Origin of the sequence: Hymenobacter gummosus (assembly GCF_003970915.1) — a bacterium.
In the GTDB taxonomy this organism is placed as follows: Bacteria; Bacteroidota; Bacteroidia; order Cytophagales; family Hymenobacteraceae; genus Solirubrum; species Solirubrum gummosum.
Window position 1 is genome coordinate 284,099 of record NZ_RXOF01000002.1, and the last position, 112,334, is coordinate 396,432.

General features: G+C 62.8%; 109 protein-coding genes (2 of these 109 running past the window's edge). 46 read left to right on the forward strand and 63 right to left on the reverse strand.

Annotation, left to right across the window (positions count from 1 at the left end):
* From EJV47_RS04530 to EJV47_RS04550, 5 genes are all read right to left on the reverse strand, one after another.
* A protein-coding gene (locus EJV47_RS04530) for a hypothetical protein (RefSeq protein ID WP_126691951.1) crosses the window boundary here: on the reverse strand, positions 1-588 show its 5' portion. The gene continues 105 nt to the left of window position 1, outside the view; the window shows 588 of its 693 coding nt (coding positions 1-588); the start codon lies at positions 586-588; its stop codon lies beyond the left edge, outside the window.
* Between the two features lie 319 nt (positions 589-907).
* On the reverse strand, positions 908-1,216 hold the full coding sequence (locus EJV47_RS04535) for a DUF3846 domain-containing protein (protein WP_126691952.1): 309 nt from the start codon (positions 1,214-1,216) through the stop codon (positions 908-910).
* Positions 1,217-1,270: 54 nt separating this feature from the next.
* On the reverse strand, positions 1,271-1,456 hold the full coding sequence (locus EJV47_RS04540; protein ID WP_126691953.1) for a SymE family type I addiction module toxin: 186 nt from the start codon (positions 1,454-1,456) through the stop codon (positions 1,271-1,273).
* 8 nt (positions 1,457-1,464) lie between these two features.
* Entirely contained in the window at positions 1,465-1,965 is a 501-nt protein-coding gene (locus tag EJV47_RS04545) for a hypothetical protein (RefSeq protein ID WP_126691954.1), read from the reverse strand.
* Positions 1,958-2,320: a hypothetical protein gene (locus tag EJV47_RS04550; RefSeq protein ID WP_126691955.1), complete on the reverse strand. Its 363-nt coding sequence runs from the start codon at positions 2,318-2,320 to the stop codon at positions 1,958-1,960. The genes EJV47_RS04545 and EJV47_RS04550 overlap by 8 nt, the downstream gene beginning before the upstream one ends.
* A 188-nt stretch (positions 2,321-2,508) precedes the next feature.
* Here EJV47_RS04550 and EJV47_RS04555 point away from each other — a divergent pair, with 188 nt between their 5' ends.
* From EJV47_RS04555 to EJV47_RS04590, 8 genes are all read left to right on the forward strand, one after another.
* Complete coding sequence (locus EJV47_RS04555) at positions 2,509-2,904, forward strand: SLOG family protein (RefSeq protein ID WP_126691956.1); 396 nt, start codon at positions 2,509-2,511, stop codon at positions 2,902-2,904.
* A 958-nt stretch (positions 2,905-3,862) separates the two neighbouring features.
* On the forward strand, positions 3,863-4,156 hold the full coding sequence (locus EJV47_RS04560) for a hypothetical protein (RefSeq protein ID WP_126691957.1): 294 nt from the start codon (positions 3,863-3,865) through the stop codon (positions 4,154-4,156).
* 11 nt (positions 4,157-4,167) lie between these two features.
* Complete coding sequence (locus tag EJV47_RS04565; protein WP_126691958.1) at positions 4,168-4,410, forward strand: hypothetical protein; 243 nt, start codon at positions 4,168-4,170, stop codon at positions 4,408-4,410.
* A 106-nt stretch (positions 4,411-4,516) separates the two neighbouring features.
* Positions 4,517-4,909: a M15 family metallopeptidase gene (locus EJV47_RS04570; protein WP_165903617.1), complete on the forward strand. Its 393-nt coding sequence runs from the start codon at positions 4,517-4,519 to the stop codon at positions 4,907-4,909.
* Positions 4,910-5,239: 330 nt separating this feature from the next.
* Positions 5,240-5,755: a hypothetical protein gene (locus EJV47_RS04575; RefSeq protein ID WP_126691960.1), complete on the forward strand. Its 516-nt coding sequence runs from the start codon at positions 5,240-5,242 to the stop codon at positions 5,753-5,755.
* Between the two features lie 71 nt (positions 5,756-5,826).
* On the forward strand, positions 5,827-6,585 hold the full coding sequence (locus tag EJV47_RS04580; protein ID WP_126691961.1) for a PDDEXK-like family protein: 759 nt from the start codon (positions 5,827-5,829) through the stop codon (positions 6,583-6,585).
* 16 nt (positions 6,586-6,601) lie between these two features.
* On the forward strand, positions 6,602-7,150 hold the full coding sequence (locus EJV47_RS04585; protein ID WP_126691962.1) for a hypothetical protein: 549 nt from the start codon (positions 6,602-6,604) through the stop codon (positions 7,148-7,150).
* A 12-nt stretch (positions 7,151-7,162) separates the two neighbouring features.
* On the forward strand, positions 7,163-8,080 hold the full coding sequence (locus EJV47_RS04590; RefSeq protein ID WP_126691963.1) for a helix-turn-helix transcriptional regulator: 918 nt from the start codon (positions 7,163-7,165) through the stop codon (positions 8,078-8,080).
* Here EJV47_RS04590 and EJV47_RS04595 read toward each other — a convergent pair.
* From EJV47_RS04595 to EJV47_RS04620, 6 genes are all read right to left on the reverse strand, one after another.
* Complete coding sequence (locus EJV47_RS04595) at positions 8,063-8,824, reverse strand: hypothetical protein (protein WP_126691964.1); 762 nt, start codon at positions 8,822-8,824, stop codon at positions 8,063-8,065. The two genes, EJV47_RS04590 and EJV47_RS04595, sit on opposite strands and share 18 nt — an antisense overlap.
* A 790-nt stretch (positions 8,825-9,614) precedes the next feature.
* Positions 9,615-10,199, reverse strand: a complete 585-nt coding sequence (locus EJV47_RS04600) for a DUF4145 domain-containing protein (protein WP_207895827.1) — start codon at positions 10,197-10,199, stop codon at positions 9,615-9,617.
* Between the two features lie 133 nt (positions 10,200-10,332).
* Positions 10,333-11,316: a hypothetical protein gene (locus EJV47_RS04605; protein WP_126691966.1), complete on the reverse strand. Its 984-nt coding sequence runs from the start codon at positions 11,314-11,316 to the stop codon at positions 10,333-10,335.
* Between the two features lie 110 nt (positions 11,317-11,426).
* Entirely contained in the window at positions 11,427-11,687 is a 261-nt protein-coding gene (locus EJV47_RS04610) for a hypothetical protein (protein WP_126691967.1), read from the reverse strand.
* A 19-nt stretch (positions 11,688-11,706) separates the two neighbouring features.
* On the reverse strand, positions 11,707-11,979 hold the full coding sequence (locus tag EJV47_RS04615; protein ID WP_126691968.1) for a DUF6953 family protein: 273 nt from the start codon (positions 11,977-11,979) through the stop codon (positions 11,707-11,709).
* Position 11,980: 1 nt separating this feature from the next.
* Positions 11,981-12,175: a YodC family protein gene (locus EJV47_RS04620; RefSeq protein WP_126691969.1), complete on the reverse strand. Its 195-nt coding sequence runs from the start codon at positions 12,173-12,175 to the stop codon at positions 11,981-11,983.
* Positions 12,176-12,559: 384 nt separating this feature from the next.
* Here EJV47_RS04620 and EJV47_RS04625 point away from each other — a divergent pair, with 384 nt between their 5' ends.
* The 11 genes from EJV47_RS04625 (at position 12,560) to EJV47_RS04675 (ending at position 25,267) form a co-directional block, all read left to right on the forward strand.
* A complete protein-coding gene (locus EJV47_RS04625) occupies positions 12,560-15,355 on the forward strand; it encodes a type I restriction-modification system subunit M (RefSeq protein WP_207895828.1) in 2,796 nt (931 codons plus the stop codon).
* 17 nt (positions 15,356-15,372) lie between these two features.
* Positions 15,373-16,428 (forward strand): hypothetical protein, encoded by a 1,056-nt coding sequence (locus EJV47_RS04630; protein WP_126691970.1) that lies wholly within the window; start codon positions 15,373-15,375, stop codon positions 16,426-16,428.
* A gap of 12 nt (positions 16,429-16,440) precedes the next feature.
* Positions 16,441-17,733 carry a restriction endonuclease subunit S gene (locus EJV47_RS04635; protein ID WP_126691971.1) on the forward strand — a complete coding sequence of 431 codons (1,293 nt, stop codon included), beginning with the start codon at positions 16,441-16,443 and terminating at the stop codon, positions 17,731-17,733.
* Positions 17,730-20,942, forward strand: a complete 3,213-nt coding sequence (locus tag EJV47_RS04640) for a type I restriction endonuclease subunit R (protein ID WP_126691972.1) — start codon at positions 17,730-17,732, stop codon at positions 20,940-20,942. Before EJV47_RS04635 ends, EJV47_RS04640 begins: the two co-directional genes overlap by 4 nt.
* Positions 20,943-20,962: 20 nt before the next feature.
* Complete coding sequence (locus tag EJV47_RS04645; RefSeq protein WP_126691973.1) at positions 20,963-21,583, forward strand: hypothetical protein; 621 nt, start codon at positions 20,963-20,965, stop codon at positions 21,581-21,583.
* A 1-nt stretch (position 21,584) separates the two neighbouring features.
* Positions 21,585-22,544 (forward strand): PDDEXK family nuclease, encoded by a 960-nt coding sequence (locus EJV47_RS04650; protein ID WP_126691974.1) that lies wholly within the window; start codon positions 21,585-21,587, stop codon positions 22,542-22,544.
* Between the two features lie 3 nt (positions 22,545-22,547).
* Complete coding sequence (locus tag EJV47_RS04655) at positions 22,548-22,766, forward strand: hypothetical protein (protein WP_126691975.1); 219 nt, start codon at positions 22,548-22,550, stop codon at positions 22,764-22,766.
* A 125-nt stretch (positions 22,767-22,891) separates the two neighbouring features.
* Positions 22,892-23,608 carry a M48 family metallopeptidase gene (locus EJV47_RS04660; RefSeq protein WP_126691976.1) on the forward strand — a complete coding sequence of 239 codons (717 nt, stop codon included), beginning with the start codon at positions 22,892-22,894 and terminating at the stop codon, positions 23,606-23,608.
* Positions 23,609-23,692: 84 nt separating this feature from the next.
* Entirely contained in the window at positions 23,693-24,082 is a 390-nt protein-coding gene (locus EJV47_RS04665; RefSeq protein ID WP_126691977.1) for a toxin, read from the forward strand.
* A gap of 48 nt (positions 24,083-24,130) precedes the next feature.
* Positions 24,131-24,721 carry a type II TA system antitoxin MqsA family protein gene (locus tag EJV47_RS04670; protein ID WP_126691978.1) on the forward strand — a complete coding sequence of 197 codons (591 nt, stop codon included), beginning with the start codon at positions 24,131-24,133 and terminating at the stop codon, positions 24,719-24,721.
* 12 nt (positions 24,722-24,733) lie between these two features.
* Complete coding sequence (locus EJV47_RS04675; RefSeq protein ID WP_126691979.1) at positions 24,734-25,267, forward strand: hypothetical protein; 534 nt, start codon at positions 24,734-24,736, stop codon at positions 25,265-25,267.
* A 100-nt stretch (positions 25,268-25,367) separates the two neighbouring features.
* On the opposite strand, the gene EJV47_RS04680 is transcribed toward EJV47_RS04675, so the two are convergent.
* Genes EJV47_RS04680 through EJV47_RS27905 form a run of 6 tightly spaced genes read right to left on the reverse strand, consistent with a single transcriptional unit; the run spans position 25,368 to position 28,839 of the window.
* Positions 25,368-26,078: a hypothetical protein gene (locus tag EJV47_RS04680; RefSeq protein WP_243651009.1), complete on the reverse strand. Its 711-nt coding sequence runs from the start codon at positions 26,076-26,078 to the stop codon at positions 25,368-25,370.
* Between the two features lie 37 nt (positions 26,079-26,115).
* Complete coding sequence (locus EJV47_RS04685; RefSeq protein WP_126691980.1) at positions 26,116-27,132, reverse strand: hypothetical protein; 1,017 nt, start codon at positions 27,130-27,132, stop codon at positions 26,116-26,118.
* Positions 27,129-27,743: a hypothetical protein gene (locus EJV47_RS04690; RefSeq protein WP_207895829.1), complete on the reverse strand. Its 615-nt coding sequence runs from the start codon at positions 27,741-27,743 to the stop codon at positions 27,129-27,131. Before EJV47_RS04690 ends, EJV47_RS04685 begins: the two co-directional genes overlap by 4 nt.
* On the reverse strand, positions 27,740-28,369 hold the full coding sequence (locus tag EJV47_RS04695) for a hypothetical protein (protein ID WP_126691981.1): 630 nt from the start codon (positions 28,367-28,369) through the stop codon (positions 27,740-27,742). Before EJV47_RS04695 ends, EJV47_RS04690 begins: the two co-directional genes overlap by 4 nt.
* Positions 28,366-28,668: a MerR family transcriptional regulator gene (locus EJV47_RS04700; protein WP_126691982.1), complete on the reverse strand. Its 303-nt coding sequence runs from the start codon at positions 28,666-28,668 to the stop codon at positions 28,366-28,368. Before EJV47_RS04700 ends, EJV47_RS04695 begins: the two co-directional genes overlap by 4 nt.
* Before the next feature lie 6 nt (positions 28,669-28,674).
* Positions 28,675-28,839 (reverse strand): hypothetical protein, encoded by a 165-nt coding sequence (locus tag EJV47_RS27905; protein ID WP_165903618.1) that lies wholly within the window; start codon positions 28,837-28,839, stop codon positions 28,675-28,677.
* A 201-nt stretch (positions 28,840-29,040) separates the two neighbouring features.
* Between EJV47_RS27905 and EJV47_RS04705 the strand changes: the two genes are divergently transcribed.
* From EJV47_RS04705 to gyrB, 3 genes are all read left to right on the forward strand, one after another.
* Positions 29,041-29,907 carry a S24 family peptidase gene (locus EJV47_RS04705; protein ID WP_126691983.1) on the forward strand — a complete coding sequence of 289 codons (867 nt, stop codon included), beginning with the start codon at positions 29,041-29,043 and terminating at the stop codon, positions 29,905-29,907.
* A 358-nt stretch (positions 29,908-30,265) separates the two neighbouring features.
* Positions 30,266-31,678 carry a T9SS type A sorting domain-containing protein gene (locus EJV47_RS04710; RefSeq protein WP_126691984.1) on the forward strand — a complete coding sequence of 471 codons (1,413 nt, stop codon included), beginning with the start codon at positions 30,266-30,268 and terminating at the stop codon, positions 31,676-31,678.
* A gap of 281 nt (positions 31,679-31,959) precedes the next feature.
* Entirely contained in the window at positions 31,960-33,945 is a 1,986-nt protein-coding gene (gene gyrB, locus EJV47_RS04715) for a DNA topoisomerase (ATP-hydrolyzing) subunit B (RefSeq protein ID WP_126691985.1), read from the forward strand.
* 92 nt (positions 33,946-34,037) lie between these two features.
* Here gyrB and EJV47_RS04720 read toward each other — a convergent pair whose 3' ends face one another.
* From EJV47_RS04720 to EJV47_RS04730, 3 genes are all read right to left on the reverse strand, one after another.
* Positions 34,038-34,961, reverse strand: a complete 924-nt coding sequence (locus EJV47_RS04720; protein ID WP_126691986.1) for a helix-turn-helix transcriptional regulator — start codon at positions 34,959-34,961, stop codon at positions 34,038-34,040.
* A complete protein-coding gene (locus EJV47_RS04725) occupies positions 34,962-36,179 on the reverse strand; it encodes a PDDEXK-like family protein (RefSeq protein ID WP_165903619.1) in 1,218 nt (405 codons plus the stop codon).
* Between the two features lie 67 nt (positions 36,180-36,246).
* Positions 36,247-36,741, reverse strand: a complete 495-nt coding sequence (locus EJV47_RS04730; protein WP_126691988.1) for an FtsZ/tubulin family protein — start codon at positions 36,739-36,741, stop codon at positions 36,247-36,249.
* 212 nt (positions 36,742-36,953) lie between these two features.
* Here EJV47_RS04730 and EJV47_RS04735 point away from each other — a divergent pair, with 212 nt between their 5' ends.
* On the forward strand, positions 36,954-37,289 hold the full coding sequence (locus tag EJV47_RS04735; protein WP_341539249.1) for a Rid family hydrolase: 336 nt from the start codon (positions 36,954-36,956) through the stop codon (positions 37,287-37,289).
* 100 nt (positions 37,290-37,389) lie between these two features.
* A complete protein-coding gene (gene ppk1 / locus EJV47_RS04740; RefSeq protein WP_243651011.1) occupies positions 37,390-39,711 on the forward strand; it encodes a polyphosphate kinase 1 in 2,322 nt (773 codons plus the stop codon).
* A 268-nt stretch (positions 39,712-39,979) separates the two neighbouring features.
* On the opposite strand, the gene EJV47_RS04745 is transcribed toward ppk1, so the two are convergent.
* The 7 genes from EJV47_RS04745 to topA all read right to left on the reverse strand — a co-directional run bounded on the left by EJV47_RS04745 (position 39,980) and on the right by topA (position 50,651).
* The gene (locus EJV47_RS04745) at positions 39,980-40,954 is read right to left on the reverse strand and encodes a Ppx/GppA phosphatase family protein (RefSeq protein WP_243651012.1); all 975 of its coding nucleotides are present in this window, start codon (positions 40,952-40,954) and stop codon (positions 39,980-39,982) included.
* 110 nt (positions 40,955-41,064) lie between these two features.
* Positions 41,065-44,766 carry a hypothetical protein gene (locus EJV47_RS04750; protein ID WP_126691989.1) on the reverse strand — a complete coding sequence of 1,234 codons (3,702 nt, stop codon included), beginning with the start codon at positions 44,764-44,766 and terminating at the stop codon, positions 41,065-41,067.
* Positions 44,767-44,877: 111 nt separating this feature from the next.
* The gene (locus tag EJV47_RS04755; RefSeq protein WP_126691990.1) at positions 44,878-45,573 is read right to left on the reverse strand and encodes an SIR2 family NAD-dependent protein deacylase; all 696 of its coding nucleotides are present in this window, start codon (positions 45,571-45,573) and stop codon (positions 44,878-44,880) included.
* 156 nt (positions 45,574-45,729) lie between these two features.
* On the reverse strand, positions 45,730-46,620 hold the full coding sequence (locus EJV47_RS04760; protein ID WP_126691991.1) for a DUF4846 domain-containing protein: 891 nt from the start codon (positions 46,618-46,620) through the stop codon (positions 45,730-45,732).
* Positions 46,621-46,670: 50 nt separating this feature from the next.
* Positions 46,671-47,396, reverse strand: coding sequence for a M48 family metallopeptidase (locus EJV47_RS04765; protein ID WP_126691992.1), 726 nt, complete (start codon positions 47,394-47,396; stop codon positions 46,671-46,673).
* Positions 47,397-47,521: 125 nt separating this feature from the next.
* Entirely contained in the window at positions 47,522-48,067 is a 546-nt protein-coding gene (locus tag EJV47_RS04770; protein WP_126691993.1) for a DUF1697 domain-containing protein, read from the reverse strand.
* A gap of 112 nt (positions 48,068-48,179) precedes the next feature.
* Complete coding sequence (topA, locus tag EJV47_RS04775; protein WP_126691994.1) at positions 48,180-50,651, reverse strand: type I DNA topoisomerase; 2,472 nt, start codon at positions 50,649-50,651, stop codon at positions 48,180-48,182.
* 352 nt (positions 50,652-51,003) lie between these two features.
* Here topA and EJV47_RS04780 point away from each other — a divergent pair, with 352 nt between their 5' ends.
* The 8 genes from EJV47_RS04780 to EJV47_RS04815 all read left to right on the forward strand — a co-directional run bounded on the left by EJV47_RS04780 (position 51,004) and on the right by EJV47_RS04815 (position 61,769).
* On the forward strand, positions 51,004-55,461 hold the full coding sequence (locus tag EJV47_RS04780) for a HAMP domain-containing protein (RefSeq protein WP_243651014.1): 4,458 nt from the start codon (positions 51,004-51,006) through the stop codon (positions 55,459-55,461).
* 77 nt (positions 55,462-55,538) lie between these two features.
* Positions 55,539-56,075 (forward strand): chemotaxis protein CheW, encoded by a 537-nt coding sequence (locus EJV47_RS04785; protein ID WP_126691995.1) that lies wholly within the window; start codon positions 55,539-55,541, stop codon positions 56,073-56,075.
* A 50-nt stretch (positions 56,076-56,125) separates the two neighbouring features.
* Complete coding sequence (locus EJV47_RS04790) at positions 56,126-56,506, forward strand: response regulator (protein WP_126691996.1); 381 nt, start codon at positions 56,126-56,128, stop codon at positions 56,504-56,506.
* A gap of 89 nt (positions 56,507-56,595) precedes the next feature.
* A complete protein-coding gene (locus EJV47_RS04795; protein WP_126691997.1) occupies positions 56,596-57,711 on the forward strand; it encodes a chemotaxis protein CheB in 1,116 nt (371 codons plus the stop codon).
* Positions 57,708-59,345, forward strand: a complete 1,638-nt coding sequence (locus EJV47_RS04800; protein ID WP_126691998.1) for a chemotaxis protein CheA — start codon at positions 57,708-57,710, stop codon at positions 59,343-59,345. The genes EJV47_RS04795 and EJV47_RS04800 overlap by 4 nt, the downstream gene beginning before the upstream one ends.
* 74 nt (positions 59,346-59,419) lie before the next feature.
* Positions 59,420-60,055 carry a chemotaxis protein CheC gene (locus EJV47_RS04805; protein ID WP_243651016.1) on the forward strand — a complete coding sequence of 212 codons (636 nt, stop codon included), beginning with the start codon at positions 59,420-59,422 and terminating at the stop codon, positions 60,053-60,055.
* Between the two features lie 176 nt (positions 60,056-60,231).
* A complete protein-coding gene (locus EJV47_RS04810) occupies positions 60,232-61,329 on the forward strand; it encodes an agmatinase family protein (RefSeq protein ID WP_126691999.1) in 1,098 nt (365 codons plus the stop codon).
* A 104-nt stretch (positions 61,330-61,433) separates the two neighbouring features.
* Complete coding sequence (locus EJV47_RS04815; protein ID WP_126692000.1) at positions 61,434-61,769, forward strand: phage holin family protein; 336 nt, start codon at positions 61,434-61,436, stop codon at positions 61,767-61,769.
* 71 nt (positions 61,770-61,840) lie between these two features.
* Here the strand turns inward: EJV47_RS04815 and EJV47_RS04820 are convergent, their stop codons facing one another.
* The 5 genes from EJV47_RS04820 to EJV47_RS04840 all read right to left on the reverse strand — a co-directional run bounded on the left by EJV47_RS04820 (position 61,841) and on the right by EJV47_RS04840 (position 68,772).
* The gene (locus tag EJV47_RS04820; protein WP_126692001.1) at positions 61,841-62,743 is read right to left on the reverse strand and encodes a DUF4349 domain-containing protein; all 903 of its coding nucleotides are present in this window, start codon (positions 62,741-62,743) and stop codon (positions 61,841-61,843) included.
* Positions 62,744-62,826: 83 nt separating this feature from the next.
* Positions 62,827-63,693: a DUF4349 domain-containing protein gene (locus EJV47_RS04825; protein WP_126692002.1), complete on the reverse strand. Its 867-nt coding sequence runs from the start codon at positions 63,691-63,693 to the stop codon at positions 62,827-62,829.
* A gap of 164 nt (positions 63,694-63,857) precedes the next feature.
* The gene (murA, locus tag EJV47_RS04830; protein WP_126692003.1) at positions 63,858-65,168 is read right to left on the reverse strand and encodes a UDP-N-acetylglucosamine 1-carboxyvinyltransferase; all 1,311 of its coding nucleotides are present in this window, start codon (positions 65,166-65,168) and stop codon (positions 63,858-63,860) included.
* Positions 65,169-65,191: 23 nt separating this feature from the next.
* Complete coding sequence (locus tag EJV47_RS04835) at positions 65,192-65,911, reverse strand: DUF4290 domain-containing protein (RefSeq protein ID WP_126692004.1); 720 nt, start codon at positions 65,909-65,911, stop codon at positions 65,192-65,194.
* Between the two features lie 620 nt (positions 65,912-66,531).
* Complete coding sequence (locus EJV47_RS04840) at positions 66,532-68,772, reverse strand: ATP-dependent helicase (RefSeq protein WP_126692258.1); 2,241 nt, start codon at positions 68,770-68,772, stop codon at positions 66,532-66,534.
* A gap of 574 nt (positions 68,773-69,346) precedes the next feature.
* On the opposite strand from EJV47_RS04840, the gene tnpA reads away from it, so the two are divergent.
* The gene (gene tnpA / locus EJV47_RS04845; protein ID WP_126692005.1) at positions 69,347-69,820 is read left to right on the forward strand and encodes an IS200/IS605 family transposase; all 474 of its coding nucleotides are present in this window, start codon (positions 69,347-69,349) and stop codon (positions 69,818-69,820) included.
* A 103-nt stretch (positions 69,821-69,923) separates the two neighbouring features.
* Here tnpA and EJV47_RS04850 read toward each other — a convergent pair whose 3' ends face one another.
* Positions 69,924-71,111: a hypothetical protein gene (locus EJV47_RS04850; RefSeq protein ID WP_126692006.1), complete on the reverse strand. Its 1,188-nt coding sequence runs from the start codon at positions 71,109-71,111 to the stop codon at positions 69,924-69,926.
* Positions 71,112-71,244: 133 nt separating this feature from the next.
* On the opposite strand from EJV47_RS04850, the gene EJV47_RS04855 reads away from it, so the two are divergent.
* The 3 genes from EJV47_RS04855 to EJV47_RS04860 all read left to right on the forward strand — a co-directional run bounded on the left by EJV47_RS04855 (position 71,245) and on the right by EJV47_RS04860 (position 72,370).
* A complete protein-coding gene (locus EJV47_RS04855) occupies positions 71,245-71,511 on the forward strand; it encodes a hypothetical protein (protein WP_126692007.1) in 267 nt (88 codons plus the stop codon).
* Positions 71,512-71,535: 24 nt separating this feature from the next.
* Positions 71,536-71,661 carry a hypothetical protein gene (locus EJV47_RS28870; RefSeq protein ID WP_279389056.1) on the forward strand — a complete coding sequence of 42 codons (126 nt, stop codon included), beginning with the start codon at positions 71,536-71,538 and terminating at the stop codon, positions 71,659-71,661.
* Positions 71,662-71,797: 136 nt separating this feature from the next.
* On the forward strand, positions 71,798-72,370 hold the full coding sequence (locus tag EJV47_RS04860) for a DUF3109 family protein (RefSeq protein ID WP_126692008.1): 573 nt from the start codon (positions 71,798-71,800) through the stop codon (positions 72,368-72,370).
* Positions 72,371-72,417: 47 nt separating this feature from the next.
* Here EJV47_RS04860 and EJV47_RS04865 read toward each other — a convergent pair whose 3' ends face one another.
* Positions 72,418-73,143: a hypothetical protein gene (locus EJV47_RS04865; RefSeq protein WP_126692009.1), complete on the reverse strand. Its 726-nt coding sequence runs from the start codon at positions 73,141-73,143 to the stop codon at positions 72,418-72,420.
* 156 nt (positions 73,144-73,299) lie between these two features.
* Here EJV47_RS04865 and EJV47_RS27910 point away from each other — a divergent pair, with 156 nt between their 5' ends.
* Positions 73,300-74,493: a tetratricopeptide repeat protein gene (locus tag EJV47_RS27910; protein ID WP_165903620.1), complete on the forward strand. Its 1,194-nt coding sequence runs from the start codon at positions 73,300-73,302 to the stop codon at positions 74,491-74,493.
* Between the two features lie 77 nt (positions 74,494-74,570).
* Here EJV47_RS27910 and EJV47_RS04875 read toward each other — a convergent pair whose 3' ends face one another.
* A complete protein-coding gene (locus EJV47_RS04875) occupies positions 74,571-76,379 on the reverse strand; it encodes an alpha-amylase (protein WP_126692010.1) in 1,809 nt (602 codons plus the stop codon).
* 280 nt (positions 76,380-76,659) lie between these two features.
* Here EJV47_RS04875 and EJV47_RS04880 point away from each other — a divergent pair, with 280 nt between their 5' ends.
* On the forward strand, positions 76,660-78,297 hold the full coding sequence (locus EJV47_RS04880; protein ID WP_126692011.1) for a hypothetical protein: 1,638 nt from the start codon (positions 76,660-76,662) through the stop codon (positions 78,295-78,297).
* A 160-nt stretch (positions 78,298-78,457) separates the two neighbouring features.
* Here EJV47_RS04880 and EJV47_RS28360 read toward each other — a convergent pair whose 3' ends face one another.
* The 11 genes from EJV47_RS28360 to EJV47_RS04935 form a co-directional block, all read right to left on the reverse strand.
* Entirely contained in the window at positions 78,458-78,730 is a 273-nt protein-coding gene (locus EJV47_RS28360; protein WP_207895830.1) for a PIN domain-containing protein, read from the reverse strand.
* Positions 78,727-78,969, reverse strand: a complete 243-nt coding sequence (locus tag EJV47_RS04890) for a hypothetical protein (RefSeq protein ID WP_126692012.1) — start codon at positions 78,967-78,969, stop codon at positions 78,727-78,729. Before EJV47_RS04890 ends, EJV47_RS28360 begins: the two co-directional genes overlap by 4 nt.
* 166 nt (positions 78,970-79,135) lie before the next feature.
* Positions 79,136-79,537 (reverse strand): hypothetical protein, encoded by a 402-nt coding sequence (locus EJV47_RS04895; protein WP_126692013.1) that lies wholly within the window; start codon positions 79,535-79,537, stop codon positions 79,136-79,138.
* Between the two features lie 77 nt (positions 79,538-79,614).
* Positions 79,615-80,958: an acetyl-CoA carboxylase biotin carboxylase subunit gene (gene accC, locus EJV47_RS04900; protein ID WP_126692014.1), complete on the reverse strand. Its 1,344-nt coding sequence runs from the start codon at positions 80,956-80,958 to the stop codon at positions 79,615-79,617.
* 169 nt (positions 80,959-81,127) lie between these two features.
* Positions 81,128-81,622 (reverse strand): acetyl-CoA carboxylase biotin carboxyl carrier protein, encoded by a 495-nt coding sequence (accB, locus tag EJV47_RS04905; RefSeq protein WP_126692015.1) that lies wholly within the window; start codon positions 81,620-81,622, stop codon positions 81,128-81,130.
* A 34-nt stretch (positions 81,623-81,656) separates the two neighbouring features.
* Positions 81,657-82,220 carry an elongation factor P gene (efp, locus tag EJV47_RS04910; RefSeq protein ID WP_126692016.1) on the reverse strand — a complete coding sequence of 188 codons (564 nt, stop codon included), beginning with the start codon at positions 82,218-82,220 and terminating at the stop codon, positions 81,657-81,659.
* A gap of 139 nt (positions 82,221-82,359) precedes the next feature.
* Positions 82,360-83,352: a beta-ketoacyl-ACP synthase III gene (locus EJV47_RS04915; protein ID WP_126692017.1), complete on the reverse strand. Its 993-nt coding sequence runs from the start codon at positions 83,350-83,352 to the stop codon at positions 82,360-82,362.
* Between the two features lie 211 nt (positions 83,353-83,563).
* Entirely contained in the window at positions 83,564-84,508 is a 945-nt protein-coding gene (gene plsX / locus EJV47_RS04920) for a phosphate acyltransferase PlsX (protein WP_126692018.1), read from the reverse strand.
* 84 nt (positions 84,509-84,592) lie between these two features.
* Positions 84,593-84,814 (reverse strand): 50S ribosomal protein L32, encoded by a 222-nt coding sequence (gene rpmF, locus EJV47_RS04925; protein WP_078011258.1) that lies wholly within the window; start codon positions 84,812-84,814, stop codon positions 84,593-84,595.
* 56 nt (positions 84,815-84,870) lie between these two features.
* Complete coding sequence (locus EJV47_RS04930; protein ID WP_126692019.1) at positions 84,871-85,410, reverse strand: YceD family protein; 540 nt, start codon at positions 85,408-85,410, stop codon at positions 84,871-84,873.
* Positions 85,411-85,488: 78 nt separating this feature from the next.
* Positions 85,489-85,857, reverse strand: coding sequence for a helix-turn-helix domain-containing protein (locus EJV47_RS04935; protein WP_126692020.1), 369 nt, complete (start codon positions 85,855-85,857; stop codon positions 85,489-85,491).
* Here EJV47_RS04935 and EJV47_RS27920 point away from each other — a divergent pair.
* Positions 85,846-86,016 (forward strand): hypothetical protein, encoded by a 171-nt coding sequence (locus tag EJV47_RS27920; protein ID WP_165903622.1) that lies wholly within the window; start codon positions 85,846-85,848, stop codon positions 86,014-86,016. The two genes, EJV47_RS04935 and EJV47_RS27920, sit on opposite strands and share 12 nt — an antisense overlap.
* 251 nt (positions 86,017-86,267) lie before the next feature.
* On the opposite strand, the gene pdxA is transcribed toward EJV47_RS27920, so the two are convergent.
* The 3 genes from pdxA to EJV47_RS04950 form a co-directional block, all read right to left on the reverse strand.
* Positions 86,268-87,287 (reverse strand): 4-hydroxythreonine-4-phosphate dehydrogenase PdxA, encoded by a 1,020-nt coding sequence (gene pdxA, locus EJV47_RS04940; RefSeq protein ID WP_126692021.1) that lies wholly within the window; start codon positions 87,285-87,287, stop codon positions 86,268-86,270.
* Between the two features lie 37 nt (positions 87,288-87,324).
* Positions 87,325-87,696 (reverse strand): four helix bundle protein, encoded by a 372-nt coding sequence (locus EJV47_RS04945; protein ID WP_126692022.1) that lies wholly within the window; start codon positions 87,694-87,696, stop codon positions 87,325-87,327.
* Between the two features lie 127 nt (positions 87,697-87,823).
* Positions 87,824-89,272, reverse strand: a complete 1,449-nt coding sequence (locus tag EJV47_RS04950) for a leucyl aminopeptidase family protein (RefSeq protein ID WP_126692023.1) — start codon at positions 89,270-89,272, stop codon at positions 87,824-87,826.
* Positions 89,273-89,521: 249 nt separating this feature from the next.
* Between EJV47_RS04950 and rsmA the strand changes: the two genes are divergently transcribed.
* The 6 genes from rsmA (at position 89,522) to EJV47_RS04980 (ending at position 94,576) form a co-directional block, all read left to right on the forward strand.
* Positions 89,522-90,328, forward strand: a complete 807-nt coding sequence (gene rsmA, locus EJV47_RS04955; protein ID WP_126692024.1) for a 16S rRNA (adenine(1518)-N(6)/adenine(1519)-N(6))-dimethyltransferase RsmA — start codon at positions 89,522-89,524, stop codon at positions 90,326-90,328.
* A 16-nt stretch (positions 90,329-90,344) separates the two neighbouring features.
* Positions 90,345-90,974, forward strand: a complete 630-nt coding sequence (locus tag EJV47_RS04960; protein WP_126692025.1) for a hypothetical protein — start codon at positions 90,345-90,347, stop codon at positions 90,972-90,974.
* Position 90,975: 1 nt separating this feature from the next.
* Positions 90,976-91,920, forward strand: a complete 945-nt coding sequence (locus EJV47_RS04965; RefSeq protein ID WP_126692026.1) for an NAD(P)-dependent oxidoreductase — start codon at positions 90,976-90,978, stop codon at positions 91,918-91,920.
* A gap of 468 nt (positions 91,921-92,388) precedes the next feature.
* Positions 92,389-92,859, forward strand: coding sequence for a transcription elongation factor GreA (gene greA, locus EJV47_RS04970; protein ID WP_078011251.1), 471 nt, complete (start codon positions 92,389-92,391; stop codon positions 92,857-92,859).
* 184 nt (positions 92,860-93,043) lie between these two features.
* Complete coding sequence (locus EJV47_RS29035) at positions 93,044-93,928, forward strand: nuclease A inhibitor family protein (protein WP_165903623.1); 885 nt, start codon at positions 93,044-93,046, stop codon at positions 93,926-93,928.
* A 231-nt stretch (positions 93,929-94,159) separates the two neighbouring features.
* Positions 94,160-94,576, forward strand: a complete 417-nt coding sequence (locus tag EJV47_RS04980) for a hypothetical protein (protein ID WP_126692027.1) — start codon at positions 94,160-94,162, stop codon at positions 94,574-94,576.
* A 156-nt stretch (positions 94,577-94,732) separates the two neighbouring features.
* Here the strand turns inward: EJV47_RS04980 and EJV47_RS28365 are convergent, their stop codons facing one another.
* The 13 genes from EJV47_RS28365 to EJV47_RS05045 all read right to left on the reverse strand — a co-directional run bounded on the left by EJV47_RS28365 (position 94,733) and on the right by EJV47_RS05045 (position 110,075).
* Positions 94,733-96,202: a DNA/RNA non-specific endonuclease gene (locus EJV47_RS28365; protein ID WP_207895831.1), complete on the reverse strand. Its 1,470-nt coding sequence runs from the start codon at positions 96,200-96,202 to the stop codon at positions 94,733-94,735.
* Between the two features lie 385 nt (positions 96,203-96,587).
* Positions 96,588-97,751 carry a tail fiber domain-containing protein gene (locus tag EJV47_RS04990; protein ID WP_126692028.1) on the reverse strand — a complete coding sequence of 388 codons (1,164 nt, stop codon included), beginning with the start codon at positions 97,749-97,751 and terminating at the stop codon, positions 96,588-96,590.
* Positions 97,752-97,930: 179 nt separating this feature from the next.
* Entirely contained in the window at positions 97,931-98,338 is a 408-nt protein-coding gene (locus tag EJV47_RS04995) for a hypothetical protein (RefSeq protein WP_126692029.1), read from the reverse strand.
* Positions 98,339-98,434: 96 nt separating this feature from the next.
* The gene (locus EJV47_RS05000; protein WP_126692030.1) at positions 98,435-98,995 is read right to left on the reverse strand and encodes a hypothetical protein; all 561 of its coding nucleotides are present in this window, start codon (positions 98,993-98,995) and stop codon (positions 98,435-98,437) included.
* Positions 98,996-99,182: 187 nt separating this feature from the next.
* A complete protein-coding gene (locus tag EJV47_RS05005; RefSeq protein WP_126692031.1) occupies positions 99,183-99,656 on the reverse strand; it encodes a hypothetical protein in 474 nt (157 codons plus the stop codon).
* Positions 99,657-99,659: 3 nt separating this feature from the next.
* Positions 99,660-100,109, reverse strand: a complete 450-nt coding sequence (locus tag EJV47_RS05010) for a helix-turn-helix domain-containing protein (RefSeq protein WP_126692032.1) — start codon at positions 100,107-100,109, stop codon at positions 99,660-99,662.
* Between the two features lie 235 nt (positions 100,110-100,344).
* Positions 100,345-101,064, reverse strand: a complete 720-nt coding sequence (locus tag EJV47_RS05015) for a DUF5131 family protein (RefSeq protein ID WP_126692033.1) — start codon at positions 101,062-101,064, stop codon at positions 100,345-100,347.
* 3 nt (positions 101,065-101,067) lie between these two features.
* Complete coding sequence (gene tcmP / locus EJV47_RS05020) at positions 101,068-102,222, reverse strand: three-Cys-motif partner protein TcmP (RefSeq protein WP_126692034.1); 1,155 nt, start codon at positions 102,220-102,222, stop codon at positions 101,068-101,070.
* A gap of 54 nt (positions 102,223-102,276) precedes the next feature.
* Positions 102,277-106,158: a type IIG restriction enzyme/methyltransferase gene (locus EJV47_RS05025; protein WP_126692035.1), complete on the reverse strand. Its 3,882-nt coding sequence runs from the start codon at positions 106,156-106,158 to the stop codon at positions 102,277-102,279.
* A 203-nt stretch (positions 106,159-106,361) separates the two neighbouring features.
* Positions 106,362-107,768 (reverse strand): D-alanyl-D-alanine carboxypeptidase, encoded by a 1,407-nt coding sequence (locus EJV47_RS05030; RefSeq protein ID WP_126692036.1) that lies wholly within the window; start codon positions 107,766-107,768, stop codon positions 106,362-106,364.
* Positions 107,769-108,067: 299 nt separating this feature from the next.
* The gene (locus tag EJV47_RS05035) at positions 108,068-108,436 is read right to left on the reverse strand and encodes a hypothetical protein (RefSeq protein WP_126692037.1); all 369 of its coding nucleotides are present in this window, start codon (positions 108,434-108,436) and stop codon (positions 108,068-108,070) included.
* 197 nt (positions 108,437-108,633) lie between these two features.
* A complete protein-coding gene (locus EJV47_RS05040; RefSeq protein ID WP_126692038.1) occupies positions 108,634-109,512 on the reverse strand; it encodes an anti-sigma factor in 879 nt (292 codons plus the stop codon).
* An 8-nt stretch (positions 109,513-109,520) separates the two neighbouring features.
* A complete protein-coding gene (locus EJV47_RS05045; protein WP_243651017.1) occupies positions 109,521-110,075 on the reverse strand; it encodes an RNA polymerase sigma factor in 555 nt (184 codons plus the stop codon).
* A 192-nt stretch (positions 110,076-110,267) separates the two neighbouring features.
* Here EJV47_RS05045 and EJV47_RS05050 point away from each other — a divergent pair, with 192 nt between their 5' ends.
* On the forward strand, positions 110,268-111,653 hold the full coding sequence (locus EJV47_RS05050; protein WP_126692039.1) for an NAD-dependent succinate-semialdehyde dehydrogenase: 1,386 nt from the start codon (positions 110,268-110,270) through the stop codon (positions 111,651-111,653).
* A 282-nt stretch (positions 111,654-111,935) separates the two neighbouring features.
* Here the strand turns inward: EJV47_RS05050 and EJV47_RS05055 are convergent, their stop codons facing one another.
* Positions 111,936-112,334, reverse strand: the 3' portion of a protein-coding gene (locus EJV47_RS05055; protein ID WP_165903624.1) for a YdcF family protein. 381 nt of this gene lie beyond the right edge of the window; the window shows 399 of its 780 coding nt (coding positions 382-780); its start codon lies beyond the right edge, outside the window; its stop codon occupies positions 111,936-111,938.

The window sequence follows — 112,334 nt, forward strand, 5'->3', positions numbered from 1 at the left end:
GGTGCCGGTCAGGGTTTCCTCGCGGTACAGGTCGAAGTCTTGGGCAAACTCCTGGCGGGCCTGCACCTCGGCCAGGTCGGCGGGCTGGTAGCTGAACTCTACGATGTAGTAGGTGGCGGGCTTGCCGTCCTTCTCGGTCTGCTTCTTCTGTGGGGTGCAGGTCAGCACGACGTCGGTCAGCTGCAGCTCGTCGTAGAACAGGGCGGCGTTCAGCTTCTGCAGGTTCTCGACGCTGTAGCCGTGGAACAGCACGGCGCACACCACGCCGGACTCATCCACGAAAAACAGTTCCGCCCACACTTTGGGGCCCATGTTCAGGATGTTGTCGCGAAAGATGCGCAGGGCCACCGGGATGAAGCTGAGCGTTTTGCCGAGTACCTTCTCGCCGCCGACGTTGAACACGCCGGCCTTCAGGTCGGCGCGGATTTGGCGCGGGTGGCCGGGCAGGTACTTGAAGCGGGGCGTTTCGGTGACTTCGCCGGTGTCCTCGTCGGCGGTAACGGTCAGGTAGGCCCGGCTGGGCGTGGGGAGGGTAGCGGCGGGAGCAGCAACAGCAGCTGCGGCGGTGGTTTGTTTGGCGGTTGCCATTGGGGTAAGTGGTAGAAATGAATGGGGGCCGGTTATCGGCCCGGCCCCCGGTGGCCGTGTTGTGGTCTATTCGTCGTCGGCATCCACCCACGTAAGCCGCCACCCTGCGGCCCGCAACTCGGCCAGCACCTCTACCGCCAAGAATCGGCGGCCCTGTGCGCAAGTGCTTCTGTCGTGGATGTATTCGGCCGGGCTGGCAAACCCTAGCACGGTAGCGGCCCGCTCTACTGCGGCCTCGAATGCGGCGGCGTGTTCTTTCACTTCCGACATGATGACGGGTTGTTGTGGCCCGCGCCGTTGCGGCGCGGGCCGGTGGGGGCTATTTGAATTGCTGATCGTGGCAGAGGATAGCGCGGCCCACAATGGAATCGAGGCCGCGAGCCTGGGGCTGGTGCTGGTACCAGAGGTAGGTTGCCAGCAGATTGAGGTAGCAGGGGCTGCGGAACTTGCCTTCGTCGTCGATGATGAGAATCAGCTCATCGGTGAGGCGCACCACGTCGACGCGCTGGCAGTCGAGCAGTTGGCGCAGCTCGGACAGCTGGAAGCTGCGGCCGTTGGCGGGGTTGACGGGTTGGGGCTCGGTGCTGTGCGGGTCGAGCAAATGGGGCTGGTAGGAAATAGCGGGCATGATGGCAGGTAGTGGTGGCCCGCGCCGCCGTGAGCTGGCGCGGGCCGGGTAGAACTAGGCGGCCGGGGTGATGACGAGGCGGCCGGCTTCGATGTGGACCACGGCGGTACTGCCGGGAGGGAAGCCGGCGGCCTCCAGCCAATCCCCTTGCAGGCGAAGCGACGAGGTGACGGCCGGGCGGGGGGGCAGGCGCTTGAAGTGCGGGGCCACCTTGAGGCGGCGCGGGGCGTTGCTGGGCATGGCGGCGGCTACTTAAGGTCCCAGGGGTGCGGCTCAAACTGCGGTTCGGGCAGCTCGGCGTAGCGGTCAGCGGGCCGGAGGCGGAGCACCGGGGCGGCGTGGTTCAACTGGTCGGCGGCGGACTGGGCCTGCGCCTGGGTGGCGTAGCTGCCTGCGGCGGCCTGCTGCTGGTAGATGCGCGGGTGGCCGGGCTGCGGGGCGCTGCACACGACGCCCCACGGCGTAGCGGTGGCGAAGCACAAAGCAGGCTGCCACGGCGCGGCCGGGGCCCAGAGCGGCGCGGCGCTGCTGGTGTAGCGCACCAAGCCAGCTGCGGCCAACTCGTGCAACTCCTCGCCGCACCGCTCCACCCTTAGCCCGCTGCGCAGTGCCAGCGTGGACAGCCCCACGGCGCGGCCGTGGTGGGCGCGGCACACCCCTAGCAGGCGGCGGGCCACGGCGCCGAGCGGCGCGGCCTGCACGGCCGCCCCTGCTACAGGGGAGGCCGGCGCGGTGGCGGCGCTACGCATGGCGGAGCGGGGCGCAGCGGTGACGACGGGCGCGGCAGGCGAAGCCGGGCCGGAGGGCGGGCGCCCCGGTGAGGCCCCACACGGCGCGGCTGATGGCCCGCTGGGCGTGGCGGCGGCAGACCGGGACGCCGGCAGCGGCGGCAGCAGCCACGGCAGCGGCTACGGCCTGAAACGGGCACTCCTGCGCCTGCCACGGCGCTATAAAGCATGCCTCGCCAACATGGTAGGATACCTGATACTGCGTGGCCTGATAGCCCGTGGTAGAAACGTAGTGGCTGATAGTGGCGTGGTGGGCCACGGCCGGGCCTGACCAAGCGGCAGCAACGAGCTGCGAAAACTGCAAGGGGGTGAGCATGGCTGTACGTGTTAGCCGTATGGTGCGCTCCTGGCGGCCTGCCCAGCGCGCGGGCGTCCGAGCCTATCCCGAACTTCTATACTAATATACGGTACTAGCGTCTAATATGATATACTATATGAGAACAAAAGTTATCCACAATTTACATTATTTTATACGCATAGAACGTATATTGTAGTATGAGAAAGATGCAAAAAAAGGTCGCGGTGGTGGGTAGCCGTGACCTGACAGAGTGCCCCGCCCTGCTGGCCCGCTTGGATGCTCTGCACGCAGCTGGCGAGCTGGCCGAAGTGGTGAGCGGCGGCGCGGCCGGGGTGGATACAATGGCCGCCACCTGGGCGCGGGCTAATGGGGTGCCCTGCACCGAACTGCGCCCAGACTACCGCGCCAACGGAGCCGGCGCCCCGCATGTGCGCAACGCCGAAATAGCGCGCCGCGCCGACCTGGTGCTGCTGGTGTGGGACGGGCAGAGCCGTGGCACCCTGAGCGCCGCCCGCGCTGCTGCACGGCTGGGCCGCTGCTGCGAGTGGCTGGCCGCGCCGGCGCCCAGTGCGGGCCCAGTAGCCGGCGGGCTGGGGCTGTAGGGCCTGCACCGCCGCGCCGGACGGTGGCCGCGGCCACTTGGCGGTAGTGGCCAGCGGCAGCGCCGACGCGGCACCAGACAAGAAAGACTCCAAACAGGCGCACCACGACACGCGCCCGCTGCCGCTGCCGCACTAACCGCCCGCGCCCTGAACGGGCAACCTGGGGCCTGGCTACCGCCCGCACGGCGGCCGAGGCGGTGGCGGGCCGCCCGCCACCACTAAACACCCCACGGCCGGGGGGCCTGGGGGCCGGGCCCTGAGGGCCCCCAGCATACCAGCCCGAAGGGCACCTTATGAGGCGTAGCAGCCAGATGGCCGCTGTTGCCGCAGTGAGTTGCTGCCGCTGCTGATGCTGCAGGGCTGGCTGCGGAGTCCGAGGTGAGCCAGAGCAACGCGGAGGCTGCAAGGCGGCCTGCTGACGGGTCGACGGAATGCCGCCGGTAGCGCCGCCGGACTGCAGACTATCGGTGGAACTGTGGCCGGTAACTTCTTTTCCCTGAGAAGCTGCACCGAGTTGCAGCTTGCCGCTGTCGCCACCGCTGTGTGCGTGGGTGAAAGCCGCCCGCAGCCGCGAAGCGTTGGCGGGGGTGGCCGTGTAGTGGGCTGTCGTCCGCGCCGTCAGGGACTGGTGGGTGAAGGCCAAGCCGCCGCGAAGCAATGGGCGGGCTGAGCCGGTGCGGTGGGACTCGTCAGGGCGCCATTGGAAACGGAGGCGGGTAGAGGCTGGCCGACGAAGGAGGCGGGCCGGGGCGTTAGGTTACGGTAGCGGAGGCCGGTCGTTGCGGGTCGGGAGTGTGAGGAGGAACGGCTGGCTGGAGCGTAGGGCGTGCGGTTTAGGTTGATTTTTGAGTTGTTATAATGCAAATACTGTTTGTTGGTGCATAACTTGCGTATGTCACATAAATATGGGCTAATGTCTTCTGTTATGTCTCTCCAAGATTGGGCAATACCAGCATTTATGACGGCTCTGATTGGAGTTGTCGGTTACCTGCTGAACCGCAGCATCAGCCAGATTGATGCGAAGCTGTCGAGCACGGCTACCAGCGTGGACACCATGCGGGCTGATATGAATACGATGAAGCTAGATATGAACGGGTATGCCAAGCTCTCGGAATACCAGGAAAAACGCCTGGTAATGCTGGAAACCCAGAATGCCAGCCTGCATCGGTCTGTTGGCTCCTTCGACAAGTTTATTGCCGTTCAGGTGGCGTTGGGTAAGGTCCACCCGCTCGGAGACGAAACCATTTCTTAACTGCTGCAGCCATGCAACAACTGCTGAAACGGGTCTTTGTGACCAATTGGAAAACAACTGCGGGCGGCTTGCTATGCCTGGTGTCAGTGCTGCTGTTCGTGCTCGGGCGGCTGGACTTTGAGAAGCTTGTGGTGCTACTTGGTATCGGGGCTGGCTGGGCGGGCCTTTCGGCGAAGGATGGGATACGTGAGGACGTGCCGGTGGCGCGTGAGGATGTGCGCAATGAGGAAGGAGGCAGCCGTGGTCAAGCTTAGCACGAAACAGGAGGCTACGCAAGCGGCGCGGCTGGCCCAGGTGCGGCCGGAACTGGGAGCGGCGTACCGGGTGGCGCTACGCCGGTGGATGGGCGACCCAAAATTGATGCTGCTGGGCCTGCCGATTGTCACCTGTGGGTATCGTAGCAACGCCGAGCAGAATGCGTTGTACGCGCAGGGGCGGCAGTCGCTGGCAGTGGTCAACCAGCTCCGCAAGGCGGCCGGGCTGAGTCCCATCGGCAAGGTGGAGGCCGGCCGCGTTGTGACCTACAAGCGTAGCGGGCAGTCGAACCACAATCACCTGCCGAGTCTGGCGCTGGATGTGGCGCATCTGCAGGAAGACGGATCGGTGAAGTGGGACAATGCGGCTCTGCTTCTGTTCTCCCGGCTGATGCGCTATGCTGATAAACGGATTACGTGGGGTGCGGATTGGGACCGGGACGGAATAACGTCGGATGAGCAGTTTCGGGACTGGCCGCATTTCGAGTTACACGGGTAGAACGGCCACGCGGCAGCGCCGTTAAGGTCTAGCGGTGCGGGTGTTTTGCCTCACCCCCGGCCCCCTCTCCGAAGAGAGGGGAAGCCAGACAAGAATGGCAGGCATATCGGAGACAGAACGTAACAGCTCTGTGGGCACGCTGTACCATTTGCCACTCCTCGGGGCGGCGTAGGCCTCAAGATTTACCTACGGTTCAAAGCCACTACGCCGTGGTGCGCTCCTGCACACTGCTGTAGGAAAGGTATCAGGTTGGTTGAAGGGACGGGCTTTTTTTGTGTGACGGTAGTAGAACGACACGCTTTGTCGTGGTGGGGACTGACTTTTGCGTTGATGAAAGCAGTAGCCCTTCCGATGAGTAATAAAACGCTGGGACACCAAGTGGGGTATCTGGTGCAATGCTGGTTACAACAAGCCGCTGCGGCGGACGTGCGGGAGAAGCTGACTTTATCGGAACGGCTGCGGCTGAGCCGTGAGCTGGCACATTTGCTATGCCCATCAGGCGAAGCAATATTCGACTGGGAAGATGCCTGGGAGGTGCTGCGCTACAGTCTAGGACTTTGGGTGGGGCGAGCGGTAGATCAGGGAAAAGATCGGGCCCGACAGGCTGCTGGTCAGCTCTGGAGTCAGGGGCTGCGATTGGGACCCGGTACGGGGCAGATGGGTAGGGCATTGCTGGTTGTGCGCACGGAAAGACTGGGAGACGCCGAGCTACAGGAGCTGATTTATATTACCGAAACGGTACAAAAGCGGGTAGGGGCTGGATGCCTGACCGAGGCAGCGCATGACGCTGACAGGCGGTTAGGACAGCAGTTGGAGGTATTATTATTGGTGGGGTATGGGGCCTAGCGGTGGAGCTTCTATATTGTGGCCCGATCTATCCTGATTTCTTCTTTTTCGTTGGTTCTTTAGTTGCTTCGATGATTGATATTCCTGAAACGCCCGGCACGCTGATTGCCTTTCTGGAACGCTACAAAGCCCTGACGCACCAACACGAAACGCAGCGCCTGGTCGCCGACCAGCTGGCATATGCCCGGCTGTTGGAGGGCTGGCAGGTGCTGCAGCAGCTGCACCGTCGGCAGCAGCAGCTGGCGCCGGCTTACAATGTGTTCAGCCTGCTGCGTAATCTGACCTGGGACGAGACCCGGCTGCACTCGCCGATGCTGGCTGATTTGCTATATCCGAGGGGCGCGCACGGCCAGGGGCCACTGTTTTACGATGCGTTGCTGGAACAGCTACGGCAGCTGGGTATACAGCCCAACCGGTACCAGGGCCGGGACGCGCATTTTTACCATGTGGCCACGGAGGTCGACACGGGAGATGGGTTTATTGATGTGCTGCTGACTTACCGGGGGCCGGATGCCCGGTTTGCCGTGGCCATCGAAAACAAGATTTACGCGGCCGATCAGGACCGGCAGCTGGCCCGGTATCAGCGCTACCTGGAAGCTCAGTTTGGCAGCCGTTCGCTGCTGCTGTACCTGACGCCGTGGCGCCGCGACCCGGACGAGGCCTCTCTGACAGTAGCGGAGCGGCAGCAGCTGACCGAGGCGGGGCGGCTGCGGTGCATCACGTACTACGACCATGTGCTGCCCATGCTGCAGGGCTGCTTAGCCCAGGTGCAGGCCCCCGTGGTGCGGCAGATACTGGAGCAGTACATCCAGGCCATTGAAAACCTATAACTCTTTCCTGCCCGACATGAGCACAACTTACGAAGAAACCATTTACGATTACCTGACGCAGCCCGAAAACTACCGGGCAGCCAAACAGATTGCCGGGCAGATTGGCACGCTGGACGAGCGGTTGGCGCACGATTTCTGGCAGGAGGTGCAACGGGCCGTGCAACAGCAACTGGCCGCGGAGGGCTGGGAAGTACTTCTGTCGTTGCCGGACTGGTTTTCGGTACGGCGGCCTGGCTGGGAGCGGATGGGCGTCAACTGCGATGCGCTGCGCGGCCGGCCGGACTTTGGGCTGCACTGTTCGGCCAGCGTTTACGACCGCGCCAAGGTGGATGCATTGCTGCAGGCGGCGGGTGTACGCGAGCAAGAAGGGATGAAGGGTAATACCGCAGAATGGCCTTGCTACCGGCCGCTCACCAGCCACGATTTTCGGGAACAGGCAACGATGGAGCGAATTCTGCCCGCCAACCGGCAGGCGGCGGTGAGTGAGATGGTGGACACCGTGGTGGGCTTCGTGAAGAAGTACGGGCCGGTGCTGGACCGTATTCATCAGGAGGCCAACCTATAAACCGGACCGAGCGTGACTTCTCGTGCCCACCTGCTGCGGCAACTGTTCGTGGTGCTGCGGCTGCAGCAGCTGCGGCGGGCGGTGCCATTTGAGGAGCTACAGGCGTACCTGCTGGAGCAAACGCCCGTGGGCGACCAGGCCCAGAGCTACACGCTGCGGACCTTTCAGCGTGACCGTAGGCAGATTGCCGAGTGGCTGGGCGTGACCATTGACTACAACTCCGCACGGCGGGGGTACGAGGTAACGGAAACTGACGCATTGCCGGCGGGGCATCGGCGCCTGCTGGAAGCCTTCGAGCTGCAGGCGTTTCTGCAACTGCCGGCGGTCCTGACGCCCTATGTGCAGCTGGAGCAGCGGCGGGCGTTGGGCCTAGAGCACCTGCGGCCTTTGTTGCGGGCGGCACAGCAGCGGCAGTGGGTGGCGTTTGACTACCGTAAGTTTTGGGAAGACGAGCCGGCGCGGCGCACGGTAGCGCCACTGATGCTCAAGGAGTTTCGGGGGCGGTGGTATGTGCTGGGGCTGGCTGCAGACCGGCAGGATAGCCTGCGCTGCTTCGGGCTGGACCGGCTGCAGGCGCTGGAGTTATTGCCGCGGCGTTTTGGGGTGCCGGCTGACTTCGACCCGCAGACGTACTATCAGGACTGCTTCGGTATTTTCAGACCGGACGAGGAGGCGCCCCAGCGGGTGCTGCTGGCGCTGGACGCGGACCAGGGGCAGTACGTGAAAAGCTACCCGCTGCACCACTCGCAGCGGGTACTAGTAGATGACGACGCAGAAGTGCGGGTGGAGTTGCGGGTGTACGTGACTCACGACCTGCTGATGGAGGTGCTGTCGATGGGAGAGCGGGTGCGGGTGCTGGAGCCGGCCGGGCTGCGTGAGCAGGTGGAAGCGGCCAGCCGGCAGGTGCTGAGTTTACTGCGGCAGGCGTAGGCGCTGCGCTGGGCAGAACGGCTGGATGCTGAGCCGCCACTCCGGGAAGCTGGTGTGGCTGATGCGGGTGATGAGATGTAGCCGGCGCTGCAACTCGGCGGAGTAGATGAGCGTTTGGCGCTTGTTGACCACGTCGCTCACCAGGTAATCGAAGATGCGCTGCAGGGCATCGGAGAGGTGGGCAGTGGCAGCTTTGAACACGTAGGTGGCCTTGGATTCCTCGGTGCTTTCCCAGGCAATGTAGGTGATGCCATGCTTGGCGGGCAGGGTGAACAGGAAGGAATCGTGGATGGTACGGCCGCCTTTGGTGTTGATGACTACTTCGGGCACGGGAATGATGGGGGCATCCTCGCGGGTAACCTGGCACAGGTGCTTGAGCGTGGCGGGCCGGAAATAGTCGGGGAGGTGAGTGCGGAAATAGGCTTTGGTATACTGGGGGAGGGGCCGCAGGGTAGCGCTGATGGCAACGGTGGGCCATTCCAGCAGGCTATAGGAGTTGGTGAGAAACTGGATGTAGTACAGCACCACCTCGGGGTTGGTGATGGACAGCACCGTGCGCTGGTGGATGAGTAGCCGCAGCGGGGGCGCGTTGCGGAAGGTGTAATGGTCGCGGATGTGGTTCAGGTAGCGCTTGGCGCCGGCAAAGCGGAACCACTCGAGCCAGATGCCGCAGTAACGAACCTGTAGGCAGCCCTCGTCGAAGCGGACGTGGCTCCAGGCCACTTCGATGGCGTGGGACGGCAAGGACTGGACGGCGGGTGCTACCGGTGGAGTCGGCGGAGCCGTACGTGGGGCAGGGACTTCAGGCGTAAGGGGCTGTTTGGCTGGCTTTGGGTCAGCCTGACGATGCTTGGTATTGGCGCTTATTTGCAAGTTGATCTGCTTGCGGACTGCAGAAAGCTGCTGATGCCTGCTTTCAGAGTTAGCCAATGCCTGCTCGGCCTGTTCCAGGCGTTGCTGTAGATCAGGTGCCGACCACTGCTTAAGCGCGGCCTCTAGGCTTTTCTTATCCTGCTGCAACTGGCGGTAGTCAGTGTTGAGGCCAAGCATGTCGAGCATGCGCTTGGCGCTGTACTGCTGCCGGATACTGGTGATTTTGCGCTCAATATCAAGCAGCTGCTGTGGCAGTTTAGCTCCTTGTTCCAACTCTCGGCGGCAGGCCTGTTGTACCTCACGGTGCTTTTCGTCCTGCTGCAGTAGCTTTCTTAATTCTTTGTCTATATGGCTTATCTTTTGATTCAGCAGCCCATTATCACCGGAACGAAGCGGATTGAATTTGCAGGCGACACCCAGGTCGATATGAGCCATGAGCTTTTCAAATGTCTCAGCAGGCAGCAACACGGCCCGTCGGCGTGAAAAAGAATACTGTTTAAGTTTCAGCCAGACGGTAAGTTGCTCATCTGAACAACCTTTTGCCCGGACTACTTCTTGGAAGTTAAAAGTCTTTTTGGGCTGTTGAGTAGCGGGCATAATGGATGTTGCGGTATCTAGGTAGTACCTAAATACCGCAACATCTAGCTACGATGCAAACATCTTAGCGGCCGGCACCACCGCCCCTGCCCGTCATGCGCGGAGTGTCGCGGTTGGTAATGGCCTGCTGTAGGTTGGTGGGGATGGTTTCAGAATAGAATTGATCAATCATCCGGTCTTCCGTAATTCGGTTGGTGACGATGATGTTGAGGAAGGTGAAGAGTTGGGTGGCAAGTTCGGCGTTATCGCGCAGATCAAGTTGGCCAGGGTGTACGGCATTGTTGCCGACGACCCGCACGCTATCGAGAGCCTGCTGGAGGCGTACGGGTAAGCCTTTGCGGACAAGGCTGGCAATATCATCATTGATATTGTGGCCAGGTTCGCCAAGATGCACCATGAGCTTTTGCACAGCCAAGCGAAGCAAGGCAGCGGCACCGCGGGGCGAGATGCTGAGGATGTTGCGGGCCTCTTCATAATCCTGCTTCACATCGGCGGGCATGTCAGGGTTGGGCAAAGGAGCGGCGCCGCCGAAGGGGTAAATCATGGAGCCGCTGAGCCATAATGAATGCTGTTGACAGTGCGCGCATTGCGCCGCTTGCAATTCAGGAACACTGCCCATGTAGTTATTATAAGTGTCAACCTTGTGCATGTTCGATGCCCACTGCTGGTTAGCGTAAGCTCCACACGATGGACAATTAAAGGCAGGTTCGAGGTGAAGAGGGGCTTTGTAAGGAGTAGACATATTCAGCAATGAATGTCGTTAGGGTTTCGAAATACTTTCCTTAGCTTATCGGGCGGCGTTCCAACGGCTCTTGACGCATGGCTTCAATGTCCCAAGTAGAACCGAGTTGTATTAAGATTCCGTCGTCGCCTAAAAAAGTCCTGTCATCTACCGCACCTGATGCTGGGTTCAAATACCTTGTTATTTGCGCGTTTCTTGCCCAGTTGGGGCGCTCTAAAAAGAAGTTGTCCGGTTGGTTGATTAAACCTATCCGTACATCAAAGTCGGACAGCGTAACCATGTTGAATGTAAATCCAGAAAAAGACTCGGAAGTAATTTGCTGCTCAGCGGGATTGATGAAGCTGCGCAACGGCTCGTAGTATAACCTTAAGAACTCTAGCGGCTCGATAGTTAAGCTCGGAGCTTCTTGGTTGAACTCTGGCGGGTCTTGCCAACGGACACGTAAACTGCCGGGCCCAGCGAAGTATGTCATTGAGACAACGCGCAACAAGTCTGTAATGCCGTTAATATCTAAAAGTTCATCGGTTTGAAGTTCTGCATTCTGCAATGCTTTTTCATCGGCTGCTCCGCTTCGGCCTTTGGCCTCCATTACCAGCCACTCAGACTCTCTGCTCAAGCCAACAAGGTCAGGACGCTTCTTGGCAACGAAATTGAGCTTTTCCTGACAGCGGTCTATATGCTGTAGCCAAGGCGTTTTCAAGCGTCTGTGCGCAAGCAGCTTCGCCATTGTAAGACCTAAGAAATATGACAAAGCTGTTTTTTCGCTTGGGTCTAAACCTTTGTATACCTGAGTTTGCTCGTACTCACCACTGGCTGACTCCATTAGGTGGACTTTCAGCATATACAGGCGCATACGGTACTCGAAATGCGAGTAGATGCCGTGAAGAAATAGATTCCTTGATTCTGGTTTGCCTACAGTTATGGCGGCCCAAACCAATTCAGCCCAGCTTACATTAGTAGTTTCCTCTGCTCTTATTTTGAAGTGAGGTGGAAATTTCTGCGAGTAATAAGTGAGGTTGGGCATAAAGGAGGATTAAGCGCATTAGCGTTCAGCCGTAGTGGCAGCGTCGCATCAATGATACTTGCGCTGGCAGCTGCTGCTATCGTTCAATATGTTAGGGTTACCAATGAAAGCTAGGAAACCGTGTATTCCTTCCAGGGAATGCGGCGTGGGTCGATGCTGGCCAGAAAATTGGCAATGTCCTGTCGACCATAGTAAGTAAACCGACCACGGCTGTCTTGGCAGGCAAGGACAAGTGGAAGGCCAGGGAAATAGCGGCTAAACGCCTGTACGGCCTCCTGACGGCCATGGAGCGTACTGGCTGCCTGACTGGTAATGAGTACGATGGCGAAGGACTGGCCTTGCTCGCGGACTTGGGCACCGGTGAATTTCATAGAAGTGAGAGATGGATGGTCATGCTAGTTGTCGGCCGGATGGATCGTGGGCTTCGCGCCAGCGCCAGAAACGGCCGGAACGCTCCCATACTACCGAAGCGGCTGTGAGTTGACGGAATGCCTTGAGGACAGCTGGTGCAATGCCGATGTTGCCATTAGCATTGAGGCAGGTGTACGCCGCGCCGAATCGAGCTTCGATACCGTCGATGGCGGTGACTTGGTAGAGTACACCCTCGGCTTGCAACTGATCAAGCATCCATCGTGCTACCTGGTCGGCGCTAATCTGGCTCATGCTATTCTACCGCTTTCAAGGATTCGGGGTAGAAGCTACCGTGCTGGAGCTTGTTGCCAACGAACCATTGGCAATCCACTTTGTCGGCCTCACCGGGTAATGAGATACGGAAGCCGTCTTTGCGCTCCACCGTCATCTTGGGGCCGCCGGACTTGAGTTGTACGATGTCGCCAGGTTTGAAAGGCTGATCTGCCATTGGATTGGGTGATGAAGTTAATGACTGAGGTAAATGCAGATTATGAAGTAGGTCGGGCCAACGAAACGGTTGAGGTGCTTGCCTACGTCGACCTGCGGCCCGTAGAGTCCAGCATGACCGGTCTTTTACTGGTTGTCATACACAGGTGGCGACCTTGCTCAGGTCCCGCGTTTTCCAGGGTTTACTTTGACTGGGGTTGCCTACGCATCCTGATACCAACGTGCTCTGGGCTTTAGTAAACTGGAGGGCTCGGCCAACAAGATTAGCAAATGCGAGCCTAAATCCAGCCAGCGTCTACCAATTTTCTTCGTTAACCGGCTACTTTTACTTTCCTGCTGTGGCCGGGCGTGCTGCCTGGGGCGCGGATGCAGTACCTAACCGACTATGGCCGTTAAGAAAAGTGAGCTATACAGCTCGTTGTGGAAAAGCTGTGATGAGCTGCGCGGGGGCATGGATGCCTCGCAGTACAAGAACTATGTACTGGTGCTGCTCTTCGTGAAATATGTATCGGACAAGTACGCGGGACGGGAGGACGCCCTGCTGGAAGTGCCCGAGGGTGGCAGCTTCGCGGATATGGTAGCGGCCAAGGGCAAAAAGGACATTGGGGAGCGGCTGAACAAGATTATTGCGAAGCTGGCCGAAGCCAACCGGCTGAACGGCGTCATTAACGTGCCCGAGGCCGACTTCAACGACGACAATAAGCTGGGCAGCGGCGACGACATGGTGCAGCGCCTGACCAAGCTGGTGGCCATCTTCGAGAACCCGGCGCTGAACTTCACCAACCATCGGGCCGAGGACGACGACCTGCTGGGCGACGCCTACGAGTACCTGATGCGCCACTTCGCTACGGAGAGCGGCAAGAGCAAGGGGCAGTTTTACACCCCGGCTGAGGTAAGCCGCGTGATGGCCAAGCTGGTGGGCGTGGCGGAGGCTACGTCGCCGCGGCAGACGATATATGACCCTACCTGCGGCTCGGGCTCCTTGCTGCTGAAAGCGGCCGACGAGGCCCTGCCCATCAAGCTGAGTATTTACGGGCAGGAGATGGACAATGCCACGTACGCGTTGGCGCGCATGAACATGATTCTGCACGGGCACGACACGGCCGACCTGGTGCGGGGTAATACGCTGTCGGCGCCGGCGACTTGGGATGCACCGGCGGGGCAGCTGAAGCAGCACGACTTTGTGGTGGCCAACCCGCCCTTCTCCACCAAATCGTGGACGACGGGGCTGACGCCGGAAGCCGACGTGTACGGGCGTTTTACGGGCTTTGGTGTACCGCCGGCCAAGAACGGCGACTATGCCTTTCTGCTGCACATCCTGCGCAGCCTCAAGGGCGACGGCAAGGGCGTGGTGGTACTGCCGCACGGGGTGCTGTTTCGGGGCAACGCGGAGGCGGTGATTCGGCGCAACCTAGTGCAGCGCGGGGTGCTGAAGGGCATTATCGGGCTGCCGCCGAACCTGTTTTACGGTACGGGCATACCGGCGGCGCTGCTGGTGCTGGATAAGGCAGGCGCGGCCCTGCGCACAGGCATCTTCATGATGGATGCCAGCCGGGGCTTCATCAAGGACGGCAACAAGAACCGCCTGCGCGAGCAGGACATTCACCGCATCGTGGACGTGTGGCGGCGGCAGCAGGATGAACCGCACTATGCCCGCATGGTGCCGGTGACGGAAATAGCCAGCCCCGAAAACGACTACAACCTGAACCTGCCGCGCTACGTGACGCCCCCGCCCACGCAGGACCGCCACGACATAGAGGCGCACCTGCGCGGTGGGCTGCCGGCCGCCGACCTGGACGCGCTCAGTGCCTATTGGGACGTGTACCCCACGCTACGCGGCGAACTGGTGCAGCCGCAGGCCGACCGGCCGGGCTATTACCAGCTGCGCGTGGCGGCCGAGGATATCCGGCCGACGATTTACGAGCACGCGGAGTTCCGGGCCTTTAGCCGGCGGGTGGAGGAAACCTTTGCCGAGTGGGTGGCCCGCGCCGAGCCGCTGCTGCGCAGCATGGGGCCCGATACCAAGCCCAAGCAGTTGCTGCACACGCTGAGCGAGGAGCTGCTGGCCACCTTCGGGCCGGTTCACCTGCTGGATGGCTACGACGTGTACCAGCGCCTGATGAACTACTGGGCCGCCACCCTGCAGGACGACGTGTACCAAGTGGTAGCCGAGGGGTGGGATGCCAAGCCCTACCAGCCGCTGGTGGGCAAAAAGCAGAAGCGCGGCCCCTGGACCAGCGACCTGGTGCCCCGCTCGTTGCTGATCAGTCGCTACTTGGCCGAGGAGGAAGCGGCCGTGCAGCAGGCCACCGAGGCGCTGGCCGAGGCCACCCGCCGCCGCGAGGAACTGGAAGAAGAGCACACCGGCGAAGAAGGGCTGCTGAGCGAACTGGAATACTCGACCCCGGCGCAGCTGCTGGCGGCCGTGAAGGCCCGCCGCAAGGAGCTGCTGAAAGCGCAGAAAACCACCGAGCTGCGGGGCAAGCTGAAGAAGGCCCTGACGCAACGGGAAGCTGAAAAAGCTGAGGCGCCTACGCCCCTGAGCCTAGCAGAGGCCAAAGCCGAAGCGCAGCGTCTGCTGCCGCTGCTGAAGGCCCAACAAACCGCGCAGCCCGCCGCCCACGGGACCGGCGACCTGTTTGGGCAGGCTACCGAGGCCGACGCGCCGCTGGTCGCCGAAGCCTGGCTGCAGGCCCAGCCGGCCAAGGTGCAGGCAGCCGTGCGCTGGTTTCAGGAAGAAGGCCGGCAGGTGCTGGGCCTGGACGACAACACCCCCGCCGACACCCCGGCTGCTGCCAGCCCCGCCGCCGAGGACGCCCCGGCCACGCCGGCCGAGGAGCTTGCCGCCCTTACGGCTCTGGAAGCGGCCCTGATGGCCGAAGACGCCGCCAAGAAAACCCTGAAAGCCGCCGCCCAGACGCTGGAAGACCTGATAGGCCCCACCTACCTGCGCCTGACGGCCGACGAAACCCAGGACCTGCTGGTGACTTACAAGTGGCTGACCCACCTGCACCACGCCGTGGCCCAGGAGCTGAGCCGTCTCTCGCAGGCCCTGGCCCGCCGCCTCGACGAGCTAGGCACCCGCTACGCCACGCCGCTGCCGGCGCAGGAAGCCGCCGTGGCCGCCCTGACGCAGCGGGTGCAGGCTCATTTGGCGGGAATGGGTTTTTCGTGGAAGTAAGGCTACTGATACTTGCAATGGCGAAGGGCAACAAGAGGAAGAAAGCATTGTTCAACTTGTTTTCTCAAAATCTTGAATGGGTGAAGCAGCACCCTTCTATTGCGTTCAAGCCAGATTTCTCACATGGGTACATCTGTCCTTTGTGCTTTGATGTATTCTTTGATAAAGATTTATCCAGTGTGGTGAAGAATCCGCTCACTGTCGAGGATATTCCGCCTGTTTCGTTGGGCGGAAAACCAATTGCATTAACATGTAAAAATTGCAACTCAAAAAGTGGTCATAAATTAGACGTGCATCTGTTAAATCGGTTGTTGGAAATAGATTCTCACAGCTTCCTCCCTAATTCAAAGACCAAAGCCAAATTTGAAGTAAACGGGAATACTGTCAACGGAACCTTTGAAGTCGATGATAGTGGGGTAGTTAAGATGAACCTTCTGCCAAGCCATTCCAATCCCGTGCAAGCAGAACGGTTTATGTCTGACATGTTCCCGCCCAGAACGATATACAATCCTCTTTTCTATCCAGAAAAGATGTTTGATAATGGATATGAGTCTCCAACTTTTAACGTAAAGTTCAATGAGACGTCAAACGAGCGTAGGGCGCAAGTGGCCCTTCTTCGCATAGGCTACCTTATTGCATTTGCGGTATTGGGGAACGGCTTTCTGATAAACGGTAATTTGTTCAAGGTTCGTGAGCAGATACTCAAGCCCGATGAACAGATACTGCCCGAAGTATTCTGGGTCAATAGAGAATTTCCTGAGGAGACAGAAGGAATAAATATTGTCACTCTGCCGAAAGAGCTAAGATGCTTTCTGGTAATATTCAGATTGAAGACGCCCAGTCAATCAAGGCAATTTGCTGTGATTTTGCCGGGGCCATCTGAACCGGGCTTGCAGGTGTATGATTTTCTAAACGAAGAGCGCACCGTTGAAACATTTGGCTGGATGGAACACATCAATACCCGGGACTTTCTTCGCCGCAAAGAGCACACGTTCACAAGTCATTGGTGTTGGCAGGAGTACACAAAAGATTCATACAGGCCGCGGGTAAGGCCTGCATCCGACAATGCATAAAAAGACTGCGCAATGCTAAAACCAGGATACAAGCAGACGGATCTGGGCGTGTTGCCGGAGGATTGGAAAATAACAGAGCTAGGCAAGTGTCTAACACAAAGACCAGATTACGGAATAAATGCACCAGCAGTACGCTACGATCCTGCTCTGCCAGCTTATCTAAGAATCACTGATATATCAGAAAACGGCCAATTTATTCGTGAAGGTGGAGCTTCAGTCAACCATCATGCATCCAATGACTATGTTTTAGCTGAAGGCGACATAGTATTGGCCCGCACAGGAGCAAGTGTTGGCAAATCGTATCAGTATGACCCCAATGATGGACAGTTAGTCTTTGCAGGCTTCTTGATTAGAGTTAAAACTAATCCAACTAAGCTCAATGCTAAGTTTCTCAGATATTACTTGCAGACTCCTGCCTATTGGAAGTGGGTTCTGATGACTTCCATGCGTAGCGGCCAGCCCGGTATCAATGGCAATGAATACGCGCTTTTACCTATCCCACTTCCCCCTCCCGCCGAACAACGCGCCATAGCCGACGCGCTCGGCGCCGTAGATGCCTTGCTAACGCAGCAGCGGGAACTGCTGGCCAAAAAGCGCGCCCTGAAGCAGGCGACGCAGCAGACGCTGCTGAGCAAGGAGAAGCGCCTGCCGGGGTTTGAAGGGGAGTGGAAAGAGGGAGAAATAGGAAACCTAGCACTGAAGGTAGGTAGTGGTATTACTCCTACGGGAGGCGTTAAAGTTTACCAAGAATCTGGACGCCCATTCGTTAGAAGCCAAAATGTTGGCTGGGGAAGATTGATTCTTGATGATATAAGCTATATAAGTGAAGAAATACACAATGCTTTTAACTCAACAGAAATTCAACAAAATGATGTTCTGTTAAATATAACAGGTGCATCAATAGGGAGAGCTGCTGTTGCTGATTACAGAATAGTAAAAGGTAATGTTAATCAACATGTGTGTATTATTAGGGTGAATAATGATAGGTTATGCCCATTTTATTTGTGTCACTTTCTTATTTCTCATGCAGGGCAAGAAATAATCCAAAGCTTTCAGGCTGGCGGAAATAGGCAAGGGTTAAACTTTGCACAGATAAAAACAATATCAATTCCTTTGCCTACGCTCGACGAGCAACGCGCCATTGCCACCATCCTCAGCGATATGGACGCCGAGCTGGAGACACTGGCGGCCCAGATCGAGAAAACCCAGGCCCTGAAGCAGGGCATGATGCAGAATTTGCTAACCGGTGCCATTCGCCTCGTCCCCACCGGGGGTGGTGCCGCTATACCTACTTCTTCCTTATGAGCGCAAAAGTCGGGCAGGTAGAGCGCGCCACGCAGGACCGCGTGGTGCGGCTGTTTCACACGGAACTGGGCTACGAGTACTTGGGCAACTGGGAAAAGCAGCCGCGCCGCTCGCCCATCGAGGACGGGCTGGTGCGCCGCTACCTGGAAGGTCCCGGTGGCTACGCGCCGGCGCTGGTGGATAAGGTGCTGCGCGAGCTGCACCTGGTGGCCGAAAACCACACCGAAAAGCTCTACAAGCGCAACCGCGAGCTGTACCGTTTGCTGCGCTACGGGGTGAAGGTACGCCCCGCCCTGGGCGAGAAGAAAGTGACGGTGCACCTGGTGAACTGGCAAGACCCTACGGCCAACGACTTCGCGGTGGCCGAGGAAGTAACCGTGGAAGGCACCCACATCAAGCGCCCCGACGTGGTGCTGTACCTGAACGGGCTGGCCGTGGGCGTGTTGGAGTTGAAGCGCAGCAAGGTATCGGTGCACGAGGGCATCCGCCAGAACCTGGATAACCAAACCAGTCACTTCATTCAGGACTTCTTCGGGCCGGTGCAGCTGGTGCTGGCCGGCAACGACACCGAAGGGCTGCGCTACGGCACGGTGGGCACCACGGAAAAGTATTACCTGGAATGGCGGGAGGAAACGGCGCCGGCCGTGCCGCGGGGCGCCGCTCCGCAGGGAGTGGAGGAGCCGGTGCCGGCCATGCTGACGGGCGCCTCCCCCCCCGGCCCTCTACACTCGCTTGATGCGCGACATGAAAATGGAGAGGGGGAACCAGTTCCAACAGCTGGGAAACCCGTGGCGCCGGCTCCGCTGCGGCTGGATGAGCACCTGCGGCAGCTGTGCCGCAAGGAGCGGCTGTTGACGCTGCTGCACGATTTCGTGGTATTCGATAGGGGTATCAAAAAGCTGTGCCGGCCGAACCAGTTCTTTGGCGTGACGGCTGCGCAGGCCTACCTGAAGCGCAAGGAAGGTGGCATTATCTGGCACACCCAAGGCTCCGGCAAAAGCCTGACCATGGTATGGCTGACGAAGTGGCTGCTGGAGCACGACGCCAACGCGCGGGTGCTCATCGTGACGGACCGCGATGAGCTGGACGAGCAGATTGAGAAGGTATTCAGGGGTGTAGAGCTGGACATTGAACGAGCCAAGAGCGGCGCCGATTTGCTGGAAAAGCTCAGTCAGGCCGCGCCGCGGCTGCTGTGCTCGTTGGTGCACAAGTTTGGCGCCCGCACCGAGGCCGAAGCGTACGACAAGTACCTGGAGGAGCTGATGAAGGCCGCCGGGCGCACGGGGCAGGCCTTTCGGCCCCAGGGCCAGCTATACGTGCTGGTGGATGAGTGCCACCGCACCCAGAGCGGCAAGCTGCACGAGGCTATGAAGCTGCTACTGCCGGGGGCGGTGCTCATCGGCTTCACGGGTACGCCCCTGCTGCAGGCCGACAAGCGCACCACGCTGGAAACCTTCGGTCCCTTCATCCACACCTACCGCGTAAACGAGGCCGTGCGCGACGGCGTGGTGCTGGAGCTGCGCTACGAGGCGCGCCAGGTGGAGCAGTACCTCACCGAAGCTGGTAAGAAGAAGATGGACGAATACTTCGAGCTGAAGACCAAGGGCCTGAACGAGTTCGGGCGGGCGCGGCTGAAGGAGAAATGGGGCACCATGCAGCAGGTGCTCAGCTCGAAGGAGCGCATGGGCCACATTGTGGCCGACATCATGCTGGACATGGAGAAGAAGGAGCGGCTGCGCAACGGCCGGGGCAACGCGCTGCTGGTGTCGGGCAGCATTTATCAGGCCTGCCGCTACTACGAGCTATTCCAGCAGGCGGGCTTCCGGCAGTGCGCCATCGTGACGAGCTACCAGCCCAAGACCAGCGACCTGAAAGGCGAAACCACCGGTGAGGGTGATACCGAACAGCTGCAGAAGTACAAGATTTACAACGACATGCTGGCCGGGCAGCCGGTGGAGGACTTCGAGAAGGAAGTGAAGCGGCAGTTTGTGGAGGAGCCAGCCCAGATGAAGCTGCTCATCGTGGTGGACAAGCTGCTGACGGGCTTCGACGCTCCCTCGGCCACGTACCTGTACATCGACAAGCAGATGCGCGACCATACGCTGTTTCAGGCCATTTGCCGGGTGAACCGGCTCGACGGCGAGGATAAGGAATACGGCTATGTGGTGGATTATAAGGACTTGTTTAAGGCCCTGGAGAAATCCATTCGCGACTACACCTCGGAGGCGCTGGATGGCTACAGCAAGGAGGATGTGCAGGATCTGCTGAATGACCGCCTGACCAAGGGCCACGAGGAGCTGGAAGGGCTGCGCGAGCAGCTGCGGCTGCTGTGCGAGCCGGTGGCCCCGCCGCGCGGCACGGCCGAGTACCTGCACTTCTTCTGTGGCAACCCGGCCCTGCCCGCCGACCTAAAAGAACGGGAAGGCCGCCGCCGCGAGCTGTACAAGTACACGGCGGCGCTGCTGCGCACCTACGCCGAGCTGGCCGGCGAGCTGGAAGAAGCGGGCTACACGCCCACCCAGGCCGCTGAGGTGCAGCGCGTGGTGCAGCACTACGAAAACGTGCGCGACGAGGTGAAAACCGCCAGCGGCGAAGCGCCCGACCTGAAACGCTACGAGGCCGACATGCGCTTCATCTTCGACAACTACGTGAAGGCGGAGGACTCGGAGAAAGTGGGCGAGCTGGACGACATGAGCCTGATTGAGCTGGTGGTGGCGCAGGGTCCGGCCGCCGCCGTGAGCCGGCTGCCCAAGGGCATCCGGGGCGACAAGAACGCAGTGGCCGAAACCATCGAGAACAACGTGCGCCGGCTCATCATCGACGAAAACCCGACGAACCCGAAGTACTTCGGGCGGATGTCGGTGCTGCTGGAGGAGCTGATAGCGCGGCGGCAGCAGGAGGCCATCGAGTACGAGGCGTATCTGCAGGAAATAGCGGCGCTGTGCAAGCTGGTTCAGCACCCCGGCGCGGCCACCACCTACCCGCCCACGCTGCACACGCTGGCCCAGCGCAGCCTGTACGACAACCTGGGGCAGGATGAAACGCTGGCCCTGGCCGTAGACGCGGCCATTCAGGGCACCGCGCAGAACGGCTGGAAGGACGATGACCGGAAAAAGAAAATGGTGCGGCTGGCCCTCAAGAAAACGCTGCCCGACCCCGACGATATTGACCGCATCCTGCAGCTGGCTACGCAGCAGGCGGAGTATTAACCACTCTTACCAACCATCAAATGAATATCGTTTTACGCTGCTGGCTGGCAGCCATTCTCCTGTTGGGTAGCACCTCGTGGGCCCTGGGGCAAGCATCGGGTTTAGTGGAATATGCCCAGGGAAAGAAAACGACGTACGTGGGGGATGGAACCGGCAAATGCCTGGGGCTGAAGTTTACATTGCGTTACCCGGCCGCCTGGAATGCCACAGACGGCAACCGGCCCCATATCGTGCAGAAATTTATGAACGGCAATGGCACCATGGCCCTCGTGATAATTAAAGATCTGCGGGGTGTGGCCACCAAAGCTGATATGGATCAGGTTCTATCAAGCTCTTCGGACTTGTCGGATTTTACACCAGGCACCTTCCTCAGCGCACAACGCAACCTGACAATTGACGGGGAAAAGGCCTACGCTATTGAGTATTCGCAACGGCAAACGTCGGCTACCGGGATGACCATTTATCAGCATGGTATTCAGTACATGCTGTTTTATGATCATTACATGATTACCATCATGTGTGCCACTGGTGGAGAAGAAAGCAATCAGGCAGAATTCGATGCGCAGTTTGAGCGTAACCGACCATTCTTTGGTCTGATTGCCTCAAGCCTTGTGCTTACCTCCAAGTGGAACAATTACTGAGATGGTAACCGAGTCGCGTTTGGGTTATTACCCAGAAGTGGTGCTGCCGGCTGATTTAAAAGTAGCCATGCAGGCAGTGCCACCAGTTCCGCAGGAGCCGGTGCGGCCAGTGGTGCCGCCGACCCCAAACAAGGTAAGCACGTTTAATTTCGGGTTTGTGGTCTTGGGCGGTGCGTTCCTAATTTTGCTGATTGGCTCTGAGTTAGGTGTACTGGGGATGGGGTTTGGTGTTGTGCTGCTTATCATTCAGCATTTTTCCATTCAAAGCGCCAAACGTGCCTACACTCGTAATCTGCACAGCCATACCGTAGCAACCCGGGCCCTGGAAGAATACCCCGGTAAGAAGCTGCGGTACGAGCAGGAACTAGCGCGGTATCGACAACCTGGGTATTCAGAACAGTACCGCAGGGAGCAGATAGCACAAGAGCTGAAATCCACATCAGAGCCAGTTCCGATGAGTGCCATGCAGCAGCTAACAATTAGAAAGGGGAGTAGCGAAGCTCAATTTGAGCAGTTGCTCAAGCAGTGGTTTGGAGCGACTCGCATTGATTCCTCACTGTGCCTGCCGATAGCTTATCGGTCGTTTGACAATAACTACTATTACCCTGATTTTGTGTACAGGCACCCCAGTGGATTATGCATTGATATTGAGATTGACGAGCCTTATACTGGTATCACCAAGGAACCCATCCATTATCAGGGGCAAGACCATCAGCGCAACAAATACTTCGCAGAAAAAGGCTGGGTAGTAGTGCGTTTTGCGGAACAACAGATTATTACTCAACCGGAGTTGTGCTGTAAGCTGCTGGCCGAGGTTATTGCTCAACTGGTTCCTGGGCAGGTAGCTGCACAGTCAACCACGGGCATACTTACGCCTGTGCCCAAGTGGACTTTTGAGCAGGCAAAAGAAATGGCACGCCGCGATGTTCGCGACTTGTATAAAACCCTTCCAACTCTCTAATGCATGGAAAACGTACATACCACCCCCAAAGAAACAGGAAGCAACCTGTGGATCGGCGTAGGCTACTTCTTTGCCGTCCTGGGCGGAATTATCGGCATTGCAATTGGTTATAACTACCGCTCCAAGAAGTACGATGACCAGACTCGCCGGCATGGCTTGTACATTATCATCATTGGGTCCATCATCATGGCTATAGCCAAAGTGATGATGACAAGTCGCTAAACAGATGCCCATTATCGTTATGCAGGGTGTTTACAGCCTTTCTTCCGACTGCGTTTATGGACACAGCGCACGGTAGACAGGTGAGGAGGCACCCGGCATGACGCATTACAATCTTTGAGTAGTTCATGACGACGCAGCTGCAGATAGGGGAGCTGGAAGTGGACGTGGTGCGGAAGAACATCCGCAACGTGCACCTGGCCGTGCTGCCGCCCAGCGGGCGGGTGCGCGTGGCCACGCCCCGGCATGTGGACGATGAGCAGGTGCGCCTGCTGGTGATTGGGCGCCTGGGCTGGATACGTGCGCAGCAAGCCAAGTTTGAGCAGCAGCCCCGGCAGACGCAGCGGGAATACGTGTCGGGGGAGACGCACTACTACCGGGGGCAGCGCTATCGGCTGGTGGTGCGCTACGCGGATGCCGCACCTCAGGTGCATATTCGGAACACGCAGTACTTGGACCTGCAGGTGCGGCCGGGCAGCACGGTGGAGCAGCGCGCGACGGTGCTGCAGGAGTGGTACCGGGAGCGGCTGAAGGAGCAGCTGCCCGCGGTGGTGGCGAAATGGGAAGCGGTGATAGGGCAGCACGCGGCGGCTTGGGCCGTGAAGCGGATGAAGACCAAGTGGGGGACCTGCAACATTGAGGCGCGGCGCATCTGGCTGAACCTGGAGCTGGCGAAGGTGGCGCCGCACCTGATGGAATACGTGGTGGTGCACGAGCTGACGCACCTGCTGGAGCGGCAGCACAACGAGCGTTTTCGGGCGCTGTTGGATGGCTTTATGCCGCAGTGGCGCAGTTACCGTGAGGAGCTGAACGGGACTATGCTGGCGCCTTTTGTGGAAGGCTGATCAGGGGAGGCGAAGCAATGGTAGACGTGCGCTGGAAAATTTTTGCAACTTTTTCGTTGCATTTACGCTTTAAGACTTACAGATTTGAGCACTGATTCGCTTCCAACCCCGGCCGAAGTTGAACAGTTTCTGCGTGAGCTGCACCAGAAAATGGACCACACTCCGAATCTGTGGCCGATTGTGTTTCTCGACCGGCGAGATAATAAGAACCGTCAGGCCTTGATTGACCTGAACATCCGGCCAGCCGACCGTATTCCTTACATCCGTCGTCTCACTCCATATGACTACTGCCAAGGCCCTCGCCCGGATACAGACAACCCACCCCCCGGAAAAGGGCCGCTGTGGGTATTCGGCACCTTGGTAAACCAGACGATGGTGTACATCAAGATCCAGCTGGGCGATTTTAACGGCGCTCCGATCTGCATCTCCTTTCATCCCGAAGAGCATCCGCTCCGGTTTCCGTTTCGGCCGTGAGGGCTATGGCGGCGACTGTTTTTCTCTCCCTCTCCAAGCATTTTCAACATGTTAGTTAGCCCTTTCACTGGTGGCGCGGTCCGGGAAATCCTGGACACGCAGCCCTATACCTTTCGCGGCGAGCAGTACGACGTAACAGCACCGGTGTACGAGTGCGTAGACACGGGCGAGCAGTTTACGACCAACGAGCAGGACGAAGAATTTCTGCGTCGTCTGCACGCGATGTGGCGTGCGCGGCACCGGGTACCGGCCGCCGAAGAACTGGGCGCCCGCCGCGAGGAGCTGGGCCTGACGGCCCGAGAAATGTCGGCACTGCTGGGGCTGGGCGTGAATCAGTGGCGGCAGTACGAGGCAGGGGAGGTTCCCTCTAACTCGAACGTGCTGCTGCTACGCATGGTGTGTTCGCGCCAGGGGCTGGCCGCTATTGTGGCCCAGCAGGAGCACGAGCTGCCGGAGCGCACGCTGCGCAAATTGCGTAAGGCACTGCTCACCGCTATGACGCCTGCGTTGCTCCAGCCAGTCAGCCATGAATTGTCGCGGGAGCATATTATGGAGTTGTTGGACCGTCAGGGTGGCGCGCTGCCGTTGGGCGCCTACATGACCCAAAGCCCAGCACAACCTAACTCGGTAGCTTTCTAACCAGCGCCATGTATGCCCACTCCAGATCTGGATCGTATTCATCTGGCTGCAGCTGCATTCCTAGAATGCAGTATTAGTCCTTCTGACGGCTCAGGGCGTGACGTAAGACGTTTTACCATACCAGACGAGACTTGGCTGTATCCCCAGTTTTCGGTGGAGGAGAAGCGTATTTCCTACGTTGTACATGTGCATTGCCAAGGGCTATGCATAGACGGCAAGCCAACGGGAACAGAAGGAAGATTTCAGGTTTACTTCGACTTTGAAGTCGATAACCTGTCGGAACACGTACTGACGACTGAGGGATACGACGGACCGTTCCCAACTCGGGAGCTTATGGTCATGTTGGGTGGAGTGGCCTATTCAACGGCACGCGGTATGATTATGACGAAGGTTCTGGATACTCCTTTAAATGGTTTTGCACTGCCATTACGCGGACCTTCGGAGCTGTTTCAGGCTTCGATGAAACGACTGCAGGACCCCGAATTGGCCAATGGAGCCAGCGTTGGCAAAAAAAAGCCAGCGTCGAAGACTCGCAGGAAAAAATAGCTTTAAAGCCTGCGAAAAGACTGGAACGTTATACTCCCTACGAGATATGACGTTCCAGTCTTTTCGTATAAGCCCCATTGTGTCTGCCGAAATAGCACAGCTACAGGCAGTTGGGGTTGATGCCGTGGCGCTCGGCGAAGCGGCGGGTACTGGCCCAGTGGCGCTGATCGATGGCACGCTGGGCTTCCTCGCCGGGCTTCCAGTCCTGGCGGGGCTGGCGGATGGTGGCGGCCGTGGTTTCGTCGCGCAGCTGCTGGGCCTGCTCGGGGGTGATGAGGCCGCGCTTTTCCTTCTGGCCGATGACGGTGAGCCGGTGGCGGAGGTGGGCGGCGTTGGGGTGGTCGTCGGGAATCTGGCGGCCGATGCCAGCCATGAGCTGCGGGGCGGCTTGCTGCAGCTGCTGCAAGGCCTGGTTTTGATTGGTGGCGCCCTGTGCCTTCTGGTCAAGGTGCTGCTGATTGAGGTAGTCGGCCTTGCGCTCGAAGTAATCCGTCAAAGCGGCGTAGACCACCGCCATGTCGAGCGTGTTGTAGTAGGCTTTCAGTTTACCGCTGGTGCGGGCCTCTTTCAGCGCTAGCACGAGGTCTTTCAAGCTGTCGTGGGTGTAGGTCTGCACCAGGTAATCGGCAGCTTCCATCAGGTCGGCGGCGTCGGGCTTGTGCTCGGCCCGCACGGAGTCGACGAAGGCCCGCAGCACCACGACCACCAGCTTGGTTACCTCCCGTTCGCCGAGCGTGCGGCGGAGTTGAAACAACTTGGGCGCGGTCAGGGCGGCGGCTTTGGTCAGGCCCAGGCTTACGTCGGCCAGCATCTCGCGAATAGCGGGCGTCGTGCTGCGAGCCAACTCCCTAATCCCAGCGGCTCGAACGGTAGCCACTAGCTGGGCCTCCGGGGTCAACGGTGCTGGAGCTAGTGCCTGGCTCGTGGCGCTGGACGGTTGGAGCAAGTTTGAGTCGGTTATCGTGTGCATCGTTGAGCATAAACTTGGTGGCGGTGGCCTTCCAGTCGCGGCGGCGGGGTGGCTCCCCATCCTTGCGCCAGTTGGTCACCTGCGCGTGGTAGAATCGTAAATCGGCCAGCTGGTAATCGGTGCCCTCGAACGCCTTGATGAACTGCTCCACGTCGGCCAACTTGGATTCGGCAAAGGGTACTTCGGGGCGCTGGGCCCGGCCGCGCTGCCGACGCGGCTCATTGGTCTGAGCGGTAGCCGCTGCTCGGATGGTGGCCTGCTTCACCCCTTTTCTTTTTGGCGCAACTTTTTCTTTTGGGGCCTCGGCTGCGCCGGTGGTTGGTAGCTCGTCGGGCATTACTTCCGCCCTTGAAAGCCCTTCGCCTGGGAAAACCTGCCCCTCTTTTTTTTTCATGCCGCCGCCTCCCTGTTTAGGTAGCTGTTTACTACCACCTGTTTTATCTAATAAGGAGGGTTGGCTCACTTTCGGGCTAACCTCGGAGCCAGGTTGGCCCAGTTCCGGGCTAACCGGTTGGCCTGAATCCGGGCTAACCTCGGCTTCGGGGGTTGGCCCACTTTCGGGCATGCCTACCGGATGCGGTTGGCCTGCTTTCGGGCCAACCTGCCCGCCCAGCTCTGTCATCAGCACGCGGGTGCCTTGGGTGCTGTCGTGGCTGGGCCGGTAGGTGAGCAGCCCCCAGGCCTGGAGGTCACGCAGGGCACTGGTGTAGGTGTCGCGGGAGCCGATGCGGGCGGCCTGCATCAGTTCACGCCGGTCTATCAGCAGGGCCTCAGGGAAACGTTCGAGGTTCCATTGCCGAAACAGGGCGAAATACAGGCTGACGTGGTGGGGCTTGCTGGCCGGGCAGCTGAGCAGGTGCTCGTGGGCGGCCATGCTGTGCTTGATGTAGTTCACGCTTCACGCAGCTGCTCGGTTGGTGGCGTGATGTAGGCGTTGGCTTCGGCAATCAGGGCGCGGTCATCGTCGGGCCCGAACAAATCGAGCTGGCGGCCAGCCTCGGCCCGCTTGCCGCGCAACGCCGCTTCGACCTCGGCCAGCGCATCGAGCACCCCCGTTTCCAGCAGGCCGGTATAGGCGTAAGCGTGGCTGGTTTCGTCGTCGTAGGCCACGTAGGGACTGGTCAGGTTCAGCACCTTGCCACCCTTCAACTCGCGCTGGCCGATGAGCGTGACGCCGCCATTGCGGCCGATGCTGAGGCCGGTGACGGTGTAGCCGGTGAAGTGGGCGGGCAGCTCCTGGGCTTCGTCCTCGGGCCAGTAGTCGGGCGTTTCGGCCAGCTGTTCGGTGAGCAGGCAGAGGTGGGGCACGAGGCAGGAAAAGCGGTGCTGCAGGTCGGTGTGGACCAACTCGGTGCCCTGCATGGTGAAGGTCCTGGCGGGGGCGTCGGGCTCGTGCTGCTCGGTAAACTCGGCGTAGAGCAGGCCGTTTTTCAGCTTGGCCTTCTGGATGCTGATAATGGAGGTAGCGGCTTCGGGGCCAACGACGGGGGCAAGCTGGGTGCTCATGAGGGCTGCAGGGTTTGGTGGTGGGCATGGAAGACAGCAGCCGAGAAGCCGCGGGGCGTGAGGCTGCGTATGTTGGCGCGGTTCTTCGAGCCGGGCACCTTGTCCACCATCGAGCCGTTGACGGGAAACACCGGGCGCTTTTCGGGCATCTGGAAGCCGTGGCCGGTCCATAGGCAGGTGCGCTTGGTGTAGGCCTCGGGCTCGGGGTTGGGGAGCCGGCCAGCGTACTCGCAGGGGTCGAACTGGTGGTCGGGCTCGCGCCAATAGTGGCGGAGCTGGCCCCTGGGGTTTTCGATGAAGTAAGGGGCGCCGAGGTGCTGGCACAGGTCGGCGGCGGCTCCTACCAGGTCGAGGGCGGCGGCCAGGGCGCGTAGGCCCTTGACGCGGAACAGATGGGCGCCGGCGTTGCTCAGGTCGGTGCACGGCGGGAAAGCGGCCACGAAGGCCACCGGGCCGGGCGGGGGCACGAAGCGGCGCACGTCGCCGCCGACCAGGCACACATTGCCCTGCCAGGTTTCGCCGGGTGGGTGCTGCACGTCGACGCAGTAGCAGGTGTAGCCAGCGGCAGCCCAGGGCTCCACGAAACGGCCGGAGTGGTCGAACAAGGAAATGACAGTCTGGCTCACGCGGCGGCTACTTGCATGGCGGGGCGGTGGTAGCGGCGCGGGTAAGCGTCGAGCACGGATTGGCGGAAGCCCCAATCCTTTTCATTGAGCCGCACGCCCTGGAGGCGGCCGGCGCGGCGGGCGCGCAGCAGGGCGCACACAGACAGGCCGATGTAGGCGGCGGCCTGGGCGGTGGTCAATACCTGGTCGGGCTTGGCAGTGGAAGCTAGGATGCGGGCGGCTTCGGCCTGCTCCAGCTTTTCGAGGCGCGCGGTGAGGTTCTGGTACTCGGCCGCGCTGAGGATGACGGCGGGCTGCATACACAACTATGCACTAAGGGCCTGCCGACGAGCGGCCAGTTCGGTACGCTGCTTTTTCTCGGCCTCGATGGCATCGAGCACTGCCGCTTCGATGGTAGCATTGTTGGCGCCGTTCTTCTGAATGGTGCTGTAGATGGTGCTGCGGGCGTATTCGTGGCCTCTTTCTTTCAACAGCTTTTGGGCAGCGGCTACGATGTCAGTCTTAGTTCCTAGGGATTTGACTAGTCCGTGAAGCGTAGGAGTTTCAGGAAAAGTGTTTGGCAATTGTTCCATTTTGTTATGCGTTTAGTACATTTGAGTGGAGTACACACGCAAGTAACACATAGTCATGTGTGCTGTTCTCATAAAATAGAAGAAATTGCGTATACTATTATGGAACAAGCTGAAAGCCAGCGGAAAAAAATGCCGGCAGGCGTCGATGGTGACACCGGTGGGCGTATTACGCAACTGCTTGAACATTATGGGCTGAGCGGCTACGAAGCAAGTAGCAGGCTAGGCTACGCTAGTAGAAGCAAGCTGTATAAAGTGATGAACGGCGAGGTTCGTCCATCATATGAAACACTGGTAGATATCCTGGCCCAGTTTCCGGAGGTGTCGCCGGACTGGCTGCTGATGGGTAAAGGCGCGATGCTCCGGGGGCCGGTTAGTGCCGTGGGCGCAGCCAGCGGCGGAACGCAGCTGCTGACCCTGACGGTGGGCCTGGATGGTAAGGAAAACATCGAGTTGGTACCGGTGCTGGCTCAGGCTGGGTATAATCTGCAGCACAATGAGGCCGTATTTATTCAGGACCTGCCCAAGTACCGGATTCCCGGTTTCGAGCGGGGAACCTTCCGGGCTTTCGAGGTAGCCGGGGATAGTATGGAGCCGACCATACGGCATTCGGATGTGGTGGTGACTACCTACCTGGAAAACCTGCGGCTGCTGGAAGTAGGGGAGGTGTACGTGGTGGTGACGGACGAAAGCGTGATGCTTAAACGCATCATGCAGCCCATCACCAGCAGCACGCGGGAAGTAATGCTGCACTCGGATAATCCGCACCGGAAGCCCTACCCGATGGCATTGACCGATATCAAACAGTTCTGGCGGGTACGGGGCTATATCTCGCGTTACGTGCCATCTGCGCCGGATATCACTACTGAACGGCTGTGGGAAGTAATCGAGCAGCTGGGCTTTGATAGGGGTGAGGTAAAGCGGCATTTAGACGAAAACGCCCCCTCTAACGCCCCCCAACGAATTTGAACATTTTGTGCGCTGTTGGCAATCGGCTGATAGCGTGAGGATTTGCCGAGTCGCCTGGCTGGCGGGTGTGACCCTCTTACGGGGTACCAATCAAAGCCTTCCGCCCCCGGAAGGCTTTTCTCGTCTAGCCCCATCCAAGGATTAAAACTCCTTAATAAGAAACCGGGGTGCAACCAATCCGCCAGCACGGCAGTCCCTCCCGAGAGCCGACCGGGTTTCGACTGGGGAAAACAGCGCCAACAGTTTGTGCGTAAGGTTTTGGGCAAACTCCTTACCTTGCGCTGCCTCAGTATCGGTGAAATCCCGAACAACCACCCATCCAAGCCCAACCAACCTTCCACTCAACATTCTTTCACGCATGAAAAAAACCTTACTGTCCTTAGCCGTTGCTTTGTCGCTCGGCGCTACGGCGTATGGCCAAACTACTCCCTGGTGGACCGCCCGTACGATTGGCCCGGCGGCCGTACCGGCTAACTACGTAATCGAGAAGATTCACGCCGTTGATGCCAACACCGTGTGGGTGCTGACCCGCGAAGACGGCGTTGCCACCGTTCGTAACTACGCCCGGACCACCAACGGTGGCACGAGCTGGACGGGTGGGGCCATCAACATCCCGGCCAGCCTGCGCGTAGCCAACATTTCGGCCATCGACGGCACCACGGCCTGGTTGGCAGCCTTCGCCGAAAACGCGGGCGCCAAGCCCCAGCAAGGTATCTACAAAACCACCGACGGCGGTGTAACCTGGACGCGCCAGGCTTCGGCTGCCTTCTCGAGCAGCGGCTCCTTCCCCAACGCGGTGTACTTCTGGGATGCCAACAACGGCGTGTGCTTCGGCGACGCAGCAGGTGGGCAGACGGCTGGTCAGCGCCTGGAAATCTACACCACCACCAACGGCGGTACCACCTGGACGGTTAACAACTCGGCACCCCAGATTCAGAACGCGCTGGAGTACGGCAACGCCGGTTCCTACTTCGTGCTGGGCAACACCATCTGGCACGGGGGTGTCAGCGACGACGGCGACACCAACCCCGGCGGTGGTATCGGCGCCCGCCTGTACCGCTCGACGGACCGCGGCCTGACCTGGAGCTCGTTCCCGACCGACCTGGCTGACGCTGTAAGCTACATTGCTTTCACCGACCAAACCCGCGGCGTGCTGGCCAGCGGCTTCGACGTGACGACCACCACCAACGGTGGGCAGACCAACCAGCTGGTGGCTTACTCCGGTAACTTCCGTCCGCTGGGCCTCGACGCGGTGCCCGGCTCGCCCAACTGGTACGTGAGCGTGGGCCAGTCCGTGTCGCCGGCTACTTCGATCAACGACTACGGCAGCTCCTACTCGACCGACGGTGGCAACACCTGGACCGACATGGACACCGGTAAGTTCCAGTTTGAAGTCGACATGCTCAGCAACACCGTGGGCTTCAGCGGTGGCTACACCGGGCCGTCGACGGGCACCAGCACCAACGGCATGTGGACGCTGGCCCGCATTCTGCCGAACCGCAACGCCAAGCTGCTGAAAGGCGTGCTGACCGTAGCCCCGAACCCGAGCAACGACGGTATCTTCACGCTGGGCATCAACGCCCCCAGCTCGAAGACCCGCCTGGTAACGGTAACCGATGCCCTGGGCCGCGTGGTGTACACCACCACCCTGAACGCTACGTCGGTGGGCCAGAACGTGCCCTTGGACCTGAGCAAGCACAAAGCCGGTCTGTACACGCTGCGCCTCGAAACCGAGCAAGGCACGGCCGTAGAGAAGCTGGTTATCCAGTAAGCCTCGCTGCGTAACTTCCAAAGCCCCCGCTCAGCACGCTGAGCGGGGGCTTTTTTTGTGGCCCGCAGCAAGCCAGGATGCCGCCGGAGCGGCCTTGACCGAGCCGCCGAACCAGGGCAAAACGCGGTGAACCGGACCAGAGGGCGTGGCCCGAGGGTGAACCGAAAAAATACGGAGTAAAGTGGGCGTTTTGCCCCCACAAAACCCCGGCAAAACCTAGTTAAAAAGGGATGATTCGGTATCTTCGCGTGTTATACAGAACGGACTTTTAACCGCTGCACATGAGCGAAACCCAAGAGAAAAAAGCCCCCTCCCAGTACTCCGCGGATAGCATTCAGGTACTTGAGGGGCTGGAAGCCGTGCGCAAGCGCCCGGCCATGTACATCGGCGACATTGGCATCAAAGGCCTGCACCACCTGGTATGGGAAGTCGTGGACAACTCCATCGACGAGGCGTTGGCCGGGCACTGCGACACGATTGACGTCACCATCAACGAAGACAACTCCATCACCGTCCGCGACAACGGCCGTGGCATCCCGGTGGATTTTCACCAGAAAGAAGGCCGCTCGGCGCTGGAGGTCGTGATGACCGTGCTGCACGCCGGCGGCAAGTTTGACAAAGACAGCTACAAGGTTTCGGGCGGTTTGCACGGCGTAGGCGTGAGCTGCGTGAATGCCCTCTCGAACCTGCTGCGCGTGACCGTGTACAAGAACGGCCACGTGTACCAGCAGGAGTACGAGCGCGGCGCCCCGCTCTACCCGGTGAAGCAGATCGGCGACACCGAAGAGCGCGGCACGCAGGTGGAATTCTGGCCCGACGACAGCATCTTCACCGATACCGTTTACCGCTACGAAACCATTGCGGCCCGCCTGCGCGAGCTGTCCTACCTGAACAAGGGCATCCGCATCAACCTGCAGGACAAGCGCGAAATCGACGAGCAGGGCGTGGCCCGCGGCGAGCAGTTCTACTCCGAAGGCGGCCTGGCCGAGTTCGTGCAGTACCTCGACGGGGCTGAGCGCCGCGCCCTGATGCCCAAGCCCATCCACGTGGTGAGCGAGAAGGGCAACGTGCCGGTGGAAGTGGCCCTGCAGTACAACGACTCCTACCAGGAGCACGTGTTCAGCTACGTCAACAACATCAACACCCACGAGGGGGGCACCCACGTGGCCGGCTTCCGCTCGGCCCTGACGCGCACGCTCAAGGCCTACGCCGACAAGTCGGGCAAGCTGGCCAAGGAGAAGATTGAAATTTCGGGCGACGACTTCCGCGAGGGCATCACCGCCGTTATTTCCGTCAAGGTAGCCGAGCCGCAGTTCGAAGGCCAGACCAAAACCAAGCTGGGCAACAGCGAGGTGAGCGGGGCCGTGAACACCGTGGTGGGCGAAATCTTGGCGCAGTACCTGGAGGAAAACCCCAAGGAGGCCATCCTCATCGTGGACAAGGTGATTCTGGCTGCCAAGGCCCGCATTGCCGCCAAGAAGGCCCGCGAAATGGTGCAGCGCAAAACGGTCATGGGCTCGTTCTCGCTGCCCGGCAAGCTGGCCGACTGCTCGGAAACCGACCCGGAAATCTGCGAGCTGTACCTGGTAGAAGGCGACTCGGCCGGTGGTACTGCCAAGCAGGGCCGCAACCGCGCCTTCCAGGCCATTCTGCCGCTGCGCGGTAAGATCCTGAACGTGGAGAAGGCGCAAGAGCACCACATCTACGAAAACCAGGAAATCCGCAACATGATTACGGCCCTGGGCGTGAGCTTCGGGGTGCCGGCCGATCCGGAAAAGGGCATCGAGAAGGATGATAAGGCGCTGAACCTCTCCAAGCTGCGCTACCACAAGATTATCATCATGACCGACGCCGATGTGGACGGCTCCCACATCCGCACGCTGATTCTGACCTTCTTCTTCCGCTACATGCGCGAGCTGGTCGATAAGGGCTACATCTACATTGCCCTGCCGCCGCTGTACCTGGTGAAGAAGGGCAAGGAGGAGCGCTACTGCTGGACCGAAGTGGAACGGCAGGCCGCCGTGGACGAGCTGGCCAAGGGCCGCCCCGAGTCGGTGGGTATTCAGCGCTACAAAGGGCTGGGCGAGATGAACGCCGAGCAGCTCTGGACGACCACCATGCAGCCCGATACCCGCTCCCTGAAGCAGGTGACGGTGGAATCGGCGGCCGAAGCCGACCACCTGTTCTCCATGCTGATGGGCGACGAAGTGGCTCCCCGCCGCGACTTTATCGAGAAAAACGCCAAGTACGCCAAGCTGGACGTCTAGACCACGGATTCGTGCGGATTTGACGGATTCCGCGGATTTTGTAGTCGCTTGAACGAAGTGGTGCCACGGTTCAAAGCCGTGGCACCACTTTTTTACGCAGTGCCGTTGGAGGCAAGAGCACCGGCCTCCGCGTGGACTTGCTGTAGCCAGTCGCGCAGCTCCGGCGGCGCCAGCACTTCCACCTCGGGGCCGTAGCTAAGCAGTTCCATGCGCAGGTCGTGGGTGTCGTACACGTACAGACCCAGGCAGATTTCCTCGGTGGTTTCCAGCAGCAGGCGCTGCGAGGCGTGCAGGGGCTGGCCCAGGGCGTAGCGGCCCTGTGTGAGGCTGAAGCGTAGGATGATGTCGACGGGTAACCCGTCGGCGTCGTTAGGGCGAATGATGCCGAAGGCGTGGCGGTAATAGCTGGCCGCGTCGAAGTCGGCGGGCGGGGCGAAGGGGCGGCCGATGAGGCTCAGGTGGCTGATGCGGTCCAGGCCGAAGCAAGCCAGGTAGCCGCTGTCGGGCATGAGCGCCAGCACGTACCAGCGGCCCCGAAATTCTTTCAGCAGCAACGGGCCGGCCGTACGTTCGTAAGGTGCGTCCTCCCAATATTTGCGGTAGGTAAACGCAACCAGCTGCCGCGCCTGCGCCGCCCGCAGCAGGGGCCGCAGGTGCTCCAGGCCCAGCGGCGGCCGGGTTTCGGGCTGCACGAAACCGGCCAGCTGCGTCGGCAGCCGCAAAAACTCGCGCAGCTCCACGGCTTCTAGTAGCCGTTGGTGGCCGTCAGGCAGCAAGTCGGTTTCGTGCAAGTAGTAGCCCTGGCCGCGCCGGTGCCGGATGGTCACGCCGAAGGTTTCCTGCATCTGCTGTGCGTCGCGCTGAAACGTGCGCTGCGTGTAGTTGGTCAGCAGGTCGCCGGCGCTGCTGTGCTCCAGGATGTGGCGCTGTAGCCGGGAAAAGGGTAGCGGGGTACGGGCGTGCCGCAGCAACTGCACCAAGTGCAGCTGCCGTAGCAGGGTGGCGTGGACGGACATCTACTTCCGGATGGCCGGCTCGAAATCGGAACCGAACTCCTGTTGCAGGGCCTCATGGGCGGCCTTAATCATGGATTCTAGCTCGTCGAATAGCTGACTGATGATGCATTGGCGCTTGTCGGGATTAATCATTTGCATCATCAGCTGGCTGCTGCCAAAGGCTTCTTCCTCAAAGTCAATAGCGGGGTTGGTATACGTGTATGTGGGCCAAGCTTGCGTATGATTGCCGCCAATTGGCTGGAGCGCCTTGAACATACGAGCACGCAGATCGGTATCTTGCACGGCGCCATAGGGAATACCATAATATATAGGTTCTGCGTCGCGCTCAAGCCGCAGGTTGACGGGCTGGCCCGTTAGGCTGCCAATGCGGAAGCTTAGACCGTAGTAAAACTCCCGATTACGCCGACCGTGGATAGCTTTATCAATGTAATCAGTGTTGAAGCGCTTATCGTCTGAAGCAACCGCGTAGTGTGTGCTCACCAGTGCAAGCAGGTCATTCCAAAAATCCCATTCGGCGTGCCAGCGCACGTGTTTCCAGTTGCGGGCGATAATGGCTGCCTTTTCGGCGTTGTCATGCTTGGCCACGATGCGCAGCACTTCCTGCTTTTCTTCTTCGCTCATGTTATTACCGGTCAGGTGCCGAATCAAGGTTTGGTACTGGGATAGGGTTTCGCGCAGGGTAGGCCGAGTGGCGGCTTCTTTGATGCAGCTCGTCAGCCATTGGTCAATGTGCTGCTGGTAGGAAAGCAAGCGAACCTGGCTTTGCAGGTCGCCCAGCGACCATTCTGAAGGCTGGCTCCCGTGCAGTGTGAGGTAGCACAGCGTGGGTTGGCGGTGGGAAGCCGCTGCGAAGGCGTGATACCGCTTCAGCTGCTCGTGCTGGTCGCCGGCGTAAATTTTATTCTCGATAACAATGGCTTGCTGAGCATCCCGAATCAGGATGTCGATGTTGGCATGTTCCCGCCAGACCTGTACGTGTTCGTAGTGCAGGCCAGGCAGCTCCGCAACATCGGCAAAGAGCCGCAAAAACACTGACCCCAGGCCGTGGCTACCCTGTGGGTCAAGCAGCTCATAGATAAAGCGGGAATGCAGATGTACTTCATCCGTCTCGGAGCGCAGGATTCGGAAGATGTTGAAGAGGTCAGCGGATTCGCTGATTTGGCGCCGGACCCGTACAGGTTCTAATTGGTCAAGCAGTGGCTGTATATCTGAGGTCATAAGCGGGAGTTGGTGGAAAAAGCAATGGGAGGATATGGCATGGCTTGCAGGCAGGCAATAAACGCAATTAACCATATCCAATTAACAACCCCACGCCTAATTCCTCCGCCAATTCCTCATCCGTTCCGTGTCCGAATAGTATTTCCATTTCGGTGCCGAACATGCTCTGCACGTAGTCAGTAATGGCAATCAGTTCCGTCATATCCACCTCGCCGCGTCCGACGACGGATAGCAGCGCGGCATCGGGCGGGCGCACTGGCTCCGGGCCGAGCAGATAAGCCCGGCAGGCTGCTACTGCGGCCTGGGAAGCGGCGTTGGCACGGCCTGGGCCGCTAGCGGTGGCGTAGCCGGCGCGCAGGCTGCAGGCGTGGCGCAGTACGGCGCGAACATCGTCCACATCTACATTAATGTCGGCAGTAGGCGTGATGAGGTAACTAAGGCCGATAAGCTGACTATGCAGGCTCCGGCGGGCTAGCGCGTAGGCAGCGGTGCGTGGCGGGTTGGCGTGCAGCTCCCATTCGGGGAGTAGGGCGTCGGCAAAGCGGGTAGGGGCGGTGAGCATAGGCGGGTAGCAAGTGTAAGAGCGAAAGTGCGGCGCCAGCGCGTCAAACCGTGTCGTTCTCGCAGCGAGTATCTTTTCGTGACGCTAGCAGTTGCTAAGCAACGTTGCCACGACACCCGTCGAATTTTGAACCGTAGCTTAGCGGCGCTGCAGACGCCGGGGCCAGCTATTGTGGAGCGGCTCCAGAATCCAGACCAGCAATTCCAGCAGTTATGACCCGACAACTCATATCCTCCGGCTCGCCCTGGGAAGAACCCGTGGGCTACTCCCGCGCCGTGCGCGTGGGCAACGTGGTGGAAGTGGCCGGCACCACTGCCCAGGACGGCGACGCCACCCCCGGCGGCGACGCCTACGCCCAGACCAAGCGCATTCTGGAAAAGATTGCCGACGCCCTGCAGCAGGCCGGCGCCTCGCTGAACGACGTAGTGCGCACGCGCATCTACGTGACGGATATCCGGCACTGGGAGGCGGTGGGCCGGGGCCCACGGCGAGGTGTTCGGCCGCATCCGGCCGGCTTCGACCATGGTGGAGGTCAGCGCCCTGATTGACCCGCGCCTGCAGGTAGAAATTGAAGCCACGGCCATTATTTCGTAACTCTGCGCAACCCCACGCCGCACCGCCCGAATACGCGGGTAGTTTTCCGCCTTTATGAAGCTGTTTAAGTCCTCGGACCTCATCCGCAAAAGCAAATACATCAGCCGCGACCTGAGCTGGTTGCGCTTCAACTACCGCGTGCTCGACCAGGCCCGCGACCCCGCCCGCTCGGTGCTCGACCGGCTGCGCTTCCTGGGCATCACGGCCTCCAACCTCGACGAGTTTTTCATGATTCGCGTGGGGTCGCTCTACAATTACCTCGATTACGGCAAGCTGCGCGTCGACTACTCCGGGCTGCGGGAACTGCCGTTCCGCCGCAAGCTGCTGGATTTTGCCCACCGCTTCGTGCACGACCAGACGCAGACCTTCAACCAGGAGCTGCGCCCGCTCTTCGCCCGCAACGGCTTCGATATCCTGGGCGTGTCGGAGCTGACGGAGGTGGAGCAGAAAAAGGCCGACGGCTACTTCAAGAACACCGTCTTCCCGCTGCTCACGCCGATGGTGTATGACTCCTACCACGGCTTCCCGCTGATGATGAACCAGCTGCTGGTATTTGGGGTGGTGACGCGCATGAACCCCGACGGGCCGGAGGAAGGGCAGGAACGCCTCACCTTCGTGCAGATTCCGGCCAACCTGGCCCGCTTCTTCGAGCTGCAGCGCAAGGACCGCGTCATCTTCGTGCCCATCGAGGAAATCGTGCGCCACAACCTGGCCAAGCTGTTCCGCAACGTGGACATCCTGTCGGCCACGCTCATGCGCATCACCCGCAACGGGGACTTCACGCTGGAAGAGTCGGACGACATCGACGTGGACTTCATCCAGGAAATCCAGCTGGGCCTCAAGACCCGCAAGCGCGGCCGGGTGGTGCGCCTGGAGGTGGAGCCCGACGCCTCCAGCCTGCTCATGCAGGTGCTCAAGGAGCGGTGGAACATCGACAACGGTAACGTCTTCGTTATCAACGGCCTCATCGACCTGAAAGGGCTGAACCAGATTGTGCGCCACCCCAGCTTCCGCGACAAGCTGCCGCGCCCCCTGGCCCCGGTGCAGCCGCTGAGCCTGCCCCCGGGCGCCGACGAGAACCTGTTTGAGTACCTGAAGCACCACGACGTGCTGCTGCACCACCCCTACAACTCGATTGACCCGGTGGTGAAGCTGCTCGAACAGGCCGCCGAAGACCCGCACGTGCTCGGTATCAAGCAGACGATTTACCGCCTGGCCGACGACTCGCGCGTGTCGGCGGCCCTGCTCAAGGCGGCTGAGAATGGCAAGCACGTGTCGGTGCTCTTCGAGGTGAAGGCCCGCTTCGACGAGGAGCGCAACATCCGGGAGGGCACCAAGCTGGAAAAGGCGGGCTGCTTTGTCATCTACGGCGTGTCGAAGTATAAGACGCACACCAAGATGGCCATGATTATCCGCAAGGAAGGTGAGAAGGTGACGCGCTACGTGCACATCGGTTCGGGCAACTACAACGAGGCCACCTCGCGCTTCTACACCGACGTGAGCCTGCTGACCACCAACGACGTGTACGGCCATGACGTGTCGGAATTCTTCAACGTGATTACCGGCCACTCGCAGCCCGACGACTACGAGTACCTGATTACGGCGCCCAAGGACATGCGCCAGCAGCTCATCCAGCTCATCCGCGACGAGGCCCGCAACGCCAAGAAGGGCCTGCCCTCGGGCATCGTGATGAAGATGAACTCCCTGGAAGACCGCGACGTCATCGACGAGTTCTACAAGGCCTCCAAGGCCGGGGTGCCCATCCGCCTCATCGTGCGCGGCATCTGCTGCCTGCGGCCGGGCCGGCCGGGGCTGAGCGAGAACATCGAGGTGCGCAGCATCGTGGGCGAGTACCTGGAGCACACGCGCCTGTTCTACTTCCACCACGCGGGGCAACCCAAGCTCTACTCCGGCTCGGCCGACGTGATGGTGCGCTCCTTCGACCGCCGCATCGAGGCGCTGTTCCTCATCGTGAACCCGCAGCTGCAGCGCGAGGCCGTCAACATCCTCTACTTCAACCTGCGCGACAACTACAACACCTACCTCATGCGCGAGGACGGGGCCTACATCAAGCGCCAGCCGGAGCCGGGCGAGCCGCTGTTCAACGTGCACAAGGAGTTCTACTACAAGAACTACGGCCTGGTGGCCGAAACCGCCCTGTTCGACGACTACCTGGCCAAAACCTCCGTGGACGTGCCCGAAGGCGAAGCCGTGTCGCCGCCCGAGGACAGCCTGATTGCCGGTGAGGAAATCGTGCTGCCCGACGAGGACGTGGAAATCAACGGCGCCGAGCCCGCCCTGGCCGTAGTTCCCGCCGAGCCCCTGGCCCCCGGCCCGATTCCGCCGGTAGTGCCCGAGGACGCGGAAAACGTGTAGTTGCGACGTTTCACTCCGCTGTCATTGCGAGCGAATCACCCGTAGGAAGGCGTAGCCAATCCTTCCGCCAGTAGCACCACCGCTACAACTGGCAGAAACCAAAAACAGCACCGCCCGAAACTGGTATCTGCAGTTTCGGGCGGTGCTGTTTTCGGTTTTGATGGGTTTTCGGTTGGTGCTAGCTGTGCCGTCGTGCCGCGAGGGGAAAGATTGGCTGCGCCTTCCTACGGGTGCTTCGCTCGCAATGACGGCCAGGGCAGCCGGCTGCCTACGCCTCCGGGTCGTTCTGAATGGCAACCTGCGGAATGCGGTGCGAGAGGTCCGTCACGGGGCGAATTTCCTCGAAGTGGTCCTCGAACAGGGCCTGCAGCATCCCGTCTTTCAGACCGATATCGGGCACGAGCATGTCCTTGGCGCCCGACCACTCCATGGCCGAGAGGTAAATCTGCCCGGCGGGCACGATGACGTCGGCGCGGTCGGGGTTGAGCATGAGCAGGTTCACGCGCTCGTCCATGCTCAGGCCGCGCAGCCGCGTGAGAATGTCGCTGATGCGCTTGCGGGGCAGGGGCTGGTCGGGCGGCAGCTGGGCCAGGGAGTAGATTTTGTTGATGTTGCCGCCGGTGCCGATGGCGCGCGTGACGTGGAAGCGGCGGGAGTTGTCCTTTACCCAGGCTTCCATCTGCTGCCAGGTGTCCTGCAGGGCCTCGCCGGGCTGCCCGTTCTGCTGCAGGCGCCGGATGGAGCCTACTTCGAAGGATTGCGAGGCAATTTTCTTGCGGTCGGAGTAGAGGTTGAACTCGGTGCTGCCGCCGCCCACGTCGATGTGCAGGTAGTGGCGCTTGTCCTCCAGCAGCTGCATAATCACGCGGTTCACATACGCCGCCTCGGCCTGTCCGTCGATGATCTGTACCCGGATGCCCAGCTCGCGCTGCATGCGGTCGGCAATGGCCTGGCCGTTATCGGCCGAGCGCATGGCGGAGGTGGAGCAGATGAGGTAGTGGGCCACGTCGTGCACCTCCATCAGCAGCTTGAGGGCGTGCATGAACTTGACGAACTTCTCCTCCTTGGCGGGCGAGATGTGGCCGGTGGCAAACACGTCTTCGCCTAGGCGCAGGGGGTAGCGCACGTACTCCACGCGCTTGAGGCGGTAGGCGCCCTCGTACTCCAGCACGGCGGAAATCTGACAACGGACGGCGTTGGAGCCGATATCAATGGCGGCCAGTTTCAGCAGCGGGTATTCCATGCGAAAGTAGGGGAGTGACGAGAGAAGTAGGGCAAAGATAAAAGGCCGGGGATTAGCCCGGCCTTTTACTTGTTCGGCATGCCGAACGGTTTGGTTGCGCGGTCGGCGCGTTATTGGTCGATGCGGAAGCCCAGGCCGAACTGAATCAGGGCGGCTTCCTCCACCGAGTGCTGCACCGATACCGACAGGGCGAAGGTTTCGTACACCGGCGCGATGTAGAAGCCCCCGCCGTAGCCGCGGTGCCAGCCGCCGTCGGCGTTGCCCTTGTAGTACACCTGGCCCTGGTCGTAGAAGCCGAACAGGCCGTAGTAGAAGGGCAGGAAAGGCGTATTGGCGTAGCCCAGGGCCAGGCGCAGCTCCGAGTTCAGATACAGGGAAGCGTCGCCGGTAAAGCGGTTACGCACGTAGCCGCGCAGGTTCTGGCGCTGGCCCAGCTGGGTGAACTTGTAGAACGGAATTTCGTCCGAGGGGCCGTAGTTCTTGCCGCCGCCGCCCTTCACGGCCAAGGTCACCGGAATGCCGAGGCGGGCCGTGGCCAGGTACTCCACGAAGGCTTCGGTGAGGCCGATGGTGCGCTGTTGCTGGTTGAGCTGGTGCCAGGTGGTATGTTCCCCGTAGAGGCGCACGCCCTTGCGCGCAAACAGCTTCCGGTCCCGGAAATCCAAATCGACCACGGCCCGGCCGCCGAGCAGGCGCTGGAAGTCGGTGTTGGGCTGCAGGTCCGAGGGGGTGGGCTGGGCCTGCAGCTGCCCGATGTAGCTGTCGGGGGCGAAGTCGCTCTGGTACTGCTCGTACACCGGCCCGATGCGCACCAGGCTCTTGCCGCGGAAGGCCCGCTCGAAGAAGGCCTCCGTCTGGTAGCCGCGGTAGCGGGCGCGGTAAAACCGGTCGTCGTACAGGTCGTCGTTCTTGCCGGTGTTGTTGCCCAGCCCGAAGAAGTTGTAGAAGGGGAAGTAGTTGCCGTAGGTGGCGCGGGCGCCAAAGTCCCACTTGCCGATGAGGTAGCGCCAGCGCACGTTGCCGGTAATCTGCCGGTTGCCGCCGGTGGTGTACTGCGCGTCGATGCCGTAGCGCACGCGGTAGTCGGGCTTGCGGAAGCCCTGCTTTACCCAGTCGAAGCCCGCGGCCAGGCCGAAGCCGTCGTTCTGGTTGTAGATGATGCTGCCGCGCGGGGCGTAGCCGTCGTACTCGAAGGCGTCGCGGTCATAGTGGTTGATGCCCAGGCGCAGGGAGCGGCGGTCGGCGGTGCCGGGCCCGGCCTTCAGCTCGGTGTTCGGCACGTCGTACACCTCGGTGCGGCCGCCGCGGGAGTCGTCGGCTACCACGTCGCCGCCTTCGCCGCCGATGATGCGCACGCGGATGCTGCCGCTGCCCTCGCCCGAAACGTTGAATACGTCCTTGCCGTCGAGGCCGTAGAGGCGGATGTCGCGGGTTTCACCCTTCACGAAAGTGCGGTCGAAGAAGGGCTGACCCTTAGCCGTGCCCTCGTCGTTTTTCTTGCTGACCTGCACGCGCACGTTGCCGTCGGGCAGGCGCTGCACGGTGAAGACCTCCGCTTTGTTCGAGCCCACCACGTCCACGTCGCGGGCCAGCATCAGGTAATACTCGTCGATGGCCTTGGGCAGCTCCTGGATGCGGCTTTTGAGCTTGCGGTTGATGTCCTGGCCCGAGAGGCCCTGAATTTCCTTGGGCAGCTGGGCCGTGGCCGAATCAATGGCGGCCGGTGTGATGCGCTGCTGCAGGTACTGGCCAATCTGCCGCCAGTCCTCGCGGCTGAGGCTCTGCAGCAGGGCGCGGTCGAGGTGGCGGGCCGGCCAGTTCAGGCTTTCCAGGTCGTTGAAGTGCGCCTGAAAGTCTTCGATGCTGGGCACGGCCCATTCGCGGTTGGCAATCCACGTCAGGGCCCCGTTCCAGAGCGTGAAGGCTTGGTCCCGGTCGCGCGGAATGGGCTGGTACACGGCGCCTTTGCCTTCCTTGAACTCGGCCCACTTCCAGTTGTCCTCGTGCTTGCCGAAGTCGGCCACCAGCATGTCGAAGGCGCGGGCCTTGCCCAGCTGCCGGGCGTCGACGCGGTTGTCGTGGTCCTTGTAGAGCTGGCGGAACATACTGAACGAGCGGCGCACGTTGTCGGCCCCGCCGAAGCCGGGCAGGTTGTCCTTCTTATCCCACGGGTCGTCCTCCAGCGTGCCCAGCAGGCCGGCATACTGCTCGCGGTAGGGTCCGAGCTGCTGGTTGTCGGGCAGCACGTACAGCTTGGGGCGGGCGTGCAGCACGTCGGTGCGGTCGAGCAGGGGCGAAATGACCAGGCCTGAGTAGGGGTTAGCCGTGGCGGTGATGTCGTGCAGAATGTCGGAGGCCACCGAGCCGCGCAGCTCCGGCGGCAGGATGCGCGTTACGTCCTTGTCCACCGAGCGGAAGGTGTACTCAGAGGAGTCGGCCGCAATCATTTTCAGCGAAGTCGTCTGCCGCCCGCCGCCGCGGCCGGTGGGGCGCAGCCCGCCCCGGGTGGTGCTCAGGTCGAGCACCGGCACGGCCACCGGCTGCGTCCACGACGAGCGGTACAGCGGCCCAATAAGTGACTTTTGCAGCCCGTGCGCCCGGTACTGCGGGCCGGGCGTTACCGTGGCGGTGGGGCCGCTGCTGGCGTCCGGCTTCGGCGTGGCCACGCCCTTGGGGGCGCTAGGGCATTCGGGAATAAAGGCGTTAGTGGGCGTCGTTTTGCTCTCGGGGAGGCAGGCCGACTGAAACAGCGTAGCCGCAAATGCCTCCTTTACCGCGTCGGCGCCCTCAAAGCGCAGGAAAGTGGTTTTTACCGTGCCGTCGGGGTAGTAGTCGAGGCGGGTGTAGCCCGCTTCCTTCGCGTTGTAGAGCGACTTGGCATTATTGGCCACCGGCTCGGAGTGGGCGAAGGAGCCGCTGACCAGGTGGTAATTGCGCTCAAACGGGGTGAGCTGCAGGCTGAAATCGTGGGCGGCGGCGTAGATGACGCCGGGGTGGTCCTTGAGGGTGCTCAGCAGCGTCTTGCGAAACTCCTGGTAGCCGGGCGAAGCCATGTCGCGCGGGGTACCCACATTCTGGCGGTAGGCCGCGTTGATGGTGCCGAAAACGGGCGGGGACAGGTGGCGCTTCAGCGGCTGAAACCCGCCGTAAGTGCCGTTGCTAAGGGCCGGCTGGTGGCCCACCAGCAGCACGTTGCGCCCCTTGGTGTCGTCGATGACGTCCTGCAGCTGCTCCCGGAACTCCTCCGTCGACATGGTTTTGCAGTCGGTATCGGGGGCTTCGGGCCGGTCGAAGGGGTGCGAAAACCAGGGCGTGTTCAGCGCCACCAGTCGCACCAGCGGGGCCACGTCCACGATTTCAGGGCCGGGGCAGCCGTTGCTGGGCAGGAAGGCGTTCTGCCCGCCCAGCTGCTGCTCAATGTACTTCTCCAGCCGCCGCACGCTCTTTTGCCCGTCGCGGCCGGAGTTGTTCCAGTCTTTGTCGCCGGGCACGAAGTAAATGCGCCCGTTGGGCAAACCTTTCACCAGCGCCAGCAGCGCATTGGCCCGGCTTTCGAGCCCGGCGCGGGTGGTATCCTGTTTGTCGGAAAGGCCCGCGTTGCCCACGATGTCGCCCAGATGCACCACGGTGAAGGGCGTGGTTTCCTGCTCCAGGGTGCGGCGCAGGGTTTTGAGGCGGGCTTCGGGCACGGGCCCGGCGGTGTTGCCCAGCAGGTACACGTGGTGGGCCGGTGGGGTGGATTGCGCCGCGGCCGGCAGAACAGCCGTCAGCAGCAGGCCCGCTGCCAGCAGCGGACGGTAGATATAGCTCATGCGGAAGGAGAATGGCAGAAGCCCGCCGGCTGCGGCACCGGCGGGATGTAAAAGCTACCTACGCGAAAAGCTCCTCCGCGGATTAACGGATATTAATCAAAATTTAATCCGCTACTGCCCGGCTTGGGCCAGCAACTCCCGCACCACCCGCGGCACGCCCACAGTAGCCGGCTCGGGCACAAACTGCACCCCGTGGCGCGACGTGCTAGGCTGGCTCGGGTCGATGACGTAGAGCGGGTGGCCGGTGGGCAGGTAGTGAAGCAGCCCGGCGGCCGGGTACACCTGCAAGGAAGTGCCCACCACCAGCATCACATCGGCCGTGGCGCACTCCTCGGCGGCGCGCTCAATCAGCGGCACGGCCTCCCCGAACCACACAATGTTGGGGCGCAGCTGGTGGCCCCGCTCGCACAGCTCACCCATCTCGATGCGGTCCTTGTCGCCGAGCGGGTACACCAGCTCCTCGTAGCGGGAGCTGCGGGCCTCGTTGAGCTTGCCGTGCAGGTGAATGACGCGGCTGGAGCCGGCCCGCTCGTGCAAATCGTCCACGTTCTGGGTGATGATAACCACCTCGTAGGCCTGCTCCAACTCCACCAGGGCGCGGTGCCCGGCGTTGGGCTGGGCCTTGTTGGCGGCACCGCGGCGCTGGTTGTAAAACTCCTGCACCAGCGCCGGGTTGCGGGCCCAGCCCTCGGGCGAGGCCACGTCTTCCACCCGGTGATTTTCCCAAAGTCCATCGGAGGCGCGGAAGGTGGCAATGCCGCTTTCGGCCGAAATGCCCGCGCCGGTGAGTACAACAATTTTTTTCATGCGGTCGGGGGCACGTCGCGACGCGCCCGGCGGATCTGGGAAGAGCTATTGGGTGGTAATGTAGAATGAAATCGGCAACTGGGAGCAGCCCCGCCGGATTCGTAGCCTGTTGGCCGGACAACGGTAACCGACCTCCCCGGCAGGCGCGTGGCGCCCCTACCAGCGTTTCAACGCATCGGCCCGAAACTCCCACTCCGGCGTCTCGAATACCCCGCCCGGCGCCGTCAGCCGAAACCAGGCGCCCAGCTGTGGCTCCGCCACGTTGCGCAGCACGTGCATGTCCTGGGCGGGCATGTAGCTCTGGGCCAGCAGGGCGTAGCGGGCGTGGGTAGCGGGGTTTTCGGCCACATCGAGCACCGTCACGGCGTGGCCCGGCGAGCCACCCAGCACGAACACGTCGCCGGGTTGGGCATCGGTCAGGGGCACCGGGCGCATTTCCCGGCTCAGCGACAGGGTGCCGGCGTAGCTGAAAATCACGTCGAGGTAGCGGCGCAGGGCGGCGTGGGTGGGCTTTTCAGCGGGGCGCGGGGTGGGCACCACGTCTTCCCCCTTCACCTGAAAGCCCCGGCCGTCAACCCAGTCGCCAAACCAGATGTCGTGGCCGCTGGTCAGGTGGAAGTGAATGGCGCGGAAGTTCTGGGTGAACTGATACTCGGCCCGCAGGCGGATGGCCGCGTCGGCGCACTGCTGCAAGTCGCGCGGGCCGGTGTCGATGTCGATAACGGCGGCGTGGACGCTCTGCGGGTTTTTCAGCCGCCCGTCGTGCAGGCGCACGGCCGTGCCTTTGGGCCGTAGCGGCAGCTGCCGCAGCCACTCCCCATACGAGCCCGGCGCCACCTGCACGCGCTGGCAGCCGGCCGGTGGCGCGAAGCGCGCCGCCAGGGCTGTCTGAGCGTTGTACAGCTGGCTGAGCCAGGCGTAGCGCGGGCTGGTTGGAGTTGGAGCGGAGGTAGTTGGCGCCGTGGCGCCGGTTGCCGCGGGCTGTAGTGGGTTGGTCAGCAGCAGGCCGCCCATGACCAGCGGATACAGAAATAGGGATGAAGCCATACTTGGGCCGATAACGAGGCGGCGCGTCTTTTCTTGTGCCTGGCGGCGGCTCAGCAGGCGTCGGGGCCGGAGTGGCCCGGCACGCGTTGGTTCAGCGTGGCCTTGTGGCGGCGCCAGTCGGGCATAAACTGGTCCATCAGGCCCCAGAAGCGGGCGTTGTGCAGCCGCTCGTGCAGATGAGTCAGCTCGTGCACCAGCACGTACTCCAGGCACTCGGCGGGCTGCTTGATGAGTTCCAGGCTCAGCCAGATGCGGCGGGCGCGGGTGTTGCAGGTGCCCCAGCGGGTGCGCATCTGCTTCACGCCCCAGGCCGCAGCGCGGGCGCCCACCACCGGCTCCCAGCGGGCCAGCAGGGCCGGAATCTGCTCTTTCAGCCGGGCGCGGTACCAGTTGCTCAGGGCCTGTTCCCGCTCGGCGGCGGTGCTGGCGGCGGGGGCGTGCAAGTCGAGGTAGCCCGGCTCCGACTGCGCCACCCGGGCCCGGCCAGTGGTCGGCAGCACGCGCAGCTGCAGCGGCTGGCCCTGGTAGTAGTGCGTCTCGCCGGGGCTGAAGGTATGCTCCGCCGGGGCCGGCAGGGCCGCAAACCGCTCCTGGTGCTTCTGAATCCAGGCCCGGCGCGACTCGATGAACTCGTGGATGTTGGCTTCGGGCAGGCGCAGCGGGGCGGCCACGCGCACCCGGCCGTGGGGCGGGTACACCGTCACCCGCAAGGTGCGGATGGACTTGCGGACCACTTCCACGGCCAGGTCGCCGATTTGTATGGTTTTGGTAATCATAGGAAAAGGCGCGGACTTCTGTTTCTCGCAGAGGTCCGCAGAGCACTGCGCTGAGGTGCGCAGGGGCGGAATCTTCGGACGCAAAAGCTGCAAGTTAAGGCCCTGCCACTATCCGATAAAAGGCCTCAGGCCGCCTTGGCCGCCGCCAGAATCTTCAGGGCGGTAGGGTAGAAGCGCGTTGTCGTGCGCTTGCCCAGCAGCTTGTCGAGAAAGGCCGTGGAGGAAGACACCCGGCCGTCGAGCAGGTGCCAGATGACGAAGGCTTCCCGGCTGGGCGTAACGTGCAGCAGCTCGTAATCCTGCTTGGGCGAGCGAAGCGGCAGGGCTAAATCAGTGGGGGCGGCGTCGGTGAGCAGCATCACGCACAGGCGCATGTTGTCCGTCAAGGTCAGCGGCGCGAACGGGTTCAGGGCCAGCAGCTGCTCAAACTCCGGCACCGTGCGCAGAAACGCGGGCACTTCGTAGCCCAGGGCCTGCCGCAGGTGCTCCTCAATGCGGCGCGTGAGGGCCGCTCGGTCCTCCGTTTCCGGGGCCTCGAAGAAGATGTTGCCGCTCTGAATGTAGCTGCGCACGTGCCGCAGGCCCAGCTCCGTGAACAAGGCCCGTAGCCGCTCCATCGTCACGCGGTGGCCGCCGACGTTGATGCCGCGCAACAAAGCAATGTAAGTCATAGCTCGAACGCCCGACGCCGCTCAGTTGCGGCCTCGAAAGCGGGCGGCAAGCTACAAAAAAGGCCCGCCGACGCAGCGGTCAGCGGGCCTTTAGCAGATAGGAGTCCGCGGCTTACTTGGTCGGCTTCTTCGGCGCGGCGGCTTTCTTGGCCGCGGGCTTCTTGGCGGCCGTACCCTCGGCTTTTTTGGTCGTCGCCTTGGCCGTTTTGGCCTTAGCCGGCGCCGCATCCGTGGCTGCGGCGGCCGTTTTCTTCGCGCCGAAGCGGCCGCGGGCGGGCTTGTCCGGCGTGGCGTCGGCCAGTTCGATGCAGCGCTGCAGGGTCAGTTCCCGGGGCTCTTCGCCCTTGGGAATCTTCACGTTCTTGCCCGCCGCCACGATGTAGGGGCCGTATTTGCCGTTGACTACCTGCACGTCGGCGCGGCCCTCGGCCTCGAAGCTCTTGATAACCTTTTCGGCCTCCTGCTTGCGCTTGGCGTTGATCAGCTCCACGGCTTCTTCGGCCGTGACGGTGTGCGGGTCCTGGCCTTTAGCCAAGGAGTAGAACTTGCCGTCGTGGCGGATGTATGGACCGAAGCGGCCCACGGCGGCGGTCATGTCGGCCTCCTCGTACTGGCCCACGATGCGCGGCAGCTTGAACAGCTCCAGCGCGTCGTCCAGGGTCAGGCTCTCGATGAACTGCCCCTTGCGCAGGTTGGCGTAGGCCGGCTTGGTTTGCCCGTCCGTTTCGCCCAGCTGCACGTAGGGCCCGAAGCGGCCCAGCTTGGCGTAGATTTTCTCGCCGGTTTCGGGGTGCAGGCCGATTTCGCGGGTGGTGCCCACGTCGGCGCGCTCCACTTCCTTGCCCCGCTCCACGGTCTCGTGGAAGGTGCCGTAGAAGCCCGAAATCATTTCCTCCCAGCTTTCCAGGCCGTCGGCAATGCGGTCAAACTCGTCCTCCACCTTGGCCGTGAACTGGAAGTCGACGATAACCGGGAAGTGCTCCACCAAGAAGTCGTTCACAACCATGGCCGTATCCGTCGGGAACAGCTTGGCTTTATCGGCGCCGTAGGTTTCGGTCTTCACCTCGGTCTTCACCGCGTCGCCATCCAGGGTCAGCACGTGGAATTTCCGCTCCTTGCCCTCGCGCGAGTCTTTTTCCACGTAGCCGCGCTTCTGAATGGTGCTGATGGTGGGGGCGTAGGTCGACGGGCGGCCGATGCCCATTTCCTCCATCTTTTTCACCAGCGAAGCCTCCGTGTAGCGGGCCGGCGGCGTGGCGTACCGCTCCGTAGCCGAGAGGCGCTGCAACGGCAGCGGCTGCCCGATGGACAGCGGCGGCAGCCCCCGCGAAAACGACGATTCGCCGTCCCCGCCGTCCTCCTCGTCCTTCGACTCGGTGTAGGCTTTCAAAAAGCCCTCGAACGTAATAACCTCGCCCGTAGCCGACAGGATGGTGCCGGGCTGGGTGCTGATGCCGATGGTAGCCGTCGTCCGCTCAATCTGCGCGTCAGCCATCTGCGAGGCCAGGGCGCGCTTGCGAATCAGGTCGTACAGGCGCTGCTCGGCCGAATCCTCGCCGGCTTTAATCAAGGAGAAGTCCGTGGGGCGAATGGCTTCGTGGGCCTCCTGGGCCGAGGCGGCTTTGGTTTTGTACTGCCGGGTGTGGGCGTACTCCGCCCCGTAGCTCCGCTCGATTTCGTGCTTGGCGCCCAGCAGGGCCTCCTGCGAGAGGTTCACCGAGTCGGTACGCATGTAGCTGATCTTGCCGGCCTCGTACAGGCGCTGAGCCACGCTCATGGTCTGCGCCACCGAGAAACCCAGCTTGCGCGAGGCCTCCTGCTGCAGCGTGGAGGTGGTGAAGGGCGGGGCGGGGGAGCGTTTGCCCGGCTTCTTCTCTAAGGTGTCGATGGTGTAGGCCGCGCCCACGCAGCGGGCCAGGAAGGCGTCGGCTTCCTCGCGGGTGGTCAGGCGGCGGGGCAGCTCGGCTTCCAGCACGGCCCCATTGCCAGCGTCGAAGCGGGCCACCACGCGGTAGGCGGAGCTGGTCTTGAACTGGCTGATTTCCCGCTCGCGCTCCACCACCAAGCGCACCGCTACCGACTGCACGCGGCCGGCCGATAGCCCGGTCTTCACCTTCTTCCAGAGCACCGGGCTTAGCTCGAAGCCCACGAGGCGGTCGAGCACGCGGCGGGCCTGCTGGGCATTCACCAAGTTCAGGTCGATTTCGCGGGGCGAGTCGATGGCGTTGAGGATGGCATTTTTGGTGATTTCGCGGAAGACGATGCGCCGGGTCTTGGCGTTGGTCAGATCCAGCGTTTCGGCCAGGTGCCAGCTGATGGCCTCACCTTCGCGGTCATCGTCACTCGCCAGCCACACGGTCTCGGCTTCCTTGGCCAGCTTCTTGAGCTGGGCAATGACCTCGCGCTTGTCGGGCGACACCACGTAGGTCGGCTTGAAGCCATTTTGGATATCAATGGCGTTGTTGTCCTTGGGCAGGTCGCGCACGTGCCCGAAGCTGGATTTAACCACGAAGTCCTTGCCCAGGTAACCTTCGATGGTTTTGGCCTTGGCGGGCGACTCCACGATGACTAGATTCTTGACCATAAAGCGGGGTGGGTATCGGTAGGCGCTAGGCGTCGGTTCAGGAAAAAAAGGAAACCAAAAAGCGCGGCGAGTCGTTGAACTTGGCCGCAAAGATGAATGAATAATCCATTGTGCGGCCCCTAACGTTCGGTAGGCTCCTAGCAACGCGCAGTTTTAGCGTCAAGTTTCGCTCCCTTGAAAGTATTGCCATTCAGCTCCCTGCCGGAGTCATATTTGACCGGCGGCCAACACAAAAGAATATATAGTAGCGCGCAAGCCGAGCCGTTTGCTACTTTTGCTCATACTGCCTGCCGTATCCGGCCGGCTTCCCCACGCCCTCACTGCGCTTCGGCGCGCCCTGCATTCCGCTCCTATGGCCACCGGTAAGAACAGCAAACCTGCTACGACGCCTACGCCCTCCGACGCCAATCTGCCCGATACGCCCAACGTCCCGGCCGCCCGCAACGGCAGCGGGGGCGCGGCCGCCCGCGTCAGCTCGGACCTGACCCGCAAACGCGGCGTGGCCCGCGGTGGCACCGCCGACACCCAGGACCCGGACTACGTCAACGAGCAGCTGAACCGCGTGCTCTACGCCCTCGACGCTTTTAAGAAGGGCGACATCTCGGTGCGCCTGACCAAGCAGAACGACGACATCTTCGCCGAAATTGCCGAAGCCTACAACTCCATGGTGGAGATGATTGGCGGGGTAGGCGGCGAGGTGTCGCGCATCTCCAAGGTGGCCGGGGTGGAGGGGAACCTGAAGGCCCGCGCCTCCGGCGAAAACGCTACCGGCTTCTGGCGCGACATGATCAACAACATCAACGGCCTGGTGGACTCCATCGCCGTGCCGGTGTTGGAAGTGGGCAAGGTACTGAAGAACATCTCGCGCGGTAACCTGGACGAGTCGTTCCAGATTCCGGTGTCGGGTGACTTCAAGGTGATGGCCGAAACCATCAACAAGACGATTGACAACCTGAACGTCTTCGCCAGCGAGGTAACCCGCGTGGCGCAGGAAGTAGGTACCGAAGGCCGCCTCGGCGGCCAGGCCTCGGTGCCCAACGTGGGGGGCGTGTGGAAGGATCTGACGGACAACGTGAACACGATGGCCTCGAACCTGACCTCGCAGATGCGCGACATTGCCAACGTGGCCACCGCCGTAGCCCGCGGCGACTTGTCGCAGAAAATCACGGTGAACGTGAAAGGCGAGCTTCTCCAGCTGAAGGAGAACATGAACCAGATGGTGGACTCGCTGAACCTGTTCGCCGGCGAAGTAACCCGCGTGGCCCAGGAAGTGGGTACCGAAGGGAAGCTCGGCGGCCAGGCCGTGGTGCCCGGCGTCGGCGGCGTGTGGAAAGAGCTGACCGATAACGTAAACTACATGGCCTCGAACCTGACCTCTCAGGTACGAGACATTGCCAACGTAGCCACCGCCGTTGCTAAAGGCGACCTGAGCCAGAAGATTACGGTTGATGTAAAGGGCGAGCTGTTGCAGCTCAAACAGAACATGAACCAGATGGTGGACTCGCTGAACCTGTTTGCCGGCGAGGTAACCCGCGTGGCCCAGGAAGTAGGTACCGAAGGGAAACTGGGCGGCCAGGCCGTGGTGCCCGGCGTCGGCGGCGTGTGGAAGGATTTGACGGACAACGTGAACACGATGGCCTCGAACCTGACCCTGCAGGTGCGCGACATTGCCAACGTAGCAACGGCCGTAGCAAAGGGCGACCTGTCGCAGAAAGTGACTGTGGATCTGAAAGGTGAGCTGCTCCAGCTGAAGCAGAACCTGAACCAGATGGTGGACTCGCTGAACCTGTTTGCCGGCGAAGTAACCCGCGTGGCCCTGGAAGTAGGTACGGAGGGTAAGCTGGGCGGCCAGGCCGTGGTGCCGGGTGTCGGGGGCGTTTGGAAAGACCTCACCGACAACGTAAACAACATGGCCTCGAACCTCACGAGCCAGGTGCGCGACATTGCCAACGTGGCTACCGCCGTAGCCCGCGGCGACTTGTCGCAGAAGATGACGGTGAACGTGAAGGGCGAAATTCTGGAGCTCAAGAACATCTTGAACCAGATGGTGGACTCCTTGAACATCTTCGGTGACGAAGTAACCCGCGTGGCCCGCGAAGTAGGTACCGAAGGGAAGCTCGGCGGCCAGGCCGTGGTGCCGCGCGTGGGTGGTACCTGGAAGGAGCTGACCGATAACGTAAATACCATGGCCTCGAACCTGACCTCTCAGGTACGAGACATTGCCAACGTAGCCACCGCCGTAGCAAAAGGTGACCTGACGCAGAAAGTAACCGTCGATGTAAAGGGCGAGCTGCTGGAGCTGAAGAACAACCTGAACCAGATGGTGGACTCGCTCAACATCTTCGCCGGCGAAGTAACCCGCGTGGCAAGGGAAGTGGGTACTGAAGGTATCCTGGGCGGCCAGGCCAACGTGCCGAACGTGGGCGGGGTATGGAAAGACCTCACCGACAACGTAAACAACATGGCCTCTAACCTGACCCTGCAGGTACGAGACATTGCCAACGTAGCCACGGCGGTAGCCCGCGGCGACTTGTCGCAGAAAATCACCGTGAACGTGAAGGGCGAGCTGCTGCAGTTGAAGGAAAACCTCAACCAGATGGTGGACTCGCTCAACACCTTCGGCGACGAAGTAACCCGCGTGGCCCGCGAAGTAGGCACCGAAGGGAAACTGGGCGGTCAGGCCAACGTGCCGAACGTGCGCGGTACCTGGAAGGAGCTGACCGACAACGTAAACACCATGGCCGCCTCGCTCACGAGCCAGGTGCGCGACATTGCCAACGTAGCCACCGCTGTAGCCCGCGGCGACCTGTCGCAGAAGGTGACGGTGGATGTAAAAGGCGAGCTGCTGGAACTGAAGAACATTCTGAACCAGATGGTGGACTCGCTGAACGTATTCGCCGGCGAGGTAACCCGTGTGGCGCAGGAAGTAGGTACCGAAGGCCGCCTCGGTGGTCAGGCCAACGTGCCGAACGTGTCGGGGGTATGGAAAGACCTCACCGACAACGTAAACCGCATGGCTGCCAACCTCACCACGCAGGTGCGCGGCATTGTGAAGGTGGTAACCGGCGTATCGCAGGGTGACCTTACCCAGAAGCTGACCCTGGAAGCCCGCGGCGAGGTGGCCGACCTGGCCGAAACCATCAACCGCATGGTGGACGACCTGAACCGCCTGGCGCAAGAAGTAAGCCGCGTGGCCCGCGTAGCCGGGGTAGAGGGCAAGCTCACCGAGCGCGCCACCGTAACCGGCGTGTCGGGCTCGTGGAAGGACATCGTGGATACGCTCAACGACCTGATCGAGTCCATTGCTTCGCCGGTACTCGAAGTGTCGCGCGTGGTGCGGGCCGTGTCGGAAGGGGATTTGACCCAGCGCGTGGAAGTGCCCACTGCCGGCGACATCTACGCCATGGCTATGGCCCTGAACGCGGCCGTGGAAAGTCTCAACGAGCTGCTCGCCGAAATCAACGACTCCTCGCTGATTGTGGGGGCTTCGTCGGAGGAAATGGCGCAGAAAGGTCTGGAAATGAGCCGCGTGACGGTGGACGTGTCCTTGGCCATGCAGCAGATGGCTGAAGGCGCCCAGAACCAGGCTATGAAGACCGACCAGGCCTTCAAGCTGATCGAGGAAATCATGACGGCGACCAAGGAAACGGCCAACAAAGCCGACGTGGTAAACAAAGCCGCCATCCTCGGGGAGCAAACCTCGCAGCTGGGTCTGAAAACCGTGGCCGAGGTGGTAAAGAACATGGAAGAAATTTCCAGCGCTTCGGCTGGTACCGCCCGCACCATCGACGTACTGTCGGTCCGCTCGCAGGACATCAGTAAGTCGCTGGGCGTGATTACCGACATTGCCGCCCAAACCAACCTGCTGGCCCTGAACGCCGCCATCGAAGCCGCCCGCGCCGGGGAAGCCGGTCGAGGTTTTGCAGTGGTAGCCGAGGAAATCCGCAAGCTGGCCGAAGGCTCCCGCAAATCCGCCAACGAAATCAACACGCTGGTGGAAGACGTGAAAAAGGATACCGCTTCGGCTGCCGCGGCTATTTCGACCATGGAAGGTCGAGTATTGAAAGGGAAGAACGCGACGTTCGAGGCCTCCTCGGCCTTTAAGAACATTGCCACTTCCTCGGGCGAGATTCTGCGCACCTCCCGCGACATTCTCACGGCTACCGAGGTACAGAAAACCTCCATCGGCGACGTGGTGAAGTACGTGGAAGAAGTGGTAGCCATTGCCGAGCAAACGGCTTCGGGTACCCAGCAGGTAGCCTCCACGGCCAAGCAGCTCAGCTCGTCGATGTCGGAGCTGACCGCGTCGAGCCAGAAGCTCACCGACATTGCCGACGACCTGCAGGTGGGCCTCTCGGCCTTCCAGCTGATGGACCACATGGCCGAGGATGCCTACTACTACGAGCCCGAGCCGACACCGGTGCGGCCCGTGCGTCGGCAGCCCGCGCCCCAGCCCGCGCAGCCTCAGGCCCCGGCCCGCCCGGTGAGCCGCATGGCCCCGCGTCAGGCCTCGGCACCGGCTGCGCCGCCCGCGGAAGCGCCGCGCCGTCAGGCCCGCCCCGTGCCCGCCCAGCGCCCGGCCTCCCCGGCCAATGCCAGCGCCGCGGCCGGTGCCCCCGCTCCGGCCCGCCCGGTGCGCAAAGCTGCGCCCACCGAGCCCACGGTACCCACGCCGGTGCCGCGCCGCGCCCCGGTACGGCGTGCGCCCGCCGGCAACGGGCCCGAGCAAACCAAGCCCGAAGCGGAAAATCCGACCTCGGAATCCGGCACGCCCCGCAAGGCGCCGGCGCCCAAACGCAAGCAGAAATAACCTCGCCCTGAACAGCCCGGCCGGGGCCTAATCCGCCCTGGCCGGGCTGCTGAGTTGCTTTTTAGCTCACTTTCCGCATGCCTGACAGCCAAGCTGCCGACAAAAAGGCTTACAAATCCGAGGTGCCCGTGCAGCTCATCGTGTTCCGCCTCGGGGAGGAAGAGTACGGTATCCGCATCGAGCAGGTGAAGGAGGTTACGCTGACCCCCGAAATTGCGCGCATGCCCAAAACGCCGCGCTTCGTGAAGGGCATTGCCAACCTGCGCGGCGACATCATTGCCATTATCGACTTGGAGGAGCGGTTCCGGCTGCGCCCGTCCAACAACGACCCGGTAACCGGCGTGACCTATACCATGGCCCTCGAGGCCAAGGACTACACCATCGGCATCATCGTGCGCGAGGTGCCCCAACCTTTGTCCATCCCCGCGTCGAGCATCGAAAAGGCCCCCGAGTTCATCCAGGACCTGAACGTGCACGACAAATACATCGAGGGCATTGCCCGGCTCGAAAACCGCATCATCATCGTGCTGGACATGCTGAAGCTGCTCACGCCCGAAGAAATCATGCAGCTCAAGCCCAAAGCCACATCTTCTGCCGCCGCCGAGCGTAGATAGCCCCGGCCATACGCCTTTTCCTTCTCCGCTCACTTCTCAGACCGACCCCTATGAAAAACCGCATCCTCATCGTAGACGACTCGTTCTACATGCGCACGATGCTGAAGAATATGCTCACCGACGCCGGTTACGACGTGGTGGGTGAGGCTGCCAACGGCCAACAGGCCCGCGAGCTGGCCACCGAGACCAAGCCCGACCTGATTACCCTCGACGTTATCCTGCCCGACAACACCGGCCTGGAAGTGCTCAAGGATATTCGCCAGGAACTGCCGGAGGTGAAAATCGTGATGTGCTCGGCCGTAGGCCAGGAGGTCATCGTCAACGAAGCCCTGGAAAGCGGTGCTTCGGCCTACATCGTGAAGCCCTTCTCCGAGGATAAAGTCCTGGAAATCGTGGGCGGCGCGCTGCAGGACGGCGACGCCATTGCCTAAGCCCTAGCGCCCCGGCCCCCGCGCCGGGCGCTTCGTCGGCCCCGATGCCCGCGGGCCGGCTTGTACTCTGATTCCCCTTTCGCTCCGCTTTGTTTACCACCCCGGTACTGCCTGCTGCCCTCACCATCCTGCTTGGCGACTTGCCGGGCTTGATGCGGTTGGCGCTGTCGAAAGCGCTGCGGACCGACGCGGGCGTACAAATCGTGGGCAGCACCGCCGGCCCCGACGACCTGATTGCCCAGACCCGCCGCCTGCGGCCCGACCTGATCATCACCAGTGAGCTGCCGGCCACTGGCATGAAGCGCCTGGCCCAGTACCACCGCGGCCCCGTGCTGCTGTATGCTGCGCAGGCGCCGAAATCAGCCGTGCTGCGCGAAGCCGCGCAATGGGGCGTGTACGACCACATTGGCCCGCTGCCCGCTGCTACCGACGTGGCCGACTACGGCTTCGCCCGCCGCGACTTGCTGCGCAAGGTGCACCAGTCGCGGGTGGTGGCGGCTTCGGCCGTACAGCGGCTGAGCGTGAGCAGCGGCAGCGCCGCGCTGGGCGTACCCGGCCACGTGCTGGGCTCGGCTCCGCGCGGCATTGTGGTAGTGGGCGGCTCCACGGGCGGCGCCGCGGCGGTGGAGCAGGTAGTGCGCGGGCTGCAGCCCGGTCTGCGCTGGACCATTATCGTGGCGGTGCACCTGCCGGCGGCTTTCACGGCTTCGTTGGTGGAGCGCGTGCGCCGGGCTTCCTCGTTGCCGGTGGTGGAGGGCCGCTGCGGCCTGCGCCTGCAGGCCGGGCAGGTGGTGGTGGTGCCGGGCGGGGCCAACTGGGCCGTGCGCGGGGAACTTGGCCAGCCGCTGTGGCTGCAGCAGGCTGCCGAGCCCGCCGCCGTCCTCGACGAGCCCAGCATCGACCTGCTGATGGTATCGGCGGCGCGGGCGGCCGGGCCGCGTAGCCTGGGCGTGGTGCTGACCGGCCTGGGCAAGGACGGCACCGCTGGCGCTGCCGCCGTGCGCCACTTCGGGGGCACCGTGGTAGCCCAAAACGAGCAGGCGGCCGTGTTTGCCATGCCCAAATCGGTGATTCAGGCCGGTTACGCCTCGGCCGTGCTGCCGCTGCCCGACATTGCCCGCTTCGTCAACGGCCATGTGCAGCCCCTGCGGCCGGCCTCCACCGCGGCGCGCGTTTCGCCCGTTATCCGTTCGTACCCCCGATGAAGTCGCGCGAACAGGAATACCGGGAAATGTTCATGGCCGAAGCCCTGGAGGGCTACGACGCCATGAGCCAGCACATGTCGGTGCTGGAAAAGCGGCCCCAGGACGAGGCGGCGCTGGGCGAACTGTTTCGCCTGCTGCATAACCTGAAAGCCAGCGCCCGGGCCATGGGCCACAACGAAATCGGGGAAGTGGCCCACCGCATGGAAACCATCTTCGGCCAGATTCGGGCCAAAGAGCGGCCTTTTGCCGGCTCGGCCGTGCCCGTGCTCTTCACCGGCATCGACGTGCTGGGCAGCATGATTCGGGCCGTGGGGGCCAATGAGCCCCTGGCCGAAAACCAGGCCCTGCTGGAAAACCTGGACCGCGTGGTAGCCGGCGAGGAGCCGGTGCTGGCCGACGACTCCGAAGTAGGCAGCGAGGAAGACGCCACGCGCAAGCTGGAGCTGTCGGATCTGGTCTACATTCCCATCAAGAAGCTCGACCACCTGCTCAATCTCGTTGGGGAGCTGATTATCGACCGGGACCGGGTGCTAACCCTGGCCCGGGAGCTGGGCGACACCACCCTGCAGAGCGTGACGGCCCACCTCAGCCGCCTCGCCGACGATTTGCAGTACTCGGTGATGGACGCCCGCCTGGTGGGCGTGGGCACGCTGTTCAACAAGTTTCCGCGGGTAGTGCGCGACGTGGCTACCGCCGAGCAGAAGCAGGTGGAGCTGACCATCAGCGGGCAGGATATTCAGATTGACCGCAACATCCTGCAGATTATCACCGATTCCCTGCTGCACCTGGTGCGCAACGCCATCGGGCACGGCATCGAGACGCCGGCCGAGCGCGTGAAGGCGGGTAAGCCGGAAGTCGGGCAGCTCAGCCTCTCGGCCCAAACCGACCGCGACAACGTGCTCATCCGCATCAGCGACGACGGCCGCGGCATCGACGTGGAGCGGGTGCGCCGCAAGGCGGTGGAGCGCGGCGTGCTGTCGCGCGACGCGGCCAGCCGGCTCAGCGAAGCGGAAGTCTACAGCCTGCTCTTCGACGCGGGCTTCTCCACGGCCGAGCAGGTAACCGAAATTTCGGGCCGCGGCGTGGGCCTCGACGTGGTGAAGCTGGCCATCGACTCGCTCGGAGGGCAGGTGCGGGTGGAGTCGAAACTAGGGGAGGGCACCACCTTCTTCCTGGTATTGCCCACTTCCATTGCCGTGAAGGGCGCCCTGCTGTTTGAGCTGGAAGGCCACCCCTACGCCCTGCCGCTGATGCACACCGACTCGGTGGTGTCGCTCAGCCCGGAGAAGATGCACATCGTGGGCGGCACGCTGCTGGCCAAGGTGCTCGACGAAAACATTCCGGTGGTGCGCCTGACGGAGTTGCTGGCCGACGACGACGCGGCCCTGCCGCCCGCCAGCCGCGCCAACCTCACCGGCCTGCAGGACATCATCATCACCAACTACAACGGCCGCAAACTGGGGCTGATTGTCGACCGGTTCCTGCGCCAGCAGGACATCGTAATAAAACCCGTCAGCCAGCCGCTGGACATGATTGAGTTGTTCGGCGGCGTGACCTTGCTCGGTAGCGGGCAGGTGTGCCTGGTACTCGACGTGCCGGCCCTTACACGCTTGTTCCTGGCCCGCCGCCCATGATTTTCGTAATGCCAACCCTTCAGGGTCGCTGCCGCGTTGCCGCCGCCGGCCTGATGCTTAACTAGACCACCCGTATGGACCTGTACATGAATGATCTGGAACGGGACATCATCCGCGAAATCCTGAATATCGGGCTGGCGCGGGCGGCCGACTCGTTTGCCGCCATTGCCCAGGAGCGGGTGTTGTTGGAGGTGCCCAGCCTGGAGCTGGTGCGCGCCCACGACATCCTCGCGCTGGTGAACAAGTACCAGAGCAGCCACGTGGTAATTCAGTCCGACATCAAGGGCGACTTCAACGGCACCACGCTGATGTTCTTCTCCGGCCTGCACGTGCAGCGCCTCTCCCAGATCTGCCTGCGCATGAAGGTGGAAGAGTCGTTGGAGGTGAACGAAATGCAGGAGTCTTTGCTGCTGGAAATCAGTAACATCATCACCGGGGCGCTGGTGACGCAGCTGGCCAACATCCTGAAGGCCAAAATCTACGGGGCGCCGCCGCGGGCCCCCAAGGGCGACCTGGCCCACTCCCTCGACGCGCTGCTGATGACCCACCCCAAGATGCAGCCGCTCATCTTCTCGGTCATTACCCAGTTTTCGGACCAGAACAGCAACGTGGAGCTGCCGCTGATGCTGTTCTTCGACCGCGAAACCTTCGACAAGATTCTGACCATCATCCGCACCTACGACCTGCCCGGCAACGGCCTGCCCGCCTAGCCCCGAGCCGAGCCGTAAACCGTCATCCTGACCAAGGAAGGACCTTATCACGTCTGAACGATACTCGTAACAACGACTTGTTCACGACTGGTAGGGTCCTTCCTTCTTCAGGATGACCGACGTTTGCTGCGTCCGCAACTCTCCAACGTTTTCTCCTGCTTTACCGCTCTTTCGTCATGCACGATCCGATTGCCCTCGCGCTGCAACAGAAGATTGCCAATTTTGACCCCAACGCCGTGGGCGACACCTCCGGCGGCCTGTTCGGCCTGCCCTTCACCGTCGACGAAGCCCAGGTAGTGGTGGTGCCCGTGCCCTGGGAGGTGACGGTGTCGTACCGCGCCGGCACGGCGCAGGGGCCGGCCGCCATTGCCGAAGCCTCCGCCCAGGTCGACCTCTACGACCCGGACCTGCCCGACGCCTGGAAGCTGGGCCTGGCCATGGAAGAGGTGGACGAGAAGGTGGAAGCCGAAAGCCGGCAGCTGCGCGAGCTGGCCGAGGGCTACATCGGCTGGCTGGAAGACGGGCAGCCGGCCAACACGGCCGCCAAGTACGCCAGCGTGACCAACCAGGTGACCGAGCGCGGCAAGGCCCTGCTGGAGTGGCTCAAGGCCAAAACCGGCGCCTACCTCGACGCCGGCAAGGGAGTGGTGGTGCTCGGCGGTGACCACAGCACCCCGCTGGGCTACATGCACGCCCTAGCCGAGCGCCACGAGGAATTCGGCATCCTGCAGATCGACGCGCACTGCGACCTGCGCCCGGCCTACGAGGGCTTCCAGTACTCGCACGCCAGCATCATGTACAATGCCCTGCAGCTGCCGCAGGTGAAGAAGCTGGTGCAGGTAGCCATCCGCGACCTGTGCCAGCAGGAAGCCGACGTCATTGCCCAGTCGGGCGGGCGCGTGGTGATGTTCCACCACCGCTTCCTGCGCGAGGGCATGTACGAGAAGAAATCCTGGAAAAAGCAGGTCGGCAAAATCATTGCCCAGCTGCCCCAGAAAGTGTACCTGAGCTTCGACATCGACGGGCTGGACCCCAAGCTCTGCCCCGGCACCGGCACGCCCGTGCCCGGCGGGCTGGAGTTTGAGGAGGCGCTGTACCTCATCCGCGCCGTGGTGCGCTCGGGCCGCCAGATTATCGGCTGCGACCTGAACGAAGTGGCCCCCGGCGACACCGACTGGAACGGCAACGTGGGCGCCCGCCTGCTCTACCAGATGGCCAACTGGATGGCCGTGTCGCAGGGCCGCCTGAAGGCGCTGGGCATGGAAACCGAGTAAGTACGGCCAAACAGCGGCTTTTTCGTATAGTTGCCCGTCGGCGCCTCCCAGGGGCGTCGGCGGGCTTTCTGTTTCTCCTCCTCATTCCAAGCCGCTTCCCGCGTATGGGTTTCATCCTCAAATTCATCCTCAGCGCCATTCTGGCCTTCGTGCTGACGAAGTTCCTGCCCGGCGCCCACCTCGACGGCATCACCGATGCCCTGCTGCTGGTGCTGGTGCTCGGCATCCTGAACGCGGTGGTCAAGCCCATCCTCAAAATTCTGGGCCTGCCCATCACCATCCTCACCCTGGGCCTGTTTCTGCTGGTCATCAACGCCGTCATCGTGCTGCTGGCCGACTGGCTGCTGGCCGGCTTCCGCGTCGACGGGTTTCTCTCGGCCCTCATTTTCAGCATTGCCCTCACCGTTGTTACGGCCATTGTCGATATGATTATCGACTGAGCAAGGCTTATGACTAACACAAAAAAAGCCCCGTACCGAGCTTGGTACGGGGCTTTTTCATGAGCCGGATTTCAGGCCTCGGCTCGGGGCTGCACCCGCCGTTGCCGCCAGCGGCGCAGCAGCCACAGGCCGATGCCCAGTAGGATCAGCAGGGGCCAGAGGTAAATCAGGCCGATAAAGAGGTTGGTGACGAACTCCCAGCCGCCGTAGAAGGCCTCGGCCACCCGGCTGCCGAACGACAGCACCGGCGCACCCGGGGTGGGCAGGGCCAGGGGCTGATAGAGCTTCAGGGTGATGGTGGAGTAGGCCACCTGGTCGTTGAGGGCTTTAAAGCGGCTTTCCGCCGACTCTATTTCCTCCCGTACCTGCCCGATTTTGGCCTCGATTTCCAGCACCTCACTCACTTTCTTGGCCTGGCCCAGCAGCCCGATGTAGCGCTGCTCCAGGGCCCGCTTGGTGCGCAACCGGGCGGCCACGTCGGCGTGCTCGGCGGTTACGTCATCAGAAGTCAGACTTTTGCGCTCAACCGTACCGAGGGTGCTAAGGCCGGACAGCAGACCCGTAAACTTCTCCGGCCGCACCCGAATGGTCATTTCCTGCCGCCATTCCTCGTCGGAGCGGGTTTGGGCAGCGGCACCCACCCAGCTGCCGCTGCGTCGCACGATGCTGTCGACGCGGGTGACGGTGCGGGCCAGGTCGCGTACTTTGATGTCCACGTCGGCCCGGTAAATCAGTTGGCGCGCGGCGGGATTCACTGGTACAGCGGCCGGACCAGAGCTGCCGTTGGCAAGGGTTTCGGGCTGCTCTGCGTCGGCCGAAGCGCCGCTGGCGTTGGCCGCTGGGGCATATTCCAGGGCTGGTGCTGCCAGGGTCACGGCTTGGTCCGCTACGGCTTCGCCGGCCTCCTGCTTTTTGCTGCTGCAGCTCCCGAGCAGCAGGGCCAGCCACACAAATGCTCCGGTTATCTTATTCATGGTAACAAACGGATTGGGTGAGTTTTGGAGAATAACGCCGGGCGGGCGGTTTCCTGTTGCGGCCGCGCGGCAAGGGCTACTAATCAGCTGGCCGGCTGGCGCAGGCGCCAGCGCCGCACCACCCAGTAGCCCAGGCCCGTAAGCGCCAGCAGCGGCCAGAGGTTGGTCAGGCCCACCAGCACGTCGAGGAAGACGCTGCCGCCGCGCAGAAAGGCAGCGGCGAAGCGCGGACCGTAGTCGGGAAGGGGCTCGGCGGTTTCCTCCTCCGCCAGCGGCTGGTACAAGTGCACATTGAGCGTGGCCCACTGGGTTTGCTGGCGCAAGGAGCTGGCCCGTTGCTGGGCTTCATCGGCCTTTGTTCGGGCAGCATCTGCCTCGCTCAGGCGCTCTTTGGCCTCCGCGGTGGGCTTAGCCCCGGGCTTGAGCTGCGCCGCAACTTGCTGCCCGGCCTGGGCAGCGGCAGCGCGCGTGCTGGCCGCTGCTTGTTCCGCGGCCAGCAGGTCGGCGGTGGCATCGGAGGAGGCTATATCCTTGGCTTCGATGCGGCCAAGCCGCCCCAGAGCTGACACCAGGGGCAGAAAATGCCGGGGCGGTACTTTGATGGTCAGCTCCTGCTGGTGCTGGCCGTCGGTGCGGGTTTCGTGGGCCGTGCCCAGCACGGCTTCGTGCTGGGCCAGCAGCTGGTCGAGGCGGTCGGTGGTCTGCTCGAAGTTGTCGACGCGCAGGCGCAGGTCGCCGTGGTAGATGACGCTGCGGCCCGCGGGGAAGCGCGTCAGCCCGGCGACTTTGTGCGGTTGCAGAGGCGCGGGCGTGGTTTCGGCCGTGGCGGGTTCGGAGGCCGCAGCGGCTTCCAGGGGAGAGGTTTCGGCGGCGGTGCTTTCTTCCTTTTCGGCTTGGGCGCACCCCGCCAGGGCCAGCCCGAGCAGGGCCGGATACAACAGGCGTTTCATCAGAAATCAGGGGATTGGGTTGGCGAAGAAAGCCGCGCAGCTTTGGCTTTTATGCAAGCCTTCCGCGTCAGGTAACCCGCCGCCACCTGGAAATCTGCCCAAACAAAAAGCCCCGCCGGCAAGGGCGGGGCTTCTAAAAGCGGCTTGAAAAGCTACGTGGGGGCTTAGCCCACGCGCTTGATCTGGGCGCCCAGGGCCTGCAGGCGGCCTTCGATGTTCTGGTAGCCGCGGTCAATCTGCTCGATGTTGAGAATCTTGCTCTTGCCGTTGGCCGAGAGGGCCGCAATCAGCAGGGCCACGCCGGCGCGGATGTCGGGCGAGGTCATGGTAATGCCCTGCAGCTTTTTCTGGTGGTCGAGGCCGATGACGATGGCGCGGTGCGGGTCGCAGAGGGTAATCTGCGCGCCCATGTCGATGAGCTTGTCGACAAAGAACAGGCGCGACTCGAACATCTTCTGGTGCACCAGCACGGTGCCCTTGGCCTGGGTGGCCACCACCAGCACGATGCTCAGCAAATCGGGCGTGAAGCCGGGCCAGGTGTGGTCCGAGACGGTCAGAATGGAGCCGTCGAGGTAGGTGGCAATTTCGTAGCGGTCCTGGGCCGGCACGTGGATGTCGTCGCCGCGGAACTCCAGCTTGATGCCCAGCTTGCGGAAGGTGTCCGGAATCAAACCCAGCTCGGGGATGGCGCAGTCCTTGATGGTGATTTCCGAGCCCGTCATGGCCGCCAGCCCGATAAACGAGCCGATTTCAATCATGTCGGGCAGCATGCGGTGCTCGGTGCCGCCGAGCGTCTGCACGCCCTCAATCACCAGCAGGTTGGAGCCTATGCCCTGGATGCTGGCGCCCATGCGCACCATCATCTTGCACAGCTGCTGCAGGTACGGCTCGCAGGCGGCGTTGTAGATGGTGGTGGTGCCTTCAGCCAGCACGGCGCCCATCACGATGTTGGCGGTGCCGGTTACCGACGCCTCGTCGAGCAGCATGTAAGCGCCGCGCAGGCCGTTCGGGGCCGAAATCTTGTAGAAGTCGGTGCCTTCCACGGTCAGCTCGCCGCCCAGCTTCTGCAGGCCCAGGAAGTGGGTATCCAGCGGCCGGCGCCCGATTTTGTCGCCGCCGGGCTTGGGTAGCTGGCACTTGCCGTAGCGGGCCAGCATGGGGCCCAGGATCATCACCGAGCCGCGCAGCTCGCGCGCCTGCTTCACAAACTCCGGCGTGTCGAGGTAGTCGAGGTTAACGGCGTCGGCCTGGAAACGGTAGGTGTCGGCCGAGAGGCGCTCCACCTTCACGCCCATGCTGCCGAGCAGCTCGATGAGCTTGTTGACGTCGCGGATGTCCGGGATGTTGGAGATGGTGACGGGCTCCGCGGTCAGGAGCACGGCACAAAGGATTTGCAGGGCCTCGTTTTTGGCCCCCTGCGGCACAATCTCGCCGCGCAGCGGTTGCCCGCCGATTACTTCAAAAGCTGCTGCCATTCTAGGGTGCTACGCCGCCAGGCTTACTGGGGCGGTTGTTGCTGTTCGCGTCCTCCTTTTTTGCCGCGGCGCTTGTCGCGGCGTTCCTGCTTGCCACCGCCGCCACCGCGGCGCTGCTCCTGCCGGGGCTGGGGCACCACAAAGGCCGCCTGACTGGCGCGGCCGCCGCCCTGGCTGGCCGAGCCAGTCATGGTATCGAAACCGCCGGCGGCATCCACCAAGGCTTGGTCGAGCTGGAGCTTGCCGGCCGAGAGGTCCTTGAGGTGCCTGATGATGGTGACGTCCTTGGGAATGTCCTTGCTGTGCATGCGGTGCAGGAACTTCATCACCCGGCCGATGCTGATGGCGGCCTGCTCGCGCTGGGCGGCGTCCTCCAGGGCCACGGCTTTGGCTACCAGCTCCTCCACGTTTTTGCCGTAGGGGCGCAGCTTGGGGCCTTTGGTGGGGTAGGCCACGCGCTCGGGCCGGTTGTTGAACTGGTCGAGGCCGGTGAGCGGGAAGGGGGCGTCCACGTCCAGCTGGTTGCCGGTCATGGCGTAGAGGTGGTTCCAGAGCTTGTGCTGGTAGTCCTGCTGTTCCCGCACGCCGGGATTCAGGCGGAACATGAGCTGCACAATCTGGTGGGCGCGCTTGGTGCGCTCGGCGCGGTCTTCCAGCGTGAGCAGCGTTTGGGCCAGCTGGTAGGTATTCTGGCCGTATTCGCGCACCAGCAGCTGGAGCTGCGGGGGAAGATTGTCAATCATGGAGTCAAGTAGGAAAGGATTCGGCGGCGCGGATTCAAACGCCCGGATAGGAGGGAGGGCCAGCCGAAGGTGCCGAGCTGCGGACGGCTCGACGGTTTGAAGCGCTAAATATACGCTAGTTGGCGCGGTTCGATGCAGAAAGAAACGGCGCAACTAGGGTGCGAAGTTACACTTCGCGTTGGTCAGCCGCACACTGGCGGCCGAAAGGCAAGCGGCGCGGGCTCCGGTTTGCGCAGCCAGTCGCCGGAAAAGCTATTGACCGACTCCGATAATGAGCAACGCCTTGGCCAAAGCTGGCGCGTCGAGGTGCTGTACCCGGGCGGCTTTGACGCGCTATGGCCGTCGGCGGTTTGGATTTCCGGCTTCCACAGGGCTGGGTGCAGAGCGCACTGTCGATGTCGAGAAGGATAATGGTAGCTAAACGGTCAGGCCGCAAACCTCAGGATGATTTTAGTAAACAACCCTACTGCCGATTTACTCAGTTGATGAAACACTAAACCAGGTTACCAGAAGCGCTGAATGCCCCAAATTGTCCTTGTAATCGGGTAAGCAGGCCAAAAGACGCAGCCCCGGCCGGGCAGTAACTGCCGGCCGGGGCTGCGCAAACTACCACTTCCGCCTTACACAATCCGCAGCTTGGCAAAGCTCAGCAGCAGGGTTTTCTCGCCCACGCCGCCCTCAAACTGAATGGTGGCCTTCACCGTGGCGTCCTGCTTTTCCAGCTTGCTTACCGTGCCGAAGCCGAACTTGGGGTGCTCCACCTTGTTGCCCACCTGCAGGTTCGAGGTGTCGGAGGGCTTGAAGTCGGGGGAGGGCACGTAGGGCTTCACCGGGGCCGCGGTGCGGGCCTTCTGCTGGGCGCCCACCAGGTTGGAGCGGCGCTCCAGCACCGGCGCGAAGGGGCTTTCCTCTTGCCCGTACTTGAACTCCACGAACGTGGGGTCGATTTCGTCGATGAAGCGGCTTTTCTCGCAGCTGCGCAGGTTGCCCCACTGGTAGCGCGAGGTGGCGTAGCTGAGCGTGAGCTTTTTCTCGGCCCGGGTAATGGCCACGTAGAACAGGCGGCGCTCCTCCTCCAGGTCGGAGCGGGAGGTAATCATCATCTGCGAGGGGAACAGGTTTTCCTCCATGCCCACGATGTACACGTTGCGGAATTCCAGGCCCTTGGCGGAGTGAATGGTCATCAGCGTGACCGTCTCGCCCTCGTCCTTGGCGTCCTTCACGTCGGTATCCGTCACCAGGGCAATGTCCTGCAGAAACGACGCCAGCGACTTGTCCTCGCGCTCCGGGTCGTCGACGTACTCCTTGATACCGTTCAGCAGCTCCTGGATGTTCTCGTAGCGCGAGAGGCCCTCGATGCTCTTGTCGGCGTAGAGGTCCTCAATCATGCCCGAGTTCTTGGCAATAAACTTGGCGGCCTCGAAGGCGTCGTCCTTGCCGGCCACCACGGCGTAGCTCTTGATTTTCTCGCCGAAGTCCACCACCGGGTTCGAGACGCGGGCGGGCAGAAACTGGTCGGCGTTGGTCACCACTTCCCAGAGCGTGTGGTTCGACTCCTCGGCCGCGTTGATGAGCTTGCTGATCGTGGTGTCGCCGATGCCGCGCTTGGGGTAGTTGATGATGCGGCGCAGAGCCTGCTCGTCGTTGGGGTTTACCGTCAGGCGCAGGTAGGCCACCAGGTCCTTGATTTCCTTGCGCTGGTAGAACGAGAGGCCCCCGACGATTTTGTACTTGATGTTGAGCTTGCGCAGGGCCTCTTCCATGGCCCGGCTCTGGGCGTTGGTGCGGTAGAGGATAGCGAAATGGTCGTAGGAAAGATGGTGGTTCATCTTTTCCTCGTAGATCGAGTTGGCCACCAGCTTGCCCTCCTCGTTGTCCGAAGCGGCCCGGATGACCTCGATGCGCGGGCCTTCCTCGTTGTCGGAAAACACGCTCTTGCGCAGCTGGGCCTGGTTGTTCTTGATGACGGAGTTGGCCGCTTTCACGATGTTTTTCGTGCTGCGGTAGTTCTGCTCCAGCTTGAAAACGGCCAACTCGGGGTAGTCCTTCTCGAAGTTGAGAATGTTCTGGATATCGGCGCCGCGGAAGGCGTAGATGCTCTGCGCGTCGTCGCCCACCACGCAGATGTTGCGGTTTTTGGCCGAGAGCTTGCGCGAAATCAGGTACTGCGAGTAGTTGGTATCCTGGTACTCGTCCACCATCACGTAGTGGAAGATGTTCTGGTACTTGTTCAGGGCGTCGGGGTGGTCCTTGAACAAGACGTTGGTCTGGTACAGCAGGTCGTCGAAGTCCATGGCGCCGGCCTTGAAGCAGCGCTGCTGGTACTGCTGGTAAATCACGCCGATTTTGGGCCGCAGCGCCGCCTCGTCGTCCTGCCGGATGACGGGGTCGTTGAGGTACTGCTGCACCGAAATCAGCTTGTTCTTGGCGGCCGAGATGCGCCCCAGCACCGTGCTGGGCTTGTAGAGCTTGTCGTCCAGGTCCAGCTCCTTCACAATCTGGGTGATGAGCGTCTTGGTGTCCTGGGTGTCGTAGATGGTGAAGTGGCGCGGGTAGCCCAGCTTGTCGGCCTCGGAGCGCAGAATGCGGGCGAAAATCGAGTGGAAGGTGCCCATCCACAGGTTCTTGGCCTCGGGGCCGACCACTTTCTCGATACGCGCGCGCATTTCGCGGGCGGCTTTGTTGGTAAAGGTCAGGGCCAGGATGTTGAACGGGTCCACACCCTTTTCCAGCAGGTGAGCAATGCGGTAGGTCAGTACCCGCGTCTTGCCCGAGCCCGCGCCCGCAATAATCATCGCCGGGCCTTCGGTGTGCAACACCGCGCCGCGCTGCGACTCGTTCAGAAGGTTGATATAATCCAGTGCCATGCGTCGTTCTTGTAGCCGAATCAACAGCTAAACCACAAAGGTAGGGCGAAAGGTGCGGCGGGGGAAGGGCCCGGGCGGCTAATGTGGTTAGCCGGAGCGGTGGTATGCTTCGTTCATCAGCTTCACCCCACCGGCTACGCTACCAACGGCCCGAAAGCGTCTGCTGGCCGGCGAAACGAACTACTAGGCGCCGGAAACGAACTACCGGGCACCGGAAACCAACTACTAGGCGCCGGAAACCGACTACTGTCCACCGGAAATCGACTACTGGACAACTCCAATGGCTTGCTGGCCGACGGGAACTGACTGCTGGGCAACGCTGATGAACTGCTGGACACCGGAAGTCGGCTACTGCCCACCGCAGGCCGACTACTGGACGCACCACGCCGTTTGCTATTCGCGCGACACCAGCAGGCTTGGTCGGGGAGAGTACATTTTGCCCGAGGTCGTCTACAGCCGCGTAGCGGCGCCACGTCAATAGCCGCCACGATGTAAAAAACGGCCAGAGCTCCGGAGGAGCGGCACCTTATTCGCGCGTTATCTTGCGGCCTGTTTCATCTACGACGTTATGTCAAATACCTATACCCAGCTTTATATCCACATTATCTTCGCCGTGGCAGGCCGGGAACGGCTGATTCCAGCGCGGCACAAGGAGCAGCTATACCGGTATATTACAGGCATTATTAGTCAAAAGAATCAGAAGTTGTTAGCCATCAATGGCATGCCCGATCATGTGCATTTGCTGGTGAGCATGACGCCAGATGTAGCCTTGTCAGAACTGGTGCGCGACGTCAAAGCCAATTCCTCCCGCTTCATCAATGAGCAGCATTGGCTGCCGGGGCGGTTTGCTTGGCAGCAAGGGTTTGGCGCATTTTCGTATTCGGCTTCCCAGGTACCAGCAGTGGCACGCTACATCGAACAACAGGAGCAGCATCACGCTACGCGTAGCTTTCGGGAGGAATACGTGACCCTGCTGGAAAAATTCGGTGTGGATTACCGGCCGGAATACCTTTTTGACTTCTCGGCTAACGAAAGCGGGTAAGGTGCCGCTCCTCCGGAGCTCTGGCCGTTTCTTACATCGTGGCGGCTATTGACGTGGCGCCGCTCTGCGGCTGGGGACGATTGCAGCAAGCCCCAATAACGCCTCACTTCATCAGCGTCCGGTTCAGCCGCAGCGTCAGCCGCACCGAATCCTGGCGCCAGCGGCCCTGCAGCTGCAAGGAATCCGGAGTGGGGCGCTGGAACAGCCAGCGGCGCGGGGCCGCATAGTCGTTGTTTTCGTTGCGGGCAATGAGCTGGATGAACGCCGCCGGGCGGGCCGAATCGGGCTCGGTCACGAACCGGTCGCGGCGGGCGGCATTGCGCAGCACGGCCTGGGCGGCCTGGAAGTAGGCGCGGGTGGGGTAGGCCGAATCGGCGGGCGCGAGGGGCTGCCAGCGGCCCTCGGCCCAGCGGGCGGCGCGGGTGGTTTCCCACACGCCGGTCAGGGGCAGCACGGCGGCCTGCTCGGCGGCGTATTCGCGGATGCCCAGCACGTCCTGCACCGTCAGGCCGAGCACGGCCAGGGTGAGCAGCACGCCCAGCCCGCGGTACGCCAGCCGCCCGCGCCGGCCGAAGCGGGCCGCGGTGGCCGGCAGGGTGCGCAGCGCCGCCGGGCGGTGGCCGATGAAGAACTGCCAGAGCCGGTCGGCGTCCTGGGCCAGCAGTAGCAGGGCAAAGAACAGGTAGCTGCCCGAGCCGATTTTGACGCACACGTCGAAGAAGACGTTGACTACGAACACGTTCAACATCACCACCGAGGCCACGAACGCGCCCAGCGTGCGGGTGCGGCGGAAGAGCAGCAACACGGCCGGCAGCACTTCGCCCCAGCCCAGAAACTGCTGGTAGCCGCGCGAGTAGCCGAAAAACTGCCAGGCCACGCGCATGGGAGTCAGCTCGGCCGGGGCAGTGTCGAGGTTGGCCCACAGGCGCGGAAACTGGGTGGCCAGCACCTTCACGAAGCCGTAGCGCAGCAGAATCAGGCTCAGGTACAGGGCCAGCAGGTCGAGCAGGACGTCCGTCACGGCCCAGCGCCGGCGGCGTAGCACTTGCCCGGTTACCAGCGCCCCGCCCGCCACCGCGCCCCAGGCCAGCCCGACCCAGGTAGCGGCCCACTGCGCCGGGGTGTCGCCGCAGCTGGACTGGGTTTCGGGCACGGCCGTGAGCAGGCCGGTGGCGGTGGTCAGCTCGTAGAGCGTCGGGGCCAGGGCCAGCCCGGCCGCAAGGCAAACGGCTAAGGTGTTGAGCGAGGGCCAGAACCCCGGGCGGCTGGCTGGGAACGGGGAAGAATCCATGCGAATAAGGCGGCAGCTGATGAGAGTCGATAAATAATGAAATAATGCCATATACTTAAGCCCCAAGCCGAATGCAACTTCACGACTTGAGCGGAGCCGCTTCACTCCACATAGGCTATCAACCTCCATTCATATGCCGCATACTTACTGGCTGCGCGCTACTATGGCTGCTGCCCTGCTAACCGTCACCCTGTCCTGCAGCCGCAAAGAGGAAATTTCGCCCGTCACGCTCACCGGAAAGTGGGATTTGATACGGGTTGGCGGCGGATTCACCGGCGCCGTCAATGTCATTCCGCCCGGCACCGAGGTGCTCACGTTTTCGGATGACGGTACCTATACCCGCACTGTCAAAGTGGGCACCTCCGAAACCAACAAATTCTGGTACCAGCCCCAGCCTTAGGCCCCGTACCGGTATGTCGTCGTCATGACCACCACCGCCCTGGCGCCCCCAGGCACGTCGTTGAATCTGGACTACCCAATAAACACGTTGACGAGCACGGAGCTGGTGCTGGTTTCGGGGCAGTTTTTCCGGCTGTATGAGCGGCGGTAGCCCGTGGGCCGCCTTCGGCTGGCCTGCGCTGCGGCCCGGGAAGGGGTGCGGGGCCGCCGGTGAACCTTAGCTCCGGGTAGGACTGTTGAAGCGCCGGCCCACCGTATCTTTGCGGTTCGCTTTGCCTGCTTTTCCGATGATTGTCATCCAGAATACCATCGTCTCCGACGACGTCCGCGACCAGTTTTTCGTCTGCAACCTGGAGCGTTGCAAGGGCGCCTGCTGCGTGGAGGGCGACCTGGGCGCCCCGCTCGAAGAAGCCGAGCTGCAGATTCTGGCCCAGGAGTACGACAAGATCAAGCCCTTCCTAACCCACGCCGGCCGCCACGCCATCGAGGAGCAAGGGCTGTACGTCGAGGACTGGGAGGGCGACTACTCCACCACCACCATCGACAACCGGGAGTGCGCCTACGCGCTGTACGACGAGCGGGGTATCCTTAAGTGCGGCATCGAGCAGGCCTACCTGGCCGGCGCGACGACGTTTAAAAAGCCCATCAGCTGCCACTTGTACCCCATCCGCATCAGCAAGTACGACGAGTTCGAGGCCCTGAACTACGACCGGTGGGAAATCTGCAACCCGGCCTGCGCCTTCGGGGCCCAGCTGGGCGTGCCGGTGTACAAATTCCTGAAGGAGCCGCTGATCCGCAAATACGGCGAGGCCTGGTACCGGGAACTGACGCAGGAAATCGAAAACCCGACCACCAAGTAGACGCCCGCGGGGCCGACCATCTGGTCGGCCCCGCGGTTTTTGGGGCCTCAGCGCGCGTCCGGGTCCAGTTGGTAATGCAGCGTCAGCTCGGCGAAATCCTCGCTGGTGGCCACCTGGGTGCGCCGGCTGATGAGGCCGCGGGCGTAGGCAGCCGTCAGCTGGTAGCGCGCCAGCGGCCCGGGCAGGTGCGTACCCAGACCCAGGCGCAGCAGGGCATTGTGGCCCGGGGCCTGGGCGTAGCGGCCGGTGGCGTCGGCGTCCACGCGGCTGTAGTCCTGGCAGGTAATGGCCAGCACCGGGCCGGCCTCCCAGTACAGGCGGCGGCGCGGCGCCAGGAAGTGCCGCACGCTCAAGGCCACCTGCGCATCCACGGTGCGGTAGCGGAAGCGGGCGTCGTAGGCCGGCGGCGGGGTAGGGCCGTAAGGGGCGGCGTGCACGGCCAGGGTGCGGCGGTTGTAAGCCAGCTGCGCGGCCACCACCAAGTAAGTATTGGTACCGGTGGGGGGCACCGGCAGGGCCGCGCTGGCCCCCAGCGCCGCGCCGACCTGCGGCTGGTGCCGGCCCAGGGTGTAATCGGTGCCCCCGTCGGAGGAGCCGTGGCGCTGGCGGCCGTCGGCGTAGCGCAGGCGGCTGACCAGTAGGCCGCTGTGAAGGCTCCAGCGCACGGCCGGGGGCGCAGGCTGGGCCAGCGCCGGAGTGGCCCCGGCCAGCACCGCCGGCCACAGCCATAGCAGCCCGGGGCGGAGAGCAGAAAAAAGCCGGATGAGCAGCATGCTGGCGACGGGTTTGCTCCTAAACGTTGCCGGTTGGTATTCAGTGTGGGCCGGTTGGTAGAGGCCCGGCCCGCTTCCATCGATTTTAGGTGGAAATCAACCGACAAGTCAGTATTTTCTGGCTTCTGTCCAACTTCACTTCCCACCCCTTCCACCATGCCCCACCGATTTATGGCCGGCGCCCTGCTGCTGGCCGCGCTACTCGGCAGCCGCCCCCTCCACGCCCAGTCCCAATCGGCCGACGCGGCGGCCAAGCACCAGGCCGTGGTGGCCATCTACCCCGTGATGCTGCAGGCCGTGCAGGCGCGCAACCTCACCCAGGCCCGCACATTGTGCCAACAGGCCATCAGCTACGAGCCTCGTGACCCAACTCACCGCTACAACCTGGCCTGCATCGAAGCCCTGAGCGGGGCTCCCGATGCTGCCTTCGCCGCCCTGAACCAGGCCACGGCCCTGGGCTACGCCGACCCAAGCTCCCTGAATACCGACGCCGACCTGGCCGCCGTGCGCACCGATGCCCGCTTTGCCACGGTGCTGCAGGCCGCCGCCCGCAACGCCGGTGGTACTGCCGCACCGGCGCCCACGGCTACCGTGCGGCCCGTGGGCCCCCGACCTGCCGCTGCCCGGCCGGCCCCGGCGGCCGCACCGGCCGCTGCGGCCCCGCGCCCGGCGACTCGCCCGGGCGCGGTAGCCCAGCCCCTGGTCGGCAAGGTGACGGGCAACCGCCCGGTGGGCCTGTTTTTGATGACGCGCTACTGGATTGCCACCGGCTCCCTGGAGAAAGGCACCTACTACTTCACGCCCGACGGCCGGGTGTACGTCAACCCAACGGGCTTCTCGGCGGCCGAGCTCGCGGCGCAACAGCCGAACTCCCGGGGCACTTTCCAGGTCAGCGGCAATACGCTCACGGTCAGCTGGGCCAGCGGGCAGAAGTCCAGCAGCCCGGTGGAGGACGCCAAAGGCGACGCCTTCAACTGGGACATGGGCATCTTCGTGGGGGCGCAGCCCTTCCGCAACACCCAGCAACTGCTGGGCACCTTTGAGGGCGGCAACTCTGCCTCCACCGGCTCGGGCTACATTGCCGCCGTGGGCACCTACACCTTCCGCGCCGACGGTACCTACGCCCGCTCCGGCGTGGCTTCCTCCACCAGCGTGTCCGACGGCTCGGTGCTGAAAACCGGTGGCCAGGGCCAGACGGCCGGCCGCTGGCAGCTCAACGGCTTTGTTTTGACGCTGACCGATAACCAGGGCCGCCAGACCAGCGGGGTGAGCTTCCCTTTCGTGACCGAAACCTCGGCCGCCAAGCCCGACCGCATCTACTTCGCCGGCACCCTGTACAAGCGGCAGTAGGAGCGGGGCGCCCAAAAAAAGGCCAGCTGAAGCAGCTGGCCTTTTTTCATTCACACAAACAAAAGCGTAGTCGCGGTTTACTGCCAGGTATCGGTGCGGGTGAGGGCCGTGCCGCTGGGCGTGAAGGTGCGGTTCGAGCCGCCTTCCCAAAGCACGTTGCCGGCCGCGTCCTTGCGGATGTACTTGTACTGCACGGCCGTGCCGGAGGTCAGGTTTACGGTGCCGCGCCAGGTGGGCCAGGCCGCGCCGCTGAGCTTGATGGCGTTGGCCGTGTTCCAGCTGCCGAGCTGGGCCGTGCTGCCGATGACGTACACATCCTGCCCGCTCACGGTGTTGCTGTAATTCACCTGGAACGTCACGGCCGTGGTGCCGCTGGTGGGGGGCGGAGTGGTGCCGCCGGTGCCAGGTACCCACACGGCGTAGCTGCGGGCGCCCACCGGGAAAGTGGCGGTGCCATTGGCGTCGGTGGTGATGGTGCCCGCGTTGTTGCCGGTTTTGTCGGTCAGAGCGGCGCTTTTGAAGGGCGTGGTAATGGTCTTCGAGCGGGCCGAGCCGCCGTCGTTCAGCAGCACCAGCAGGCCGGGGTGCGAAGAGTCGCCCGCGCGGGAGTAGGCGTACACGTCCGCGTCGTTGACCGAGGTATACTCTGTGGCCGCGCCGTAGGCGTTGGCCTGGCGGATACCGATGAGCTTCTTGATCTGGGCGCCGAGGCCGTACTCGTAATAGTCGCGGTAGAACACGCAGGGGTAGCCCTTGGCGCGGGTCAGGATGTAGGCGTAGGCCAGCATCTTCAGGTTGGTCACCGGCGAGTACAGCGCCCCGCCCTGGTGGTCGGTGTCGTGGTTGTCCACGAACGACACCGACAGGGCGCCATTGGCCTCGGTGAAACCGGCAAACTGCAGCCCGCGCATGTCCCAGGCGCCGTTGCCGTTGCTCATGTCCTGGAAGGTGTAATGCAGCGGCACGTCGAACAGGCTGGTGCGGCCCCCGGTGGCGGCGGCGTAGTTGTTCATATCCCCCAGGTTCCGAAACCACGCCTCCGACACCGCAAACCGGCCGCTCGTGCCCTTCACCGCATCGAGCCACTGGTTCACGTAGGGCGTGTAGATGTGCTTGGTCGCGTCGAGGCGGTAGCCGTCGAGCTGGAGTTTGGACGTCAGCCAGTTGCCCCAGTTGATGGTTTCCGTCTGGTTGGCCGCGTTGCCGTTGTACTGGATTTCCGAGCCCAGCAGGTTGTCGTAGGCGTCGTTGTTGGCGTAGGGCTGAAAGTCCCAGCTTTTCCACTGGTACCAGCCGTTGTTGGGCGCCTGCTGGGTGCCGGTGAAGTTGTTGTAGCCCCAGCGGTAGCTGCTGTAGGTGCTGCCGCGGCCGGGGTAGTTGAACTTGGTGTAGACGGTGTTACCGTTCACCGTTTCCTGCGCGTCGGCCCAGGTCAGGTGGTTCATCACGATGTCCTCGTACACCTGAATGTTCTTGCCGTGCAGGGCCGTAATGGCCGATTGCAGCTGGCCGATGGTGCCGTAGCGGGTGGCCACGGTGCCCTTCTGGTTGAACTCGCCCAGGTCGTACCGGTCGTACACGCCGTAGCCCACGTCCTGGGCGCTGCCGCCCTTGTAGGCCGGCGGTAGCCAGATGGCGGTGATGCCCGCGTCGCTCAACTCCTGGGCCTTGCCGCCCAGATTTTGCCACCACGTGCCGGCCGTGGTGCTGACGGGCGTGTTCCAGTAGAAGCCCTGCATCATCACCCCGTTCGCGACGGTGGCGTTGTGTTGGGTGGCCGCCGGGGCCACGAGGGGAGCCGGCGCAACGGCCGTTTCCTTGCTGCACGAAGTCAATACGACTCCGGCCGCGAGCAGCCAGGTGGCTGCCGCAGAGTGTTTTAGCATAAAAAGTGGGAATGGTTGTGGAGGCCGCTAAATAGGGAAATACAGGTGAGAAATCATAAATAAATTACGCAAGAAAAAGTCCGTTGAGTGAGCGGTTACTCCCGCTTGATTCAGCGTAAAAGACCCTGAACTGCCGGGCAGGAGCCACTGGTCAGCCGCGCGGTTTGGAGCATGAATAGCTGCCGTTGGGCAAGACAACGGCTCCGTTCAGCCAGATTGGTTAGTATCTAATAAAGTCATTAGATTATTTTTAGCTACTGCTACCCATCTGCCCCAACACATGCCCGCCGTCTCCCCCCCGGTTCGTGCCGTTTCCTCCCCGCCGCTAACCGCGCCGCCGCGCTGGCTGGTGCCCGGCTATTTTGGCCTGCTGCTGCTGCTCGGCGCCCTGCTGCTTCGCCATTACGGTATATCCTGGGATGAGCCCACCGACCGGCAGACAGGCATGATCAGCGCCCGGTACGTGGCTGGGCTGCTCGCGCCCGACTGGGCCGCCCGGCAGCCGGCCTTCAAGGAGCTGCCCGATTTTGCCACCTACGCCGACAACGACCACGGCGTGCTCTTCGAAACGCCGCTGTGCCTGCTGGAGCTGGCGCTGGGCATCACCGATTCGCGCACGACCTACCTGCTGCGGCACGCGGCCATCTTCCTGACCTTCGTGGGCGGAGTGTGGGCGCTGTACCGGCTGGCCCGGCTGCGCTTTCACAGCTGGCGGCTGGGGCTGGCGGCCAGTACCCTGCTGCTGCTCTCGCCGCGCTTTTTCGCCGAAAGCTTCTACAACAACAAGGACCTCGTGTTCCTGGCCGTGTTTACCCTGGGCGTGTACACGCTGGCGCGGCTGCTGCGCCGCCCCACCGTGGGCCGCGCCCTGCTGCACGGCCTGGCCACCGCCGCCGCCACCGACGTGCGCCTGCTCGGCTGCCTGCTGATTCTGATGACGCTGGGCATGGTGGCGCTGGAGCTGCTGGTGGGCCCCCGGGAGCTGCGCCGCGCCTGGCTGGCCGCCGTGCCCACCTACCTGCTGATGGCGGCCGGGGCTACCGTGGCCGGCTGGCCCTACCTCTGGGCCGCCCCGCTGGCCAATTTTCAGCACGCCTTCGAAAGCCTCAGCAACTTCGCCTTCGACGCCGAGCTGCTGTACCTGGGCGAGCGGGTGTCGGTGAACGAGCTGCCGTGGCACTACATCCCGGTATGGGTGCTCATCACCACGCCCGTCGCCTACACGGTGGCGGCCCTGCTGGGCGGTCTGGCGTGCGTAGCCACGCTGCTGCGGAGTCGGCTGGCCCTGCTGCGCCTCCCCGAATACCGCCTGGACCTGCTGTTGCTGGGCTGGCTGCTGCTGCCGGTGCTCATGGTCATCGGGCTGCACTCGGTGGTGTACGACGGCTGGCGGCACCTCTACTTCATTTACCCGGCGCTGCTGCTACTGGCCCTGCGTGGGGCCACGCTGCTGTGGCGGGCCCGGCGGCTGTCGGTCGGGCTGCGCCGGCTGGTGCTGGCGCTGGCCGCGCTGGCCGGGCTCGAGGCCGTCCTTACCCTGGGCCGCATGGTGGCCATGCACCCCTTCGAGCAGACGTTCTTCGCCTTTCTGCCCGCCGACGTCGTCGAGGCGCAATTCGAGCGGGACTACTGGGGCCTGTCGTACCGCCACGGCCTGCAGTGGATTCTGGCCCACGACGCGGCCCCGCGCATTGCCATTCACGGCGCACAGCACCAGCCGCTGATGAACAACGTCCTCGGGCTGCATGATGCCGAGCGGAGCCGCCTGCAGCTAAACCCCACCGACTCCAACGCCTACTACCTGACAGCCTACCGTACCCACCCCGAGCCGTTTCCGGATTCACTGGGGGCCGAGGTATACGCGCTGCGGGCCAACGGCGTAAAAATCCTGTCGGTATTCCAGAAGCGGCCGTGGTAGGGCGAGAAACAAGGACCGCAGAACTGCTTCTTGGCTGCTCCGCGGCAAACGAATCAGGAAAGCGACAGTGGGTCGATAATCGTCAGCCCGGTAATCTTGGTGAAGTCGGCCAGGTTGCGGGTGAGCAGCGTCAGGTCATACTCCACGGCAGTAACCGCAATCAAGGCGTCGGGCGTTTTGAGCCGGAAGTCCTAGCGCAACCGGATGGCTTGGTCGATGACGGCATCGGTGAGGGCAGGGCCGGCACAACCGCGAAAACCGCCTGGAAGTAGTGCGCGTCGGCGGGCGTCAGGCCGTAAAAGCCCAGTACCTCCAACCGGGTCAAGGCTGAGACGGCCACGTCCGGGCGCTTCAGCCAGGCCCGCAGCCCGGCGTAGGCTGGTTCCGGCCGGGCCGAATAGATAATGATGTTGCTGTCGACCAGAAACTTCATGGCCGGAAGGGTAGGGGCCGGTCCGTGCGTTGCCCCTGTTGCCAGGCCAGCGGGTCCGGAATGCTTAGCCCGTCGCCGCCCCGGTCAATGGCGGCCAGCAGTTCGGCCCGGGAAAGTTGGCCAGCTTCGGGCGCCGCGGCCGGCGCCGCGCCGGTTTCGCGGACGCTCAGGCCCAGGCGCTGCGCCAGCAGCAGTTGATAGTCGTGGTCGTTGGCGACGGTGAACGTGACGGAACGCATAGCCTCAAGGTAACGACAAAACGGCTTTTCCTGTTCAACAGCGGGCCAGGGGGCATGGCCTGCTCGTAGCGGCTGCCGTACGCGTCGCCGATAGCGCCGGCCAGCAGGCAGGCCATAATGCGGTCAGCCGTAGCAGAACCGCCCGCCGTCGTAGTGGGCACCGTGCTCATGGTCGGCGGCGGTCCAGGTCGGCCAAGGCGGCCCCACCCAGCGCCAGCAGCGTTTGGGGCTGCCGTTGCGCATCCAGGTATTGCACCCGGAACACGCCCCGCTGATTAAGCCAGATGAATGTGCTGTCAATCGCTTGGATATCGGACAGCGGTATTGCCTCCGCGCCCGTGGCCGATTCAATCAGCAGCTGGTCCGGGGTAAAACTGGCCTGCGCCGGAAGCTGGCTCAGCTTTCGGTACACCACGGGCAACAACAGCAACATCAGTAGCTGCAGCCCCGCTTCCCAGTACGCGCCGGCCTGAGCATACTGCCAGCTGGCGTACAGAATTAGCAGGGCGGAAGGGCCGACCAGCCAGCGTAGACTGCGGCTGGCAATGGGCAGTTGGCGCGGCGACATCAATTAAATAGTAGTAAGCAAGAACGGCCCATTCTGTGCAGAATGGGCCGTTTCGCCTGATTAGGAGGGTGAGCGGGCTACAGCGTCGAGAAGTCGAACGACTCCAGGAACTTCGTGGTGAAGTTGCCGGCTTTGAAGTCCTCGTTGTCCATCAGCTTCAGGTGGAAGGGGATGGTGGTCTTGATGCCTTCCACCACGAATTCCGACAGGGCGCGCTTCATTTTCACCACGCACTCCTCGCGGGTCTGGGCCACGGTGATGAGCTTGGCAATCATGGAGTCGTAGTTCGGCGGAATCTGGTAGCCCGCGTACACGTGGGTGTCGACGCGCACGCCGTGGCCGCCGGGTACGTGCAGCACCGTGATTTTGCCGGGCGCCGGCCGGAAGTCCTTGCGCGGGTCCTCGGCGTTGATGCGGCACTCCATGGCGTGCAGCTTGGGCAGGTAGTTTTTGCCCGAAATGGCAATGCCCGCCGCCACTTTGATCTGCTCCTTGATGAGGTCGAAGTTGATAACCTCTTCCGTCACGGGGTGCTCCACCTGAATACGGGTGTTCATCTCCATGAAGTAGAAGTCGCGGTTCTTATCGACCAGGAACTCGATGGTGCCCACGCCCTCGTACCCGATGGAGGCGGCGCCGGCAATGGCAGCCTTGCCCATCTTCTCGCGCAGCTCCTCCGTCATAAACGGCGAGGGAGCCTCTTCCACCAGCTTCTGGTGGCGGCGCTGAATCGAGCAGTCCCGCTCCGAGAGGTGGCAGACGGTGCCGAACTGGTCGCCGGCAATCTGAATTTCGATGTGGCGGGGCTCCTCCACGAACTTCTCCAGGTACACGCCGTCGTTGCCGAAAGCGGCTTTGGCTTCGGTGCGGGCGTCGTTCCAGGCCTTCTCGAATTCCTCCTCGGCCTTGATGATGCGCATGCCGCGCCCGCCGCCGCCGGCCGTAGCCTTCAGGATGACGGGGTACTTGATCTTGGCGGCAATCTTCTTGCCCTGCTCAATGGAGTCGAGCAGGCCGTCGGAGCCCGGGATGGTGGGCACGCCGGCCTTCTTCATCGTGTCCTTGGCCGACGCTTTGTCGCCCATGGCGTTGATCATTTCGGGCGAGGCGCCGATGAACTTGATGCCGTTTTCGCGGCAGATGCGCGAAAAATCCGCGTTTTCCGACAGGAAGCCGTAGCCGGGATGAATGGCGTCGGCATTCGTGATTTCGGCGGCGGCAATCAGGTTCGGAATGTTCAGGTAGGAGTCGCGCGAGGCGGGCGGCCCGATGCACACGGCCTCGTCGGCGAAGCGTACGTGCAGGCTTTCCTTATCGGCGGTGGAGTACACGGCCACCGTCTTGATGCCCATTTCGCGGCAGGTGCGAATCACGCGCAGCGCAATTTCCCCGCGGTTGGCAATGAGTATTTTCTTAAACATGGGGTCTTGGGGCTTAGGGGCTTGGGGTCTTGGCGGCTGTTCTTTCCCGCCGGGCGGAGCAGCCGCAGGGGGCTGGCCGGGAAAAGGAAAGGGCCTTAGCGGCTGGCGGCTGGTGTCGTCGCTGCGTCACCAAGACCCTAAGCCCCCAAGACCCCAAGACCCCAAGAAATTACATCGGCTCGATCAGGAACAGCGGCTGGTCGTACTCCACGGGGGAGGCGTTGTCGACCATGGCCTTCACGATGCGGCCGCGCTGCTCAGCTTCGATTTCATTGAAGAGCTTCATGGCTTCGATGATGCAAATCACCTGGCCCTGCTCCACCACGTCGCCCACGTTCACGAACGAGGGGCTTTCGGGGCTGCTGGAGCGGTAGAAGGTGCCAATCATCGGGGCTTTCAGGGCCACCGTGTTGCTGGCGGCCGGAGCTTCAGCCGCGGCGGCGGGCGCAGCAGCCGGAGCGGCCGGAGCCGCGGCGGGAGCCGCCTGCGGGGCCGGAGCGGCGGCCACCGGAGCCGGGGCAGCGGCCGGGGCGGCAGCAGCTACGAACTTGGTGTTCGGCTCGCGCTGCACCGAAATCTTAAACTCTTCGGTTTCGATGTTGACCTTGTTCAGGCCCGACTTGGCGATGAAGTCGATGAGGTCTTGCAGTTCTTTGGCTTTCATGGCGGCGGGGGAGGGTTTGCCCTGGTCCTTGTCCTTATTTGACTCTTTCGACATAGCTGTAGTCGCGGGTGTCGACCTTGATTTTCTGGTCCTGGTCAATGAACAGCGGTACCTGGATGCGGGCGCCCGTTTCCAGAATGGCCGGCTTCAGGGTGTTCGTCGCGGTGTCGCCGCGCAGACCGGGCTCGGTGTAGGTCACCACCAGCTCCACGAAGGCGGGCAGTTCGGCCGTCAGCGGCTGCTCGGTTTCGGCGTGGAAGAGGATGGTGGCCGTCTGGCCTTCCTTCATCAGGTCGGCGAAGGGTACCATGGCCTCGGGCAGTACTACCTGCTCGAACGAATCGGTGTCCATGAAGGTGTAGCCGTAGTCGTCCTTGTAGAGGTACTGGTGCGGGCGCTGCTCCACGCGGGCGGTTTCCACTTTCACGCCAGCGTTGAAAGTGTTATCAATGACCTTACCGGTCTTGATGTTGCGCAGTTTGGTGCGCACGAAAGCGGGGCCCTTGCCCGGCTTCACGTGCTGAAACTCCGTGATGACGTGCAGGTCCCCGTTGTAATTCAGGACGAGGCCGTTGCGAAAATCGGCGGTGGTTGCCATGTGTTTTGGAATTAAGATTTAGAATTACGAATTAAAAATTGAGAATTAAAAACCAGCAACCATTGCCAAAATTCGGGCGCTAGCAAAAAGGCGTAGCCGTTCGGCAATAATTTTTAATTTTTAATTCTTAATTTTTAATTCATTCCCCGTAGGCCCACTTCACGTAGAGCGCGCCCCAAGTGAAGCCGCCGCCGAAGGCCGCCAGAATCAGGTTATTGCCCTTACGTAGCTGGCTTTCGTAGTCCGAGAGGCAGAGGGGAATGGTGGCGCTGGTGGTGTTGCCGTACTTGTAGATGTTCAGCATCACCTTGTCGGCGCCGATGCCCACGCGCGAAGCGGTAGCGTCGATGATGCGCTTGTTGGCCTGGTGCGGCACCAGCCAGTCGATGGTGTTGGCGTTGAGGCCGTTGCGCTCGGCCACGGTGCCGGCCACGTCGGCCATGCCCTTCACGGCAAACTTGTACACCGTCGCGCCTTCCTGGTACACGAAATGCTCCCGGTTGGTCACCGTCTCGATGGACGGCGGGCGGCGCGAGCCGCCGGCTTTCTGGTACAGGTACGGCTCGCCCACGCCGTCGGAGCGCAGCTCCTGGTCGAGGATGCCGTAGCCGTCGGTGCTGGGTTCGAGTAGCACCGCGCCGGCCCCGTCGCCGAACAGAATGCAGGTGGAGCGGTCGGTGTAATCGGTAATGGCCGACATCTTATCGGCGCCCACCACGATGACCTTCTTGTAGAGGCCCGCGCGGATAAACGAGGCGCCGGTGGCCAGCGAGAACAGGAAGCCCGAGCAGGCGGCCGAAATGTCGTAGCTGAAGGCATTCTTGATGCCCACGCCCTCGCAGATGATGTTGGCCGTGGCCGGAAACACCATGTCCGGGGTGGTGGTGGCGCAGATCAGCAGTTCCACTTCCTCGGGCCGGGTGCCGGTCTTGTCCAGCAGCTGCTGCACGGCCTTGATACCCATCACCGAGGTGCCCTGGTTTTCGCCTTTCAGGATGCGGCGCTCCTTAATGCCGGTCCGGGTCTGAATCCACTCGTCGTTGGTATCGACCAGCTTTTCGAGTTCCTGGTTGGTCAGCACGTACTCGGGTACGTAGGCGCCTACGCCGGTAATGGCAGCGGTCAGCTTCATGGGCAAGGTGTAAGGAGAAATGCGGCGGAGAAGGTGGGGCCGCGGAAAACGGCCGCCAAGGTAGTAAAAAGTCCGGCCGAGGCGGCCGGACTGAGACTAGACCACAGATGAACGCAGATGAAAAACGGATGCCACGGATAGCAGCCGAGCCGGGAGGCAGGCCATTACGCGTAGAGTTACCGTTTTTGCTTGCTGCATCACTGCTCAATCGTTAGGACTTGAAGGTGGCCTTGATTTGGTCGGCAATGCCCGACTTGGCCATCTGGAAGCCCTGCATCAGCATGCTGCAGATGGCTTTCGGCCCGCTCACGCCGTGGCCGATGATGACGTTGTCGTTGATGCCCAGAATGGGGGAGCCGCCCACGCCTTCGTAGTCGAACTTGTGGAAGAACGGGTCCTTGTGGATGCCCTTCTCGTGCATGATGTCGTAGAACGACTCCGAAAGCTTCAGAATCACGTTCCCGGTGTAGCCGTCGCACACAATCACGTCGGCCTTCTCGTTGAACATGTCGCGGCCCTCGATGTTGCCGATGAAGTGAATGTGCGGGTTCACCTTCAGCAGGTTGTAGGCCGCTTGCAGCAGGGCGGTGCCCTTGCCTTCCTCTTCGCCGAGGTTCATCAGACCGACCTTGGGCTGCTCAATGCCCAGCACGTACTGCGCGTACAAGGAACCCAATTCGGCAAACTGCTCCAGCATTTCGGGCTTGCACTCGGCGTTGGCGCCGGCATCCACCATCACGCCGTACTCGCCTTTGAGCTTGGGCACGAGGTTGGCAATGGCCGGGCGCATCACGCCAGGTACCGGCTTCACGCTGAAAATGGCGCCCACCAGCATGGCGCCGGTGCTGCCGGCCGAGCAGAAGGCTTCCACGTCGCTGCCGTGCAGCAGCTTGTAGCCGACGGCAATACTGGAATCAGGCTTTTGCTGCAGGGCCTTGGTGGGGTGTTCCCCCATGGCAATAACCTGCGTGGCGGGCACAAATTCAATATTGCGGGCACGCTCACCGTGGGCCTCAAGCAGCGGGCGCACGGCTTCTTCCTGGCCGATAACCACAATGGTGGCCTGGCCATCGAGTTGTTCGGCGGCCAGCACGGCTCCGTCCACGGCAGCTTTGGGGGCGAAGTCGCCGCCCATGGCGTCGAGGGCTATTTTCATGAAAGCGGAATGAAGGAGAGTCGGCGGTAATGTAAAACCGGCGGCCGGGTGAGGGCCGCCGGCTGGGCTAGGAGCGGGTTGGGGCTATTCCTCGTCGGTGCTGGCGGCGGCCGAAGCTACCGGGGCGTAGCCGGCAATGGCCACTTTGCCGTTGAGGTACAGGTCACCATCTACCACGTAAGCGCGGTGACGCAGGTGGGTTTCGCCGGTGGTCTGGCAGGTCGAAACGGCCTTTGCATCGAGCTTGTAGTGGGTGCGACGCTTGTCGCGGCGGACGGCGGAGACGCGTCGTTTGGGGTGTGCCATGAGTGAAAGTGAAAGAAAAAAATGAAAAAACTAGGTGAGGGGAGGCGCCGGGGACCTTAGTTCAGGTTCCGCAGCGCGTTCCAGCGCGGGTCGCCGAGGTCCTCGTCGTCATCGTCCGCGTCGTCCGACGACGTGCCGGTGGAGTAGATGAGCTTGGCTTCGGCGTCGGGGTTGTCGTCTTCTTCGTCCTGAAAACGGGGGTGCAGCTTCTTCATCGGCAGGGCAAGGCCGATGTAATCGAAGAAATGCTGGGCCATCGGCAGGGTCTGCTTGTCGGGCGTGACCTGCAGCACGTCGTCGTCGAGTTCCAGCTCTTCCTCGCCGAAGCGCAGCAGCAGCTGGTTTTCCACGTCGATGGGCTGGTCGAACTCGTCGAGGCTCCGGTCGCAGACGAGCTGCACGGTGCCCACGATGTGGGTGTCGATGACGATGCGCTGGGCAGTTTTGTCGACCACCACGTCGGCGCGCAGCTGGCCGTCCGGAATCAGGGTCTGGTCGAACTGCTCGAAGAACGCCTGGTCGAGGTCAAACACGAATTCGTGCTTTTTCTCGGTCAGCGCGGCCAGCGGCACGTCGTATTTATGGTCCTTTTTCACTGGGTCGGTTCAGGCGGGCGGCAAAAATAGCAATATTTAACCGCTTTAATGAGGGTTGAGGGAAGGTTTGGCGGGAGTTTAGGCCTTTTTCAGAATAAACTCCGGGCTGATGCCCAGCCGCTCGTAGAGCTTTTTGGCCAGGTCCAGGGTTACGCGGCGCTTGCCACTCAGAATCTGGGACAAGCGCCCGGCCGGCACTTCCAGCAATTGCGCCAGCTCTTTCTGCTTGAGGCGCATCTGCTGCCGCTTCAGCTCAATCATGTCGGCCAAGGACTCCGGCAGGGTCGGGATGGGCATCAGCCCGAGCTGGTCCTCGTAGGCGTCGATGGCCACGACCAACTCCCGAAACTCGGTTTCCAGCGCCGCGTTGCCCTCGAAACCGGCGGCCACCAGTGCGTCGAGGCGGCGCAGGGCGGTTTTGTATTCCGAAGGGTTGTGAAGCGTCATGAGGAGAGAGGAAGCGAGATGGAAGGGCAGGTTCAGTTAAAGCCAATGCGCCTTTCCGGCTGCAAAGGTGCAGTAGAAATTGCTAAATGCAAAACAAAGTTTCGTTTTTGGAAAGAATGTTTCTGTGGTGGTAAGATAAAAGCGGTGATTTTAGGTTAGAAATGAATGGTAAAAGGTTCATTAACAGCCGCGTAGTGGCGGCATATTGGTAGAAAACAGGCCGTCAGAAAAAAACAGAGCTGCAGCGCAGCGGCATGTTTCTGCGCCGCATGAACATCAACTATCGTTCAACGTCAGCACGCGGATGCCGCTGCGCTGCAGCTCATTCCGTTTTCATTGCCTTCTTCTACCAATATGGCGCCGCTATGCGGCTGTGGACGATTTAGATAGCCGTGTACCGGACCAGGGAATTACCGGGCCACGGCCTCCTTTTCCGCTTTCCGGTTGCGCACCAGGTCGCAGGCCAGGTACAGGGCTTCGCGGAAGGAGGTCGGGTCGGCGTCGAACTTGCCGGCCAGGCCGTAGGCGGTGCCGTGGTCGGGGGAGGTGCGGATGACGGGCAGGCCGGCGGTGAAGTTCACGCCCCGCTCGAAGGCAATGGTTTTGAACGGGATGAGGCCCTGGTCGTGGTACAGGGCCAGGGTAGCGTCGAACTGGTGGTACTGGCGGGTGCCGAAGAAGCCGTCGGCGGGGTAGGGGCCGTACACGAGGTGGCCTTCGTTGAGAAACTGCTGGATGACGGGCTGCACCAGGTTCTGCTCCTCGTGGCCGATGAGGCCTTTTTCGCCGGCGTGCGGGTTCAGGCCCAGCACGGCCACGCGGGGCTTGTCGATGCCAAAGTCCTGGCGCAGCGACTGCAGCAGCATGCGCAGCTTGCCGCCGAGTACCTCGGGCGTGAGGCGGGCGGGCACGTCCTTGAGGGCAATGTGGCCGGTGGCAGTGGCCACGCGCAAATCATCGGCCACCAGGAACATCAGGCTGTCGTTGTTGGAGCTGAAGTGGTGGGCCAGAAATTCGGTGTGGCCGGGAAAGTTGAACCCTTCGCCCTGGGTGTTTTCCTTGCTGATGGGCGCCGTCACCAGCGCGTCGATAAGCCCGGCCTTGAGGTCGTTGGCGGCCGCAATCAGGGACAGGCGGGCGGCGCGGCCGGAAGCCTCGCTGGGCTGGCCGGGCGTGAGGCTGAAGTCCTCGTCCCAGCAGGTCACGGCGTTGACTTTGCCGGGCGTGATGTCGGCCGCCTCGCGCACCTGGCGGAAGCTCAGCGGCGGGTGGTGCTTGTCGTGGGGAAACTCGTCGAAGAGGGTGGCGGCGGTGCCGTAGACCACCGGCGTGCAGAAGCGCAGCACGCGCTGATCCTGCAGGGTGCGGTAAATAACCTCAGGGCCGATGCCGGCCAGGTCGCCGGTGCTGATGCCGATGCGGGGAAGCATTCTGAGAAATTAGTGCTTAGTGCCTAGTGCTTGGTGCTTAGGCCGGCAGCTTTTGTTTATGGTGATTGATGAAGCCGTGGAGCAGCTTTTTGCAACTCGTCAGCTGTTCGAGGGTTACGTCGAAGGTTGGCTGCGCGAGGTAATGTAGGTCGAGGCTCAAGTACAGCTGGGTTTCCAACTCGTACAGCGAACCGCGGGCAATGTAGAAAAACTGCAGGGCGTCGCGGGATGTGTAGCGGCCGCATCCTTCGGCAATGTTGGAAGGTACGGAAACCGCGCAACGACGAATCTGATTGGTCAGGCCGAACAACTCTTCGCGGGGAAAAGCTTGCGTCAGCACATAAACAGCAGAAACCAATTGTCGACTCTGCTGCCAAACCTGTAGTTCAGTGTACGACTTGTTGTCCATGGGTTTAGTGCTTAGTGGGTAGTGCTTGGTGCTTAGGTCGTTCAAAGAGCCAAGATTAACCTGTCTACACAATAACGAACCAAGCACTAAGCACCAAGAACTAGGCACCAAATCCAGGCATTAGGCACTAAGCGCTATGCACTAAAAAAGAGTACAGCAACCGAACCGCCGTGCCGGTGCCGTGTTTGCCGCGGTAGGAGTCGGGGGCGGTGAGGTAGGCGGGGGCGGCAATGTCGAGGTGAATCCAGGGCGTGCCTTCGATGAAGCGCTCCAGGAACTTGCCGGCCGAAATGGCGCCGGCTTCGGCCTTGCCCAGGTTGTTGATGTCGGCAATGTCGCTCTTGATGTGCTCGGCGTACTCGTCCCAGAGCGGAAACTCCACGATACGCTCGTGCACGCGGCGGCCGGCGGCGGCCAGCTCCTGCATGGTTTCGTCGCCGCAGGTGCCCATGGCCACAATGCCCTCCTTGCCGATGGCGCGGGCGGCCGAGCCGGTGAGCGTGGCCGCGTCGATGACCAGCTGGGGGTGGTACTTCTTGGCGAAGTGCAGGGCGTCGGCCAGGATGAGGCGGCCCTCGGCGTCGGTGTTGAGCACTTCCACCGTGAGGCCCGAGTGCATGGTCAGCACGTCGCCGGGGGCAAAGGCGGGGCCGCCGGGGCGGTTGTCGGTGGCCGGCACGAGGGCAATGACGTGCAGCGGCACCTTGTTTTTGGCCAGGGCGTACATGACGCCGGTCATGGCGGCGGCGCCGGCCATGTCGCACTTCATCATGTCCATGGAGCCCGGGGTGGGCTTCAAACTCAGGCCGCCGGTGTCGAAGGTCACGCCCTTGCCTACCAGCACGTAGGGCTGCTCATTCTTGGCGCCGTCGGGCTTCCACTCCATAATGGTGAAGGTGGGGGGCTCGGGGCTGCCCTGGTTGACGGCCAGCAGGCCGCCCATGCGCAGGGCCTCAATGCGGGCCTGGTCGAGGATTTCGGTGTGGTAGCCGGCCTGCTCGCCCGCGGCAGCCATCTGCTCGGCAAAACTGGTGGCGGTGAGCTTGTTGGCGGGCATGTTCACCAGGTCGCGGGCCAGCTCCACGCCGCTGAGCAGGTGGCCCAGGGCCGTTACCGCCGCTTCCTCGGCGCCCACCAGCACCACGCGCTGCAGCTCGGCGGGCTGCTTGCTTTTCTCGTCGGTTTTGTAGCCTTCGAACTGGTAGGCCGTCAGGTACAGGCCCTCGGCCAGCGGCAGGGCGGCCGTTTTCTCGGCCGTCAGGTCCACGATGTGCAGCTCCTTCACCTTGGCCGCTTTCAGCTTGGCGTGCAGCTCGTGGCCCTTGCGGCGCAGCTGCTCGGCCGTGAGGTCGGCGGTTTTCTTGGCCTCGGCCACCACCACGTAGAGCCGGTGCGAGTACAGGTTGACGGCGAAGAGTTTCTGCTCGGCGGCCAGCTGGGCGTGGGCGTAGGCGCGGGCGGCCTCGGGCAGGGCCGGGGCTTCGGCGGGCAGCCCGGTGGCGCCGGCGGGCAGAATCACGAGGGTATCGGCGGGGCTGGCGGGCAGCGCGGCGGCAGTGGTGAGGTGAAGAGACATCAGCGCAGGTATAGCTTGGGCGTGCAAGATAGACCACAGATCGGGACGGATGTTTGAACGGACGGAACGGATGCGGACGGCGCGGGTGGCAGTCATTGCGAGCAACGCGACGTAATGACTGCCACCCGCGCCGTCCGCTCGTTCTGCCACCCGCACGTATCCGTTCCATCCGTTCAGACATCCGTCCCGATCTGTGGTCTACCTTTGCCCCCACATCCAACGCGCGGCCTCCCCGCCGCGCCCCTGCCCGTGGAACGCGTCACCCCGAAGAAGCACCTGGGCCAGCACTTTCTGGCCGACCTCAACATCTCCCGCGACATTGCCGAGAGCCTGCGCCGCCCCGGCGACCTGCGCCACGTGCTGGAAGTCGGCCCCGGCATGGGCGTGCTCACCCAGTTCTTGCTGGAGCACGCGGCCGAGTACGACACCACCGTCATCGAAATCGACCGGGAATCGGTGGCTTATCTGCGCCAGCACTTCCCGGCCCTGCAGGAGCGCATTCTGTCGGCCGACTTTCTGAAGCAGGACCTGGGCAAGCTGTTCGACCACGAGCCGCTGGCCGTCATCGGCAACTTCCCCTACAACATCAGCACCCAGATTTACTTCAAGGTGCTGGAGCACCGGCAGCTGGTGCGCGAGTGCGTGGGCATGATCCAGAAGGAAGTGGCCGAGCGCATTGCGGCCGGGCCCGGCTCCAAGGTCTACGGCATCCTGAGCGTGCTGGTACAGGCCTTCTACGACACCGAATACCTGTTTACGGTGCCCCCGCACGTGTTTGTGCCCCCGCCCAAGGTGCAGAGCGCCGTGCTGCGCCTGACGCGCAACCAGGTGGACCGCCTCGACTGCGACGAGAAGCTGTTTTTCCAGGTGGTGAAGCAGGCCTTCAGCACCCGCCGCAAGACCTTGCGCAACTGCCTCAAGCCCCTGGGCATGCCCGCCGAGGCCATGACCGACGCCATCTTCGACAAGCGCGCCGAGCAATTGAGCGTGCAGGATTTCATCGGGCTGACCCGGCAGGTGGCCGAGCAGCGCCAGACCGGCGACGCCGGCAAGTAAACCTTCTTCTGTTATCATGCACCAAACCTTACGTCTGAGCGCCCTGTTGTTGCTGCTGCTGGCCGGCCTGGCCGCTTTCCGGGCCGCTACTCCCGAGTTCGAGGGCCGCATCATTTACCAGTATTCCTTCACCGACTTGCAGGGCAACGACATCAGCGCCAGAATGACCCCGTTTTTCGGGCAGCAGCAGCGCTACTACGTCAAGGGCGGCATGTACAAGGCCTACAACGAGCGGGACGAGTGGATGCAGCTCTACGAGCCGGGCCCCAACCTGTACCACTACTTCAGCGGGGGCAAAGTAGCCCAGACCTTTAAGGCCGGCGACGCGGCCGGGCCGGCCAAGACCACCGCGCTGCCCACCCCCGAAACCATCCTGGGCCGCCGCTGCCAGGGCGTGCAGATTGAAGCCGACGGGGCCACCACCAGCTACTTCTACTCTCCCGAGGTGCGGGTGAATCCGGCGCTGTACCGCCAGCACAACTTCGGCCACTGGAACACGCTGCTGGACGCCAGTCAGGGCGCGCTGCCGCTGCTGTTTACCTCGGTGAACCCCAAGCAGGGCTTTATCATGAAGGCGGTGGCCATCGAAATTACCCCCATGAAGCTCAAGGCCGAAGACTTCGTGCTGCCGGCCGGCGCCAAGTAGTATGCCCCCAATTTGCTGCCTCGTCGTCGATGAAATGCACCCCTCGCTGAAGGCGCTGATGCGCGAAGTGGGCGTGCAGATCGACTACGAACCCGATTTGCTACCGGCCGAAGTACCCGCGGCCCTGGCCAAGAAAGCCTACGACGGCCTTATCGTACGTTCCAAGGTGCGCGTGACGGCCGAGCTGCTGCGCCACGGCCCGCGGCTGCGCTTCGTGGCCCGGGCCGGCGCCGGCGTCGACAACATCGACGTGGCGGCGCTGCAGGCGGCCGGGGTGCAGCTGGTCAACGCGCCCGAGGGCAACTCCCAGGCCGTAGGCGAGTTTGCGGTGGGCACCCTGCTCGCGCTGCTGCGCAAAGTGGCCGCCGCCGATGCCGAAGTTCGCCAGGGCCAGTGGCGGCGCGAGGCCAACCGCGGCTACGAGCTGCAGGCCCGCACCGTGGGCATTATCGGCGCCGGGCATATGGGCCGCTCCTTCGCCCGCTGCCTGCGCGGCTTCGGCTGCACGGTGCTCGGCTACGACCACGACCCCGCCGTGCAGGCCACCGACTATCTGCCGCTGGTGCCGCTGCAGGAGCTGCAGCAGCGCTGCGACGTGCTCAGCATCCACATCCCGTACTCGCCCGAAAACCACGCCTTCGTCAGCGAGACGCTGCTGCGCGGCTTCCGGCACAAGCTCTGGCTGCTCAACACCGCCCGCGGCGAAGTGCTCGACCACGCCGCCCTGGTGACACTGCTGCAGGAGGGCCAAGTGCGCGGCGCCGCCCTCGACGTGCTCGACAACGAGAAGCTGGCCGCCCTCAAGCCCGAGCAGCGCAGCCGCTTCGAGTTTCTGCGCGCGGCCCCCAACGTGGTGCTGACCCCGCACGTGGGCGGCTGGACGCACGAATCCTACCAGCGCATCAACGAGGTGCTGGCCCGCAAGATTGGTGAACTGGTGAGATAGTGAAATAGTGAGTGGGCTGTTTGGGCAGCCCGCCTGAGCTGGCGCCGGTTTAGCCGTCGAATACGGCGTAACCGGTGCCCACCATAAGGCAGGCTTTCAGCCTGCGGGGAGCACCCGGCGGCCGCTATTCTTCAGTCTGCACGGAGTACCCGTTGCGCTAGGGACGACTTTCGGTAATAACGTTCCACGCAGGTTGGAAACCTGCTTTATGCCAGGCACCGGTTACGCTCCACGGCGTTTCGCTAAACCGGCGCCAGCAACCAACCGGCGGCCCGCCGGCGCGGGCCGAAATCTGAGGTTCTGGCAATCAGAATGTCACTTGCCATTTCACCACCTCGCCACCGCTCCGGTTGCGCACACTGGGCTGGGTTTCGTATATTTGCTGATGCCTGTTCGGGAGAACGGCCGGCACCGCCGGCCGTTCTCCTTGTTTTTTTACCTGTTTGACCAACCACACCCTACTTCGTCATGGCCGTCAACTATTATACCGCCGAAGGCTTGCAGAAGCTCAAGGACGAACTGCAGGACCTCAAAATCCGCGGTCGGGCCGAGGCAGCCCGTCAGCTGGCCGAAGCCCGCGACAAAGGTGATTTGAGCGAAAATGCCGAGTACGACGCGGCCAAAGAGTCCCAGGGCCACCTGGAGCTGAAAATCTCCAAGCTCGAAGAAATCATCGGCAACGCCCGCATCCTCGACGACTCCAACCTGGATACCAGCAAGGTGCTCATCATGAGCAAGGTGAAGCTGAAGAACCTGAAGAACAACATGGTGCTCGACTACACCCTGGTGGCCGAGGAAGAAGCCAACCTGGCCGCCGGCAAAATCTCGGTGAAGTCGCCCATCGGCAAGGGCCTGCTGGGCAAGTCGGCCGGCGACGTGGCCGAAATTACCGTGCCCGCCGGCAAGCTGCAGTTCGAAATCCTGGAAATCAGCCGGTAACGGTGAGCTGGTGAGTGGTGAAATGGTGAGTTAATCCCTGCCACTCCGCTTGAAACCCAGCAAGGGCGAGGCTACGGCTTCGCCCTTTTGCGTTTTGCCCCGTACTTTGACGGCCGGCCGGAAAGCGCCGGCCGAGTGTCGCCGGAACGGCCCTCACCATTTCACCACCTCACCATTTCACCGCATGCCTTCCATTTTTTCCCGCATCGTGGCGGGTGAGCTGCCCGCCTACAAAGTGGCCGAGGACGAGCACCACCTGGCCTTTCTCGACATCACGCCGCTGGTGGAGGGCCACACCCTGGTCATTCCCAAAAAGGAAGTCGACTACATCTTCGATTTGCCCCCGGCCGAGCTGGCGGCCCTGCACCAGTTTGCCCAGCGCGTGGCCAAGGGCGTGAAGGCCGCCGTGCCGTGCCGGCGCATCGGGGTGGCCGTCATCGGGCTGGAGGTGCCCCACGCCCACATTCACCTGATTCCGATGAACAAGGTGGCGGATATGAACTTTGCCAACCCCAAAATCAAGGTGGCCGAGGAGCGCATGAAGGAGCTGGCCGCCGCCATTGCCGCCCAGGTGCCCGCTGCGGAGGGCGAAGCGGCGCCGGTTCCGCTAGAGAGCAAGGCCGAGCGCGAAACCGCCGCCAGCAGCCCCGCCGCCGAAGCGCCGGCCGACGCCGCGGCCGACTCCACCCTGGAGCAGCTGCGCCAGCTCACCGAGGGCCTGTACTTCGTGAGCGAGTCCGATTCACCGCTGGCGGTGGTGAGCTACCAGGCCCCGGCCGGCGAGCTGGACGCGCAGGAGCTGCTGAAGCTGCTGAACCAGCCCGCCGACACGCCCGTGCAAACCCAGGAGCTGACGCACTTTTTGCGTAATCACACCGCCGACGACGGCGTGCTGGGCAACGTGGAGCTGGCCAACCGCTTCAAGGCCCTGCAAATGTTTCTGAAACAGGAACTAGAGGATGTGAAAGTGTACCGAATCGGGAAAGGCCCGCAGCTGGATGCCTACGCCCTGGGGCGCACGCCCGGCGGCAAGCTGGCCGGCTTCAAGGTGACGCTCATCGAAACCTGAGCCGCCTGACCAGGGCCCCGCAGCAGCGGCCCCACTGGCTACTACCGGCGGGGCCGCTGCTTTTGAGGGGCACCGTGCGGGAGAACGGGCTGCGAGGACCGAAAAATAAGACGTTGAAAGTCAGCTGACCAGCAGCGAGGTGGTACGAAAGTTGAAGCGACATAGCACGCAAATCCGGATTTCGGCGTTTGTTCGTACATGTTTTCAGTTCAATTATTTCCTTCCACCGTTATGCGTTTCTCCACTTATTCCCTCGCGCTGCTCGTTTTGCTGGGCGCCAGCCTCACCGCTCAGGCCCAGGATTCGGCATCGACGCTGACCACTGCTGCGGGCGGGCCCGCCAGCCCGGCCGCCCCCGCCACTGCCGACATTGAGGCCTACGTGCGTACGGCCACGGTGACCAAGGGCAGCGAGCTGGACTTCGAGAAGGTGCTGGCCGGCAAAAAGCAGACGGTGTTTCTGCACAACGGCAGCATGTACAACAAGCGGGAGTACGGCCTGGTGCTCTGGGGCCTGCGCGTCAAGGCCCTGGGCGTAAGCTCGGCCGAGCGCGCCTGCTCCCTGTACGTAGCCGCCGCCCACCGCGCCCTGTCGCCAGCCGAGAAGCGGGCCCTGGTAGACGGCTTCGACAGCGGCACGGCCGAATAAATCTTCTTCGTCCACGCAAAAAAACGCCCACCCCGGCCGTAGCCAGGGTGGGCGTTTTTTTGCATGGGCAGAGCGTCGGCAGCCTGGAAGCTAAAGGCTAGCTTCTAGCCGGCCATCAGGATAGTCCGCTGATTTCGGCGCTACGCAGGCGCAGGGCTAGCGCGTGGGGCCGCGGTCGACCTGGGCTTCGAGGCGGGCCTGGGCCTCGACGGGCAGCAGGCTGAGCAGATCCAGACCAGTGGCGGCTTCGATGGCATCGACGGAGGTGCGGTAGGAGCCCCAGTCGGGCTGCACGCTGTTATCGTTGGGCGTGTCGATGGCAATGAGGCGGGCCTGACCGGCAGCTATGCGCTGCAGGTCATTGGTGCCGGCGGGTAGGGCTACGAGCACCTTCCATACGCGCTTGGGCACCGTCACGCGGCCCTGGTCGAGGGTTTGGGCGGGGCCGTTCGAGCCGGTGCCGCCGCGGCCGTAGCTGCCCATCAGCACGTAAACCTCGTTGCCGGCCTGCACCAGGTCGCGGGCGTAGTCTTCGAGGTGATTCCAGGTGCGCTGGTTGTTCATGGGCGCCTGCGGAATCATGTTGGTCATCAGGAAGGTGCTGGAGTTGTCGTCCAGGGTGAGGGTGCGGTCGGCGCTGGGGCAGTTGTGGCCCTTGTCGAAGCCGGAGCCGGAGTAGGAGCGGGGCGTGACCTGGTACCAGCCGCGGGGCAGGGCGGGGTCGGGGCGGAAGTCGTCCTGGCGCGGGGCCGAGCCCATCCAGGCCTGGCTCAGGTGCCAGACCACCCAATTCGGAATGCCCCGGTCGCGGGAGTAGCTCAGCGCGTACTGGGGCTTCAGCATCAGGTAGTTGTTGGGCGACTTATCGGGGCTGCTGGTGGCGCCGCTGGGGTTGCCGAGGCTGAGCGGGTCGTCCTGTTTGGGGTCTTGGGGTCTTGGGGGCTGGGGGGCTTGGGTGGGGGGGCTAGGGAGCTGGGTGGCTGCGGAACTGGGGAGCTTGGCGCCGCTGCCGGCCACGGCGGGCGGGGTGCCGCCCTGGTAGGGCTCTACCGCGAAGTCGTCGATATTGAGCCGGTCGTTGCCGCCGTCGAGCTTGCGGATTTCCAGGCGCAGCGGGCCGGGGCGGTTCACCACGATGGTGGCGGGCAGGCCGGCGCCCTCCACCTTGATTTCGCCGCCGGCCGGGAGCCAGGTGCGGCCGCGGTCAGCAGAGCAGTAGAGCTGCCAGCGCACGGCGCCGTCCTGGCCGTAGCTGGCGTGGAAGACGCGTACGCGGCCGGCGCCACCGGGCAGGTTGAAGCGCAGCTGGGCGCGGCCCTTGCCGCGCAGGCGCAGGGCTTTCTGGCCGTGCTTGTGGTCCTGCTCCGAAGTGCCGATCAGCGCGTCGTCGAGCAGCCACTTGCCTGAGGGCAAGGTTTCTTCGGCGGCGGCGTAGGAGCCCTTGCTGCCGGCTTCGAAGTCTTCGGTAAGGGTGCGGCCGGCCTGGGCCGTGGGCACCACCACGGCCTCGGCGCCGGGGGCCGTGGCAGCGGCCTGCTGGGCCTCTTCGGGGCTGCGCTGGAAGCAGGCAGCCAGCACGCCGGTCAGAATCAGGGTAGAGACGAGGGGGGAAGTAGTCAGGCGCATGGAATAAGCGGAGAAGGGCGCAATATAAGCGGGGTATGCGCACGGCGCAGACGGCAGCATCCGCTGTCATTGCGAGCAAAGCGAAGCAACCGCAGGAAGGCGTAGCCAATCAGTCCTGGCTAATGTGCCGCCGCTACAATGCATACTGCCCGAATAATGTCCTGGCCAACGTGCCGCCGAGCCTATGCCTCCCAACCGAATACCTGCGACCGAAAACAGCACCGCCCGAAACTGATACTGGAGTTTCGGGCGGTGCTGTTTTCGGTTAGTGCCAGCTAGGCCGTGGTGCCGCGAGAGGAACGATTGGCTACGCCTTCCGGCGGTTGCCGCGCTTGACTACGTCGACCTTCGGTTCGCTCGCAATGACAATGGAGTGGTGGCCCGGTTACGCTATGCGCCGGCGGCGCAGCAGCAGGGCGCCGAGCAGGCCGGCACCGAGCACAAGCAGGGTAGTGTTCAGAGGCAGGGCGGCAGAGCTGGGAACGTTGGTGACTTTTTCCAGCGCATCGAGGCGGGCGCGTAGCTGCTGGTTTTCGGCCTGCAGGGCGCGGGTGCGGGCGTCGAGGGCCTGGGCGGCGGCCAGGGCTACGCCGTCGGCGTCGACGGTGCCGATGCTGATGCTGTCGGGGCCGAGCTGGAAGGCGCGGTAAAAGTCCTGGGCCATGGGGCCGAGGTGGCGCACACCCTGCTTGTCGGTCTTGTAGCTCCAGCGCGTCATGGGTACCTGGCGCAGGCGGCGCAGCACGTCCTCGCCCGAAATGGCCTCGAAGCGGTGTTTCTTGTGGCGGTCGGACAGGTTGGTCCACACCCCGTCGGTGCTCAGGAAGGCCCCGGTGTGGGTGTTGATGACGGCATCGGCCCGGTACCAGGAGGGAGTGACGTTGGTGGTACCGGTGATGGGCGTGCCCGACTGGATGATAACGCCCGTGTTCCGGTTCGAGGAGGTGTAGATGCGGAAGCCATTGGTCACGCGCCAGCTGGTGCTGTTGACGACGTCGGCCTTGAATGACTCGTCCGTGACGAAGTTGCCGTCGTCGAGCACCGATCGGTCGGCGAAGACGAAGGTGCCCTGCCGGGTGTTGGTGTGGGCGTAGTAGCCCAGGGCCACCGAGGCGGCGCCGGACGCGGTGCAATATTCCCCCAGGGCAACGGAGTTGATCTGGGCGGCGGTAACGTCTTTGCCGAAGGCGGTGCCGTAGTCGCCGGAGGCGCGGGCGTTGTAGCCCCCGGCCACGGAGTAGCGGCCGATGTTCGCGTCGTCCCACTGGGTACCGTTGATGTAGCCGGCGCGGAAGGCGGCCTTGCCGGGGTACCAGATCAGGCGGGTACCGCTGCCCTCGGCCGGGATGTTACCGCCGTTTCCGCCGTCGTACTCGCCGCCGAGGTAGAGGCCGCCGCTGGTTTGCAGGCGCATCTGGGTAACGGGGCTGGCGTCGGTGGTCTTGACTTCGAGCAGGGCCGGGGAGGAGGTGTTGATTTGGGCGGTGGCGGCCAGGGGCAGCAGGGCCAGCAGGGTGCCGGCCCGGAGGCGGGCGTGGAAGGTGGGCATGCTAAGTTTGTTGAGAGAGGCTGAGAGAGAAACACAAGATACACGGTGCCGGGGCTGCCGCGCTAGTAAAAAACGGCCGAAGCGGGGCAGGGGGCCGCAGCTAAGCCGTGCGGCCCGGGAAAGAAAAAGCCTCCTCTCAGGCGAGAGGAGGCCAGGCGGGGCGCCAGCCGCCACGATTACTAGAGCTGGCTGCGGCGGGTCGTCACGGCGGCTACCAGGGCGTCGAGCAGGTCGATTTTGGCGGCTACACCGTCGCGTTCCAGCTCCCGTTCGAGCCGGGCAATGGCGCCGTAGTCCTCCACTTTAGTGGTCAGCACGTTGGCGCGGCTCTCGTAGCGGTTGAGCAGGTTTTCCTGGCGACGCTTCTGGTCGCCGGCGGGCATGGCGGCAATGGCCGGGCCCATCGTGGTGATAAAGGTGTTGGTGGAGGTCAGCTCGGCCTCCACGCTGGCTACGTCGTCCCAGTTGTCAAGCTGGTGATTGAGCGTGGTCAGGCGGAGAACCAGGTCTTTCCGTTCGCGCTGCTTAAGCGTGAGCAGCGTGTCGCATTGGGCCACGGAGGAGAGGAGGTTGACAGAAAATGCCATCGGGAATGAGGTAGAAAAGAAAAATGAGAGAAAAGGAATATCGGGGTAGCTGGCGCCCGCACGGACTGCTAAAGTCCGCAATGAACCCGGCCTTGTCTATAGGAAAATGTTCTCATTTTTTGCCTCCGACTGCTGATTTTCCAAGGTTTGAGCCAGCGCCGTCGCCTCGGCCAGCAGCCCGGCCCGCCGGGCCGTCAGCAGAGCCTGCGCCGTGGGGCCGCTGCGCACCAGCTCGTTGCGGGCCCTGGACGCGAAGCGCTCCAGCCAGGCCGGGGCCGCCGCACCGCCCGCCGTGAGGGCCGCCGTGAGCGTGGGCAGGGCCGCCAGCCGGCGCGTGGCCCAGGTGCTGCGCTCCTGCATGATGAGCAGTTCATGGGCCAGTTGTTCGGCGCGGTGCCGAGCCTCGCGCAACTGCCGGTGCAGGGCGGCCGGGTCGGGCGGCTCGGGCGGTGGCAGGGGGGCGGCTTCTCCCGCCTGCCAGGCCAGCGTCAGCGCGGCATCGGCCAGCGCGGCGGGCAGCGGCAGCGGCCGCACCCCACGCTCCACCTGCGACACCATTTCGCGGCCTAGGCCCAGGTAGCGGCCCAGCTCGGCCTGGCTCAGCGCAAACCAGGCGCGCAGCCGGACCAGAGGCCGGCGAGAATATTCGTTGTTCATAGGTGCGGGAGAGGTTGCTTCCGGTTTTGGAGAAATATAAAAAAGCGGAAGCAATGAGTGCTTCCGCTTTTAGAGCGTCGGTAAAAAACGGAAGCACCGGGCGGCCCAGCCCAGCAGCGCCTACGGCCCGGGGGGCGAGGCCGCAGCAGAGGGCGGCCACCCGGGCCGCAGGCGGCCGGGGGCAGTATCAGGGCGCTGCGTCGGGCGTGGTCGGCTTGATCAGGTCGCGCACGTCTAATAAGGGCAGCACAAAGCCCTGGAGCACGGTGTCACGGGTTTTGCCGGCAATGAGGCCGCGGGCCGTGGAGTAGCCCACGCTGATGAGCGTGAGGATGAGTTGCTGGCTGGGGACCTGTTCGCCTGCTTTCTCCTCCAGGTACCTAGTCAGGTCCTGCACGAAGAACGTGAGGTACAAGCGGAACCGGCCCCGTACGGGCAACAGCTCCCCGTTGGCATTCTGGGCCTGGCACTCCACCAGTAGCTCGATGCGAACCTTTTCGTCGGCCAGGTCGAAGCCGGGTACTACCTTATTATGTATCTGGAAGCGTTGCTCATCGGCCGCCAGGGCCACGATGGGGTCGTCGGCATCATTCAGAATGGCGCATTCCAGGAAGTAGCCACCCACGAGCTGAATGTCGGAGAGGACGGGCGCTTGGGGCATACGCTAAGCGGCAAATTCGTAAGGGCGACGGTTTTCCTGCTCACCCTCCCAGGAGGTAGCCAGCAGCCGCGTCATCGGGCCGGCCGTGGGCTGCGCGTTGTAGGGCGGGTTGGTCAGAATAGCGTCAAACTCCGCGGCTGCCACGGACCGGGTGGCGGCCAGCGGCAAGCGGCCGAAGTAGCCGACCGGGTTGCGGCGGGTGGTAAACAGGTCGGTTTGCAGGGCCACCGAGAGCTTGGCCACGCTGTGCAGCGTGAGGTTGTGCATCCCGCTGAGCCACTTGGTTACTTCCGATTCGGATTTGCCCAGGCGCTGGGCCAGGGCGCGGCGGGTGAGCCCCTGGGCCTGCATCTCGGCCTTCACCTGGTCGGCCAGGTCGGCAATGAGGGCTACTACTACGTGTTCGTCCTGCGGCACCTCGGCCATCAGGTCGTCGAGAAAGGAGGGAGGCATGAGCGGGGAGGGGTTAGATATCAAGTAGGAGGTCGGGCGGGAGAATGAGGCGGCCCTGCGTGCGCCATTCGCGGGGGCGCCGCGCCTCGGGGAGGGCGGCGCGGGCCTTTTGAGCGAAGCGGAACTGCGGCAGCCGCCGGGGGCACTCCTGGGCGGTGCGGACGCGCGGGGTTTCCCGGTCGCCGTCGAGCACAATCAGGGCCTGGTGGTCGGCGGTCGGGTAACCCTGCCAGCGTCAGTACGCCGCTACTCGCGTAGGCATTTCGTCATAGGTCTGCCCACCCAGCAAGCGGCCGGTCTGCTTTTTATTTTTGCCCCCCCACTGCTTGAAAAAGAACGCTACTCCAGCGCGGGCGCACTGGCGTTGAATGTCAAGTACCCATTCTTCCTTGATAGGGCGAGCCTTAGGCCCCGATTCGCCCCCTACGATTACCCAATGAATACCGGCCAAGTCAAGATCAGGCAGCGGGCCAAGTAACGGTTCTAATGACAGAAACCGCACTTGGGCGGGCGTACGGCGTAGGTGGTCGATACGGTGTACCACCTTTTGGTTTTCCACCGACACACCCATCCAGACGTTGCCGGGCCATTCCAGCGCTTGCCCATACTGTTCCAACAGTTCGCCCCTTTTGGTGAGCACTTGGAACGTATGGCGAGGGCAATCTTGCATGACGCGGAATACGCGCTGGATAAAGGGAAAAGGGATTTTGGGATGAAACAGGTCACTCATGGAATTGACGAAGACCGTGCGTGGGGCTTTCCAAGTGTAGGGCCTGGCTAGCTCGTCTTCGTGCGTGGCCACCTCAAAGCCGGCTGCGTACTTGGGCACGCCCATGGCCACCAAGCGCTTAGCCATTACTTCGGCGTAGCAGTATTTACAGCCGGCGGAAATCTTGGTGCACCCCGTCGTAGGGTTCCAGGTCATTTCCGTCCATTCGATGCTGGATTGCGACATGGCTCAGGAAGTCAGGGAAAAACGGACCATCCGGTCCGGGTTGTTGAGGTAAAACGCCCCTTTTCGCATGTTCTGGCCATCGGACGCCGAGACGTGAAGGCGGCCGGTGGCTTGTAGCTTCCGCAGGACTTCGTTGGTGTGTTTGGGCAAAAAACCTTCGGCCAGACCAAATTCCAAGAGGTCTTCGTTGGTGCGGCTGGGAGCAGCAGCTAAGTAAGCGACTAGCTTAGCGGGATAATTCTCCAACTCCCCAGGTTTGAAAAGCGTGAACGTTTGCTCCAAGCGGTGGCCGCTACCCGCCGTGGGGTCCTGCATCCATTGCGCTTCCAGCATCTTCTCCAGGCCCCGACGGTTGGACGTAAAGAAAAAGAGCGAATAGGTGTTGTGACCTGCGGTTTCGAGGGTAAACCGGGAAGAGTACGGCACCTCCAGCCGGTTTTGCAGGCGGTGCCGCAGTTGGTTGATAAAATCATGCACGTTGGCAAACCGGGGCAACTGTTCGGGAAACACCTCTTTGAGCCACTGTTGTAGCGCTTCGCCGCCGCTGAAATCATCGTGGTATGCTTTATTGGCAAAGCGGTACATCATTTCGGTGGGCAGAAATAGCAGCACCTCCGATTGTCCGCCTACCAGGGCGGCGCGTAAATCAGCAATGCGGATGTCTTTATAGCCCCACGGGTCGATAAACAGCAGCGCCTTCTCCTCAAAAGCGGATAACCGTTGCACCCGATCAATGGCCTGCTGCATGACCCGGTCACAAGGCAGCGCTCTGTAGTGCAGCGTGATGCGCGGCTGGCCATCGGGGGTAGCTGGAAAGACCAGCTGGGATACGCGCTCCTCTACTCGGTCAATTTTGCGCCGGCTCGGGTCTATGTCTGACATGCCGGCGTCGTTGAGGATATACGTCACGTGCAGGCTTTCATTAGGATAGTCTGTAAAATAGCGTAGCACCTGCTGCGGACCCGCCAACGCGCTGCCCTGCCGACCATCGGCGTATTCACCTTCGCCACACATCAAATCGAAAAGATGTACGCGGCGGATGGCTGGCACTTTGCCTAAAATGCTTAGGTAAATGCCCAGGTAGTAAGTAAGTACATTCACTTTCGCAGCTGAATGTTCGGCTAGAATCTGGCGGGTAGATTGTGTGGATTTGCTCATAATGGAGGAAATGTACCCTTTTTTTAGTAAAGTAAGAAAGGATTGCTAAACCCACTAGCCGCCCAGCAAGGCCGCCTCCTCGGCCGTGAGCCCGTACAGGGCGGCCACCAGCGCGTCAATCTGCCGCTCCAGGGCCGTGGTATCGGCGGCGGCATCGGCGGCTTTGGCGGCCAGCACCTGCTCCACCAGCGCGGCTATGGCGGCCTGCTGCTCGGGCGTGGCGGGGGGGATGGGGAGTTGAGAAATTTGCGCAAGCTGCATTGCCATTGCATTATCCTTCATCTTGGTCGTAATCTGTTGCAAGACACGAAAGATGGAAGCGGAATTAAGCACGCCTAGCAGATACAAATCTTTCCCTGGAATAAAGAAGGTCTTGTTGTTCGCGTAAGTACCGTTCGTGTCGAGTGCAAACTCCTGATAAACGGCTATTTCCTTCCACATTATTTTATCCTCGGCAAATAGGTCGTAGTAGTCACAGGCCCGCAGCTCCCACCAATACTGGCCTTTATCGGTGCGTTTGGCAGCGGCAGCCTCGAAGGGCTGCAAGTGCTGGGCAATGGCCGGGTAGGTAGCCAACAGCGCGTCCCAGGGGGTGGGGTAGGCCGGCTTATCGGGGGCCACGTTGTAAATGCCCCGCTTGTCGGGTTTCCAGCCGAGGCGCTGCCGCGTACAGCCGCTGGGCAGCAAAATCAGGTAGGTCTTGCTATTGGGCAGTTGGTAACGTTTCAGGTCACGGCCGGCCAAAAAGGGCTTGATAACTTCGGCGGAGGCCGCATCTTGCGCAACCAGCCGCTCGCGCGTCGCGCTGTCGATGACGAAGGCTTCGTTGAGGCCGGTTAATAAGCCCCGATAGATTTTCCCGTCTACATACTGCTTCAAAGGTGTGCCGGCGGCCATCAGCGCGTCTACCTGCTGCTTTCTGGTGCCCTCGGTGAAGTGCCAGCCGGTGTCGCGCAGCGTGGCCTGATCCACCGGGCGGGTGTGCAGGGCTACCAGTTCATCAAGCTGCACCTGGGGCAGCGTCGGAATCAGCGCGGCCCGAAACACTGCATCGGGCGCGGGCTTTTGGCGGGTGACGGTGAGAATGGCCGGGTACGCCTTGACCTGCGGAAACACGTACAGGTCGCCGAAGTCAATAAACTCCACCAGTGTTGTATGCACAGGCAGCCAGCGGCGTAGCGGCTCCCCAAAGCCGGTATTGAGCCATTTGTTGGAGGTGATAAAGGACATTTCGCCCCCCGGTGCCAGGAGCTTGGTGCCCAGCTCCATGAAGTACACGTAGAGGTCGGCCCCGTTGGAGCCGGTTTCGAATTGTTCGGCCAAGTGCTTTTTCGCCGCTGGGGCCAGCTCCTCCTGCCGGATGTAGGGCGGGTTGCCGATGACCGCGTCGAAGCCGCGGAAGGAGCCGTCGGGGTTCAGGATTTCCGGGAACTCGAAGCGCCACTCAAAGGCGTCGCGGTAGAGGGTGGCGTCGCGCTTTTCGGTGAGCTGCTCCTGCGTAAGGTCGATGAGCATTTGCAGGCGCTGCTGCTCCACGGCGCGGTCCTGCTCGGAGCGGGCTTTTTTGCCGAAGAGGTCGAGGCCGGAGTATTCCAGCTGGGCCAGCTGCCCGCGCAGGTCCTTGAGCTTTTTGTTGAGCGGGTCGTGGATGCTCACGGCCACCCGGAACTGTTCCTTGAGGCGGGTGAGGAAGTCCTGCAGCTCCTGCTTCTGCTCGCGCCCCCGGGCCGAGAAGAAGGCGGCGAAGGCGCGGCGGTAGGCGGCCACGGAGGTGTCCTTGCGGCGAAACACGTCGGTGAGGTCGGCCCCCAGCGGGTAGCGGCCAATGAGGGAGTTGCCGGCGCGCACGTTCAGGTCGAGGTTGGGGAGGGTTTCCAGCTCCTGGTACTGGCTGGCGGGGGTGTAGTAGGCGTGCTTGAGCAGCTCAATCCAGAGGCGCAGCCGGCAGATGCGCACCGAGTTCGGGTTCAGGTCCACGCCGTAGAGGCAGTGCTCGATAAGGTGGCGCTTTTCGCGGAACAGGGCGCTTTGCAGGCGGGTGTGCGCCTTGCCCACGTGGCGGGAGCCGTCGGCCGCCAGGCGGGCGCGGTACTCAAACAGGGTGTCGTCCTCGTCGTCGACCACGGCCAGCTCGTCGCGGGCCACGGTGAGGGAGTAGCGCAGGCGCTTGCCGTCGTCGTCGAGCAGCAGGCCCAGCTCGCTCTTGATGGCCAGCAGTTCGTTCAGGGCCGAGACCAGGAAGTGGCCCGAGCCCACGGCCGGGTCGCACACGCGCAGCTCGTTGAAGGCCCGGCTGAATTCGGGGCGCTGCCGAGCCTCCTCGTCGAGCAGCTCGCGCAGCTCCCCGATGCTCTCGGCCCGGTAGGCGTACCGCTCGTTGAAGTGGCGCACCACGGCCCGGCGCAGGGTGTGGCGGCACATGTACATGGTGATGAAGCCGGGCGTGTAGAAGGAGCCGTCGCGGTAGCCGTTGATTTTCTCGAAGATGAGGCCCAGCACGGCGGCCGAAATCAGGGGCCGGTCGTCGCCCTCCTGCACGGCCTCTTCGCCCTCGGAGGCAAAGTCGTAGGCGTCCAGAAAGCGCAGCAGGTAAGTGAGGGCCAGCGGGGCCGGGCTGCCCGCCTCCTGCTGCAGCACCGAGCCGCCCCGGCCGCGCCCGCGCCGCAGCAAGGGCAGCTCGATGCGGTCATCGAGGCCGGAGATGCGCAGCGTCACGCGCTCCAGGGCCGAAGGCTCAAACAGGGAGGAGTTCAGGTAAGGCACCTGGCGGTACTGGGCCGCTTCGGGCGCCTCGCGCTCCTGGGGCGGGCGGTTGAGCACCCGGTAGAAGAGCAGGTTCAGCTGGTCGTACTCCTTGAGCTGGCCGGGGTCGAGGAAGCGGAAGGGCGCGTCGTGAGGGGCGTGGTAGCGGCGCAGCTGGCCCTCCAGCAGCTTCAGAAACAGCAGCCGCGACACCCAGGTGAGGCACAGGGCCAGGGCCACGCCTTCGGCCTGCGCGTCGGGGGTGTCGCCGTAGGTGGCGCGTTCTTCGGCCGGCAGGTTGCGCAGCATGTCCTCGGCGCGCAGCTGCACCAGGGTGTTTTCGAGCAGGGAGCCCCGCTGCCGGCCCGGCCCGGGGGCGCAACGCTGAATGAGCTTGCGGTTCTTCTCCTTGACTTCTTCGAGGCCCATGAGGTAGAGCAACTCCTCGTAGAAGGCCCGGTTGAGGGTGTTGGCATCCTGGGCAAAGGGCTCCTTGAGCAAGTGCGGGGCCGAAAACAGTTTGGCTTGCCAGAGCAGGCCCCGCTCGCCCAAGGCCTTGCGCTGGCCCTTGTCGTCGCGCACGTCCAGGGTGAAGTGCGTGAACGGCAGCTCCGCTTCTGCCTTATCAATCAGCGCCTTAACGTGGTCGTAGAAGAATTTGGTGTCGCCGCTGGTCGTCTGGCCCTGCTGGTGCTTCTGGAAGAAGGTGCGCAGCTCCGTGTTTTTCCAGAACACCCGGTGAAACTCGTGGGCGTCAAAGACAAACCACTCGTAGCCGTTGGTGATGATGAGCTGGCGCAGCTCCAGGGCCTCCTGCTCGGAAGTGCGCTCCTGGAAGTAATACAGTAACAGCTCGTGCAGGGCCTTGCGGTTGAGGTTGCCCTTCTGCACCATTTCGCCCTTGTTCTTGGCGTGCTTCAGCTCGAAGATGATGCCGATGGGGTCGGCCACGCTGGCCCCGGTATGCATCACCAGGTCGCGCTTTTTGCGGGAGTTCAAGTAGTTGGAGAAACCAACGGCCTGCAAAAAGCGCCGGATGGGCTCAATGATATCGGCTTCGTCGGCCTGGGCATCCAGCTCCGTGAGGAGCTGACGGCGGGCGGCCTCATAAGTATCGAGGGTAGCACGGGTTACTTTCTGACGACGATAGGCAAGGTCAAGGGCCTGGGAAGGCTGCTGGGGCTGGTATTTCATACGGCGCGCAAGATACGGCGGGGCCGGAGCGCGCAAAAGCACCCGCCGTGCCCACTGGCCCCCCGGCCCGGCCCCAGCCCCCCGCCCGCGGTGGGCAATTCTGTTCGTTGAGCGAGCTACTACCCAGCACCAGCACGCAAGATGTCTCGCGGGCCTGCTGCCCACTGACCTTGAAACCGTTCCGCTTCGGGCAGCTGGCCCGTCTACAACCGCCGCCGCACCTGGCCCAGCACGCGCTCCACCTCGTTGCGCACGGCCCAACTGCTGGTGGGGTGGTTGTTGTTCATAAAGGCGAAGGCCACCAGCCGGCCGCTGCGGGTGCGCAGGTAGCCGCAGAGGTTGAGGTCGTGGCGCAGGGTGCCGGTTTTGGCCCAGATCCAGGGGCCGCCGGCGCTGGCGTAGCGGCGGCGCAGGGTGCCGGAGCCGCCGCCGCTGGCCAGCAGGCTGAGTAGGCGGTGTTCGGGCACTTCCTGGTGCAGGCGGCCGAGCAGGGCTGTCAGGTCGCGGGGGGTGAGCAGGTTCAGGGGCGAGAGGCCGGAGCCGTCGACCCACACCGGGGCGTCGGGCAGGAAGGCAAGGCTGGTGCGCCGGGCTTCGCGGATGACGCGGCCGGTGCTGAGCGAGTCGCGGTAGCCGACCCGGGTGGCGCACATGAGCAGCAGCTGCTCGGCCAGAAAATTATCGCTCACGCGCAGCATGCGGCGGTAGAGCGTGTCGGCGGGCAGGCCGGGCAGAGTGCGGATGGCGTCGCCCCGGGTGGGGTGGGGCCGCCAGGCGGCGGCTACCACGCGGCGGCGCAGGGTGTCGCCGAGCAGGCGGCAGAGCAGGGCGCGGCTGGTGCGGTAGGGCACCTCATCCACCCAGCGGCGCGGGGCGGGTAGGGCCACGAAGCTGTTGCTGAGCAGGGCGCGCTGCACGTGGCCCTGGGGCGGGCCAGGCGCGGGTGCCGGGGCCAGGGAAGTGAGCGGGGCGAAGGCGCGGGGCCGCACCTGCAGGCGGGCCGGGCGGCCAGGGCGGCGACGTGCGGGCACCGCGGGCACGTAGTAGAAGCGCACCGTGTTGCCGTAGAGGGGGAAAGCGCCGCGCTCGGGCTGGAAGTAGTAGCGGTAATCGTCCCAGGCCCAGCCGGGGCCGTAGGCCGGGGCGGTGGGCAGCTCGCAGTAGGCCAGCACCCGCTCGGGGCGTGCGGCCAGGAAGGCGTAGGCCCGGCGCGAGGGCACGTCGGGGTGGAGAAAGGTAGGGTCGCCGGTGCCCTGAAAGTAGAGCGTATCGTGGCGGGAGAAGTAGCGCAGGCTGGGCAGCGTATCGGGCAGCAGGTGCAGGGCTGCGTAGAAGCTCAGCAGCTTGAGGGTGCTGGCCGGCTTGAAGTACTGCGCGGCGTGGTAGTCGTAAAAGGGCCGGGTGCTGTCGGCGTAGGCCAGGCTGAGGCCGACGGCGTGGCGGCGCAGGCCGGGCGCGGAAGTCAGCAGCGAATCGAGCCAGGGCAGGGGCGTAGCGGCGGTGACCGGGGGCGGCACCGTGGGGGAAGGATGAGACTGGCGGGAGCAGGACGGCGGCCAAGACAGACTCCAGGCCGTGAGCAGCAAAAGCAGGGAGAAACGAAGGAGCACGGGGCGCAAGATACGGAAGCGACGCCCCGCTGGCTTTGGCCCAGACTACGCGGCGGTAGGCGGATGGTAGCCGCGCTCCTAGTCGCGGAGCAGATAGAAACTAAAGTTGGTGGATAGCCCGCCGCGAAAACCTGTTTGGCGCCGCCGACCTGTGGAGCGCGATGAGCCGCAGGCGAGTAGGCAGGACTGTTCGATACCGCATTGGCCCCAGGACGCCAACACGGTGCCACACGTCAGCGCGGCTAACGGGTTTCCGTGCTGCCGGCTACCGACGTGGCTCCAGCTGCCGCCACTCCCGGCTAATTCGCCAGCAGCAGGGCCACGGACTGCTGCACGGGCAGCGGCACGCCGTAGCGCTGACTGACCTGGGCCAGCAGGGCGGCGTACACATCCAGCAGCAGATCGGCCATTTGCTGCTGCACGGCGGCCAGCTCCCCCACGCCCTCCATCTGCGCGTGCAGCTGCCGGACCTGGGCGTAGAGCCGGCCGAGGTCGGAATCGGGGGCGGGCGGGCCTACCAGCCTGGGGCCGGGCTGGGCCAGCAACCGGCGCAGCCCGGCCCGCTCCTCGGGCGAAAACGGCTCCGAGTAGGGCCGGATGATGTTGCGGATGATATCGATGGCCTGGTGCGCGCGGGCCAGGCTCTGCTCTAGCTCTTCGTCGGACATGGATAGGGCGGCGTACGTGATGAGAAATAAAAACCTTGGCGGCGGAGCCCGGCGCCAAGCCAAAAGGTAACCAACGCCCGGAGTTTTCCGCAAGCGCCGCCCCGGCCCAACGGCCCACTCTTGTCGTTTACGAAAAAGCCGGGCCGCTGTGGTCAGCGGCCCGGCTCAGGCTCGGAGGTGTGTCGGCGAAGGCGGGTTTAGAGCATCTGGCCCATCACCGTGAGAGCGGCCATGGTGGGGGTGGGGTGGCCACCTTCGTCTTCCAGGGTGATGGCAAAGGCCTGGGCGCTGGCAATGTCCTTCATGCGCTGCAGACTGTCGCCAGCGGCGGCGGCCTGGCTCAGCATGCCCGCGTCCACGGGCTTGCTCTTGTCGAGGGCCCAGAGCTGGTACTGCTTGCCGCTGGGGGCGGCGGGCAGGTTGTGCACGTCGACGTACACGGCGCGGGTGGCAGGGTTGTACATAACCTTGGCGCGGGCGCCGGGGGCCTGGGCCGTGCCCGTCATAACCACGGTGCGAAACTGCTCGTCGCGCAGTACACCCAGCTCCGAGGTGCGGGTGGCCAGGCGCTTCTCCACGGCTTGCATGCCGGCGGCGTACGTTTCTTGTCGGGCCTGGGCCAGGCTCAGCTCGTGCTGGGAGTCCTGCAGGCGGGCGTAGAGCAGCCAGTTGGCGCCCAAGCTCAGCAGCAGGGCCACCGAGGCGGCAATGGCCAGCCAGCGGAAAGCGCTGCCGGCGGTGGTTTGGGCGGGGGCGGATATGGGGCGCACCACGGCCTCGGGGGCCGGGGCGGGCGGGACAACGGGGGCAGCTTGCGGCGCGGCAGCCGGAGCTTCGGCCTGCTGGCGAACGGCCTGCTGGAAGCCGCTGAGTACCCGTTCGCGCATGCCGGCGGGCGGCGTCACGGCGTGGGCGTCGGCGTACAGGCCCAGGGCGCGTTGCACCCGGGTCAGCTCGGCCCGGATAGCCGGGTATTCAGCCGCGAGCCGCTCCACCTCGGCCGCTTCGGCCGGGGTGAGCTGCTGCAGCGCGTACAGCTCGAGTTGTCCTGATTCGATGTATTCCTCGATGTTCACAGCTCAGCTTAACGGATCAGGTTGGAAAGGACTTTGATGGCGGCGCGGGCGCGGGTTTTCACGGTTCCCAGGGGCAGATTCAACTCTTCGGCTACCTCACTTTGGGTGTAGCCTTCGAAATACAGCAAGTCGACAATCTGTTTCTGGTCCGGGTTCAACTGGCGCGTAAGTTCCTGCAGCCCGATGTGCTCGGGCCGGAAGGAATCCACGGCGGGCTGGTACTCGGCCGGACTCTCGTCTAGCGGCTGACTGTGAGAACTTACGCGGTACTGGCGGGAGCGGATTTTGTCAATGGCTAAATTTCTGCACACGTTCAGCACCCAGGTAAACAACCGGCCTTTCGACGGGTCGTAGCTCTGAAACGAATGCCAGATCTTAACCATTCCCTCCTGCAGTACATCCTCGGCTTCTTCCTCTCTGCGCACGATGCGCAGGATAACGCCGTACAGGGCTGCCGAATACCGGTCGTAGAACTCGGTCATGGCAGCCTCGTCCTGGGCGCGCAGCCGGGCTACGAGCTGTTCTTCGGCGAGGGGGGGCGGCTCGGGTAGCAAACTGGTCACGGGGTTGGTTGTGGGGCCCACCCAGGAGCGGTGTAAGCGGGCGGGCTGGTCAAAAGTAAGGACAAAACGCAGACGACAAAGCGGCCGAGGCCAACCCTGGCCGCCCGAAACCGGTTATACACCGCGAGGGGAAGCCTCCTGACGTACGTACCAGAAGCCGGGCCGTTGCCCCGCGTTTTGCACTTTCTGCCCATGCCCATCGAGTCCTACAACCCGTACACCGGCCGCGTGCTGCGCCGCTTCCGCCCCTTCGCCTGGTCCAAGGTCGAGCGTATTCTGGCCCAAAGCCACCGCGCCGCGGCCCAGTGGCGCCTCACCTCCTTTGCCGAACGCGCCGGGCTGATGCGCCGCGCCGCGGAATTGCTGCGCGAGCGGGCCGAGGAGCTGGCCCGCCTCATGGCCCTGGAAATGGGCAAGCCCGTGACGGATGGCCGCGCCGAGGCCCAGAAGTGCGCCCTCTGCTGCGAGCACTATGCCGAGCACGCCGCGCAGTTCCTGGCCGACGAAGAAGTCAAAACCGAGGCCCAACGCTCCTTTATCAGCCACGAGCCGCTGGGCGTGGTGCTGGCCGTGATGCCCTGGAACTTCCCCTTCTGGCAGGTGGTGCGCTTCGCCGCCCCCGCCCTGATGGCCGGCAACGTGGGCCTGCTCAAGCACGCCTCCAACGTGCCGCAGTGCGCCCTGGCGCTGGAAAAGATATTCCACGACGCGGGCTTTCCGCCGGCCACCTTCCGCGCGCTGCTGGTGGGCACCGAAGTGGTCGGCAAGCTGATCGAGGATGACCGGGTGCGGGCCGTCACGCTCACCGGCTCGGAGCCGGCCGGGGCGCAGGTGGCCGCCACGGCCGGGGCCCAGATCAAGAAAACCGTGCTGGAGCTGGGCGGTTCCGACGCCTTTATCGTGCTGGCCGACGCCGACCTGGAACTGGCGGCCAAGACGGCCGCCCAGGCCCGCATGATCAACGCCGGGCAGAGCTGCATTGCCGCCAAGCGCTTCATCGTGGAGAAGCCGGTGATGCGCGAGTTCATCAACCAGATGAAAACCCACCTTCTGGCCCTGCGCACCGGCGACCCGCTGCTCGACAGCACCCAGTACGGCCCCCTGGCCCGCCCCGACCTGGCCGACGAGCTGACCGAGCAGGTGAACGACTCGGTGAAGCAGGGCGCGAAGGTGGAGCTGTTCGGCGGGCAGTCGGCGCCCGGCACGGCCCTGTTCCGGCCCATGATTCTGTCGAACGTGAAGCCCGGGCAGCGGGCCTACGCGGAGGAGCTGTTCGGCCCGGTGGCGCTGGTGCTCGAAGCCAAGGACGCCGACGACGCCATCCGCCTTGCCAACGACTCCCGCTTCGGCCTGGGCGCGGCCATCTGGACCAAAGATGCGCGGCGCGGCGAAGAGCTGGCCCGGCGCATTGAGGCCGGGGCGGTGTTCGTGAATGCCCTGGTCAAGTCCTCGCCCGAAATGCCGTTTGGCGGGGTGAAGAAGTCGGGCTACGGCCGGGAGCTGAGCTACCTGGGCATCCGCGAGTTTGTGAACCAGAAGTCGGTATGGGTGGCCCCGAAGGCGAAGAAGGTGGAGTAAGCGGTGAACTGGTGAGTTGACATTCGGGCGACGTGGAAGCCCTGCTCGCGCAACCTGCCTAAGCGAAACAGGCTACGCTATTTCACCATGAACCTGTTTAGGACGTGTCATGTCGAGCTGGTCGAGACATCTCGCGTGCTGATGCCAGGTAGTAACTCAATCATTCAACGAGAAGATTACCGTCCGAGCGAGGTGTCTCGACCAGCCCGACATGACGTTCTGAGGACTTCCCGAACGGATTCATTGTTCCAGCAACTCCTGCTCGCACACCCTTTTACGCTCTTAAGCGTAGCCCAGCACCCGGTACACCACGTAGCCGCTGATTTCGTGCAGCAGCAGGCTCCAGCGGCTGAGCGCGTCGGCGTCGGGGATGAGCCAGTAGGTGGGGGCGAGGCTGCGGTCGGTGCTGAAGTAGCCGGCGGGGAAGGCCACCGGGTGCAGGCCCACGCGGCGGAAGCAGCCCAGGGCGCGGCGCTGGTGAAAGGCCGAAGTGATGAGCACCACCGTGGTGTCGAGGCCCTGCTGGTGGAGCAGCTCCTTGGTGAAAAGGGCGTTTTCGCGGGTGTTGCGGCTGCGCTGCTCCAGCAGCAGGTCGCGGGCGGGCACGCCGGCCAGGCGCAGCAGGGTATACAGGTCGCGGGCTTCGGTGTGGGCTACCTCGCGCACCGCCCCCGAGCCGCC

Bases quoted from the DNA above. Each gene is read 5' to 3' on its own strand.
- EJV47_RS04535 (WP_126691952.1), bottom strand. From the start codon at position 1,216: ATGCCCGCTATTTCCTACCAGCCCCATTTGCTCGACCCGCACAGCACC.
- EJV47_RS04540 (WP_126691953.1), bottom strand. From the start codon at position 1,456: ATGCCCAGCAACGCCCCGCGCCGCCTCAAGGTGGCCCCGCACTTCAAG.
- EJV47_RS04545 (WP_126691954.1), bottom strand. From the start codon at position 1,965: ATGCGTAGCGCCGCCACCGCGCCGGCCTCCCCTGTAGCAGGGGCGGCC.
- EJV47_RS04550 (WP_126691955.1), bottom strand. From the start codon at position 2,320: ATGCTCACCCCCTTGCAGTTTTCGCAGCTCGTTGCTGCCGCTTGGTCA.
- EJV47_RS04555 (WP_126691956.1), top strand. From the start codon at position 2,509: ATGCAAAAAAAGGTCGCGGTGGTGGGTAGCCGTGACCTGACAGAGTGC.
- EJV47_RS04560 (WP_126691957.1), top strand. From the start codon at position 3,863: ATGACGGCTCTGATTGGAGTTGTCGGTTACCTGCTGAACCGCAGCATC.
- EJV47_RS04565 (WP_126691958.1), top strand. From the start codon at position 4,168: ATGCAACAACTGCTGAAACGGGTCTTTGTGACCAATTGGAAAACAACT.
- EJV47_RS04570 (WP_165903617.1), top strand. From the start codon at position 4,517: ATGCTGCTGGGCCTGCCGATTGTCACCTGTGGGTATCGTAGCAACGCC.
- EJV47_RS04575 (WP_126691960.1), top strand. From the start codon at position 5,240: ATGAAAGCAGTAGCCCTTCCGATGAGTAATAAAACGCTGGGACACCAA.
- EJV47_RS04580 (WP_126691961.1), top strand. From the start codon at position 5,827: ATGATTGATATTCCTGAAACGCCCGGCACGCTGATTGCCTTTCTGGAA.
- EJV47_RS04585 (WP_126691962.1), top strand. From the start codon at position 6,602: ATGAGCACAACTTACGAAGAAACCATTTACGATTACCTGACGCAGCCC.
- EJV47_RS04600 (WP_207895827.1), bottom strand. From the start codon at position 10,199: ATGCACAAGGTTGACACTTATAATAACTACATGGGCAGTGTTCCTGAA.
- EJV47_RS04605 (WP_126691966.1), bottom strand. From the start codon at position 11,316: ATGCCCAACCTCACTTATTACTCGCAGAAATTTCCACCTCACTTCAAA.
- EJV47_RS04610 (WP_126691967.1), bottom strand. From the start codon at position 11,687: ATGAAATTCACCGGTGCCCAAGTCCGCGAGCAAGGCCAGTCCTTCGCC.
- EJV47_RS04615 (WP_126691968.1), bottom strand. From the start codon at position 11,979: ATGAGCCAGATTAGCGCCGACCAGGTAGCACGATGGATGCTTGATCAG.
- EJV47_RS04620 (WP_126691969.1), bottom strand. From the start codon at position 12,175: ATGGCAGATCAGCCTTTCAAACCTGGCGACATCGTACAACTCAAGTCC.
- EJV47_RS04625 (WP_207895828.1), top strand. From the start codon at position 12,560: ATGGCCGTTAAGAAAAGTGAGCTATACAGCTCGTTGTGGAAAAGCTGT.
- EJV47_RS04630 (WP_126691970.1), top strand. From the start codon at position 15,373: ATGGCGAAGGGCAACAAGAGGAAGAAAGCATTGTTCAACTTGTTTTCT.
- EJV47_RS04635 (WP_126691971.1), top strand. From the start codon at position 16,441: ATGCTAAAACCAGGATACAAGCAGACGGATCTGGGCGTGTTGCCGGAG.
- EJV47_RS04640 (WP_126691972.1), top strand. From the start codon at position 17,730: ATGAGCGCAAAAGTCGGGCAGGTAGAGCGCGCCACGCAGGACCGCGTG.
- EJV47_RS04645 (WP_126691973.1), top strand. From the start codon at position 20,963: ATGAATATCGTTTTACGCTGCTGGCTGGCAGCCATTCTCCTGTTGGGT.
- EJV47_RS04650 (WP_126691974.1), top strand. From the start codon at position 21,585: ATGGTAACCGAGTCGCGTTTGGGTTATTACCCAGAAGTGGTGCTGCCG.
- EJV47_RS04655 (WP_126691975.1), top strand. From the start codon at position 22,548: ATGGAAAACGTACATACCACCCCCAAAGAAACAGGAAGCAACCTGTGG.
- EJV47_RS04660 (WP_126691976.1), top strand. From the start codon at position 22,892: ATGACGACGCAGCTGCAGATAGGGGAGCTGGAAGTGGACGTGGTGCGG.
- EJV47_RS04670 (WP_126691978.1), top strand. From the start codon at position 24,131: ATGTTAGTTAGCCCTTTCACTGGTGGCGCGGTCCGGGAAATCCTGGAC.
- EJV47_RS04675 (WP_126691979.1), top strand. From the start codon at position 24,734: ATGCCCACTCCAGATCTGGATCGTATTCATCTGGCTGCAGCTGCATTC.
- EJV47_RS04680 (WP_243651009.1), bottom strand. From the start codon at position 26,078: ATGCTGGCCGACGTAAGCCTGGGCCTGACCAAAGCCGCCGCCCTGACC.
- EJV47_RS04690 (WP_207895829.1), bottom strand. From the start codon at position 27,743: ATGAGCACCCAGCTTGCCCCCGTCGTTGGCCCCGAAGCCGCTACCTCC.
- EJV47_RS04700 (WP_126691982.1), bottom strand. From the start codon at position 28,668: ATGCAGCCCGCCGTCATCCTCAGCGCGGCCGAGTACCAGAACCTCACC.
- EJV47_RS04705 (WP_126691983.1), top strand. From the start codon at position 29,041: ATGGAACAAGCTGAAAGCCAGCGGAAAAAAATGCCGGCAGGCGTCGAT.
- EJV47_RS04710 (WP_126691984.1), top strand. From the start codon at position 30,266: ATGAAAAAAACCTTACTGTCCTTAGCCGTTGCTTTGTCGCTCGGCGCT.
- gyrB (WP_126691985.1), top strand. From the start codon at position 31,960: ATGAGCGAAACCCAAGAGAAAAAAGCCCCCTCCCAGTACTCCGCGGAT.
- EJV47_RS04720 (WP_126691986.1), bottom strand. From the start codon at position 34,961: ATGTCCGTCCACGCCACCCTGCTACGGCAGCTGCACTTGGTGCAGTTG.
- EJV47_RS04725 (WP_165903619.1), bottom strand. From the start codon at position 36,179: ATGACCTCAGATATACAGCCACTGCTTGACCAATTAGAACCTGTACGG.
- EJV47_RS04730 (WP_126691988.1), bottom strand. From the start codon at position 36,741: ATGCTCACCGCCCCTACCCGCTTTGCCGACGCCCTACTCCCCGAATGG.
- EJV47_RS04735 (WP_341539249.1), top strand. From the start codon at position 36,954: ATGACCCGACAACTCATATCCTCCGGCTCGCCCTGGGAAGAACCCGTG.
- ppk1 (WP_243651011.1), top strand. From the start codon at position 37,390: ATGAAGCTGTTTAAGTCCTCGGACCTCATCCGCAAAAGCAAATACATC.
- EJV47_RS04745 (WP_243651012.1), bottom strand. From the start codon at position 40,954: ATGGAATACCCGCTGCTGAAACTGGCCGCCATTGATATCGGCTCCAAC.
- EJV47_RS04750 (WP_126691989.1), bottom strand. From the start codon at position 44,766: ATGAGCTATATCTACCGTCCGCTGCTGGCAGCGGGCCTGCTGCTGACG.
- EJV47_RS04755 (WP_126691990.1), bottom strand. From the start codon at position 45,573: ATGAAAAAAATTGTTGTACTCACCGGCGCGGGCATTTCGGCCGAAAGC.
- EJV47_RS04760 (WP_126691991.1), bottom strand. From the start codon at position 46,620: ATGGCTTCATCCCTATTTCTGTATCCGCTGGTCATGGGCGGCCTGCTG.
- EJV47_RS04765 (WP_126691992.1), bottom strand. From the start codon at position 47,396: ATGATTACCAAAACCATACAAATCGGCGACCTGGCCGTGGAAGTGGTC.
- EJV47_RS04770 (WP_126691993.1), bottom strand. From the start codon at position 48,067: ATGACTTACATTGCTTTGTTGCGCGGCATCAACGTCGGCGGCCACCGC.
- topA (WP_126691994.1), bottom strand. From the start codon at position 50,651: ATGGTCAAGAATCTAGTCATCGTGGAGTCGCCCGCCAAGGCCAAAACC.
- EJV47_RS04780 (WP_243651014.1), top strand. From the start codon at position 51,004: ATGGCCACCGGTAAGAACAGCAAACCTGCTACGACGCCTACGCCCTCC.
- EJV47_RS04785 (WP_126691995.1), top strand. From the start codon at position 55,539: ATGCCTGACAGCCAAGCTGCCGACAAAAAGGCTTACAAATCCGAGGTG.
- EJV47_RS04790 (WP_126691996.1), top strand. From the start codon at position 56,126: ATGAAAAACCGCATCCTCATCGTAGACGACTCGTTCTACATGCGCACG.
- EJV47_RS04800 (WP_126691998.1), top strand. From the start codon at position 57,708: ATGAAGTCGCGCGAACAGGAATACCGGGAAATGTTCATGGCCGAAGCC.
- EJV47_RS04805 (WP_243651016.1), top strand. From the start codon at position 59,420: ATGGACCTGTACATGAATGATCTGGAACGGGACATCATCCGCGAAATC.
- EJV47_RS04810 (WP_126691999.1), top strand. From the start codon at position 60,232: ATGCACGATCCGATTGCCCTCGCGCTGCAACAGAAGATTGCCAATTTT.
- EJV47_RS04815 (WP_126692000.1), top strand. From the start codon at position 61,434: ATGGGTTTCATCCTCAAATTCATCCTCAGCGCCATTCTGGCCTTCGTG.
- EJV47_RS04820 (WP_126692001.1), bottom strand. From the start codon at position 62,743: ATGAATAAGATAACCGGAGCATTTGTGTGGCTGGCCCTGCTGCTCGGG.
- EJV47_RS04825 (WP_126692002.1), bottom strand. From the start codon at position 63,693: ATGAAACGCCTGTTGTATCCGGCCCTGCTCGGGCTGGCCCTGGCGGGG.
- murA (WP_126692003.1), bottom strand. From the start codon at position 65,168: ATGGCAGCAGCTTTTGAAGTAATCGGCGGGCAACCGCTGCGCGGCGAG.
- EJV47_RS04835 (WP_126692004.1), bottom strand. From the start codon at position 65,911: ATGATTGACAATCTTCCCCCGCAGCTCCAGCTGCTGGTGCGCGAATAC.
- tnpA (WP_126692005.1), top strand. From the start codon at position 69,347: ATGTCAAATACCTATACCCAGCTTTATATCCACATTATCTTCGCCGTG.
- EJV47_RS04850 (WP_126692006.1), bottom strand. From the start codon at position 71,111: ATGGATTCTTCCCCGTTCCCAGCCAGCCGCCCGGGGTTCTGGCCCTCG.
- EJV47_RS04855 (WP_126692007.1), top strand. From the start codon at position 71,245: ATGCCGCATACTTACTGGCTGCGCGCTACTATGGCTGCTGCCCTGCTA.
- EJV47_RS28870 (WP_279389056.1), top strand. From the start codon at position 71,536: ATGACCACCACCGCCCTGGCGCCCCCAGGCACGTCGTTGAATCTGGAC.
- EJV47_RS04860 (WP_126692008.1), top strand. From the start codon at position 71,798: ATGATTGTCATCCAGAATACCATCGTCTCCGACGACGTCCGCGACCAG.
- EJV47_RS04865 (WP_126692009.1), bottom strand. From the start codon at position 73,143: ATGCTGCTCATCCGGCTTTTTTCTGCTCTCCGCCCCGGGCTGCTATGG.
- EJV47_RS27910 (WP_165903620.1), top strand. From the start codon at position 73,300: ATGCCCCACCGATTTATGGCCGGCGCCCTGCTGCTGGCCGCGCTACTC.
- EJV47_RS04875 (WP_126692010.1), bottom strand. From the start codon at position 76,379: ATGCTAAAACACTCTGCGGCAGCCACCTGGCTGCTCGCGGCCGGAGTC.
- EJV47_RS04880 (WP_126692011.1), top strand. From the start codon at position 76,660: ATGCCCGCCGTCTCCCCCCCGGTTCGTGCCGTTTCCTCCCCGCCGCTA.
- EJV47_RS28360 (WP_207895830.1), bottom strand. From the start codon at position 78,730: ATGAAGTTTCTGGTCGACAGCAACATCATTATCTATTCGGCCCGGCCG.
- EJV47_RS04890 (WP_126692012.1), bottom strand. From the start codon at position 78,969: ATGCGTTCCGTCACGTTCACCGTCGCCAACGACCACGACTATCAACTG.
- EJV47_RS04895 (WP_126692013.1), bottom strand. From the start codon at position 79,537: ATGTCGCCGCGCCAACTGCCCATTGCCAGCCGCAGTCTACGCTGGCTG.
- accC (WP_126692014.1), bottom strand. From the start codon at position 80,958: ATGTTTAAGAAAATACTCATTGCCAACCGCGGGGAAATTGCGCTGCGC.
- accB (WP_126692015.1), bottom strand. From the start codon at position 81,622: ATGAAAGCCAAAGAACTGCAAGACCTCATCGACTTCATCGCCAAGTCG.
- efp (WP_126692016.1), bottom strand. From the start codon at position 82,220: ATGGCAACCACCGCCGATTTTCGCAACGGCCTCGTCCTGAATTACAAC.
- EJV47_RS04915 (WP_126692017.1), bottom strand. From the start codon at position 83,352: ATGAAGCTGACCGCTGCCATTACCGGCGTAGGCGCCTACGTACCCGAG.
- plsX (WP_126692018.1), bottom strand. From the start codon at position 84,508: ATGAAAATAGCCCTCGACGCCATGGGCGGCGACTTCGCCCCCAAAGCT.
- rpmF (WP_078011258.1), bottom strand. From the start codon at position 84,814: ATGGCACACCCCAAACGACGCGTCTCCGCCGTCCGCCGCGACAAGCGT.
- EJV47_RS04935 (WP_126692020.1), bottom strand. From the start codon at position 85,857: ATGACGCTTCACAACCCTTCGGAATACAAAACCGCCCTGCGCCGCCTC.
- pdxA (WP_126692021.1), bottom strand. From the start codon at position 87,287: ATGCTTCCCCGCATCGGCATCAGCACCGGCGACCTGGCCGGCATCGGC.
- EJV47_RS04945 (WP_126692022.1), bottom strand. From the start codon at position 87,696: ATGGACAACAAGTCGTACACTGAACTACAGGTTTGGCAGCAGAGTCGA.
- EJV47_RS04950 (WP_126692023.1), bottom strand. From the start codon at position 89,272: ATGTCTCTTCACCTCACCACTGCCGCCGCGCTGCCCGCCAGCCCCGCC.
- EJV47_RS04960 (WP_126692025.1), top strand. From the start codon at position 90,345: ATGCACCAAACCTTACGTCTGAGCGCCCTGTTGTTGCTGCTGCTGGCC.
- EJV47_RS04965 (WP_126692026.1), top strand. From the start codon at position 90,976: ATGCCCCCAATTTGCTGCCTCGTCGTCGATGAAATGCACCCCTCGCTG.
- greA (WP_078011251.1), top strand. From the start codon at position 92,389: ATGGCCGTCAACTATTATACCGCCGAAGGCTTGCAGAAGCTCAAGGAC.
- EJV47_RS29035 (WP_165903623.1), top strand. From the start codon at position 93,044: ATGCCTTCCATTTTTTCCCGCATCGTGGCGGGTGAGCTGCCCGCCTAC.
- EJV47_RS04980 (WP_126692027.1), top strand. From the start codon at position 94,160: ATGCGTTTCTCCACTTATTCCCTCGCGCTGCTCGTTTTGCTGGGCGCC.
- EJV47_RS28365 (WP_207895831.1), bottom strand. From the start codon at position 96,202: ATGCGCCTGACTACTTCCCCCCTCGTCTCTACCCTGATTCTGACCGGC.
- EJV47_RS04990 (WP_126692028.1), bottom strand. From the start codon at position 97,751: ATGCCCACCTTCCACGCCCGCCTCCGGGCCGGCACCCTGCTGGCCCTG.
- EJV47_RS04995 (WP_126692029.1), bottom strand. From the start codon at position 98,338: ATGGCATTTTCTGTCAACCTCCTCTCCTCCGTGGCCCAATGCGACACG.
- EJV47_RS05000 (WP_126692030.1), bottom strand. From the start codon at position 98,995: ATGAACAACGAATATTCTCGCCGGCCTCTGGTCCGGCTGCGCGCCTGG.
- EJV47_RS05005 (WP_126692031.1), bottom strand. From the start codon at position 99,656: ATGCCCCAAGCGCCCGTCCTCTCCGACATTCAGCTCGTGGGTGGCTAC.
- EJV47_RS05010 (WP_126692032.1), bottom strand. From the start codon at position 100,109: ATGCCTCCCTCCTTTCTCGACGACCTGATGGCCGAGGTGCCGCAGGAC.
- EJV47_RS05015 (WP_126692033.1), bottom strand. From the start codon at position 101,064: ATGTCGCAATCCAGCATCGAATGGACGGAAATGACCTGGAACCCTACG.
- tcmP (WP_126692034.1), bottom strand. From the start codon at position 102,222: ATGAGCAAATCCACACAATCTACCCGCCAGATTCTAGCCGAACATTCA.
- EJV47_RS05025 (WP_126692035.1), bottom strand. From the start codon at position 106,158: ATGAAATACCAGCCCCAGCAGCCTTCCCAGGCCCTTGACCTTGCCTAT.
- EJV47_RS05035 (WP_126692037.1), bottom strand. From the start codon at position 108,436: ATGTCCGACGAAGAGCTAGAGCAGAGCCTGGCCCGCGCGCACCAGGCC.
- EJV47_RS05050 (WP_126692039.1), top strand. From the start codon at position 110,268: ATGCCCATCGAGTCCTACAACCCGTACACCGGCCGCGTGCTGCGCCGC.